This is a genomic window from Pseudobutyrivibrio ruminis AD2017 (genome assembly GCF_000424305.1).
GTDB lineage: Bacteria > Bacillota > Clostridia > Lachnospirales > Lachnospiraceae > Pseudobutyrivibrio > Pseudobutyrivibrio ruminis_B.
Window position 1 is genome coordinate 1 of record NZ_AUJQ01000003.1, and the last position, 115,343, is coordinate 115,343.

At 39.3% G+C, this 115,343-nt stretch carries 98 protein-coding genes (1 of these 98 running past the window's edge); 82 read left to right on the top strand and 16 right to left on the bottom strand.

Annotated elements, in window-relative coordinates; all coding sequences use genetic code 11:
• Window positions 1-99 precede the first annotated feature (99 nt).
• Both G611_RS13355 and G611_RS0100010 read right to left on the bottom strand, forming a co-directional pair.
• Window positions 100-1,518, bottom strand: coding sequence for an IS1182 family transposase (locus tag G611_RS13355; RefSeq protein ID WP_155942219.1), 1,419 nt, complete (start codon window positions 1,516-1,518; stop codon window positions 100-102).
• A gap of 217 nt (window positions 1,519-1,735) precedes the next feature.
• On the bottom strand, window positions 1,736-2,887 hold the full coding sequence (locus tag G611_RS0100010) for an acyltransferase family protein (RefSeq protein WP_028241850.1): 1,152 nt from the start codon (window positions 2,885-2,887) through the stop codon (window positions 1,736-1,738).
• Window positions 2,888-3,060: 173 nt separating this feature from the next.
• Here G611_RS0100010 and nadA point away from each other — a divergent pair, with 173 nt between their 5' ends.
• The 9 genes from nadA (at window position 3,061) to G611_RS0100055 (ending at window position 15,296) form a co-directional block, all read left to right on the top strand.
• A complete protein-coding gene (nadA, locus tag G611_RS0100015) occupies window positions 3,061-3,966 on the top strand; it encodes a quinolinate synthase NadA (RefSeq protein WP_028241851.1) in 906 nt (301 codons plus the stop codon).
• Window positions 3,966-5,270, top strand: coding sequence for an L-aspartate oxidase (locus G611_RS0100020; protein ID WP_196801511.1), 1,305 nt, complete (start codon window positions 3,966-3,968; stop codon window positions 5,268-5,270). Before nadA ends, G611_RS0100020 begins: the two co-directional genes overlap by 1 nt.
• On the top strand, window positions 5,270-6,121 hold the full coding sequence (gene nadC, locus G611_RS0100025) for a carboxylating nicotinate-nucleotide diphosphorylase (RefSeq protein WP_028241853.1): 852 nt from the start codon (window positions 5,270-5,272) through the stop codon (window positions 6,119-6,121). The genes G611_RS0100020 and nadC overlap by 1 nt, the downstream gene beginning before the upstream one ends.
• Window positions 6,122-6,131: 10 nt before the next feature.
• Complete coding sequence (locus tag G611_RS0100030; RefSeq protein WP_028241854.1) at window positions 6,132-6,659, top strand: transcription repressor NadR; 528 nt, start codon at window positions 6,132-6,134, stop codon at window positions 6,657-6,659.
• 12 nt (window positions 6,660-6,671) lie between these two features.
• Window positions 6,672-7,346: a uracil-DNA glycosylase gene (gene ung, locus G611_RS0100035; protein ID WP_028241855.1), complete on the top strand. Its 675-nt coding sequence runs from the start codon at window positions 6,672-6,674 to the stop codon at window positions 7,344-7,346.
• 143 nt (window positions 7,347-7,489) lie between these two features.
• Window positions 7,490-9,931, top strand: coding sequence for an ATP-binding protein (locus G611_RS15020; protein ID WP_051194969.1), 2,442 nt, complete (start codon window positions 7,490-7,492; stop codon window positions 9,929-9,931).
• 9 nt (window positions 9,932-9,940) lie between these two features.
• Entirely contained in the window at window positions 9,941-10,711 is a 771-nt protein-coding gene (locus G611_RS0100045; protein ID WP_028241856.1) for a response regulator, read from the top strand.
• An 829-nt stretch (window positions 10,712-11,540) separates the two neighbouring features.
• Window positions 11,541-12,623, top strand: coding sequence for a metallophosphoesterase family protein (locus G611_RS0100050; protein WP_028241857.1), 1,083 nt, complete (start codon window positions 11,541-11,543; stop codon window positions 12,621-12,623).
• On the top strand, window positions 12,624-15,296 hold the full coding sequence (locus G611_RS0100055) for an AAA family ATPase (RefSeq protein ID WP_028241858.1): 2,673 nt from the start codon (window positions 12,624-12,626) through the stop codon (window positions 15,294-15,296). It begins immediately after the preceding gene.
• On the opposite strand, the gene G611_RS13365 is transcribed toward G611_RS0100055, so the two are convergent.
• From G611_RS13365 to G611_RS0100070, 3 genes are all read right to left on the bottom strand, one after another.
• On the bottom strand, window positions 15,291-15,551 hold the full coding sequence (locus tag G611_RS13365; RefSeq protein ID WP_051194970.1) for a hypothetical protein: 261 nt from the start codon (window positions 15,549-15,551) through the stop codon (window positions 15,291-15,293). The two genes, G611_RS0100055 and G611_RS13365, sit on opposite strands and share 6 nt — an antisense overlap.
• A 67-nt stretch (window positions 15,552-15,618) precedes the next feature.
• Window positions 15,619-16,908: a UDP-N-acetylmuramoyl-L-alanine--D-glutamate ligase gene (murD, locus tag G611_RS0100065; protein WP_028241859.1), complete on the bottom strand. Its 1,290-nt coding sequence runs from the start codon at window positions 16,906-16,908 to the stop codon at window positions 15,619-15,621.
• Between the two features lies 1 nt (window position 16,909).
• Window positions 16,910-18,289, bottom strand: a complete 1,380-nt coding sequence (locus G611_RS0100070) for a hypothetical protein (RefSeq protein WP_028241860.1) — start codon at window positions 18,287-18,289, stop codon at window positions 16,910-16,912.
• Window positions 18,290-18,376: 87 nt separating this feature from the next.
• Here G611_RS0100070 and G611_RS0100075 point away from each other — a divergent pair, with 87 nt between their 5' ends.
• On the top strand, window positions 18,377-19,342 hold the full coding sequence (locus G611_RS0100075; RefSeq protein WP_028241861.1) for a helix-turn-helix transcriptional regulator: 966 nt from the start codon (window positions 18,377-18,379) through the stop codon (window positions 19,340-19,342).
• Window positions 19,343-19,370: 28 nt separating this feature from the next.
• A complete protein-coding gene (locus G611_RS0100080) occupies window positions 19,371-19,964 on the top strand; it encodes an Hpt domain-containing protein (protein WP_028241862.1) in 594 nt (197 codons plus the stop codon).
• A 645-nt stretch (window positions 19,965-20,609) separates the two neighbouring features.
• On the opposite strand, the gene ymfI is transcribed toward G611_RS0100080, so the two are convergent.
• On the bottom strand, window positions 20,610-21,341 hold the full coding sequence (gene ymfI, locus G611_RS0100085) for an elongation factor P 5-aminopentanone reductase (protein ID WP_028241863.1): 732 nt from the start codon (window positions 21,339-21,341) through the stop codon (window positions 20,610-20,612).
• A gap of 237 nt (window positions 21,342-21,578) precedes the next feature.
• On the opposite strand from ymfI, the gene hpf reads away from it, so the two are divergent.
• The 4 genes from hpf (at window position 21,579) to G611_RS0100105 (ending at window position 25,708) form a co-directional block, all read left to right on the top strand.
• Window positions 21,579-22,112: a ribosome hibernation-promoting factor, HPF/YfiA family gene (hpf, locus tag G611_RS0100090; RefSeq protein WP_028241864.1), complete on the top strand. Its 534-nt coding sequence runs from the start codon at window positions 21,579-21,581 to the stop codon at window positions 22,110-22,112.
• A gap of 99 nt (window positions 22,113-22,211) precedes the next feature.
• The gene (locus tag G611_RS13370; protein WP_036947620.1) at window positions 22,212-23,186 is read left to right on the top strand and encodes a helix-turn-helix domain-containing protein; all 975 of its coding nucleotides are present in this window, start codon (window positions 22,212-22,214) and stop codon (window positions 23,184-23,186) included.
• 74 nt (window positions 23,187-23,260) lie between these two features.
• A complete protein-coding gene (locus G611_RS0100100; RefSeq protein ID WP_028241865.1) occupies window positions 23,261-24,304 on the top strand; it encodes a D-alanine--D-alanine ligase family protein in 1,044 nt (347 codons plus the stop codon).
• Between the two features lie 24 nt (window positions 24,305-24,328).
• The gene (locus G611_RS0100105; protein ID WP_028241866.1) at window positions 24,329-25,708 is read left to right on the top strand and encodes a UDP-N-acetylmuramoyl-tripeptide--D-alanyl-D-alanine ligase; all 1,380 of its coding nucleotides are present in this window, start codon (window positions 24,329-24,331) and stop codon (window positions 25,706-25,708) included.
• Here G611_RS0100105 and G611_RS0100110 read toward each other — a convergent pair.
• Entirely contained in the window at window positions 25,695-26,426 is a 732-nt protein-coding gene (locus G611_RS0100110) for a lysophospholipid acyltransferase family protein (RefSeq protein WP_028241867.1), read from the bottom strand. The genes G611_RS0100105 and G611_RS0100110 overlap by 14 nt on opposite strands.
• A 210-nt stretch (window positions 26,427-26,636) precedes the next feature.
• On the opposite strand from G611_RS0100110, the gene G611_RS0100115 reads away from it, so the two are divergent.
• From G611_RS0100115 to G611_RS0100165, 11 genes are all read left to right on the top strand, one after another.
• Window positions 26,637-26,876: a Veg family protein gene (locus tag G611_RS0100115; RefSeq protein WP_028241868.1), complete on the top strand. Its 240-nt coding sequence runs from the start codon at window positions 26,637-26,639 to the stop codon at window positions 26,874-26,876.
• A gap of 181 nt (window positions 26,877-27,057) precedes the next feature.
• Window positions 27,058-28,161: a C40 family peptidase gene (locus G611_RS13375; RefSeq protein WP_051194971.1), complete on the top strand. Its 1,104-nt coding sequence runs from the start codon at window positions 27,058-27,060 to the stop codon at window positions 28,159-28,161.
• The gene (locus tag G611_RS0100125) at window positions 28,158-28,874 is read left to right on the top strand and encodes a hypothetical protein (RefSeq protein WP_028241869.1); all 717 of its coding nucleotides are present in this window, start codon (window positions 28,158-28,160) and stop codon (window positions 28,872-28,874) included. Before G611_RS13375 ends, G611_RS0100125 begins: the two co-directional genes overlap by 4 nt.
• 13 nt (window positions 28,875-28,887) lie before the next feature.
• A complete protein-coding gene (locus G611_RS0100130) occupies window positions 28,888-29,760 on the top strand; it encodes a methionyl aminopeptidase (protein ID WP_028241870.1) in 873 nt (290 codons plus the stop codon).
• Between the two features lie 13 nt (window positions 29,761-29,773).
• Window positions 29,774-30,466, top strand: coding sequence for a pseudouridine synthase (locus G611_RS0100135; RefSeq protein ID WP_028241871.1), 693 nt, complete (start codon window positions 29,774-29,776; stop codon window positions 30,464-30,466).
• 141 nt (window positions 30,467-30,607) lie between these two features.
• Window positions 30,608-31,795, top strand: a complete 1,188-nt coding sequence (locus G611_RS0100140; protein WP_028241872.1) for an ABC transporter substrate-binding protein — start codon at window positions 30,608-30,610, stop codon at window positions 31,793-31,795.
• A 72-nt stretch (window positions 31,796-31,867) separates the two neighbouring features.
• The gene (locus G611_RS0100145; RefSeq protein WP_028241873.1) at window positions 31,868-32,749 is read left to right on the top strand and encodes a branched-chain amino acid ABC transporter permease; all 882 of its coding nucleotides are present in this window, start codon (window positions 31,868-31,870) and stop codon (window positions 32,747-32,749) included.
• 9 nt (window positions 32,750-32,758) lie between these two features.
• Window positions 32,759-33,832 carry a branched-chain amino acid ABC transporter permease gene (locus G611_RS0100150; protein ID WP_028241874.1) on the top strand — a complete coding sequence of 358 codons (1,074 nt, stop codon included), beginning with the start codon at window positions 32,759-32,761 and terminating at the stop codon, window positions 33,830-33,832.
• Complete coding sequence (locus G611_RS0100155) at window positions 33,832-34,590, top strand: ABC transporter ATP-binding protein (protein WP_028241875.1); 759 nt, start codon at window positions 33,832-33,834, stop codon at window positions 34,588-34,590. The genes G611_RS0100150 and G611_RS0100155 overlap by 1 nt, the downstream gene beginning before the upstream one ends.
• Window positions 34,587-35,297 carry an ABC transporter ATP-binding protein gene (locus G611_RS0100160; protein WP_028241876.1) on the top strand — a complete coding sequence of 237 codons (711 nt, stop codon included), beginning with the start codon at window positions 34,587-34,589 and terminating at the stop codon, window positions 35,295-35,297. Before G611_RS0100155 ends, G611_RS0100160 begins: the two co-directional genes overlap by 4 nt.
• A 107-nt stretch (window positions 35,298-35,404) precedes the next feature.
• Window positions 35,405-36,031, top strand: a complete 627-nt coding sequence (locus G611_RS0100165) for an AAA family ATPase (RefSeq protein ID WP_036947623.1) — start codon at window positions 35,405-35,407, stop codon at window positions 36,029-36,031.
• Window positions 36,032-36,150: 119 nt separating this feature from the next.
• Here G611_RS0100165 and panD read toward each other — a convergent pair whose 3' ends face one another.
• From panD to G611_RS0100185, 4 genes are read right to left on the bottom strand one after another with little or no spacing between them, the layout of a single operon-like run.
• Complete coding sequence (gene panD, locus G611_RS0100170; protein ID WP_028241878.1) at window positions 36,151-36,540, bottom strand: aspartate 1-decarboxylase; 390 nt, start codon at window positions 36,538-36,540, stop codon at window positions 36,151-36,153.
• A gap of 26 nt (window positions 36,541-36,566) precedes the next feature.
• On the bottom strand, window positions 36,567-37,412 hold the full coding sequence (panC, locus tag G611_RS0100175; RefSeq protein WP_028241879.1) for a pantoate--beta-alanine ligase: 846 nt from the start codon (window positions 37,410-37,412) through the stop codon (window positions 36,567-36,569).
• A 9-nt stretch (window positions 37,413-37,421) separates the two neighbouring features.
• Window positions 37,422-38,306, bottom strand: coding sequence for a 3-methyl-2-oxobutanoate hydroxymethyltransferase (panB, locus tag G611_RS13380; protein WP_051194972.1), 885 nt, complete (start codon window positions 38,304-38,306; stop codon window positions 37,422-37,424).
• A gap of 18 nt (window positions 38,307-38,324) precedes the next feature.
• On the bottom strand, window positions 38,325-39,167 hold the full coding sequence (locus G611_RS0100185) for a Rossmann-like and DUF2520 domain-containing protein (RefSeq protein WP_028241880.1): 843 nt from the start codon (window positions 39,165-39,167) through the stop codon (window positions 38,325-38,327).
• A 781-nt stretch (window positions 39,168-39,948) separates the two neighbouring features.
• On the opposite strand from G611_RS0100185, the gene G611_RS0100190 reads away from it, so the two are divergent.
• The 7 genes from G611_RS0100190 (at window position 39,949) to G611_RS0100220 (ending at window position 50,268) form a co-directional block, all read left to right on the top strand.
• Complete coding sequence (locus tag G611_RS0100190) at window positions 39,949-41,613, top strand: hypothetical protein (RefSeq protein WP_028241881.1); 1,665 nt, start codon at window positions 39,949-39,951, stop codon at window positions 41,611-41,613.
• A 13-nt stretch (window positions 41,614-41,626) separates the two neighbouring features.
• The gene (locus G611_RS0100195; protein ID WP_028241882.1) at window positions 41,627-44,101 is read left to right on the top strand and encodes an endonuclease MutS2; all 2,475 of its coding nucleotides are present in this window, start codon (window positions 41,627-41,629) and stop codon (window positions 44,099-44,101) included.
• 15 nt (window positions 44,102-44,116) lie between these two features.
• A complete protein-coding gene (locus G611_RS0100200) occupies window positions 44,117-45,640 on the top strand; it encodes an MBOAT family O-acyltransferase (RefSeq protein WP_028241883.1) in 1,524 nt (507 codons plus the stop codon).
• 14 nt (window positions 45,641-45,654) lie between these two features.
• On the top strand, window positions 45,655-46,752 hold the full coding sequence (locus G611_RS0100205) for a hypothetical protein (protein WP_028241884.1): 1,098 nt from the start codon (window positions 45,655-45,657) through the stop codon (window positions 46,750-46,752).
• Window positions 46,753-46,807: 55 nt separating this feature from the next.
• Window positions 46,808-47,473: a heme ABC exporter ATP-binding protein CcmA gene (ccmA, locus tag G611_RS0100210; RefSeq protein ID WP_028241885.1), complete on the top strand. Its 666-nt coding sequence runs from the start codon at window positions 46,808-46,810 to the stop codon at window positions 47,471-47,473.
• Between the two features lie 4 nt (window positions 47,474-47,477).
• Window positions 47,478-48,698: an ABC transporter permease gene (locus G611_RS0100215; RefSeq protein WP_081656917.1), complete on the top strand. Its 1,221-nt coding sequence runs from the start codon at window positions 47,478-47,480 to the stop codon at window positions 48,696-48,698.
• A gap of 445 nt (window positions 48,699-49,143) precedes the next feature.
• Window positions 49,144-50,268 (top strand): ABC transporter permease, encoded by a 1,125-nt coding sequence (locus tag G611_RS0100220; RefSeq protein ID WP_028241887.1) that lies wholly within the window; start codon window positions 49,144-49,146, stop codon window positions 50,266-50,268.
• Between the two features lie 13 nt (window positions 50,269-50,281).
• Here G611_RS0100220 and G611_RS0100225 read toward each other — a convergent pair whose 3' ends face one another.
• Window positions 50,282-51,148: an AraC family transcriptional regulator gene (locus G611_RS0100225; protein WP_196801512.1), complete on the bottom strand. Its 867-nt coding sequence runs from the start codon at window positions 51,146-51,148 to the stop codon at window positions 50,282-50,284.
• 266 nt (window positions 51,149-51,414) lie between these two features.
• On the opposite strand from G611_RS0100225, the gene G611_RS0100235 reads away from it, so the two are divergent.
• The 15 genes from G611_RS0100235 (at window position 51,415) to G611_RS15530 (ending at window position 74,015) form a co-directional block, all read left to right on the top strand.
• Window positions 51,415-53,664 (top strand): glycogen/starch/alpha-glucan phosphorylase, encoded by a 2,250-nt coding sequence (locus tag G611_RS0100235; RefSeq protein ID WP_028241889.1) that lies wholly within the window; start codon window positions 51,415-51,417, stop codon window positions 53,662-53,664.
• An 87-nt stretch (window positions 53,665-53,751) separates the two neighbouring features.
• Window positions 53,752-54,234, top strand: a complete 483-nt coding sequence (locus G611_RS0100240; RefSeq protein WP_028241890.1) for a hypothetical protein — start codon at window positions 53,752-53,754, stop codon at window positions 54,232-54,234.
• Window positions 54,235-54,363: 129 nt separating this feature from the next.
• Complete coding sequence (locus tag G611_RS0100245; protein ID WP_028241891.1) at window positions 54,364-55,224, top strand: VanW family protein; 861 nt, start codon at window positions 54,364-54,366, stop codon at window positions 55,222-55,224.
• A gap of 97 nt (window positions 55,225-55,321) precedes the next feature.
• Window positions 55,322-56,920 (top strand): GGDEF domain-containing protein, encoded by a 1,599-nt coding sequence (locus G611_RS0100250; protein ID WP_028241892.1) that lies wholly within the window; start codon window positions 55,322-55,324, stop codon window positions 56,918-56,920.
• Window positions 56,921-57,018: 98 nt separating this feature from the next.
• Complete coding sequence (locus tag G611_RS0100255; protein WP_028241893.1) at window positions 57,019-57,600, top strand: thymidine kinase; 582 nt, start codon at window positions 57,019-57,021, stop codon at window positions 57,598-57,600.
• Window positions 57,600-59,588, top strand: coding sequence for a hypothetical protein (locus G611_RS0100260; protein ID WP_028241894.1), 1,989 nt, complete (start codon window positions 57,600-57,602; stop codon window positions 59,586-59,588). The genes G611_RS0100255 and G611_RS0100260 overlap by 1 nt, the downstream gene beginning before the upstream one ends.
• 17 nt (window positions 59,589-59,605) lie before the next feature.
• Complete coding sequence (locus tag G611_RS0100265; protein ID WP_028241895.1) at window positions 59,606-60,415, top strand: ABC transporter permease; 810 nt, start codon at window positions 59,606-59,608, stop codon at window positions 60,413-60,415.
• Window positions 60,416-60,634: 219 nt separating this feature from the next.
• Entirely contained in the window at window positions 60,635-61,384 is a 750-nt protein-coding gene (locus G611_RS15025) for a glycerophosphodiester phosphodiesterase (protein WP_196801513.1), read from the top strand.
• Window positions 61,385-61,980: 596 nt separating this feature from the next.
• The gene (locus tag G611_RS0100275; RefSeq protein ID WP_028241897.1) at window positions 61,981-63,282 is read left to right on the top strand and encodes an ABC transporter ATP-binding protein; all 1,302 of its coding nucleotides are present in this window, start codon (window positions 61,981-61,983) and stop codon (window positions 63,280-63,282) included.
• Window positions 63,283-63,294: 12 nt separating this feature from the next.
• The gene (locus G611_RS0100280) at window positions 63,295-63,783 is read left to right on the top strand and encodes a hypothetical protein (RefSeq protein WP_028241898.1); all 489 of its coding nucleotides are present in this window, start codon (window positions 63,295-63,297) and stop codon (window positions 63,781-63,783) included.
• Window positions 63,783-67,313, top strand: coding sequence for a rhamnan synthesis F family protein (locus G611_RS0100285; RefSeq protein WP_028241899.1), 3,531 nt, complete (start codon window positions 63,783-63,785; stop codon window positions 67,311-67,313). The genes G611_RS0100280 and G611_RS0100285 overlap by 1 nt, the downstream gene beginning before the upstream one ends.
• 1 nt (window position 67,314) lies before the next feature.
• Complete coding sequence (locus tag G611_RS0100290; RefSeq protein ID WP_028241900.1) at window positions 67,315-69,762, top strand: glycosyltransferase family 2 protein; 2,448 nt, start codon at window positions 67,315-67,317, stop codon at window positions 69,760-69,762.
• A gap of 207 nt (window positions 69,763-69,969) precedes the next feature.
• The gene (locus G611_RS0100295) at window positions 69,970-71,214 is read left to right on the top strand and encodes a nucleotide sugar dehydrogenase (RefSeq protein WP_028241901.1); all 1,245 of its coding nucleotides are present in this window, start codon (window positions 69,970-69,972) and stop codon (window positions 71,212-71,214) included.
• 23 nt (window positions 71,215-71,237) lie between these two features.
• Window positions 71,238-72,446 (top strand): class I SAM-dependent rRNA methyltransferase, encoded by a 1,209-nt coding sequence (locus G611_RS0100300; protein ID WP_028241902.1) that lies wholly within the window; start codon window positions 71,238-71,240, stop codon window positions 72,444-72,446.
• A gap of 60 nt (window positions 72,447-72,506) precedes the next feature.
• On the top strand, window positions 72,507-74,015 hold the full coding sequence (locus tag G611_RS15530; protein WP_081656921.1) for a M15 family metallopeptidase: 1,509 nt from the start codon (window positions 72,507-72,509) through the stop codon (window positions 74,013-74,015).
• 132 nt (window positions 74,016-74,147) lie between these two features.
• Here the strand turns inward: G611_RS15530 and G611_RS0100315 are convergent, their stop codons facing one another.
• The 3 genes from G611_RS0100315 to G611_RS0100325 are packed head-to-tail and all read right to left on the bottom strand — an operon-like array spanning window position 74,148 to window position 78,067.
• Window positions 74,148-75,647: a hypothetical protein gene (locus G611_RS0100315; RefSeq protein WP_028241903.1), complete on the bottom strand. Its 1,500-nt coding sequence runs from the start codon at window positions 75,645-75,647 to the stop codon at window positions 74,148-74,150.
• Window positions 75,648-75,656: 9 nt separating this feature from the next.
• Window positions 75,657-77,114, bottom strand: a complete 1,458-nt coding sequence (locus tag G611_RS0100320) for a flippase (protein ID WP_028241904.1) — start codon at window positions 77,112-77,114, stop codon at window positions 75,657-75,659.
• Window positions 77,115-77,131: 17 nt separating this feature from the next.
• The gene (locus G611_RS0100325) at window positions 77,132-78,067 is read right to left on the bottom strand and encodes a glycosyltransferase (protein ID WP_028241905.1); all 936 of its coding nucleotides are present in this window, start codon (window positions 78,065-78,067) and stop codon (window positions 77,132-77,134) included.
• A gap of 113 nt (window positions 78,068-78,180) precedes the next feature.
• On the opposite strand from G611_RS0100325, the gene G611_RS0100330 reads away from it, so the two are divergent.
• The 24 genes from G611_RS0100330 (at window position 78,181) to G611_RS13415 (ending at window position 104,295) form a co-directional block, all read left to right on the top strand.
• Window positions 78,181-79,176 (top strand): glycosyltransferase, encoded by a 996-nt coding sequence (locus tag G611_RS0100330; RefSeq protein ID WP_028241906.1) that lies wholly within the window; start codon window positions 78,181-78,183, stop codon window positions 79,174-79,176.
• The gene (locus G611_RS13395; protein ID WP_051194974.1) at window positions 79,169-81,019 is read left to right on the top strand and encodes a glycosyltransferase family 2 protein; all 1,851 of its coding nucleotides are present in this window, start codon (window positions 79,169-79,171) and stop codon (window positions 81,017-81,019) included. The genes G611_RS0100330 and G611_RS13395 overlap by 8 nt, the downstream gene beginning before the upstream one ends.
• A 2-nt stretch (window positions 81,020-81,021) precedes the next feature.
• Entirely contained in the window at window positions 81,022-82,002 is a 981-nt protein-coding gene (locus G611_RS0100340) for a glycosyltransferase family 2 protein (protein ID WP_028241907.1), read from the top strand.
• Window positions 82,003-82,043: 41 nt separating this feature from the next.
• Window positions 82,044-83,468, top strand: a complete 1,425-nt coding sequence (locus tag G611_RS0100345) for a sugar transferase (RefSeq protein ID WP_028241908.1) — start codon at window positions 82,044-82,046, stop codon at window positions 83,466-83,468.
• Window positions 83,468-84,817 carry a glycosyltransferase family 2 protein gene (locus G611_RS0100350; protein WP_028241909.1) on the top strand — a complete coding sequence of 450 codons (1,350 nt, stop codon included), beginning with the start codon at window positions 83,468-83,470 and terminating at the stop codon, window positions 84,815-84,817. Before G611_RS0100345 ends, G611_RS0100350 begins: the two co-directional genes overlap by 1 nt.
• 100 nt (window positions 84,818-84,917) lie before the next feature.
• Window positions 84,918-86,537: an LCP family protein gene (locus G611_RS13400; protein WP_051194975.1), complete on the top strand. Its 1,620-nt coding sequence runs from the start codon at window positions 84,918-84,920 to the stop codon at window positions 86,535-86,537.
• 111 nt (window positions 86,538-86,648) lie between these two features.
• Complete coding sequence (gene glmS / locus G611_RS0100360) at window positions 86,649-88,481, top strand: glutamine--fructose-6-phosphate transaminase (isomerizing) (protein WP_028241910.1); 1,833 nt, start codon at window positions 86,649-86,651, stop codon at window positions 88,479-88,481.
• 71 nt (window positions 88,482-88,552) lie between these two features.
• Complete coding sequence (locus G611_RS0100365; protein WP_051194976.1) at window positions 88,553-89,935, top strand: S1C family serine protease; 1,383 nt, start codon at window positions 88,553-88,555, stop codon at window positions 89,933-89,935.
• A gap of 92 nt (window positions 89,936-90,027) precedes the next feature.
• Window positions 90,028-90,468, top strand: coding sequence for a VanZ family protein (locus G611_RS13405; RefSeq protein WP_036947625.1), 441 nt, complete (start codon window positions 90,028-90,030; stop codon window positions 90,466-90,468).
• A 13-nt stretch (window positions 90,469-90,481) separates the two neighbouring features.
• Window positions 90,482-91,414, top strand: a complete 933-nt coding sequence (gene arcC / locus G611_RS0100375; RefSeq protein WP_028241912.1) for a carbamate kinase — start codon at window positions 90,482-90,484, stop codon at window positions 91,412-91,414.
• Between the two features lies 1 nt (window position 91,415).
• A complete protein-coding gene (gene feoB / locus G611_RS0100380; RefSeq protein WP_028241913.1) occupies window positions 91,416-93,767 on the top strand; it encodes a ferrous iron transport protein B in 2,352 nt (783 codons plus the stop codon).
• A gap of 175 nt (window positions 93,768-93,942) precedes the next feature.
• The gene (locus G611_RS0100385; protein ID WP_028241914.1) at window positions 93,943-94,155 is read left to right on the top strand and encodes a FeoA family protein; all 213 of its coding nucleotides are present in this window, start codon (window positions 93,943-93,945) and stop codon (window positions 94,153-94,155) included.
• A 16-nt stretch (window positions 94,156-94,171) separates the two neighbouring features.
• Entirely contained in the window at window positions 94,172-94,393 is a 222-nt protein-coding gene (locus tag G611_RS0100390; RefSeq protein ID WP_028241915.1) for a FeoA family protein, read from the top strand.
• A 15-nt stretch (window positions 94,394-94,408) separates the two neighbouring features.
• Window positions 94,409-96,784 (top strand): ferrous iron transporter B, encoded by a 2,376-nt coding sequence (gene feoB / locus G611_RS0100395; protein WP_028241916.1) that lies wholly within the window; start codon window positions 94,409-94,411, stop codon window positions 96,782-96,784.
• 55 nt (window positions 96,785-96,839) lie between these two features.
• The gene (locus G611_RS13410; protein ID WP_036947628.1) at window positions 96,840-96,983 is read left to right on the top strand and encodes a FeoB-associated Cys-rich membrane protein; all 144 of its coding nucleotides are present in this window, start codon (window positions 96,840-96,842) and stop codon (window positions 96,981-96,983) included.
• 81 nt (window positions 96,984-97,064) lie between these two features.
• Window positions 97,065-98,123, top strand: coding sequence for a glycosyltransferase (locus tag G611_RS0100405; RefSeq protein ID WP_196801514.1), 1,059 nt, complete (start codon window positions 97,065-97,067; stop codon window positions 98,121-98,123).
• Between the two features lie 65 nt (window positions 98,124-98,188).
• On the top strand, window positions 98,189-98,326 hold the full coding sequence (locus G611_RS15800; RefSeq protein ID WP_196801515.1) for a hypothetical protein: 138 nt from the start codon (window positions 98,189-98,191) through the stop codon (window positions 98,324-98,326).
• 6 nt (window positions 98,327-98,332) lie between these two features.
• Entirely contained in the window at window positions 98,333-99,157 is an 825-nt protein-coding gene (locus tag G611_RS0100415) for a DUF4422 domain-containing protein (protein WP_028241918.1), read from the top strand.
• Between the two features lie 117 nt (window positions 99,158-99,274).
• The gene (locus tag G611_RS0100420) at window positions 99,275-100,090 is read left to right on the top strand and encodes a metallophosphoesterase (RefSeq protein WP_028241919.1); all 816 of its coding nucleotides are present in this window, start codon (window positions 99,275-99,277) and stop codon (window positions 100,088-100,090) included.
• Window positions 100,091-100,182: 92 nt separating this feature from the next.
• Window positions 100,183-100,755: a helix-turn-helix domain-containing protein gene (locus G611_RS0100425; protein WP_028241920.1), complete on the top strand. Its 573-nt coding sequence runs from the start codon at window positions 100,183-100,185 to the stop codon at window positions 100,753-100,755.
• On the top strand, window positions 100,745-101,506 hold the full coding sequence (locus G611_RS0100430) for a HipA domain-containing protein (RefSeq protein WP_028241921.1): 762 nt from the start codon (window positions 100,745-100,747) through the stop codon (window positions 101,504-101,506). The genes G611_RS0100425 and G611_RS0100430 overlap by 11 nt, the downstream gene beginning before the upstream one ends.
• A gap of 55 nt (window positions 101,507-101,561) precedes the next feature.
• Window positions 101,562-101,753, top strand: coding sequence for a hypothetical protein (locus tag G611_RS0100435; protein ID WP_028241922.1), 192 nt, complete (start codon window positions 101,562-101,564; stop codon window positions 101,751-101,753).
• Window positions 101,754-101,897: 144 nt separating this feature from the next.
• On the top strand, window positions 101,898-102,929 hold the full coding sequence (locus tag G611_RS0100440) for a hypothetical protein (RefSeq protein ID WP_028241923.1): 1,032 nt from the start codon (window positions 101,898-101,900) through the stop codon (window positions 102,927-102,929).
• Window positions 102,910-104,295: an MBOAT family O-acyltransferase gene (locus G611_RS13415; protein WP_051194978.1), complete on the top strand. Its 1,386-nt coding sequence runs from the start codon at window positions 102,910-102,912 to the stop codon at window positions 104,293-104,295. Before G611_RS0100440 ends, G611_RS13415 begins: the two co-directional genes overlap by 20 nt.
• Window positions 104,296-104,455: 160 nt before the next feature.
• On the opposite strand, the gene G611_RS16060 is transcribed toward G611_RS13415, so the two are convergent.
• Complete coding sequence (locus tag G611_RS16060; protein ID WP_155942221.1) at window positions 104,456-104,545, bottom strand: transposase; 90 nt, start codon at window positions 104,543-104,545, stop codon at window positions 104,456-104,458.
• Between the two features lie 367 nt (window positions 104,546-104,912).
• Between G611_RS16060 and G611_RS0100450 the strand changes: the two genes are divergently transcribed.
• The 10 genes in view from G611_RS0100450 to G611_RS0100500 are tightly spaced (at most 24 nt apart) and all read left to right on the top strand, a layout consistent with a single transcriptional unit that may run on beyond the window.
• On the top strand, window positions 104,913-106,112 hold the full coding sequence (locus G611_RS0100450) for a glycosyltransferase (RefSeq protein ID WP_028241924.1): 1,200 nt from the start codon (window positions 104,913-104,915) through the stop codon (window positions 106,110-106,112).
• A gap of 24 nt (window positions 106,113-106,136) precedes the next feature.
• Window positions 106,137-107,171, top strand: a complete 1,035-nt coding sequence (locus G611_RS15030) for an acyltransferase family protein (RefSeq protein WP_051194979.1) — start codon at window positions 106,137-106,139, stop codon at window positions 107,169-107,171.
• Window positions 107,172-107,184: 13 nt separating this feature from the next.
• On the top strand, window positions 107,185-108,357 hold the full coding sequence (locus tag G611_RS0100465) for a radical SAM protein (RefSeq protein ID WP_028241925.1): 1,173 nt from the start codon (window positions 107,185-107,187) through the stop codon (window positions 108,355-108,357).
• A 1-nt stretch (window position 108,358) separates the two neighbouring features.
• Complete coding sequence (locus G611_RS0100470; protein WP_028241926.1) at window positions 108,359-109,357, top strand: stealth family protein; 999 nt, start codon at window positions 108,359-108,361, stop codon at window positions 109,355-109,357.
• A gap of 15 nt (window positions 109,358-109,372) precedes the next feature.
• The gene (locus tag G611_RS0100475; RefSeq protein WP_028241927.1) at window positions 109,373-110,536 is read left to right on the top strand and encodes a glycosyltransferase; all 1,164 of its coding nucleotides are present in this window, start codon (window positions 109,373-109,375) and stop codon (window positions 110,534-110,536) included.
• Window positions 110,537-110,539: 3 nt separating this feature from the next.
• Window positions 110,540-111,739, top strand: coding sequence for a glycosyltransferase (locus tag G611_RS0100480; RefSeq protein WP_028241928.1), 1,200 nt, complete (start codon window positions 110,540-110,542; stop codon window positions 111,737-111,739).
• A 13-nt stretch (window positions 111,740-111,752) separates the two neighbouring features.
• Entirely contained in the window at window positions 111,753-112,952 is a 1,200-nt protein-coding gene (locus G611_RS0100485; RefSeq protein ID WP_051194981.1) for a glycosyltransferase, read from the top strand.
• A complete protein-coding gene (locus G611_RS0100490) occupies window positions 112,945-114,144 on the top strand; it encodes an O-antigen ligase family protein (protein WP_028241930.1) in 1,200 nt (399 codons plus the stop codon). The genes G611_RS0100485 and G611_RS0100490 overlap by 8 nt, the downstream gene beginning before the upstream one ends.
• Window positions 114,145-114,147: 3 nt before the next feature.
• The gene (locus G611_RS0100495) at window positions 114,148-115,209 is read left to right on the top strand and encodes a polysaccharide pyruvyl transferase family protein (protein ID WP_028241931.1); all 1,062 of its coding nucleotides are present in this window, start codon (window positions 114,148-114,150) and stop codon (window positions 115,207-115,209) included.
• Between the two features lie 10 nt (window positions 115,210-115,219).
• Window positions 115,220-115,343, top strand: the 5' end (the start) of a protein-coding gene (locus G611_RS0100500) for a flippase (RefSeq protein WP_036947632.1). The gene runs 1,331 nt beyond the window's last position; the window shows 124 of its 1,455 coding nt (coding positions 1-124); its start codon is at window positions 115,220-115,222; the stop codon falls past the right edge of the window.

Genomic DNA, 115,343 nt, shown 5'->3' on the forward strand with positions numbered 1-115,343 from the left:
CAGACTGTAGACAAAGAGGATGCTGCAAAACTCGGTTTTGCAGCATCCTTTCCTTTTTCCAAGATTCTTTTTTGGATTTTTGTTAAAAATGGCCTTTCTTTAGGCCATTTTCAATTCCCATTCTTGTTGCATTTTTGCTAGTTTCTTTAAATTCATACACGCAAAGGTAAGCGCGACTTTCATTGTCATGCGCGCTTTACCATACATCTGTGTATACCTAAAACCATGATTCTCTTTAGCTGTTCCAAAGATTCTTTCTATGGTTTCTTTTCTGTGAGAGTATAACTCTTTCATACCTAAGGTCTGTCTTATATCTTCACATGCTTCCATGTATTCTTCCCAGACATGACGGTTTACAACTTTTACGTGATTCTTACTTGCTGTACATTGTCCTAAGAACTCACATTTCTCACATATGTGACTGCAACTTTTGTATTCCTTGTAACCATCTCTGTTTGTAGTACTGTATTTTAATATTTGGTTATTAGGGCAAATATAACAGTCGTTGTATTCATCATAGACATACTCATATTTCTTGAAGAAACCATCTTTTGTCATTGGTGCTTTGTATGGAAAAACAGGTTTTACACCATCATCGAGTAATAACTTCGCAATGGCTGGAGTTTTATATCCTGCATCAACAACACATTTTTCCATTCCAATATTTTGAAGCTTATCATACAGACCTTTGAAAGTTCTGCTGTCATGCTCATTGCCAGGATTAACATCAAAACCTAAAATCCACCCATTTTTATCACAGGCAGTTTCTATTCCATAAGCAAAGACATGTTTGTGCTCACCCTTTCTAAACCAACCACTTTCAGGATCAGTAGTGCTACATTTGATTGTTTTACCATCCAATGGAACATCATCAGTGTATTCTTCAAACTTATCATTACCTCCTGACGAACCAGATGAGTGGTTATCATCATCTTTATCTTTCAATGGCTTTTTACCATGAGCAGCTCTATCTGATGATATTTCTTTTCTTAGCATCTCTTCATAAAACAATGCTTCCTGCTGAGCGATTCTTCGTTGCATCTTTTTATTATTAGCTCTTGCTTTTACATGAGTTGCATCAACAAAAATTTCTGTTGGGTCAACAAGTTTGAAGCGATAGCATTCTTCCAAGATGTGCTGAAAGATTTGCTCAAATAAATCAGTACCTTCGAATCTTCTTGAATAGTTCTTACCGAAGGTTGAAAAATGAGGAACCTTATCATAAAGTTCAAGCCCAAGAAACCATCTAAAAGCAACATTCACCTCAATCTCTTTTATAGTCTGGCGCATGCTTTTAATTCCGTATAAATATTGAAGCAATGGGATTTTGATTAGAGTGACAGGATCAATACTTGGACGCCCCTGATCAGGAGAATATTTATCTCTGACTAAATCATAAATAAAAGACCAATCAATTGCTTTATCTATGATTCTTAGAAGATGATCTTGAGGAACTAAATCATCAGTACATACAAATTCAATCTGCTTTCTAGCCTTCTCATTTTGTTCTGTAATCATTATTCTAACCCCTTGTTTTGATAGTTTTATTATATCAAAAAAGTGGCTATAAAGCTTGTAAAATCAAGGCTTTCTAAGGTATAAGTTGGTTTAAAAATGAAAGAACTGGGGTCCTCTGACTCCAGTTCCTCCTTATAAAAAAAGAAAAGGTCGCGGCGGAAGCCGCGACACTTTGTCTACACTCTGAGGGCTCCGTTAAGGAGCCCCTTTTTTATATTTATTTACTTTTTATGAATAACCATTTGCACTTAACAATAAGTGTTACAAGAATTAAGTAGATATAATAAGCAACAAATCCAAATGCAAATATCGCACCAGCCCAGCAAAATAGCTTACAAGCGAATCCTGAGAAATCGTTATAAAGAAGTGTTATCCAATCCTGTGTCTCCCAAATGCTATATGAAAAACCATTATCATGAAGTAAGTAAATCATAAATGTTGGGGCCGCAATCCAGTTAATAAGCTTTACAGAAGGCATAGGAAGTCTTCTGAATAACTCGAAGATGCAAATGCCAAGGATGATAACCACAATGCTGTAGTTTTCGTATTTAGGCATATACTGGACGAATTCAACAGGTTCTATTGTTGTATCAGTAAGGCTATAGTAATAAGCCTGAATCTTTCCGTTTGTAGTGTTGTAATAAGATAATCCAATCAAAACATTTGTAAGAATGATAATTAGAAACAACACATAAGCTCGAACTTTCTCAAATGGATTAAATCTTTTAATGTATCCACCAATTGAAAATAAGAATATACCAACAACAACAGTACGAAGGCCACCAGCCAAATCATCTAAAAGTGAGCCTGACCAGCCAAGCTGTGAAATGGTGAGTATGGCAAGCATGAAGCCTAAGTATTTCTTGCTATCAAGGGAAGCTAGGAATTTGTTAAGTCCAAGATAAGCAATAAAAATAATTATGAAATAGTATCCAACAAACCATGACATCTTATTAAAGTACTGAATACGGATATAGCTAAAAAGTGTGTTTTCATGTAATAAATATCTTCCGCTACTGATAAAGTGCGTTGACGCAATTACAAGAACGATTGCAGCAAATAGTAGCTGCATCAAAAGCTTCTTAGAAGTCTTGAAAATATCTATTTCCTTCTCAGCCAAAAAGTATCCAGAAATCATAATGAATAATGAATTTCCAACAAGGCCAAATGGCATCATCAGGGCTACACCTAAAAGCTGTCTGAAAAACAAAGGCTGATTGAACCAGCCATTTTGCAATCTTTCGATGGAATCAGCATTTACCAACTGCACATTAACACAGTGAATGATGATGTGATATGAAATAATCATGAGCATTGCAAGTATTCGTAGTAATTCAAAATTAGATGCTCGTGAAGCGTTTTTGTTCATTAAAAGTACCTCTTACTATCTTTATATTTTCTACAAACCTTTATTATACAGTTTTGTTCCCCAAAGTCCAATAAAACATAAATAGGTTACTGCCTTAACTACTGTCTTGTCAGTAGACTATTCATGTGATATACTAGCTGACAATTAATGTGTTACGTAAAAGGAGAAATGTTATGACACTGGTAGAAGAAATAGAGCAGTTGAAGAAGGAAAGGAATGCGGTGGTGCTTGCACATTATTATGTTAATGATGAGGTGCAGGCTATTGCAGACTATGTGGGGGATAGCTACTATCTGGCTAAGGTAGCTGTTGATTTGAAGGAAAGCACTATAGTTTTTGCAGGTGTTAATTTTATGGGAGAGTCGGCTAAGATTTTGAATCCTGACAAGACCGTGCTGCTTCCTGATGCTAAGGCAGATTGTCCTATGGCACACATGGCAGAAGTGGAGCGCATTGAACAGGTTCGCAAGGAATATGATGATGTTGCAGTTGTTTGCTATATCAATTCTACAGCGGAGCTTAAGATGCATTCAGATGTGTGCGTAACATCGGCTAATGCCATGAAGATTGTTAAGGCACTTCCTAATAAGAATATTTTTTTCATCCCAGATGAAAATCTTGGAAGATATATTGCAAGCAAGCTTCCTGAAAAGAACTTTATATTTAATGATGGTTATTGCCATGTGCATAAGGCCGTTACAGCAGACATGATTAAAAAGGCAAAGGAATCTCATCCTGAGGCAGAGGTTCTTATTCATCCAGAGTGTACATTAGATGTACTTGAGCTTGCAGATTATATCGGAAGCACATCAGGAATCATCGATTATGCTACCAAATCTGATAAGAAGGAATTCATTATTTCTACAGAGCTTGGCGTGCTTTATCAGCTTAAGAAGAATAATCCTGATAAGCAGTTTTTTGCAGCAGGCTCAGTTCAGATTTGCCCTAATATGAAAAAGGTAACATTGGAAAAGGTGAGAGATTGTCTTAGAGATAACACAGGCGTAGTTGAAGTTAGTGATGAAAAGCGAGAGAAGTCGCTGGTACCACTTAAAAGAATGTTGGAGTTGGCAAAATAATGGAAAAATATGATGTAGTAATAGTAGGAACTGGTGCGGCAGGTTTGTTCTGCGCCTTAAGCCTACCACAGGACAAAAAAATACTTTGTATATCAAAGGATGCTCTTGATGGCAGTGATAGCTTCTTAGCCCAGGGCGGTATCTGCATGCTTAGAGACGATGATGATTACGATTCTTATTTTGAAGATACAATGCGAGCAGGGCATTACGAGAACCGTAAGGAATCAGTTGAAATCATGATAAGAAGCTCACAGGCCATCATCGCAGATTTGGAAGGCTATGGAGTAGAATTTGAAAAGAAGAATGGGGAATTCGTATTTACGAAGGAAGGTGCACATTCTAACAATAGAATTTTGTTCCATGCTGACGTGACAGGAAGAGAGATAACAAGTAAACTTTTAGCCAGAGCAATGGAGCGCGAAAACATAACGCTGAAGGCTCATACTACTATGGTAGATTGGGTATGCCATGATAATACATGCTACGGAATAGTAGTGGCAGATATGGATGGAAAAACAGAAGCAATCGAGGCTGATGTTACTGTACTTGCTTGCGGAGGACTTGGAGGAGTTTACCCACATTCCACAAACTTCCGACATATATCAGGAGATGCATTAGCACTTGCCATGTATCATAACGTAAAGCTTGAAAACTGTGATTATGTACAGATTCATCCAACCACACTTTTCACAAGACAAAACGGTAGAAGCTTCCTTATTTCTGAATCAGTGCGAGGAGAAGGCGCAGTGCTTAGGGACAAAAACGGTGAGCGTTTTACAGATGAGCTGCAGCCTAGAGATGTGGTAAGTAATGCCATTCTTGCAAAGATGAAGGAACAGGGGACAGAGCATGTATGGTTAGATTTTTCTCCTATTCCAAAGGAAGAAATCTTAAATCACTTCCCTAATATATATCAGCACTGTGTAGAGGCAGGCTATGATCCTCTTAAGACATGGGTGCCAGTTGTTCCAGCACAGCATTATTTTATGGGTGGTATATATGTTGATAAGGATAGCAGAACAACTATGGATCAGCTGTATGCAGTAGGCGAAACCAGCTGTAATGGTGTACATGGCAGAAATCGCCTTGCCAGCAATTCGTTACTTGAAAGCCTTGTGTTTGCAAAGCGAGCAGCGTTTGATATTGCAGCACAGTCTAGCTTCAAAAAAGCAGCTGATTTTGAAAACATGGTAAACGTGGATGGATATCAGGACCTTCCAACCATAATGGAAAACTATCATGCAATGGTAGTGGGGGAAATTAAAAAGGAAGCAAATCTTAGAGCCGAGAAGGAGGCAATATAATGAACGACATTACAATGAGACTTAACGCAGATGAGCTAATTAAAATGGCTCTTCGCGAAGATATATCTAGCGAGGATGTAAGCACTAACGCAGTGATGCCAGAAGCAAAAGCAGGTAAGGTAGACCTTATTGCAAAGCAGGATGGTATTATCTGTGGAATGGACGTATACGAGCGTGTATTCAAGCTGTTAGATGAAAGCACAGTTGTGGAAAAGTACGTAAAAGATGGTGATGCCGTAACAAAGGGACAGCTTATGGCAAAGGTAAAGGGAGATATCAGAGTTCTTTTATCAGGCGAGCGTGTTGCTTTAAATTATCTTCAGAGAATGAGTGGTATCGCAACCTATACAAATGAGGTGGCAAAGCTTTTAGCTGGCAGCAATACAGTTTTATTAGACACAAGAAAGACAACACCAAATATGCGTATTTTTGAAAAGTATGCAGTAAAGTGCGGCGGTGGTCAGAACCACAGATACAATCTTTCAGATGGTGTGCTTTTAAAGGATAATCACATCGGTGCAGCAGGCTCTATCACAAAGGCTATTCAGATGGCAAAGGCTTACGCTCCATTTGTTAGAAAGATTGAAATCGAAACAGAAACCTTAGATCAGGTAAAGGAAGCAGCAGATGCGGGAGCAGATATTATCATGCTTGATAATATGGATGTTGCAACTATGAAGGAAGCTGTTAAAATAATAAATGGCCGAGCAAAGACAGAGTGCTCAGGCAACGTAACAAAGGAAAATATCAAAAACATTATCGACAGTGGAGTTGATTATGTATCAAGCGGTGCGCTTACACATTCTGCACCAATCCTTGATATTTCAATGAAGAATCTGCATGCAATTTAATGGAGGCCATATGGACGGAGAAACAAGACGAAAAAAGATAATAGAAATAATTCGTAAATGCGATACTCCTGTGTCCGGAACAGCCCTTGCTAAAGAATTGGATGTAAGCCGTCAGGTTATCGTCACAGATATGGCATTAATCAGAGCCAACGGAGTGGATATTACATCTACCAACAGAGGATACGTTATTAATGGTGAAAGCAAATGCAAGCGAATCATCAAAAGCCATCACACAGATGATGAGATTTTAGATGAGTTATATGCAATTGTAGACAATGGAGGATGCGCTGAAAACATCATCATCAATCATAGATACTACAACAGATTAGAAGCTCCACTTAATGTTAACAGCAGAAGAGCAGCCAAGGAATTTATGGAGGCTATCAAGTCAGGAAAATCTAAATCGTTAAGCTCTGCAACCAGCGGATATCATTATCACGTTATCAGCGCTGATAGTGAGGAAACACTTGATGTGATTGAAGAAGAGCTTAAGGAAAAAGGGTTCTGGCTGCCGCTTGATGACTGGATATTGCAGTAAAAAGGAGAATAAATGTCAGCAATTTCTAATGATTGGTTGGAGCCACTTACTCCAGAGTTTAAGAAACCATACTATAAATCACTATATGAAAATGTAAAAAAGGAATATCATGAAAATGTCGTCTATCCACCAGCAGACGATATTTTCAATGCCTTTGATTTTACACCACTGAAGGATGTTAAGGTTGTTATTATAGGGCAAGATCCATATCATGAGCCAGGCCAGGCACATGGTCTGTGCTTTTCTGTAAAGCCAGGGGTGAAAACACCACCATCTCTTGTAAACATTTACAAGGAGCTTAACGATGATTTGGGCTGCTATATTCCAAACAACGGTTATTTGGAAAAATGGGCAAGACAGGGTGTGCTAATGCTCAACAACGTTCTTACAGTTCGTGCACATCAGGCTGCCAGCCATGCAGGTATGGGCTGGGAACAGTTTACAGATGCTGTAATCGACATCCTTAATAAGCAGGACAGACCAATTGTATTCTTATTATGGGGTTCGCCAGCAGCTAAAAAGTGCGCTAAGCTAAACAACCCAAATCACTTGATTTTGCGTGCGCCACATCCATCACCATTATCAGCCTACAGAGGCTTCTTTGGATGTAAGCATTTCAGCCAAACTAACGAATTTTTGATTTCCAAAGGGTTAACACCTATCGATTGGCAGATAGAAAATATTTAGGACACAAAAACTTCACTATTTCTCGCTCTTCAAATACTTGTCGAATTAGTATTATTCTATTATATTTATTTTAGGAAACCACGCACGTTCATTATAGTGTCGGGCTTTTCGAAGATATATGAGATAGATTTGGAGTGACGGTTTTGAAGAAGCTCAAGGCATTCAACAAAATATTTTTTAGCCCAGACCTACCCACTGATTTGGTGTTATTCAATATCATCACAATCACAGGGTTCCTAGGTGGCATAATAACAATTCCATTTAATATATTAAACGGCATGTCAGGTATTCTGACAGCCGTTATTATAGTGTCTATTATTATCGATGGTGTATGTATATACATGGCGAATTTCCGTAATTATTTAAAGAACAGTACTATTGCCGTTTGCTTTGCAGTGGCTATTGGTCTTTTCCCTGTTATGTTTTTTGTCACCGGCGGAATTAACAGTGGTATGGTCTGCTGGTTTTCCATGGGTATCATTTTTATTTTCATGCTTTTGGATGGAATGGATTTTGTGTTTATGCTTCTTACGGATGTTGCCATAGTAGCTGGTTGTTACGCTATTTCCTATTATCATCCGGAATATGTAGTGAACCTGGAATCAAGGCAAAGCGTTTTCTTTGATGTGGTTCAGTCATTGATGATTTGTTCCTTTGCAACTGGAGCAATCATCAAATTCCAACGCAACATTTACGACAAGCTGTACAAACAGGCAGCCATCAATAATGATGATTTGCTAGAGAAAACATTGCAGGCTAAAAAGGCTGAAAAGCAGGCTCAGACAGCTACTGAAGCAAAGAGTAATTTCCTTGCTAACATGTCCCACGAAATCAGAACTCCTATCAATACCATCATGGGTATGGATGAAATGATTCTTAGGGAAACATCAGAAAAGGTTGTTGAAGAGTACGCATTAGATATAAAGACAGCATCTCAAAACCTGTTGTCGCTCATTAATGATATTCTTGATATCACCAAAATTGAATCCGGTAAGATGGGTATCGTCAAAGGTGAATATGCATTTATGAGCCTTATGCACGACGTGCTAAACAACGTAAACCTTAGAGCCAAAGAAAAGAACCTAGAGCTTAGGTTGAACATAGCAAACAACATCCCATGCAACATGCTGGGTGATGATATAAGAATTAAACAGGTCCTTACAAACATTATTACAAACGCAGTTAAATACACACAGGAAGGCTACATAGAAATCACAGTAACCTGTGAAAAAAGCTTTGGACAGTATGTGGATTTGACATTTAAGGTTAAGGATACAGGTATTGGAATTAAGCCGGAAGATATAAAAAGAATGTTTGAATCCTTCGAACGTTTGGAGGTTAACAGAAACCGAAATATCGAAGGCGCAGGTCTTGGAATGACCATTACCCAGAATCTTCTTAAGATGATGGGTAGCAACCTTGAGGTTGACAGCACCTATGGTGAAGGCTCAACATTCTACTTCACTCTTACACAAGAGGTTGTTAATGGCGAACCAATAGGAGATTTTGAACAGAAGCTGAAACAGCTTACTGCAAATTATGAATACAGCACAAGCTTTGAAGCACCGAATGCCACATTTCTTATTGTTGATGATAACACAATGAACCGTAAGGTATTTGTGGCACTGTTAAAGGATTCAAAAGTTAAGATAAAGGAAGCAGCTAGTGGTGCTGAATGCTTACAGCTTATAAAGCAACAGCATTTTGATATGATTTTCTTAGACCATATGATGCCAGGCATGGACGGTGTAGAAACCTTCAAGGCGATGGCTACTCTTGATGGCAACAAATGCCTAGGAACACCGGTAATCGCATTAACTGCAAATGCTATAGCGGGAGCCAAGGACAGATATCTTACAATGGGCTTCCACGGTTTCCTTTCCAAGCCGGTAGTTCCAGCTCAGCTGGAAAAGATGATAAGAGATTTCCTTCCACAGAGTCTGCTTGAATATCATGAGCCAGACGCAAAGGATGAAGCTAGGAAGAATCGCACCAAAAAAATAGAGCTTCCTGATATAGAAGGAATCGACTGGGATTACGCTTTACTACATTTCCCAGATTCCAACATGGTATACCAATCAGCCATTGATTTTTATGATTCAATCGGATTTGAAAGAGATGAGCTTCTTAGATATTACAACAATCTAGACGAGTCAATCCTAGAGGATTACAGAATCAAGGTTCATGGAATTAAAAGCATGTCAAACACCATAGGCGCTACATCCCTAGGCGGTGTTGCAAAGCTTCTTGAATATGCAGCAAGAGATGGGGATATTGAAAGAGTTAGAATTATGACACCAATCCTCATCGAGGAGTTAGATTCAATGCAATCAAGGCTTTCAGTTCTTACATCGGACGTGACTAAACCAGCGCTGGAGGATATGGATGAATTATTTGCATTGCTAGAAATGCTAAAAATGTCAATAATGACACACGATTCGGAAGCAGCAGATAACAACATGAAGCAAATAATGGCGTATACTTATGATGAAGATATGCAAGCAAAGATAGATCATCTTAATCTACATATGATGAACCTAGAGGTTGATGAGGCGCTTGAAGATATAGACAAGCTACAGAGTTAGGAGTAATTTATGAGAAAAATACTAATAGTAGGCGATTTTAGTTCAGATTCGCCATCAGATGTAAATACTTTCTTATCACAGCATTTTCATACTCAGCTGTGCACTAGCAATGCCAAGATAGTTAAGAGCATGCTTAAGTTATTTGCACCTGAACTGATTTTGATGGATATCGATGATTTTGAAGTTATTCATTCAGATATCTATGAGGCAATCCAGGAGTACAACGCTGAGATTCCTGTAATTACATATGGCCGTGAGATGAAAAAGCAGATGTTCATTTCATATTACTATTCAGGTCAGTGTAAACACATTATACAGCCTACAAAGGAAACTATAATCAGGGCTATCTGCAAGGAATTCAATATGAATGCCGATGCCATCCTAAACGCTGTAGTGGAAATAGAAAAGCGCCATATAATTGTGGTAGATGACAATCCAGTACTTCTTCGAAACATGCGCAACATGCTTCAGGACAAATACAGAGTAACACTTGCAACATCTGCAGCTCAGTGTATGAAGGCTATGGGGCAGGACAAGCCAGATTTGATTATCCTTGACTACGAAATGCCTGTTGTAGATGGGAAGCAGACACTAGAAATGATTCGTTCAGAAGAGGATTACAAGGATGTTCCAGTAATCTTCCTTACAGGCATCGCTGATAAGGAGCATGTAGATGCGGTACTTGATTTAAAGCCTGCCGGCTACTTCGTAAAGCCACCAATGCAGACCAAAATCATCAACGCCATCGAAAACATCTTCCTTAAACAGGCTGACGTCTAAGCGCGTAAAACCTTAATTTTACACGCTTTGTTCATACTATAAATGTGGAATTTTCAACATTATTACACATTTATACACTAAAATTACATCTAATAAGTCACTAGACTTACTTACTGTACAAAGGTGGGGGCACTTATGTAGCACATAGGTGGCCTCATTTTTTTATGTCCTCCCAGGCCCCACTACTGCACAGCCCTCCATGGTAATATCATTTGAGCAGATTCGTGATTATCTTAATGTGTGTTATCTTGCTTATGTAGGTGTACTTACATGGCTTTTACAATTCGAAGGTAATGTGTGTAGGGAGCGGACATAATTGTAGACTGAGAGACATGAGGATGAAGGGTGTAGGCCCTCCCCTATTTGTCACTCCACTCGCTAAGTAAAATTAAAAAAGTGAGTTTCTCATATATAGGCACCGTGCTCTATGCAACATCGTGTTGCTTTCGCACTTGAACCGCCATCCTAGCGGTTCATGCCAATATATGTGAAACTCACTTTTTATTTTACTAAGCTCGTTCCAAGGCAAACAGGGGAGGGCCTACACCCTTCATCCTCATGCCACTATACTTTCGTTTTATGTCCGCTCCCTACACACCTTACCGACAGAATTGTAAAACCTTGTAAGAACATCTACTAATAGATAAGCAAGATAACACACATTTAGATAAACTAGAATCTGCGATTGTATTACCATGGAGGGCTGTGCAGTAGTGGGGCCTGGGAGCAGAAATAGTAATGAAAGAAGCCCCCTCTACATGGAGGTTGTTAGTTACAAGAAGTAACAAATATGGTAGAATGTACGTAGTTTTTACGGGGGATAATGCGAATGAAGATTATTCACTGTGCAGACCTGCACTTAGATTCCAAAATGGAAAGTAATTTAGATAAAGAGCAAGCCTCACTCAGACGTATTGAGTTGGTGGAGACCTACGAGCGTATGGTGGAATTCGCCAAGAAAAATGATGTGAGGGCTATATTGATAGCTGGTGATTTGTTCGACAAGACACATATCCGTAAGGATATTAAAAAGCGTGTTGTGGAGCAGATTATTGGTGCACCGGAGATTGATTTTTATTATCTCAAGGGTAATCATGATAGATGCGACTTTATGGAAGAAGGTATAGATGAAATACCTTCTAATTTTCATATGTTCAATTCAGAAGGCTGGACCAGTTATGAATGTGAGGATGTGGTAATCACTGGTATGGAGATTAACTCATCTAATATCTCTACTATGGCACAGCGTTTGGTTTTAGATTCGGCTGCCACTAATATCGTTATGCTTCATGGTCAGCAGTCTGATTATGATGGCAAGGGCGGGGCAGAGATTATCAATACACAGGCTCTTAAGGGCAAATTTATTGATTACCTGGCTTTAGGTCATGTTCATAAGTTTATCTTTGAGGCACTGGATGATAGAGGCGTTTACTGCTATCCAGGTTGCCTGGAGGGACGTGGTTTTGATGAAACAGGTGATAAGGGTTTTGTTCTCATGGAGATAGAGGATGGAAAAATAACATCTGAATTCATTCCATTTGCTCTTAGACGTCTGCATGAAATAAATGTAGAGGTTACTGCAGATATGGATTTGCAGGCTGTTGCATCAAAGGCTAGAGAGCAGCTTCTGGATGTAGATGATCAGGATCTTGTTAAGTTTGTGCTTACAGGTGAGCGTGAATTGGATGATGAACTGGATATCATTCGTTTTGTGCGCTTATTTGAAAATAAATATTTCTTCGTAAAATGCTACGACAGAACCAAGACTTTAGTAGATTACGATAGTTTCAAATACGATAAAAGTCTTAAGGGCGAATTTGTTAGACTTGTTCAGTCTCAGGATATGGATGAGGATGAAAAGGCCAAAATTATCGAAATTGGTATTAGAGCCATAATGGGGGAGGAATTATAAATGAAACTTATTTCGTGTTATATTGCCCATTTTGGCAAGATTACAGAATTTAAATATGATTTTAACGATGGTTTTAACTCAATCCTTCAGGAGAATGGTTGGGGTAAAACTACATTTTCGGTGTTTATCAAGGCTATGTTTTATGGCCTGGAATATTCCCCAAATACAAAGAAAAAGCTTCTAGAGCGTAATCATTATTTGCCATGGGACGGAAGCCTTTGTGGCGGTAATATCGTGTTCAGCACTAAGAACAGACAGTATCGTATCGAGCGTACCTTTGGTAGAACAGATAAGGATGATACTTTTGTGCTTTACGATAACGAAACAGGTCTTGTTAGCAACGATTACTCAGAGGACATTGGTGAAGAGCTGTTTTTGGTAGATAGAGATTCCTTTGAAAAGAGTGTGTATATTCCACAGCTTTCCCTTGGAACAGCTATGACAGATTCACTGAATGCTAAGATGGGAAATCTTACATCAGCCAGGGACGATATCAATAACTTTGATACAGCTCTTAAAAGTGTTAAGGATGCTAGGGTGGAATACACCCGCAACAGTAAGATAAACCCAGGTAAGTTATTTGGCACTAGGCAGGAAATTAATAAATGCAAGGAAGAGTTTGAAAAGCTTCCAGCCATTGAAGAGAGCGTTGAGGCCATGAGCTGCCTTATCGAAGAAAAGCAGCAGAACCTGGATAATCTTAACAATGAAAAGGCAAAGCTTGCAGAAAGCATCCAGCTTCAGAGTAAAAAGGAGCAGGAGCTTGGCGCCTATAAGATTCACAAGGAAAATCTTATGGCCGAGGAGCAAAAGATATCAGACCTTGATAACTTCTTTGCAGCAGGCATTCCTACAGATGATGAGATAATCATGCTAGAACAGACCGAACGTGATTTGGCTGTTCACGAAAGAGCATTTAAGGCCTTAAATGAAGACCTTGATAGAGAAGGAAATGTTTTTGATAAGCCATTTATGAACAGAATCCCAGATGACACAGAGTTTGCCATGTGGAACAAAATGGCTGCAAATCTTTCTGAGCTTAGAGCCAAGGCAGAACATTCAAAGCTATCAGAGGAATCATCTAAACAGCTTACAGAGCTTAAATTCTTCTTTGATAAGCTGGTGCCTACAGATGAGCAACTGGCTCACATAGAACGTCAGACAACCCAGATCACAGGCCTTCAGGCACGTATTAGCCAAAGCAACGAAAGACTTATCACCTTAAGGGCAGAGCAGGAGGCCAACGAAAAGGTAAGCCGAAACAATACCGTTACGGTTTGGCACATACTTGGCACTATCCTCCTTGTTATATTTATCCTTTCAGGCGTTGTGTTTAGCAATTACATGGCAGATATTGTTGGAAGGATTGTTGAAATTGTCAGCGTGGTGGCTATCATTGCTGATGTGATATTCCTGATAATTAGTGGACGACGTTCTCACAAGAATAAGCTTAAGCAGGCTGAAGAATATGCAGACAGAGTTGAAGAGGAAGAGGATGCTCTTGAACTTAGCAATCTTGAGCTTAGAGAATTAGAGGAAGAATGCGAGGACTTCTTATCACATTTCCTCCTTACAAGAGCTTCAACCATGCAGGAAAATGTTTACGAAATCAGACGTAAGCTTGACCAATATAGACATCTTTTGGACGAGGAAAACTCACGCCATCAGGAGGCAGAGGGAACACTTGATGAGCTGGCTGATTTACAGCTTGAGCTTTACACAAAGATTCAGCCATTTGCCAGCTGCTATGGAATCAATCTGTACGATATGGGCGGTGAGTATGAATTCCTGTCACAACTTAAAAAGGATGCCGATAAATACGCAAAGCACCTAGAAGCCTTAGAGGAAATGGCCAGCCATGAGAATTCAATCAGAACCATGACTGCCGATATCGAAAAAATCATCAAAAGATATCCTGTGGATGAGAGCTTGCGCCGTGCCGAGGCTATCCAAAGCATCGGTCTTAAAAAGCGTGAATACGAGGCAATAAAGGCTCGTATTGATGAACTTAAGGACGCTATAACAAAGTTTGAAGCAGAATTCGATGTAAACGAAGAGGTTCAATCTGTTGATGATTTGCAGCAGAAGCAGTCAGAACTGGATGAACAGATTATGGAGCTTAATAAGCAGTTGATTCAGGAGAAGGAGAACCTATCCCAGGCTCTAGAAGAGGTAGAACGATTAAGCGATATTTCAGACCAGATAGAGCGTCTTGAAGTAAAGGAAAAGGAATACAAAAAGGAGGCAGATATCTTAGGCAAGACAGAGGATTTCCTTAATCGTGCCAGAGAAAGCTTCCAGTCCAAATACATGCAGCCACTTCAGAATGGCTTGCACAAATACTTAAGCCTTATTGATGGTCCAGAAGGAACAAAATCTGGCTACGCCATCGACGACTTCGAGCTTGATATGGACCTTAACATCAAGCTTACCTATTCAGGCAGCACCAAGGGCGCTGAATATCTATCCCAAGGATATCAGGATTTAGTAGCACTTTGCTCACGTCTTGCCTTAGTGGACGTGCTATACCCAGAGGAAAAGCCAATCCTTATTTTGGATGACCCATTTACAAACCTGGATGACAAAAAAATAAAGGAGTCGTTAAAACTCCTTCATACTATAGCCGACGAACGCCAGACAGTGTATTTCACATGTCATGATAGTAGGTTATAATTGAGTATGTTTGTACTCAAGATGGCCTTCACGGACCCACTCATGGATGAGGGTTTTATCGATTCCAAATTCTTGGGCTACCATCATTTCATTAACATCATAGTTATTTAGAATGAACTCTTTCACTTTTGGAAAGAGTTCATTTTTCATGCATTCCTTACATTTATCGTAAGGTGAGCTGACAGGGATTCTGCAGCCACACTTTTCGCAATGTCTTGTGATTGGACCTTCTGGATTTAGGTTTAGTCTTGGCATAGTTTAATCCTCCGGGGATTACCCTCATCAGTCAGCTGCGCTGACAGCTTCTCCCAAAGGGAGAAGCCTATAGACCTACATGTTCCTTGAAGAAATCACCGCGTTGTTCGAAGTTTTTGAAGTGGCCGTAGCTGGCAGCAGCTGGTGATAAAATAACAGCAGTTCCTTTGCTAGCGTTTTCTACTGCAAATGTGCAGGCATCGGCAAGTTCTTCAATGTAAGTTACTCTGCTCATGAAATCCTGGCTTGCAGTAGCCTTAAGCTTATCTAAAATAACCTTACCACTGTCGTACATAAGAATAATGTGCTCTAATCTAGTGGTAGGTAAAAATTCTACTAATGGGTCGTAATCGATTCCTCTATCCATACCTCCAAGTAAGATAGTGCCAGCATTAGGAATGGCACGAACTGCACTGATGGCAGATTCTACTGTGGTAGAAATTGAATCATCGTAGTAATCAACATCATCCTTCTTGCCAATGAACTGAAGACGGTGAGCAAGTGTCTTGAAGCTTGCAAGAGCCTTCATGAATTCATCATCAGTGATGTCGTATCTTCTACAAACATCATATACAAAAGCAGTGTTGAAAAGGTTGTGTGTTCCGCGAAGAGTAACACCAGGGATTTCTTCAAATGATTTGAAAGGAAGGTCTGCTGACTTAACCTTGATAACAGCAGCCTTGCATTCTCCAGGTGTTGGTAGGAAATCAGGATTGCAGAATAGGAAATCGCAGTAACCCTGGTTTCTGTATATGTTCTTCTTAGCGTTCCAGTATTTTTCAACAGTGCCATAATGGTCAAGGTGATCCTCGTAAAGGTTTAGAAGGATAGCCTTAGATGGCGAATAATGAGCATATTCAAGCTGGTGGCAAGAAAGCTCAAATACGATAATGGTACGTGGATGAATCTGGTCTGTAATATCAAAAATAGGAAGACCGATGTTGCCACCGAATAGCACGTCCTTACCGCATGTTTTAAGTATATGATATAAAAGTGAAGAAGTTGTGGACTTGCCCTTTGTACCAGTGATACCGATTGTCTGAGCACCGTAAACCATAAGGAATAAATCAGCCTGACATGTGATGTGGCATTTGTATTCCTTGATATCCTTAGGAAGAACGATGCCAGGGCTCTTTAACACTACATCATAATCATCCAGACAATCTAAGTAGTTTGCCCCAGTGATAACATTGTGCATGGCTGTAAGGTCTGAGCTTACTGCATTAGCATCAGCGATGTCTAAGCATTCATATCCTCCTACTGAAGAAATAAGGCGAAAGCTTGACTGACCTTCGCGACCAAAACCAAGAATTAAAACCTTTTTATCTTTAACTAAATTTCTAATTGTCTCTTTCATTTTATTTTAAAGCGTCCTTTATTATATTTTCGAAATATTCATTTAGACCATGCTCATTAGAGTACGCATTTACTATAGCTTTGAAATCGTCTGAAGCTACAGGCTTAGCAGCTTTGTAGTGGCTAAGAAGTAGTGGAAGTTCGATTCCCTTGTTATCGTATATACGAATTGCTTCAATGATAGATGCGTTAACTTCATCACGGCTTCCTACGCATTCAAATGGCTTTTCTGGAAGGATTCCACAAAGCTTATCGAAGTCTTCCATAAGGCCTTCGTCTTCAAATAATCTTTTGCCGAAGATGGCATCCAATTCCTCTAATGTAAGGAATGGAGAAAGGATAATGTAAACGAATAGGCACTTAGGACAGTGGCCGCACCAGATGTCCTGCTTGCTACCTACGTTGCAGCTTTTGAACACGCTGTGGTATTTCTTGAATTTAGAAAACAGCATGGCAATCTGAAGCTCTGCAAGTGGGCGAAGGAAGCTGAAGTAGTACACACCGCTTCCGATAAATGTGCGCTCGTAGTATCTGAAGTCCTCTTCGAATTCATAAGACTTAGAGTACTGGTGGTTTACATAGCTGCCAGCAACTGTGGATTCGTTTGCGCTGGATTCATTTGAAAGTGCAACGAAACCAAGTCCGTTAAGATATCCTGCAATAATGCTGGAAAATGCAACCAAGGCTGAAAATGGAGTATGTCCATTTAGGTATCCCTTTGCATTTAAATCAAGCATGTTTTTATCAAGTGTACGCTTAGCGTAGATAGTTTTGTCGGTAAGCTCACCTACTTCAACAGTGGCATCAGTGGCACCACGTGAATTGATAACGTAGCAGTTAACATCAGCCTTATTCTTCAGAAGCTCGATAGAAACTACCGAATCCTTACCGCCACCAACAGGTATCATTACCTTTGGCGTAGCACCTGCTTCAATGTTGTTATTGGTAGCAAACTTAGGCATGTTGCAGGCTTTTTCAGAATCGCATTTGATAGTCATGAAGCAATCCTGGTTTTCTTCAATGCCATTGGTGTAATAGAATTCTCCAAGACCGCCCCAGTAAAGCTTCTTCCACCATTTAATCTGCTCAGCACTAAGCATTCTGTCTTTGATGTAAACAGTTGGTGGACAGGCAATCTTCCAATAGCTGATAAGCTCAACCATACCAAGTGAGAATACCATTTCATCAATGAGGTTCTCATCTAAATTTGTGATAGCATGGATTCTTGGAATGAACCATGTTGGATGAAATTCTGAAAGACCATCGATTGAAAAGTCGAAAGTCATGCTAATTCCATCGTCATTTAAATCATAGGAATATCCCTGATAAGTGAATGTTGGATAATCCTTTCTACATTTTTTATAAAATTCTTCTCTGCTCATATATTTCCTTTAAATCGTATAAAAACTAACTTATAATCAAATTAGAATTATATCACAAATGCTATATAAATTGTAGAGAGGTATGCCATGCCACACGTTGGAGGACAGAAACTTAAAATTTTAAATGAGTACCAGATTCTTATGACAGAAAGCGACGAGAATCATCAGATAAACGCCATCGAAATGACAAGACGTTTGCAGGAAAGGGGAATTCCCGCAGAACGTAAAACTGTCTACAAGGATATGTCTACTTTGATAGATGCAGGCATCGATGTGGTTAAGGGCGAAAAGGGATATTATATCGGCAGTCGAGTGTTTGAGCTAGCAGAACTAAAGCTTCTTGTGGATGCAGTTGGTGCATCAAAGTTTATATCTCAGAAAAAAACAAAAGAGCTTGTGGATAAAATCACTGGCCTTGCTAGTATTGATGAGGCGGCCCAGCTTAGCCGCCAGGTGGTTGTGCCAGAAAAGGCCTCATCTGGAAACGAAAAGATTTTTTACACAATCGACGTAATATATCAGTGCCTTGATAATGATAGGAAAATGTCCTTCAAATATCAGGAGTGGACTGTGACAAAGGAAATGCAGCCAAGACATGGCGGCAAGACCTATGTTGTTAGCCCTGCTTTTTTGTTGCGTAATGACGAAAACTATTATCTGGTAGCTTTCGATGACGACAGCAGACAGATTCGCCACTACCGCGTAGATAAAATGATTTCGGCGGCCATGACATCAGAGGAGCGTTCGGGAGCTGAGGAGCGTGCATCCCTTAATCCACAGGAATACGTTAAGCAGCATATCAGTATGTTTGCAGGAGAAGAAAGAGTAGTTACCATCAGATTTGAAAAGCGACTGATTGGTGTTGTACTGGATAAATTTGGCAAGGAAATAGATGTTAGACCTGATGGTGTCGATTATATAAAGGCTAGAATATCTGTTGCCATCTCACCACAGTTTTATGGATGGTTAACAGGCGTTGGAGCAACCATTTGCTTCCCTGAAGCGGAGGAAGAAAAGTTCAAAGAATACCTTAGAAAAATACTTGATTTGTGATATATTGTTTTTTTAGGTAGGGGTAGATATGAATGTTAATGAAATAGAGCTTTCCAAGGTTGATGGAATATCACTTATGGATGGCTTGCAATATTGTGGAAGTCTTAGGGATTTCGAAAAATTCCTTGAATCCTTTTATGATGATATCGAGGACAATGCAACTACAATAGAAGATGCATACCAAAATAAAAATATAGAGCTTTTTACTATAAAGGTTCACGCACTGAAAACCTCAGCAAGGATGATAGGTGCTAAGGAGCTTTCTGAAGAAGCTTATTTACTTGAGTCGGCTGGCAAATCAGCTAATATGCCATACATAGATGCTAATGTTGATAGCTTCCTTTCATTATACAGAAGCTACATTAGCAGGCTTGATAGCTACATGTCAGAGAAACGTCGAATTAAAGCAATAAAAAAGCCCATCACAAAGGATGAGCTAGAAGACGCATATAATGCTCTTAGAGAAGTGTGTCCTTCCAGGGATTATAGTGCTGTTGAAATGATTCTAGAAGAACTTAGCACATATCAGCTGCCAGATGAGGATCAAAAACAAATGGCACTTTTCAAGACACATTTTCATAAATTAGAGTGGGAGGAAATGGAACAGACTCTTATGGGATAGGTTGGCTACTATTCAATCCGTCTATATTCATGATAGGAACATGACCCGCCCATAGGCCCCACACCCTCACACAGGGGAATACAATCACAGATTTTAGATTATCTAAATGTAAAATCTTGCATCTTTATTCGTAGGTGTTCTTACAAAGTTTTACAATTCTGTCGGTAAAGTATGCTGAGGGCGGACATATACTAAAATTAAAGAGCATGTGTATTAGCAGGATTAGCCCCTATTACTTTTTGCTTTGGAGTGAGCTTAGAAAAATAAAAAGCAGGTTTTGAATATATAGGTATGCGCCGCTAGGACGGCGGCGCAAGTGGTCACTTGAGACACGATGTCGAATGTGCCACGGTGGCTATATATTCAAAACCTGCTTTTTTAATTTTTATTAGCGAATGTAATAGCAAAAAAGTAATAGGGGCTAATCCTGCTAATGCACATGCTTGTAAAACTACAAATATGTCCGCTCTCAGCACACATTACCTTCGAATTGTAAAAGCTTAGTAAGTACACCTACAGATGCAAGATTACTCACATTAAGATAATCTACAAATCTGCTCAAATGATATTCCCCTGTGTGAGGGTGTGGGGCCTATGGCCGGGCCATGCAAACACAGTTTAGGGCGGATTGAATAGTAGCCTCGCTTAGATGTAGCCTCCGTCCACGCCAATTATCTGCCCTGTCATATATGATGGGGCTTTTATTATGGAAAGAGCAGTCCCAGCAATTTCTTCTGGGGTGCAGAAGCGGCCAGCTGGGATTTCGTCGGAGAGCTCTTGCTTTTCTTCTGCTGATAGCATTCCGTTCATGTCAGTGTCAACCACACCGCAGGCAATGGCGTTTACTGCTATGCCGCTTAGTGCAAGCTCCTTACCTAATGCTTTAGTGAAGGAATTGACTCCACCCTTTGCAGCAGAATAAGCCACCTCGCAGCTGGCTCCAACAGTGCCCCACATGGAGCTAATGTTGATTATATTGCCAGATTTAGCATGAACCATGGCAGGAACGACAGCTTTAGCAGTGTAGAATAAAGGAGACAGGTTAGTGCCAATCATTTCATCCCACTCATCTAAGGACATATCTGTAAGCAGACCAATATGTGCGATGCCTGCATTATTAATAAGAACATCCACCTGCCCCAGCTTTTCGATTGCATCCTCGCATGCAGGAATAGTGAAGCCGCTGTCAGCAATGTCGCCGGCATAGGTGTAAACTTCTATTTTGTAATCCTTGCGTAGTGTTGCTGCAAAGTCGTTAAGCATATCTATATTGTTGTGACAAAACAAAGCAAGATGGTAGCCTTCTTTGGCAAGGGCAGCCGCGCAGGCCTTACCTATTCCTCTGCTTGCTCCGGTAATAATTGCAGTTTTTTTCATTTTCTGTACCTTCCTTTTGATAGTTATTATATCACATCTTTTTTCATTCCTCAGGAATAGACCCATTGTATACACAATTAATAATCTAGTAATAAAGAATTCAGATAAAAGCCTTGTTAAAAAGTGATAGTCTTGGTATAATTTTTACATGAAAAACTTCCTAGCAAATATAAATTTAGCCAAATTGGCTAATCTGTTTTATAGTTTTTCAAATACGTCGTAAAGGTGGTAGACATCATGAAAACAACAATCACAGGAAAGAACATTGAATTAACAGCAGGATTAAAGGACGCTGTGGAGGAGCGTTTCAAAAAATTAGACAAATACTTCACTAAGGACACAGAGGCTATTATCACACTTGACGTAGAGAAAGGACGTCAGAAAATCGAAGTTACTATTCCTATGAAGGGCTCTTATCTTAGAGCTGAGGAAACCACATCAGACATGTATGCTTCAATCGAGGCAGTGACTAATACACTTGAAGCACAGCTTAAAAAGTACAGAAATAAAATCATCGATAGAAAGCAGTCAGATTCAAGAACAATCTTTGCTCAGGATTTCATAGAGGAAAAGGAAGCAGATGAGGAGAAAATCCAGATTATCCGCAAGAAAACATTTGATATGAAGCCTATGTATGCTGAGGATGCTTGCCTTGAAATGGAAATGTTAGGACATGATTTCTTCATGTTCCGCAATGCTGACACCGATGAAATCAACGTAGTTTACAAAAGAAAGAACGGAGCTTACGGCTTGATAGAGCCAGAGTTCTAAAGTTTAAAATTTGACAACAGAATAGACAAAAAGAATTAACCTCCTATTGCTATAATCCAATTAATACGCCAATGGTTTTATAGCAAAGGAGGTATTTTTATGGACATTAAAGCATTCGGACAGTTCCTGCGTTGGATGAGAAAGAAAATGAATATGAGCCAGTTAGATTTAGCTTTAACGGTGGGATGCACAATGCCTACTATTTCAAAGATAGAAAATGGACAAGAATATATAGGAAAGAGGTTATTCGATAAGCTAAATGAACTTTTTGAGGGCTTTGGATTTTCTTATGACGAGTTGAGCATGGAACGACTCTTTAAGTTCAAACAGGCAAGGGCGGAGTTGCTTAAAGCCATTAAAAGGGGGCGTATTGAAGATATTGAAAATAAGATAGATAAGCTACAGGAATATATGGATATAAAAGAGGGTATTTCAGAAAATACAATAAGAAATTTCGAGAAGAAAAGAAACAGTAACGATATTTATGAATGGGAACATATTAATTATGATTCAGATTATGAGGTAGATAAACAGTATTTCGTTTTTGCTCATTTGATTCGTTCAAGGCAAAACGGCATGACGCTAGAAGTTTTTCTAGACGAGGCTATAGGCATATTTGAGCTTAGGCGGAAAATTCCAGATTATAAGGATATACCAGATGTAAGACTTTCTAATATAGAATATGAACTGTTTTTTATTATTGCCAAAACTCATTTGGCTATGGGGGATGATAATACAGCGGAATTAATATTTAAAGGTCTGCTTTATAACAAATGCTATCTGGATAGTCCAAAGGTACGGGAACGGTATTTAGAAATATCAGTAGTTATGGCTAGCTTATTATTGGATAGAAGAGATTTTAAAGGTGCCTATGAGTGCCTTTCATTTATATTTGGAGAATATATATCCAACTTCGACACCCAAGTAATATATAGTGCTTTGAAGGTACAGCATGATTACTGTAAGAAAAATAATGACGATGATGGAGTAAGGATAATTGATAGGTTTTTTATTTCAACAGATAATCTTATGACTCACATGTTAAAGATATATAGATTAAACCAAATGGGTTAAGATGTACTATTGTAATTTTCATGGAAAAATACTATATTAACCAATGAAGATTTTTGAAAAAGAAGAGGTTAATTATGGATATAGTAGTTTTAGCAGGAGGACTTAGCTCTGAACGTGACGTATCTTTTAAGTCAGGAACTATGGTAGCTAAGGCACTTCGTGCAAGAGGACATAGAGCATTAGTACTCGATGTTTTTATGGGATATTCTGATAAAGAATGTGATATTACAAATATTTTCGAGGATAGCGAGGGTAATTCAGTTAAGGTTGATTCTATCCCAACTGAGGCTCCAGATATCAAGGCTATCATTGCCAGCCGTAAGGATCAAAGCCCAAGCTTCTTTGGACCTAACGTTATCAAGATTTGCCAGAAGGCTGATATAGTATTTATGGCTCTTCACGGTGGTGACGGAGAAAGCGGTAAGGTTCAGGCTGCTTTTGATTTATACGGAATTAAATACACAGGAAACGATTACATCTCAAGCGCCATTGCAATGGACAAGCAGATGACAAAGGATGTACTTGATAGAGCAGGGGTTCCAACACCAGTAGGAACATCTCTTAAGAAGGAAAACAGAGCAGGCTTTTCATTCGAGAAGTACCCATGTATCGTTAAGCCAAACTGTGGTGGATCTTCAATTGGTGTTACTATTGTTGAATCTGAATCAGAGCTTGATGCAGCACTTGATGCAGCATTTGAATGGGAAAACGAAGTAGTTATAGAGCAATTCATCTCAGGTCGTGAGTTCTCAGATGGTGTTATCGAAGGTAAGGCTTTACCTATTATCGAAATCGCACCAAAGCAGGGCTTTTATGATTACAAAAACAAATATGCAGCAGGTTCTGCAGTTGAGACTTGTCCAGCTGAAATCAGCGCTAAGGCAACAGCTGAAATGCAAAAGTATGCTGAGATGGCATTCAAGGCTCTAGGCCTTACAACATATGCAAGAATGGATTTCATGATGGATTCAGATGAAAACATTTATTGTTTAGAGGCCAACACACTTCCTGGTATGACACCTACAAGCTTACTCCCACAGGAGGCAGCTGTAGTAGGCATGAATTTCGAGGATTTGTGTGAACATTTAATTGAGGTATCGTTTAAGAAATACAATTAGAAAATAGAAGTAAGAGAGATTTATATGAAAAACATGACACTAGAAAAAATCGCACAGGTAACAAACGGAAAGTTATTTTTGCCTGAGGGTTTTGAGGGGAGTGGAGAAAAGGAAATCGCAGGGGCTGTAAATGACAACCGTAAGATAGAAAAGGACTTTCTATTTATACCTATGGTTGGCGCCAGAGTGGATGGACATGATTTTATTCCAGGTGCATTCGCAGACGGAGCTTTAGCAACTCTTTCTGAGCGCGAGCTTGATAATCCAGCAGGTCCATATATTCTTGTTGAAGATACAAAGCTTGCTTTAAAGCAGATTGCAACAGAATACAGACTTCAGCTTAACATCCCTGTTATTGGTGTTATAGGCTCAGTTGGTAAAACCAGTACAAAGGAAATGATTACATCAGTCCTTTCTACAAAGTTTAATGTCCTTAAAACTGAGGGAAATTTCAATAATGAAATAGGTCTCCCTCTTACTATCTGCAGAATAAAGGATGAACACGAAATCGCCGTTGTTGAAATGGGAATTTCTGATTTTGGTGAGATGCACAGACTAGGTGACATTGCTAAGCCTAACATTGTTGTAATGACTAATATTGGCCAGTGCCACCTGGAGTTCTTAAAGAACAGAGATGGAATTCTTAAGGCTAAGACCGAGGTATTTGAGCACATGCCAGCAGACGGACTTGTTGTTCTTAATGGTGATGATGACAAGCTTGTAAACGCTGACACACTTGGCCTTAGAAAGATTTTCTATGGGCTTAATGGTGAAGAGGTTAACGCTACTGAAGTGGTTCCAGTTGGATTAGAGGAAACATCGGCAGTGATTACAGCCTTTGGCGAAAGCTTCGAGGCTACTATTCCACTTCCAGGAAAGCACAATGTAATGAATGCTCTTGCTGCTACAGCAGTGGCAACTCAGCTTGGCCTTACAAAGGAAGAAATTGCAGCAGGCTTAGGTCGTGCTGAAACAATATCAGGCAGAAACAATCTTATTAAGATTCGCGACATTACTATCATCGACGATTGTTATAATGCAAATCCTGTATCAATGAAGGCTTCAATCGAAGTTTTAGGAAAGGCAGCTGGACGTTCTATAGCTGTACTTGGAGATATGGGTGAGCTTGGTGATGATGAGCGTGCTCTTCATTATGAAATTGGTGATGCTCTTGAGGAAAATCACATTGGATATGTATTTACTGTAGGAGAGCTTTCTGAAGAAATTAACAAATCATTATCGAATACAAACAGTTCATGCATGGCACATCATTATAAGACTGTAGATGCTATGCTTGAAGATTTGCTTCCAATAGTCAGAGGTGGAGATACTATATTAGTAAAAGCCTCACACTTCATGAACTTTAGTCAAGTAGTGGAGGCTCTTAAAACTAGATTAGCTTAGCATCAGCTTCAAGCTGTTTTGCAATTATATTTCTAACATAAACACCAACGTGTTTCTTATCTTCACCCTCAAGTGAAGTAGGATCAACTGGTGGACAGAAGGTTACGATTACATGTGTCTTTTTTAACTTAGGCAGATGTGTTTCGAAAACCTCTCTGGTGTTAGTAAATGCAACAGGAACGATTGGGCAGCCTGTCTTTGTAGCGATCCTAAAGGATGCTTCATGGAAGTCTGCCATCTCACCTGTTTTAGAGCGAGTGCCCTCAGGGAAGATAAACATTGAAATTCCAGATTTTATAAATTCTTGAGCTTTTATAATAAGCTTCAAATCCTGTCTAGGATCAGTTCTTGTAAGGAATAAACAATAATTCATTTTCATCCATACATTTAATAATGGAACCTTTTCGAAGGTCTTTTTTGACATAAAGCCTGTTGCAGCTGGGCAAAGATGATAACCCAAAACTACGTCAAAGAAGCTTTGATGATTTCCAATGAAAAGTACGGCTTTGTCCTGTGGAACATTTTCGTATCCGTGAACTTCGTATTTAACGCCTGCAAGAAATGCAACAACGCCAAATGCCCAGGCTACAGTTTTGTATCCAATAACATCCTTAGCACGCTTGTTAAACAAGCCGATGATAAGTAGGATAAGCCAAATTGGAATACTAATAATCAGAAAAATAGTAACAAAAGTTACAGTAATGATACTTCTTAACATATTATCCTCCAAATATAACGTTAAATCAGATAAATCTGAATAATTTTATTATAAGGTAGGAAAGGGCTATTAGCAATCATTACTGAATTTATGATAAATATTCAAAAAATAGAACTTAAATTTTGACAAATTATACAAATCATGGTAAAATCTCTCCAACGACATAAGAGTACTTTTAAGTATTCAAATGCTAGAAAAGGGGGAGACATCATGGAGCGCGAGGATTTTGACAAAGTACGCGATTCAGTCAGATCGCAGTGCGGAAGTAGAGTTGTGATTCAGTTAGACAGGGGACGTAATAAGGTTGACATCCAGGAGGGTGTTATCCAAGAGGCTTACCCTAGTGTATTTACCATTTTGATGGATGACACTGAAACAAGCCCAGCGCAGTTACTATCCTTTAGTTACACGGATATCATTACCAAGGAAATCCGCATGAAGCTTTGCTAACTTGCTGACTAGTTATGATTAAAAATTGAATATTGAATACTTGAGCCACCGATTCGTCGGTGGCTCTTTTTCGTTATGGTATTGAAAAGATTTGGGATAACTTGTATCATAATATTGATGAATTTTGAAATTTTGCACTAGATATGGGGTGTTTCCCATAGGTGTTTGGAGATAGTGTTGTATGAAATATAAAAAGTTTATAAAGCCAGCAGTTTGCATGGCTGTTGTTTGTTGTTTGGTTGCATCTGATTCTACGGTTTCAAATGCGGTTCGTTCCATTTCAGAGATTGAGGCAGAGCAGGATTCACTTCAGGATGAAATCGATTCATTGGATGCAGATTTATACGAATTAGTTAGTCAGATTACAGAAATTGAGACAGCTATTTCAGAGACCGAAGCAGAAATTGAAGAAACTGAGGCAGCTCTTGAGGATGCTAAGGCAGCCCGCGACAGCCAGTATGAGGCTATGAAGCTTCGTATTAAGTATATGTATGAAAAGGAAGAACCAAGCATATTCGAAATGCTGGTTTCATCTGGATCAATCAGTCAATTCCTTAACAGATTAGAATATGCCAATAGCGTATATGAATACGATAGAGAGAAGTTAAATCAATTCGAAGCAACTCAGGCCGAGATAGAAGAGCTTGCAGCTTCACTGGAAGAAGAAAAGGAAAGCTTGCAGTCAGCTAAGAAAGAATTGGCAGGCCAGGAGGCATCTCTTGAAGCTATGTTGGATGAAAAACGTGGTGAGATGGATGATTTGGATGCCGAATTAAAAGAGGCTAAGGAAATCGCTGCAAGAGAAGCTGCACTTAGAGCAGCTCGTGCCGCTGCAGCAGCTGCCGCAAATGGTAATACATCAGGTGGCGCTAACACATCAGCAAGCTCAAGCTATAATGTTAATGGCGATTTGAACCCAGGATATTCAACTGGCGTTAGTGGTTCAAGCGTTGTTTCATTTGCTAATCAGTACGTAGGCAACAGATATGTATGGGGAGGAAATTCCCTTACTGAAGGCTGCGACTGTTCAGGATTTGTACAGCAGGTTTTGGCTAATTTTGGAATAAGTTATGGTGCTAGAATGACTTCCGGCGGATTTAGGAGTGTCGGCCAGGAGGTTAGTTATAATTACATGCAACCCGGCGATATAGTTTGCTACCCAGGTCACGTAGCAATCTATGCAGGTGGAGGTACTATCGTGGAAGCACAGAGTACTGCTACCGGTATTACTAATTATCGCTCAGTCAATTGCCATTCAATTATTACAATACGAAGGGTACTATGATGATACAAAAGCTTCTAAAACCGATGGTGTTATTGATTTGCGTAGGGGTAATGCTCTACGCATTTCTTACCATGGGAACAGGTAGAGGCCCACTTGATTATAATAAGCATTTAGAAGACATAGCCTTCACCGTAGATGAAGAAGATGTTACATTTGAGGATTTGGCGTTCTATATTCTTTTTGAGGAAAGAAAGATAGAAGAGCAAGCCAAAATCTACAACAAGGACTACACCAAGGATTATTGGAATATCCACACTAATGATAAATTCATTCAGTCGGAAGCCAAATCCGTAGTGCTTGGAATGGCTATTCATGACCATCTGTTTTATCAGCTTGCTGTGGCAGAGGGAATGGATGACCTTACAGAGGCTGAGGAAAAAGAGCTGGCAGGCTCTATCTCAGATTTTTGGGAAGACATGCTAGATATGCAATGGGAAAAATTGCCATGCGATGAACAAACAATCAACAATCAGCTTCGCATAGCAGCCATCGCAGAAAAATATGGCAATCATCTTGCCCAAAAGGAAAACACAAGTACAGCAGCTTACAAATATGATGGTTATTATTACAGCCTAATCAAAGACGAGCATGATGTTAAGATTAACAAAAAGCTATGGAATAAGCTGGTGCTTGGAGACATCACCCTCGCACACTCTAAGATTAATTATATCAATGGATTGACTGATGAGGACAAGAAAAAGAGCAAAAAATAGAAAGGCAATACAAATGGTTAAGTTAAACAGAAACGACCCTTGCTGGTGCGGCAGTGGTCGTAAATACAAGCAGTGTCATGAGGCATTCGATAGAAAAATCGAAAGCTTTGCAGTAAAGGGACATAAGGTTCCTACACACAACATGATTAAGACACCTGAGCAGGTGGAAAAGATTAAGAAGTCAGCAGTTATCAATATGGCATGTCTTGATGCAGTTGCAGAAGCTATCTGCGAGGGAATGCCAACATCAGAAATCGACAGAATAGTTCATGATACTACAATCAAAATGGGAGGAATTCCAGCGCCACTTAATTATGAGGGCTTCCCATATAGCGTTTGTACATCAGTAAATGATCAGGTGTGCCACGGTTACCCATCTGATGATGTAATTCTTAAGAGCGGCGATATCGTAAACGTAGATTGCTCTACTATATTAGATGGCTACTATTCAGATTCATCACGTATGTTTATGATTGGTGATGTTGATCCTGAAACAAAGAAGCTAGTTCAGGTTACAAAGGAATGCTGTGACCTTGGTCTTGAGCAGGTTAAGCCTTGGGGCTTCCTTGGAGATGTAGGTGCTGCTATCTGCAAGCATGCTCATGAAAACGGATATCAGGTTGTACGTGAAATCGGTGGACATGGCGTAGGCCTAGAGTTCCACGAGGAGCCATGGGTTGGCTACAACACACTTCCTGGAACAGAGCTTTTACTTGTACCTGGATTTATGTTTACAATCGAGCCTATGGTTAACATGGGTACTCAGAAGATTAAGACAGATCCTAACAACGGCTGGGAGGTTTCAACACTTGATGGTAAGCCTTCTGCTCAGTGGGAATATCAGGTACTTGTTACAGAGACAGGCTACGAAGTAATTTCTTATTAAGGTGAATTGAATAATGATTAGATTAGACAAGCTTTTGGTAGAATTAAATATCGGAACAAGGTCTGAAGTTAAGGCTCTTCTTAAGAAGGGCCTTATTTTTGTAGACGGAGAAAAGGCAACAAAGCCTGAGGCAAAGGTAGATGAAAATTCAGTGGTGATTTCATATCAGGGTAAGGAATACACATATAAGAAATTTTCTTATTATGTTATGAACAAGCCAAAGGGAATTATCACCGCAACTGAGGATGCCCACGATAAAACAGTAATGGATGTGTTTTACAGCAAATGCCCAGATGCCCCAAGAGGATTATCCCCGGTAGGGCGATTAGATAAGGATACTACAGGACTATTGCTTATTACAAACGATGGGCAGCTGGCCCACGACATGCTTTCTCCAAAGAAGCATGTGGATAAAACATATTTCGTAACACTTGATGGTGAATTATCGGAAGAGGATGTGGCAGCACTAGAGGCAGGAGTGCATATTGGAGAGGGAGATTTGACTGCACCAGCTAAAGTTGAGTATGAAGGTGGAAATACCTGCTACATCACTATCCACGAAGGAAAATTTCATCAGGTTAAAAGAATGTTTTTTGCTGTAGGCCGAGAGGTTGTTGAGTTAAAAAGAACAGCATTTGGCCCTCTTAAGCTAGATGAAGAACAATTAAAAATGGGAGAAATTTGTGAAATCGAGCACTTTAACTAATTAAAGTATTGACTCTTGAATTAATAAGTTTTATTATAATTTTCAAATAAGGGGTTTAAGTCTTTAAAGTGTTAAAGAGTGAAAGCAGAACTTGCTTCGTGGGGATAGAGCAGTTCAATAAAAAGTTAGGAGGGATAGAAGATGAAGAAAAAGTTTCTAAGCGTTAGTCTTTGCGCTGCTCTTGCTGCATCATTATTTGTAGGATGTGGATCCGGTGGCGGTGCAGCAACATCAACAGAGACAGTTGAGACATCAGGAGAGCTTACATGGAGAATCGGAGGTATTGGGCCTATAACAGGGGGTGCGGCTCAGTATGGTCAAGGAGTTATGAATGCAATCCAAATTGCAGTAGACGAGATTAACGAGGCTGGCGGTATCAATGGATACAAGATTTCTTACAATTTCCAGGATGACGAAGCAGATTCACAGAAGTCTGTTAACGCATACAACACATTAAAGGATTGGGGTATGCAGATTCTTGAAGGTACAGTTACATCTGGCGCATGTGCAGCAGTTTCAGCTGAGACCTACAACGACAGAATTTTCCAGCTTACACCATCTGCATCATCAACAAGTGTTACTGAAGGACATGACAATACATTCCAGATTTGTTTCTCAGATCCTAACCAGGGTACAGTTTCAGCGGACTACATTGCAGATAATGGTCTGGGAACAAAGATTGGTATCATCTACGACAGCTCAGATCCTTATTCATCAGGTGTTTATCAGAACTTTGCTAAGGAAGCAGCAAACGTAGGACTTGAAATCGTAGCAACTGAAGCATTTACTAGCGACAACAAGACAGATTTCTCTACACAGCTTCAGAAATGTAAGGCTGCAGGAGCGGATTTATTATTCCTCCCATTCTACTATCAGGAAGGCTCAGTCGTTCTTAAGCAGGCACACGATATGGCTTATGAGCCAATCATGTTTGGTGTAGACGGTTTCGACGGACTTCTTGGTGTTAAGGACTTCGACGTAAGCCTTGCAGAGGGTGTATATCTTCTTACACCATTCGCAGCAGATGCTACTGATGATGCTACAAAGAATTTCGTTAGTAAATATGAGGAGCAGTTCGGCGGCACACCTAACCAGTTTGCAGCAGATGCATACGATGGAGTTTACATCTTAAAGGAAGCACTTGAGGCAACAGGACTTACACCAGAAGCTTCAAACGAAGAAATCTGCGAAGCACTTATCGAAGCTATCCAGAATGTAAACTACGATGGACTTACAGGTGAAGCTATGACATGGAACGAAAAGGGTGAAGTTTCTAAGAGCCCTAAGGCTGTAATCATCGAAAATGGCGGATATGTATCTGTAGAATAATCACAATGAAGTGAGGTGCAAGGCGGTCATGGACCGCCTTGCACTTTAAATTATTTGAAAGCGAGAAGATATATGGGATTTTTAACCTATTTGATAAATGGACTTAGCCTGGGAAGCGTTTATGCGCTGATTGCTCTTGGCTACACAATGGTATACGGCATTGCAAAGATGCTAAATTTCGCCCATGGTGATGTAATCATGCTGGGAGCTTATTTAGTGTTTATGTGTATGTCATCTGCAGGCATGCCTGCTGTCGTTTCTATTGTTATTGCAATCGCCTGCTGTACTGCAATTGGAATAATTATAGAAAAAATAGCATACAAACCACTGAGACGAGCCACTAATCTGGCGGTTTTGATTACGGCTATCGGTGTCAGTTACTTCCTGCAAAACATGGCCCTTATGATTTTTGGTTCTAACCCAGTGTCTTTTACATCAGTAGTTTCATGGCCAGGCTTATCACTTGCAGGGGGCCAGCTGAAAATCACAGGTAATGCCATTGTGACTATCATCACTTGTCTAATTGTTATGTTTGGACTTATGTGGTTCGTTAAAAACACAAAGCCAGGTCAGGCTATGCGTGCAGTATCCGAGGATAAGGATGCGGCCACATTAATGGGAATCAATGTAAATGCAACAATATCACTTACCTTTGCAATAGGTTCAGGCTTGGCTGCAATAGCAGGTGCACTTCTTTGTAGCTCTTATCCTAGTCTTAACCCATACACAGGCTCAATGCCTGGTATCAAGGCATTTACCGCAGCGGTATTTGGTGGAATTGGTTCAATCCCAGGAGCTCTTATTGGTGGATTGTTGCTTGGTATAATCGAGATTTTGGCCAAGGCTTATATATCAAGTCAGCTGGCAGATGCTATCGTATTTGCGGTACTGATTATCGTGCTTTTAGTTAAGCCAACAGGTATTCTTGGCAAGCAGATTAAAGAGAAAGTGTAGGTGATATTCATGAAAAAACTAAATGGTTCAACCAAAAAATTAATATCATCTATAGCTGTTATTGTGGTTTTGTACATAGTTATGAGTACCATGCAGGCTACAGGAAATCTTAGCTCACTTATGAGTGGATTGTTGGTTCCTGTTTGCGCGTATGCACTTGTTGCTATCGGACTTAATTTGTGCGTAGGCTATCTTGGTGAATTGTCATTAGGGCATGCAGGCTTCATGTGCGTTGGAGCTTTTACATCAGCCTTCTTTTCAAAGACATTCCAAAATGAGATTCCTGATGTACCAAGATTTATCCTAGCTCTTATTATTGGAACATTTTTTGCAGCATTGTTTGGCTTTCTTATTGCCATCCCAGTTCTTAGACTTAGCGGAGATTACCTGGCAATCGTTACACTTGCCTTTGGTGAAATCATCAAAAACGTAATCAATGTTTTATATGTTGGCAGGGATGCAAATGGATTCCATTTTTCACTTAAGGACATGATGTCCCTTAACATGGATTTTGATGGAGTTGTTCTTGTTAACGGCGCTCAGGGAATCACGGGAACACCACGACAGTCTACATTTACAATATCTGTTCTGTTGCTGATCCTTGCCCTTATTGTTACACATAACTTTGTAAATTCCAGAACAGGTAGAGCAGTAAAGGCAATCCGCGACAATCAGATTGCAGCAGAAACTGTAGGTCTTCCAATCACAAAATATAAGCTTACCGCATTTACGATATCAGCCGCTATAGCAGGAGTTGGTGGAGTGCTTTATGCTCACAACATCAATTCCCTTACAGCAACAACAAACAATTTTGGTTACAACATGTCTATCATGATTCTTGTATATGTTGTGCTTGGTGGAATCGGTAATTTCTCAGGCTCAGTAGTGGCAACAGTTGTGCTTACTATGCTCCCAGAAATGTTAAGAGGACTTTCAACCTACAGAATGCTTATTTATTCAATCGTGTTGATTGGCCTGATGTTGTTCAACTGGGCACCTGGAATTCTCAAATTCAGAGAAGAGCACGGGCTTACAACAAAGCAGCTTTTGGATAAATTCAAAAAGAAAAAGGAGGTGCAGTAATGGCTTTACTAGAAGTTAAAAACTTAGGCATTTCCTTTGGTGGACTTAGAGCAGTAGATGAATTCAATCTATCTATTGAAAAGGGAGAGCTGTATGGACTTATCGGACCAAACGGTGCAGGTAAAACTACAGTTTTCAACATGCTTACAGGCATCTACAAGCCAACAGATGGAATGATTTATCTGGATGGAAAAAACATCACTGGCAAAAAGACTGCTGATATCAACAAGGCTGGAGTGGCTAGAACCTTTCAGAATATCCGTTTGTTTGGAGACCAGTCAGTACTTGATAATGTAAAAATAGGATTACACAATTCTTATGAATATGGAACCTTCACAGGAGTGTTCCGATTACCAAAGTATTTTGCAACAGAAAAGAAGATGGATGAAAAAGCACTTGAGATTCTGTCAGTTTTTGGACTTGATAAGGAAGCAAAGGTGTTAGCATCCAACCTTCCTTACGGCAAGCAAAGACAGCTGGAGATTGCAAGAGCATTGGCTACAAATCCAAAGCTATTGCTTTTAGATGAGCCTGCCGCAGGAATGAATCCTAACGAGACTCAGGATTTGATGGATACTATCGCCCTAATCCGCAAGGAATTCGGCGTTACCATCCTTCTTATTGAACACGATATGAAGCTTGTATCAGGAATCTGCGAAAAGCTTACAGTTCTAAACTTTGGCCGAGTTCTCGCTTCCGGCGAGACCTCCGCCGTCCTAAACGACCCAGAAGTAATCAAAGCGTATTTAGGAGAATAAAAATGTTAAAAGTAGAAAACTTAGTAGTAAATTACGGAGTAATCCAAGCACTCAAAGGAATCTCCTTCGAAGTAAACAAGGGTGAAGTTATTGCACTCATCGGCGCCAACGGCGCAGGCAAAACCACAACCCTTCAGACAATATCTGGAATGCTTCAGCCAACCAGCGGAAAAGTCCTTCTGGAGGGCACCGATATTACAAAGGTTCCAGGCCATAAAATCGTTTCAATGGGTCTTGCTCATGTACCAGAGGGCAGGCGAGTTTTTGGCGGCTTGACAGTGCTTGAAAACTTAAAAATGGGAGCTTATACTAGAAGTAGTAAAGCGGAAATCGCAGATAGTTTAGATAGAATCTACGAAAGCTTCCCAAGACTGAAGGAACGTCAGAATCAGCTTGCGGGAACATTATCAGGTGGAGAGCAGCAGATGCTTGCCATGGGCCGCGCTCTTATGAGTAAGCCTAGCATCGTCCTGATGGATGAACCATCTATGGGCTTGTCACCAATCTACGTAGATGAAATTTTCAAAATAATCGAAGAGATTTCCGACGCAGGAACGACAGTCCTTTTGGTAGAGCAGAACGCCAAGAAAGCCTTGGCCATCGCTAACCGCGCCTACGTCCTAGAAACAGGCAACATCGTATTATCTGGCGACGCCGACACGTTAATGAACGATGATTCTATCAAAAAGGCGTACTTAGGTGAATAGATGAGCATTTCTAGGTGACAATTATTAAAACTCTGTAGGAGACATTAGTCGACGTAAGAGTTATTAATGATTGTCAGCGTAAGAAATGCGGACTTCAGGGGGTAATTATGGAAGAAAAGAAGTTAGTTATTAGTATTGCTAGAAGTTATGGTTCAGGTGGTCTTACACTTGCTAAGAAGCTTGGAAAAGAGCTGGATTTGCCAGTGTATGATAGAGAGATTCTTAGAATGGCATCGGACCAAAGCGGAATTAACGAGGAGATGTTTGGTCAGGTTGACGAGCATGTCCGAAAGATATTTATGTCAGCGAAGGCTCATTATAAGGGACTTCCACTAAGCCCAGAGTATGCTGCATTCACATCAGATGATAACCTTTTCGAGCTTCAGGCCGATGTGATTAAACGAATCGCAGACACTCAAAGCTGCATCATCGTAGGTCGCTGCGCAGATTACATATTAAAGGATAAGCCTAATGTGCTTTCCCTTTTCTTCTATGCTTCTGAAGAGGATTGCCTGGAGCGTCTTCGCAAGCAGGTAAGCGGCACAGATGAAGAGCTTATCAAACGCATGCACGCCATCGACAAGCATCGCGCCGAATACTACAAATACTACACCGGCCGCGATTGGAACGATGCCCGCAACTACGATTTCTGCCTAGACACAGGTGTTATGGAATATGATAAACTAATCGAAGTTGTGAAATCCTACATCGAAATTAAAAATAGGGAAATATAAAGTATGAAAAAGCCACCTGGTTACGGTTACAAGCATTATGAATTCTCCGCTCAGCTAAACATGCTTCGCTTGAGAATTATAATAGCTTGTTACCTACCAGGTGGCTTTTTTTAGTTCTTTTACATATCCTCTAATCTACCATGTTTTTCATAGCATGTTACGCGGCTGATTCCATTTTTGTCATCCACGAACACTACATTAGGCTTGTGGTCTGCAGCTTCCTTGGAATCGATGCTGCAATAGCACATGATGATAACGTGGTCGTTGACCTGGACGCAGCGGGCTGCGGCACCGTTAAGGCAAATCATTCCGCTACCACGCTCACCCGCGATAGTGTAAGTCTCGAAGCGGTTTCCATTTTCAACATCAACAATCTGTACCTGCTCGTACTCTAAAATACCAGCAGCATCTAATAAATCCTCATCAATTGTGATGCTTCCAACATAGTCTAAAGCAGCCTGAGTAACGGTTGCTCTGTGAATCTTTCCTTTAAGCATTGTTAAATTCATAATATCCTCATTTCTAATACACTGGCTTATTCAACAATAAAATTATCAATCAATCTAACCTTCTCATCCATGTAAACAGCTACGGCTGTAAGGATAGGTCCATCGATTGTATCCACCTTCTGAAGCTCGTTCCAGTCAACGATTTCCACATAATCAACACGGCAGATTGGCTCTGATTCGATGATAGATCTAACAGTATCCTTTACCTTGTTAGCATCCTTCTCACCAGAGCGAACCATTTCCTCACCCTTGGTAAGAGCCTGATGAATAATAAGAGCTTTCTTGCGCTCATCATCGTTTAAGTATGTGTTACGTGAGCTCTTTGCAAGGCCGTCTTCCTCGCGGATGATAGGGCAACCAACGATTTCAATGTTGAAATTAAGGTCGCGAACCATACGCTTTACGATGGCAAGCTGTTGAGCATCCTTCTCACCAAAGTAAGCCTTATCAGCCTCTGTGATGTTGAAAAGCTTGCTAACAACAGTGCAAACACCGTTGAAGTGGATAGGACGGCTCTTGCCGCAAAGCTCTGTGGATAAAGTATCCACACCAACGTAAGAATGGAAACCATCAAGATACATTTCATCTGGTTCAGGATGAAAAATCAAATCTGCGCCAAGACCTTCGCAAAGCTTGCAATCTGCCTCAAAATCTCTAGGGTAAGTGGCAAGGTCTTCCTTAGGTCCAAACTGAATTGGATTTACAAAATCTGAAACGATAACTTTGTCGCACTCCCTGCGAGCACGCTCAATAAGGCTTGCGTGCCCTTCATGTAAATATCCCATGGTTGGAACAAGACCGATTGTAAGACCAGCCTTTTTCCATTCCCTAACGTTGGCTTTTACTTCATCAATTTTTGTTGCTCTTATCATAATATCTCCTTATGCTAAAACCTTGTTTGAATCAATGTTTACTGTAAATTCTTTTGTATTAATCTGCTTTTCAACTTCGGCAATTACCTCTGAATCGATTGCAAAATTGTGCTCTGCAGCAGGGAAAGCCTGTGACTTAACCTCAGCATCATAAGCCTTAAATGCGTTTTTCATTTCCTCGCCGATATTTGCGAAATGCTTTACGAACTTTGGCTTGAAGCCAGAGAACATGCCAAGCATATCCTGATATACAAGAACCTGGCCATCGCAGCCACTTCCAGCACCGATGCCGATTGTAGGAATTGAAAGCTCCTTAGTAATAAGAGTTGCAAGCTCCTCTGGAACACACTCAAGTGTAACCATGAATGCGCCGGCAGCCTCAACAGCCTTTGCATCTTCTACAATTTGAAGAGCGCGCTGGGTGTTTTTGCCCTGAACCTTGAACCCACCAAATGCATTGATAGACTGAGGTGTAAGACCGATGTGTGCAACAACAGGAATATCAGCCTTTGTGATAGCCTTAATCTGCTCAACAACTGTTGCACCACCCTCAAGCTTAACAGCCTGTGCGTGACCTTCTTTAATAAGTCTGCCTGCATTTCTTACAGCATCCTCTGCGCTAGTCTGGTAAGACATGAAAGGCATATCTGCCACAAGGAATGTATCCTTAAGTCCGCGAGATACAGATGCGCAGTGGTGAATGATGTCATCAACTGTTACAGGAAGTGTGTCGCTGTAGCCCATCATTGTCATGCCAAGTGAATCGCCGATGAGGATAGCGTTGATGCCAGCCTCCTCCATAAGACATGCTGTTGTGTAATCGTAGCATGTAAGCATGCTGATTTTTTCGCCCTTAGCCTTCATAGCCTGAAGGGTAGTTACTGTGTTTTTCATAAATTATTCGTCCTCCAATTACGAGTTTAATAATTGCTCCAAAGCTTCATAGTTTGTGGAAGGATGTTTATCCTTTGCAATTTCACAGGTCTTTTTTGAAAGAACCCTGTAGATTTCCCTATCAATTCCTTCAAAGGTGTCTAGATGCTTTTTAACAGTTCCAACATCATTTCGTTCAATTGGACCTGTCAAAGCCGCCTTAGTTCCTACAGAAAGAACCTTGTTCACGTTGCCTAATAAAAGTGGTGCGATGGCATCAGCCAACTGCTCCTCTGAAAATCCGCATATACGAAGTTCATCCTCCGCAGCCTGAATAAGGGCTACAACTAGGTTTGAACAAAGTACAGCTGAACCGTGATATCTGGTTTTTACATCTGCGCTTATACGTGCAGATTGCAAATCGCTTGCATGTAACAATTCTTCGATATCACTTATGTGATTTGCATCTCCTTCGATTGTAAATAAAGCCTTTGGAAGCTCCTGGTATGAAGTGTATCTATCTGATACCGCCAGTAATGGATGGACCGAGAAACCGTAAGCGCCAGTTTCTTTTATATCCCTAAAGATTTCTGAAGATAAAGAACCGCTGCAATGACATATCATTTTTCCAGCAATTGACATGTGTTTAAGCTGCTCCCAGACAGCAGTAATAGCGTCGTCAGGAACGGTGATAAACACTGTATCACTATCTTGAATTAAGTCTTCTAAATTTTGAAAATATGTTGAGTTGGTAAATTCAGCTGCAGATTCCGCAGATGATGAAGTTAGGCTATAAAAGCCAGTGAGATTATGCTGGGTCTCGGCAAAAAGCTTCCCTAAGGAACAGCCCACCTTTCCAGCGCCTATAAATCCAACCTTCATTGGCAACACCTCCTTTATGGGGGTGATACAGTCTCGTTCAAAATGATACGAGCATGCCGTGCGGGTTCTACTATTTTAAAACTTAGAAATTAAAGGGTATAGTTTCTTTCGAATACCATCCGCTGCTCAATATACCATTTGTGTGGAGTAATGTAAATATATATGGTGTTCAAAAATTTTTGTATACAGAATTATACAATTATGAAACTGCTATAGAGAGTTTCCTTAGTAGAAATGGGGACTTTACCACTAGCAGAGGCTGTTACTGGCTTTTTCAGTGGTAAAGAGTAATTTATTTCTATTAGCACTACTACCTACATAGGAAAAATAGGCATAGATAGTAGTGTTTTTTGACATGGCTACTACCTGTGTAAGATAATTAATTACAGATAGTAGTCAATTTTAATGAGATTACTATCTGTGAAGAAAAAGAGAATATAGATAGTAAAGAATCTGCAATCTATTACTATCTGCGAAGAAAAATAGCTCACGGATAGTAAAGCTATGGATGTTGACTACTATCTGAAGGCAAAAACACATCGTAGGTAGTAAACAAAATGAGAATGACTACTGCCTAGATAGAAAAAAGTATCGCAGATAGTAGTAACGAGTAACTAGCGGCTGACATGAATGAAATATGGTGGGTATCTCAAGTTAAGCACTCTGGATTACTAATATTTCTCTTGTGTTAGCCCCCATATACCTTATAATTATAAAAGATTGTTAAAAAGAAAGATTCGAAAGGCTTACGTGGCCTATAGATAAAGGGAATAAAAATAAAATGAAAAAATTAATAGTAGTGCTTCTGGTTGGCCTGCTGGCGATTGGTGGAGCTTATTATGGAAAAGAAGCATATGAGAAATACAGTAAGGAAGCTCAATATCAAGAGGCCTTAAAAAGAACTGTCGATGCAGATGAAATAGAAGCTTCCAAGGATGCGGTTGACCTGTCATGGGATGAGTGCAAGGAATTCACAGAGCTTTTGGATTCAGATGAATATAATGGTTTTTACCGCGTAACATTTGATAATCCAAAGGATATTGATTGGAATGAAGTGTTAGCCGATGGGGCTGGAATTCCAAGGGAGAAGATAACAAAAGAGGATAAAAAATTCTATTTAGATGATGATAGATCTTATAATTCATTGGATCATGAGCTGATAGCCATTTCAGGAGCTAGTATAAAAGATTATGTATATAAGCACACAGGCACCAACATCGATTTAAAAGATGACCTCCTGTGGGTTTATAATAAAGATAAGGATGTTTATTATAACGAATTAGGATATTTACAGTATACCCCTTGTACCTGCGTGTCAGGCGTAAAACTAAATGACACTTATGTGCTAGAGGTAGCCGCTGATGATTCTGATTTTTTTGATAATCCTAATAAGAAGATGGTACTGATAAAGACAGAAAATGGCTACCTGGTTAAGTCTAATGTAAACGTGTGGGAAGTTGGAAATGATAAAAAACTTACATTTGATGTAGATATTCCACAGCTTGCAGCAGATGCAAGGCTTGTTACATACCAAAGTGGTGCAGCTCATTTGGACATGGATGACCCTTCAAGGATTGCTATTATTGGTGATAATCAATTGATAGATTCGTTTACCATTTCTACATGCTATGGTGATGATGATATTGCGATAAGAAGGGTAACAGATATCGGAACTTGTGACTTAAACTGTGATGGTGTGAATGACCTGATTATTCTTGGATACGATTACAACTCTTTTTTAAAGACAATTATATGTACAACTGAGAAGAAATATGATGATACCTATGGTCTATTTATATCTTCAGAATTGTCAGTTTCACTTAGTAAGGAATTAGTAGATAATCTTACAATAGATAGCGTAAAGGAAGCTATTATCGGCGCCCAGAAAAAAAGCGACTATAATTGGCAGGAGGCCTATAAGCAGTTCATAAAAGTTGAGGGCTCTGATTATTATGCAGATGAAAAGTATTCCCTGGCCTATATTAATGGAGATGATGTTCCAGAGTTGATTAAAGATAAAATAGAAAGTATAAGTATATATACTTTTAAAGATGGATTAGTTACACCTATTGCTATAGGCTTAGACTATTATGTAACAGGTGAAGAGCCATATCAGTATTCGCCACACAATAATTGGATTAAGCTGCATGATGAAGAGATCGGCTCAGATTACTACACAAACCAAATGCAGTATTATTTTATAAAAGATAATGAGCTTGAAATGAGGTATTGCTTATCCTATGATTATGATAATACAGCTGATGAGGACAATGAGGCAGAAGAGAACGCTCTTATTGCCACAGTTAAGCCAACCGATTACACTAAAAATATCCCTGAAGACGAAGTAATGTCTTTAATAGAAGATATAGAAGAAAATGAATTTGTTGATTTAGTTGGGAAGTATACGGCTGATGAACTGATTAAGATAATTTCAGACAAGTATTAATTGAGGAAATAAGATGAATTTAAAAGTATTAAAAACACTAGAGTATGACAAGATTATAAATAGGCTTGCAGAGTTTGCTACCTGCGAGTCTGGTAAGAAGCGATGCTTAGAGCTTCTTCCAATTAACAATATAGATGAAATTAAGGCGATGCAGCAGGAGACTGCCTGCGCCTTTAATCGCCTTATTAAGTTTTCAGATGTAAGCGCCAGCGGCACTACAGATTTACGTCCTAGTCTTGCCCGTCTTGAGCTTGGTTCAACACTTACTATCGAGGAGATTCTTGCGGTAGCAAATGTGCTAGAGGTTACAAAGCGAGTAAGCGCTTATGGCAAGCAGATGGAAGAGGAGGACGCTCTTACATTTTACTTTAACGGCTTATCTCCAGAGGTAGCTATCCTTAACGAAATCAGACGTTGCATCATTGACGAGGAGACTATCGCAGATGATGCCAGCACAGCCCTTTACGATATCCGTATGGGTATGAAGCGCACTAATGACAAGATTAAAAGCGTCATGAATTCCATGCTTAATAACAGCACTACAAGAGGCTATCTTCAGGAGCCAGTAGTTACTGTTCGTGGCGGAAGATTCTGCCTGCCAGTTCGTGCTGATTACAAATCAAGAGTGCCTGGTATGGTTCATGACCAGTCATCAACAGGTAGCACATTCTTTATTGAGCCTATGCAGGCTGTGGATTTAAACAACGAACTGAGAGAGCTTCAGGTTAGAGAGCAGGATGAGATAGCCAGAATCCTTGCAAACATTTCTAACAGAATAGCAGAAAGCTCAGAGGGCATAATTCGTAATTTCGAATTGCTTACAGAAATAGATTTTATCCTTGCAAAGGGAAGATTTGCCATCGAATTAAACGCAAGTAATCCTGAGTTTAACGAGGATGGTATCATCAACCTTCGCGGCGCCCGCCATCCACTTCTTGATCCAAAGAAGGTAGTGGCAACAGATATTAAGCTTGGCGAGGATTACAATCTTCTGCTTGTAACAGGTCCAAACACAGGTGGTAAGACAGTATCACTTAAGACCTGCGGCCTGCTTACACTTATGGCTCAGGCAGGTCTTCACATCCCTGCAAAGGATCGCAGCCAGATAGCAGTGTTTGATGATGTGTATGCAGATATAGGTGACGAGCAGTCTATCGAGCAGTCACTATCCACATTCTCATCTCACATGGTTAACATTGTCCACATTTTAGAGGCGATAAACAGTGGAAACTACAGCCATGAAACAGAGGAGCTTGTGGAAAAGAACGCAAAAGATTTTGTTCATTCCAAGGTATTGCATGGAACCAACGAGCCTAACAAGGTTCCACAGTTCTTAATCCTTATAGATGAGCTTTGCGCTGGAACAGACCCAAAGGAAGGTGCAGCACTTGCCCAGTCTATCCTTGACAGACTTCACACATTAGATGTGCGTACAATGGCAACCACTCACTACAGCGAGCTGAAGGTGTATGCTCTTTCAACAGATGGAGTTGAGAACGCATCCTGCGAATTCTCACTTGAGACATTAAGCCCTACATATCATTTGATTATCGGTGTGCCAGGAAAGTCTAACGCTTTTGCTATTTCATCAAAGCTTGGCATTCCAACAGATTTAATAGAGGATGCAAAGGGACGTCTCTCAGAAAACGATAAGTCCTTCGAGGATTTGATGGTAGACCTTGAGCAAAAACGCCATCAGGTTGAAAAGGATGCAGCCGAGGCCGCAGCAGCACTTAAGGAAGCTGAGGCTAAGCTTGCAAATGCCACAGCAAAGGAAGAAAAGATTAAATCACAGCGTGAGGAGCTTATCCGTCAGGCTCATGAGGATGCAGCAGCCATCCTTCAGGAGGCAAAGGATATCGCTGACGAAACAATCCGTGACTTTAATAAATTTGGCAAGGGCGGCGGAAACATCTCTGCTATGGAGGCAAAGCGTGCAGCCCTTGGTAAGGGCGTAAACAAGGCCAAGAGCAAGGCCAAGGAAAAGGTAGAAGTTCAGGAAAACACAAACGTACCTACAGATTTACATGTAGGCGACAAGGTTAAGGTGCTCTCGATGAATCTTACTGGTAACGTATGCTCTAAGCCAAACGCCAAGGGCGATGTAACAGTGCAGATGGGTATCATGAAATCTACTGTTAACATAAAGGATTTGGTGCTCATCGAAGAGGAAGACAAGTTCGTTCCAAAGAAGGGCACACGTGTCAAGAACATGACTTACGGCGGCTTCAACAAATCAGCATCTATCTCACCAGAAATCAATCTTTTGGGATGCACTGTTGACGAGGGAATCGCCAAGCTTGAAAAATATTTGGATGATGCCTACATCAGTCACCTTACATCAGTTAGGGTAGTTCACGGTAAAGGAACAGGCGCGCTTAGAAAGGGCGTGCAGCAGTATCTTCGCAAGTGCAAGAACGTTGCCGATTTCCATTTAGGCGAATTTGGCGAAGGCGATGCCGGCGTTACAATAGTCACATTCAAATAATAGTAGAGGATAACTATGTTATTTAATTCGTATATATTTATATTTTGCTTTTTGCCAATCTGTATAGTTGGATATTTCCTGTTGAACAAAACAGGAAACTATCGATTGGGACACGGCTTTTTGCTGGGAATGTCGCTGTGGTTTTACGGATACTTTAACCCTAGCTATTTGCTGATAATCGTATCATCGATAATCATCAACTACCTGATTTATAAGTGGATGAAAACCTTGCAGCACAAGACATTGCTTGAAGCAGCAACAGAAAATCCTGAGCTTGATATTCTTCCAGTTTCATCAGTGGGACGACTGAAGAGCAGCAAGCCTGTAATGATCTTTGGTGTAATTGTAAACCTTGGAATAATCTTCTATTTCAAGTATATGGATTTCTTCATCGAAAACGTAAATGCGATAGCGAAAACTGATTGGCCACTTATGCACATTATGCTTCCACTTGGAATCAGCTTTTTCACATTCCAGCAGATTTCATTTATCGTGGATACATATCGTGGCGAGGTGCCAGATTACGGCTTCCTTACATATGCATGCTACGTTACATTTTTCCCACAGCTGATCGCGGGTCCTATTGTTACACATGATGAGCTCATCCCTCAGCTTAGAGATTCAAACAAAAAGAAGATTAATTGGGACAACATGGCAAAGGGCTTTTACATGTTTGCCATGGGTCTTGGCAAAAAGGTGCTGTTAGCAGATGTGTTTGGTGTGGCAGTAAGCTGGGGCTTCGAGGATGTCCCATCACTTAAGGCTACCAACGCAATCCTGGTACTACTTGCATATTGCTTCCAGCTTTATTTTGATTTCAGCGGATATTGCGATATGGCCATCGGCCTTGGTCAGATGTTAAACATTGACTTGCCAGTGAATTTTGACAGCCCATACAAATCACTTACTATTACAGAATTCTGGAACAGATGGCACATGACTTTAAGCCGATTCTTCACCAGATACGTATACATTCCACTTGGAGGAAATCGCAAGGGTAATGTTCGCACTTACTTTAACTTATTTATTGTTTTCCTTCTCAGCGGATTTTGGCATGGAGCAGCATGGACCTTCGTTTTGTGGTCAGTGCTTAATGGCATTTTTGTTATCATCACGAGAATGTTTAGAAAGCAATTCGAAGGCATGCATCCTGCACTTGGCTGGATGATTACTCAGGGATTTTTCAATCTCACCTTGGTATTCTTCAGAGCCAACACCATCAGCGATGCAATAGAATTTATCAAGCAGATATTATACGTGGATTTCACCAACATCGACGTACATATCCTGTATGCATTCCAGACTCCTGCCCTTAAATATTTCTTGGATGGCACACCCGTTACACATTCTCTGCCATTCATTTATGTAGGCTTGTATTATTTCCTTGCACTGTTTATCGTCCTGGGCTCACGCAATTCCCATGAGCTTATGGCAGCATTCAAGCCAAACCTTAAAAACATGCTTTGGACAGCAGTACTTATTGTGGCAAGCGTAATGTCATTGTCAGGAATCAGTACATTTTTATATTTCAATTTTTAATCTAATAAACAACTATGAAATCAAACAAAAAGAATACAAAAAAATGGCTTGGAGGGATGCTGGGAATAACCCTGGCATTGCTTGTGGCACAAGGGGCTGTTATAGCAGCTGTGGATCCTTATTTTCACTATCACAAGCCTCTTAAAAATTTATACTATGAACTAAATAACGAGCGCAGCCAGAACGATGGAATCATTCGTCATTTTGATTACGATGCAATGATTATCGGAACATCTATGGCGGAGAATTTTAAGACCAGTGAGATGGACGAGCTCTTTGGCGTGAATTCTATCAAGGTCCCATTTGCAGGTGGAACCTACAAGGAGCAAAACGACAATATCGCAAAGGCGATAAAGTACAATCCTAATTTGAAGCTGGTGGTACGCCCGCTGGACTACGCATATCTTATGGATGACAAGGACAGAATCCGAAATGACCTTGGTACTTATCCTGATTATTTGTACGATAATAATCCATTTAATGATGTGAAATATGTCTTCAACAAGGATATTTTATTTGGAATTTGCTTCCCAATGATTAGGGATTCAGTTAAAGGCGTCCAGCCAGGCATTACATCCTTCGATGATTATGCCAACTGGATGAACGACCCAAAAACAGAATTTGGAGCAAAATCAGTGTTAGGGGACAGAACTGAATACAAGGAGCCAAAAGAGATTCAGCCATTTGTAGATGAAGTAAAGGAAATGGTAAAACAAAACATCACCCAAAATGTGGTAGAGGTTGCCAAAGCCAACCCAGATGTGGAATTCTACTATTATCTTACTCCATACTCCGTTGCATGGTGGGGCTCACAAAAGGAACTGGGCACTCTGGACCGATTCATATCAGCAGAAGAATATGCCATCTCCCGTATGCTAGAGTGCGACAACATTCACCTGTATTCATTTAACACTGAATTCGATATGACCTGTGACCTGGACAATTACAGCGACGAATGTCACCATGGAGACTGGATTAATTCCAAAATCCTTGCCTGTCTTTACGCAGGCACTGACGAATTAACCGTGGATAATTATAAGGAGTATATCAAGGTAGAGAGAGAATTCTATAGCTCTTATGATTACGAATCACTTCTGTCTGAGAAGAAATAGTTCGACACATAACCTAAGCATGCTTAAGTAGGAAACTAAGAGGGAGTCCGTAGTTATGATAGAAATCAAAAACATACACAAGCACTATGGCAAACACAAGGTCTTAAACGGCGTAGACTTTACCGTGGAGCCCGGAGAAATAGTAGGAATCCTTGGTGCAAACGGCAGTGGCAAAAGTACTTTGCTTACTATACTTGCCGGCTTACAAAATTGTGATGCAGGCTTTTTCAACATCGACGGCAAGGACCTGCTAAAGGATTCGAAATTGCGAAATCAGCTGGTGGCCTACGTGCCCCAGGAAATGCCACTTATCACAGAGCTTACGGCCTGGGATAATCTAAGAATGTGGTACAGCGCTGATAGCTTAAAGAAGGAACTGAATAGTGGGGTTTTAAAGCTGCTTGGCATCGACCAGTTTAGCAAGGTTCCAGTTAGCCAGATGTCCGGCGGAATGAAGAAGCGTTTATGCATTGGCTGCGCCATGAATTCAAATCCTAAGCTGATGCTTTTGGACGAACCAACAGCAGCCTTGGACTTGGTATGTAAAGAAAAAATCTACAGCTATTTTGAACAGTACAAATCAAAGGGCGGTTCCATGATAATAGCCACCCATGAGGTTCAGGAGATAGAGCTTTGCGACAGGTGCTACATCATCAAGGATGGGGTGCTTGGAAACTATAAATATGACGGGGATATTCCACATTTGATTGGAAGATTGTGATGTTATGATTGGGGTTAAGGATTATTTGCTAATTCAATATAAGAGGATTTTTAAATTGCTGCCAGGCATGATTTGCATGATTGCCCTGGTGGCTATTTTGCTATCTGCGGCATTGTTTGGAGTGCTTAATAGCGAAAAATACAAATCTGAGCAGATACGCTATAAGCTAGGCTTAGTAGGTGGAACTGAAAACGAGATGGTGGACCTGGGCGTGCACATGCTAGAGACGGAAGATGATATGCAGTATGTGCTGGATTTGGTTCAGTTTGAGGATGAGGACGAGGCACGGGCCGCCCTTCGCAATGCAGACATATCTGCCTATATCGTAATTACGAAGGAATTTACCGATGCGGTAGATTCCATGACAAATGACGCTAAGCTAAAATACTATGCCACCTCAGGCCAAAAGGGCATATCAAATGTGATGATGGATGAAATAGCTCTTGTTGCGACTAACATTATCGTCCCTTCAGAAAAAGGTATCTGCACCCTGAGGGATGTGATGGCAGAAGAAGGCTATAAGAAAACAGAAACCTACATGGCTGTCTATGAAATCTTTATGGCATACGTAAACACCATGCTGCTTCGCGGTGAAATCTCCACGGTGACAGAGCTTGGCATATCGGATGGCCTGAATACTATCGAGTATTATTTTATAAGTATGCTTCTATTTTTTGCATTGCTTCTTACAATGTGTTCAGTGTCCTTTTTCACAGGTAAGAACAACGGCCAGTATAAGTTTTTGGCCGCAAAGGGAATAATCCCAGTGCAGCAGGTGATGGGTGAATTCATTCCACTTTTGACGGTGAATTTGATTAGCATCGTCGTGGTACTAGTTATTGCAAATGCTGCAGTTAAGCTTGTTGCTATAGATATAGAAATATCAGCCATGCTTGTTGCTGGTATCATGCTATCAACAGTTATGTTTACGTCCATGGGCTATTTCCTGTATGAAACCTTGGTAGGCGTTATCAACAAAGTGCTGGTCACATTTCTTTTTTACATCGCAGGCGCCTATGCATCAGGCTACTTCTATCCAAAGAGCATTCTGCCAAACCTTTTGCAACGGGCAGGTGAGCTTATCCCTACAGGCGCTGCATTTTCATACGTAGGAGGTGTGGTGGCAGACAGGAATTTTGGCTGGCCCGTTATTGCTATGGCGGTTTACACCGTTGGGTTTATAGCAATCTCCGTACTTATTAGAAAAAGACGCATATCCTGGTGAGCCGCAAGGAGAATATGAATTCACGGGGCTTATTGTTAAGTTTATTCTGGCTTTTCCCATTTCCACTTAAAAAATGGAAATGGGGTTAAGTGTGAGAAAGAAAAAAATTTTTTCACTTAACTATACATAAATATTTTTAGGTAAAGTTAAGTTTATTAGAGAATTCCAATTTCACACTTAAAAACCTGTTAAGTGAGAAATAGATTTCAATTATCCACACTTAACTATTCCCAAATTAGGCTATAAAAAGCACTAAAAAGTTAAGTGAAAAATTTTTTCTGCTGAGAAAACTTAACAGGGTTTTGTGATTTTAAGTGAAAAAATAAAAATCTCATTTTCACTTAACTTTGAGCGAGTTTTTTGTTAAGTGAAAAATCCAATTCATAGCTGGTCACTTAAGTAGCCAGATATTGCATTAAAATGATGCTATTAGGAGAATAAAAAGATGATTCTTACAAGATATTTGCTACTACTAAAGCGATTATTTAAAAAGAAAAGCTATATAGTGATGCTTCTGATGGTGCCACTGATGGTGCTGGCGCTTAAAGGGGTGAGCAGTGGTGACGCTGGGCTTATGACAATCGGCGTGTATATCCCAGGGGAGGATTATGCCAGCAGTGCCCTGAAGGAGAACATAGAAACAGAGCCCGACAGCTTTAGATATATATTCTATGATGACAGTGAAAAGCTGATAGCAGATGTAAAATCACAAAAGCTTTCAGAAGGGTGGATATGCCCTGATAATCTGGATGAAGCCGTGGAAAAAATTGTGGCGTCAGGTCAAACAGATGAAAAAGTAGAAATCATAATAAGAGAGCAGGGGTTATCCCATTTGTTAGGCATGGAAGTGCTTAATAGCAGAGTGTATGAAAGCTTGGCTAGGCAGATGGCATCTACCTACATCGCAGACAAGCTGTACAAAGGTAACCCAACCGAAGAACAGCAGGAAAAGATCCTAAAGACCTTCGATGGCTATGAAATAAATGGCAACCTGTTTGAACTAGGTTACCTGGATGATTTCCAAAACCAAAACAGCGATGATACAAACTATATAATGATGCCTCTAAGAGGCATGCTGGCATTGTGGCTACTTATCTTATCCATTGCAGCATCCATGTATTACATTGAGGATCAGCAAAATGGCATATTTATCTGGTGGAAGTCACACCTTTCTATTGCCAGAGACTTTTTATACTATGGAGTGATAATGCTCATACCTACTATCATGGTTCTGGTGGGGCTAAAAATCGGCGGTGTTAGCACATCCTTATCCAGAGAAATTCTGGCAATTATTATCTATGATTTCACCCTGATTTGCCTGACAAACATCTTTAGGGAAATAATCGGTACCGTAAAAGGCCTAGGGCTTATTACACCGATACTGATTATAGCCTCAGCCTTGCTATCACCAGTTTTTATAGATATAAAGGCAGGCAGGACATTCCAAAAGTTATGCCCTACATTTCACTATTTATACAGCATTCACGATGATTATTATTTGAAAACTTTAATGCTGTTTGGAATGGTTTTGCTGATAATATGGAATCTGATTCACAAGATTAGAAGCTGAGGCGACTCTTCATTTAGCTGCGGTATTCCCTTGGGGTTTTACTATATTTCTTTTTGAACTGTCTGTTGAAATGAGACAGATTTTCAAAACCTACCTGTTGAGAGATATTAAGCACAGAATCCTCGGTAGATAGTAGTAGGCGGGCAGCCATGGAAAGCCTGTAGTCATTTAGATAGGTCACAAAGCTGACACCAAAGGCTTCCTTGAAAAATCGCATAAAATGAGATTCAGAAAATCCGGCAAGCTTTGCCATTTCCTCAACAGTGGTAGGCTCACCATAGTGTAGCTCCACGTGCTTGATGACTGGCTTTAGCTTGTCTATTTTTTTCTTGGTAGATGTGTCAATATGCTGCTCGTAAATGGTAACCAGATTGAAAAGCAGTAGATACATGTTTCCCTTAATAGCCAGCCCCCAGGCACCCTCGCGGTGGCTGGAAATATTGTCATTGCTGTCCAGATATCTTTTGATACTTTCGTACCCAGTCACTCCAGGCCTAAAGATAACAGGAATCTCTACAGCACTTTCAAAAAATGGTAATAGAAAACTATCATAAAAATCATCCAGAGTAGAAGAAAACATCTTCGAGTCAAAAATGATATTCTCGTACTCCATAGACTCATTCTCAAACTGATAAATCCCATGCACCGTACTAGGCAAAATAAACGCAATATCCCCAGCACTCGCCTGATGCTCCATACCATCAATTACAATGATTCCCGCACCCTTTTTAATATAAATAAACTCTGCATCCTCATGCCAATGCAATGGCACACTCTCAAAATCCAAAGGAATGGTGCAAGGGTATGTGTTGTATGGAATATTGTAGTCAAAGTGACTTTTGTTTTCGTGTATTGCTTGATATTCGTTAATGTTTATCATAATAAATATCTCCTGATAGCAGAATAGTATCACTTTTTGGCGGTATAAGGCAAGTAAAACGTGCGTCAGGAGCATTATAATGCAATTAAAGTTGATAAAGAATGAGCTGAGATTACACAGTGTTGGCAAGCGCGAGCAAGGAGGCGCCATGCCTGCCTATGGGTGGGTGCCCACGCCGGCGGGCTCCCATAGGTAGGTATGGAAGATGCCTTGCGGGAGCATGAAAGAGTAAATAATCTCAGCGTAGGTATTATAAGGAGGATAACATGACAGCAAACGAATACATCAAGGTGCGCTTCGGCCGCCACATGGATCAGTGCACAAACGAGGAAATCTACATTGGTCTTCTAGAGTACGTAAAGGATCAGGCAAAGAACAAGGAAATCGCAGGAGGCAAAAAGAAGCTCTATTACATCAGTGCAGAGTTCCTTATTGGAAAGCTTCTTTCAAATAACCTTATTAACTTGGGACTTTATGACGAGGTAAAGGCAGAGCTTGAGGCTTGCGGAAAATCTCTTGCAGAAATTGAGGAAATCGAGGTTGAGCCTTCACTTGGAAATGGTGGCTTAGGACGTCTTGCAGCATGCTTCCTCGACTCAATTGCAACACTTGGTCTTAACGGCGATGGCGTAGGACTTGCATATCACATGGGTCTTTTCAAGCAGGTGTTCAAGGATAATCTTCAGACAGAAGAGCCAAACCCATGGATGAACGACCATAGCTGGATGACAAAGACAGAGCGCACATATCGCGTAGATTTCGGTGGCTTTAATGTAACCAGCCACATGTACGATATCGATGTAACAGGCTATGATTCAGTTACTACAAAGCTTCATCTTTTCGATGTTGATACAGTAGATGAGAGCATCATCACAGAGGGAATCAACTTTGATAAGAGCGAGTTTGCAAAGAATCTTACACTTTTCCTTTATCCAGATGATTCAGATGATAACGGAAGATTACTTAGAGTATATCAGCAGTACTTCATGGTAAGTAACGCTGCACAGCTTATTTTGGACGAGGCTGTTGAAAAGGGTTCAAACCTTCACGACCTTGCAGATTACGCTGTAATTCAGATTAACGATACACACCCATCTATGGTAATCCCTGAGCTTATCAGATTGCTTCAGATTAGAGGACTTACAATGGATGAGGCTATTGACGTAGTTTCAAAGTGCTGCGCATACACAAATCATACAATCCTTGCAGAGGCTCTTGAGAAGTGGCCAATCCACTTTATGATGAAGGCTGTTCCACAGCTTATGCCTATCATCCGTGAGCTTCACAACAGAATCCATATCAAGTACAACAATCCAGAAGTAGATATCATCAAGGATGGTCTTGTACACATGGCACACATGGATATCCACTACGGTATCTCTATCAATGGTGTTGCTGCCCTTCATACAGAGATTCTTAAGGATACAGAGCTTAACGCATTCTACAAGCTCTACCCAGAGAAGTTCAACAACAAGACAAACGGTATCACATTCCGTAGATGGTTACTTTACAGCAATCCTGAGCTTTCAAAGCTTATCGAAGAGTTGATTGGACCTGGATTCAAGAAGGATGCTACAGAGCTTAAGAAGTTAGAGCAGTACATGAACGATGATGCTGTTGTTCAGAGATTTTTAGACGTTAAGAAGACAAGAAAGACAGTTCTCAAGAACTACCTTGCAAAGACACAGGGAATCAACATCGACGACAACAGTGTTTACGATATTCAGATTAAGAGATTACACGAGTACAAGCGTCAGCAGATGAACGCCCTCTACGTAATCAATAAGTACTTCGAGATTAAGGAAGGCAAGAAGCCATCACGTCCAATCACAGTTATCTTTGGTGCAAAGGCAGCTCCTGCTTACGTAATCGCAAAGGATATCATTCACCTTATCCTCTGCCTGTCAGAGATTATCGACAATGATCCAGAGGTAAGCCCTTATCTCAAGGTTGTTATGGTAGAAAACTACAACGTAACACTTGCTGAAAAGCTTATCCCAGCATGCGATATCCACGAGCAGATTTCACTTGCATCTAAGGAAGCATCTGGTACTTCAAACATGAAGTTCATGCTTAACGGTGCTGTTGCAATCGGTACAATGGATGGTGCTAACGTTGAGATGCACGAATTCGTAGGTGACGACAACATCTTCATCTTTGGTGAGGATTCAGATACAGTTATCAAGCGCTATGCTGATGCTAGCTATTGCTCACGCGACTACTACGAGAAGGATGCAAACCTCAAGAAGTGTGTAGATTTCATCGTATCAGACAAGCTTATGGAAGTGGGCAAGAAGGAGAACCTCGAGAGACTTTACAACGAGCTTCTTAATAAGGATTGGTTCATGACATTCCCTGACTTCAAGGATTACTGCGAGACTAAAGAGAAAGCTTACGCTGCATTTGAAAACCGCACCGAGTGGGGCCGCAAGATGATTAAGAACATTGCAAACGCAGGCTTCTTCTCATCAGACAGAACAATCGAGCAGTACAACCAGGACATCTGGCACTTATAAAAGGAATCCGTTGATTTATTGCCTATTCCATGGTAAAATATCACCTAGTTGTGGCTCCAGGGGAGCAATAGATATGGAGGATATTTTATGAGTACAGTCGGAATCGTACTACTAGTAATTGCACTTGTTCTTGTAGTTGCTATGGTAGTTTTATATTTCCTTGGAAAGCGTATGCAGACACGCCAGGATGAACAGAAGGCACAGATGGATGCTGTTGCACAGCAGGTTTCAATGCTTATCATTGATAAGAAGCGTATGAAGCTTAAGAATGCAGGTCTTCCTGAGGCAGTTGTGGCTAACACACCTTGGTATGCTAGAGGTTCTAAAATCCCAGTTGTTAAGGCTAAGGTTGGTCCACAGGTTATGACACTTATCTGCGATGCTCAGATTTTTGACGACATCCCTGTTAAAAAGGAAGTTAAGGCTACAGTATCAGGTCTTTACATCACAAAGGTTAAGGGCTTACACGGTAAGACAGAGCAGAAAGATACTAAGAAGAAAAAGGGCGGCTTAAGAGCTTGGGCACTTAAGAAGCAGGCTGAACTTAACGAGCAGTCAAAAAATAAATAATTGATTTTAGATGCGCCAGCGATAGAAATATCGTTGGCGTATTTTTTACACACAAAACTCAAAATCGTCACACAATTCTGAATAACAAGTGTTAAAATGAAAAATATCATAAGACACATAGGAGGGATTATGGGTAGGAAAAAGAGTTTTCGTAAATTGTTTTTTTCAATTATAGTATTTGTTCTTGCTTTCGTATTTGTGCCTGAATTAGACGCTGAGGCTGCTACAAATGAAGAGCTTCAGCTTGTTTCAAAGATATTTGATGTGAATTATTATGCCATGATGTATCCAGATGTTGCAGATAGAGCAAATGGAAATCCGGTATATCTTTTAAACCATTATGTGGTTTGCGGAGTTTATGAGGGTAGAAACCCATGCGCAAATTTCAATGCCACAGATTACAAAACCAAAAATCCTGATTTAGCAGCGGTCTACGGTGACGATATGTTGGCATATGTCTGCCACTACGTTCGTGCTGGTGCAGCAGAAGGACGTGATGGTACACCAGTTGCTGGCGTTGTAGAAGTTGTTCCTCCTACAAATCTTACATTGCTTGGCGTGTATGTTACAGATTACGATGCTAAAGCTGCAAGAGGTAGCAACATTGCAAACGCATCCAAGAAGATTGGATGTAGAGTATTAGAACCAGGTCAGACATTTTCTGCATCTAACAGCATTGGCCCTCGTACAACAGCAAATGGATTTGTTACAGCACCAGTATTCATAGCAAAGCAGCACGCAATGGGATTAGGCGGTGGTGTTTGCCAGGTTTCTTCAACCATATATGCAGCAACAAAAATGGCAGGATTAAAAGTGTCTGAAAGACATCCACATTCACTTCCAGTTTATTATTTGCCAGAGGGTTGGGACGCTACTATTTCATGGGGCGCATTAGATTTAAAATTCTCCAATCCATATGATACTAAGATGCTAGTATGCATCCTTGCGGATAATGGAAAACTGACAGCAGCGTTATATAAGGAAAATTAATTAAAAATTTATCTAGTAATATAACGGCGGTCATGGTATAATGTGGCCGCGGTCCATAAGGAGCGCAAGGTCTTTAGCAATTAGGAAGAGGATATTAGTGGAAGAATTGCGCAATAAACAGTCTCCAGAAGTTGTGGAGCTGATATCTGAAATTAATCGAGTAAGAGACATAGACTGTGAAAAACACCTAGACTTAGCATGCGACTTGTTTGACTTAGCTCATGAATGCGGAAATGAGGATCTAAAGAATTATTCAAGCTGCATACTAGGCGATGCATGTTGCAAAAATGGTGATTTTTCACAGGCTTTGTTTTATTTATCAGCAGGTGTAAAAGGCTTGTCCAAAACAGACGAGTATTTACTTACCTGCCGTTGTTATAATGAGCTTGGAATCATATTCGGAAGCGAAAGTCATTATATAACCAGCGAGGAATATTTTATTAATTCTATCGAGCTTGCAAGAGCTAACAGGTTTTATTTAGAGGAAGTAGCGGCGTGTTCTAACTTTGCGGCTTTATGTTATGGAATGAATGCATACAAGCAGGCATTGGAATATAGCTTTATAGCATTAGAATGCTGCGATTACGTAGAAGACGGGGAAATGAAAAATATATTCCTCGCAACCAATTATGCTTTTATTGTTCGCTTATATCTTAAGTTAGATCAGTTAAAAGAGGCATACGATAACTATGTATTGATGGAAAAAATCGTGGAGCAGTATACTGATTTATGCTCATGCTTCAGCATAGTTTTAGCTCGATATTTTTATTTTGAATATAGAAAAGATGAATTAAACGCTCAGATTATGAAGCAAAAGTGCCTTGAGGCTTTTTATTCATGCGATGAGTGTATGGTATATTTCGATGAGACAAAAGATTTCATTAATTATTTGATGAAAAAAAGCGAATATGCCGAGATTGAGAATATGTTCAATCATCTTGAGAAGATAACACCTGAGGATGATTATGTTGATTTGCATATATTTATTGAAAATCTTAGAGTACAAATCTATACAACAGTTGGTGATGATAAAAAGCTAATGCAGAGCTTGAAGAATTATCACGCATTTACTGAGCGTAAAAACGAAGGAAATAAGCGTTCATTCTTAGCAACCCTAAAGCTTAGAACTGAGCTTGCTCAGGAGAAGACTCAGAATCTGTTTTTACTTGCAGCGGCTGAGACAGATTCATTAACAGGAATAGCAAACAGATTAAAGATGAATGCTGTTGCAGATGAATTGTTTGAACTTGCCAACAAGGAACAGAAGAACTTTGCTGTTGAAATGATGGACGTGGATATGTTCAAGGAGGTAAATGATACTCATGGACATTCTAAGGGCGATGACCTATTAGTAGAAATCGCCGGAGTTTTAAAAAGTATTTCTGCTAAGAACATATTTGTTGCTCGTTATGGTGGCGATGAATTTATCGTATTCTATTACAACATGTCAGATCAGGATATTATAAATAAAGCAGAAGAGATTAAACAAAGAGTAAAAGAAATAGGAGACGAGCTTGGCTTACCTAACCTTTCTGTATCACAGGGTATAGTAAATCATGTGCCTAGACCGCTTAATCGTGCATGGGATTATCTTAATGCAGCCGATTTAACATTGTACTTTGTAAAGAACCATGGAAAGGACAATTATAGGCTGGTACATAGAGCAACAGAATTGGAAACTATTGATTGGAACTAAAGTTTTGACTTTTACTAGTATTAACATTAAAATATGTATTAATTAGACAGAAGGCGTTTTTTAGTCTTCTGTCAATTTATGTAAAAGGGGAATATGCTATGGCAAAGTTATACTATTACTATGGTGCTATGGGGTCGTCAAAGACGGCAAATGCGTTGATGACACATTTTAATTATGAGGAGGTAGGACAAAGCGCTCTTTTGGTTAAGCCAAAGCTTGATACAAGAGATGGTGAGCGTATTGTTCGTTCCAGAATAGGTCTTCAGAACGAGTGTGTTTTTCTAGAAGATTTAATAGAAATGTCAGAAGAAGAAATCAAAAAGTTTGATTGCATTATTGTAGACGAAGTACAATTTGCAACAAAAGAGCAGATAGATTATTTGTCTGATATCGTTGATTTTATGGACGTTCCAGTGGTTGCTTATGGACTTAGAGCTGATTTTAGAAACAAGCTCTTTCCAGGATCAGAACGCCTGATTGCTATAGCAGATGTTATACACGAAGTAAAGACAGTGTGCTGGTGTGGGCATAAGGCTACATGTAATTGTAGGTACAACGAAAAGGGCGTTGTACGTTCTGGACCTCAGGTAATGCTTGGCGCAAACGATTCCTATGTTGCTCTTTGTCGTAAGCATTTCAAATTAGGTCAGCTGGCTCCAGTAGAGGAAGAGGAGAGTTAATGACTTTTAGTTTATCAATCACATTGATATTTGTGGCTTATGCATTAATATGGATTCAGATTCCAGGAATGCTATTCGAGGAAATGCTATTGCCTAGAAGACTTAGGATATCAACCAGATTACTGGCAGCATTTTTTATCGGCTTTATTTATATGGCTACTCTTTATTTTATCGAATCGTTGTTGAAGATAAATGGAATTATAATGGTAGCCGGACCAATTACATCTATATTAGCTGTGTTTGTTTACATTAAGAAAGGACGACCATCCTTATTTAATGCAGGCGAACATTTTAGATGGACTGGAATAATTATATTTGGATTTATTTATTTAGCATCAGTCTTAAACTTTCAAATCAAATATATCGGTGCTCTAGACGGACAAACAATTCAGGTTTACCACGATTGTCTGTTCCATACTGGAAATATTGTTTCTTTAAGCAGATCATTTCCAAATACTGATATACGTGTTGAAGGACTAACATTTTATTATCACTACTACTACGAATTAATCTTTGCTATGTGCAAGCATATCTTTGGTATGGATGCATTCAGATTGTATATGAATGGTAATGCACTTATGTGTGCCTTCCCTACCACATTGGCATTGCTTACAACAGGCGAAAGAATTCGTTATGGCAAAATTACATACAGATTTAATTATTTTGTATATTGTGCAGGAACATTAATATCCTGTGTATGCTTAATGCCATTGAATATTGCCGGAATGAGATTTCCTTTTTCTTGGCTGAATAATCATTTATATAGCAATATCAATTCACTTGGCATGGCTATGTCACTTTCCATTGTTGTTATAGATATCCTAGTAGAGATATGGTATGACAAATACAGCGTTAAGAATATAATTGCGCTATATCTATTGTCAGCGGCAGCAACAGGATTTAAAGGCACAACGGGAATCATGCTTGTAGCTATTACCTGGGCAGTATTTATTGTCGAGGCGATAATACTTAAGAAGTTCCACATGCCTAGATTTATGTATGCAGTGATTGTTACTTTAGGATTTGTATTTACATACCTAACAGTTACAGTTGGAATCAACTCATCAGGCTCTAATAACAGAGCAATGCACATCACTCCAGAGGGAACTCTTGATGCATCAAGAGTAGGCCAGCTTATCAATAAGTTCGGCATGGATTACATGGCATTTCCATGGGTTATTGTTGGAGTAATAGGCTGTATGATTTGTATCATTGGTCCACTTATTATTCCATTTACAGCATTTACTTGCGAAAAATTCTCTGCCCTCATTAAAGAAGGCGTAATCGGAGATATTTTTGATTGGTTCGTAATAGGCTCAGTAATGATGGGCGTTATAGGATTTTGCTTCATCAGCGTCCCAGGCCTTTCACAGGGATATTTTATTATTACAAATGCGGCATTTATTTATTATGGTGCCATCAGATATCTTGTGGAACATAGAAGAACATTTATCTTCTACTTTACAACAACGTTTCTTGTTATCGGAACATTATTCTTAGCAGGCGATATTGTATATTTCTGCTACGACGATGTTAAGCAAAATGCAATTTATGAAGCTAAGGCAGGTGATGACCCAAGCCTTGTATCAGCAGACACCTTAGATGCTTACTTATGGCTAAGGGATAATACAGCTACAGATTCACTTGTAGCAGTAGATAGATTCTCAGAGAAAACTGATTACAGAAGCATTTATTTCTATTGTGGTGCATTTTCTGAAAGACAGTGTTACCTAGAAGGATACGATTACTCTGATGTAACTGAAAAACAGATAGATGCCATGAAATCTATCAATAATAAATTTTTCAGCGAAAATGCTAATGAGGCTGAAACAGCAATGGATATGAGTGGTGTTGATTATCTTGTTGTTACAAAGATGGTACATCCTAACTATAAGGTTAACAGCTTGAAGTTAGAACTTGTTTTCTCAAATGATGAGGTTAGCATTTATAAATTCAATTCAGATGGCGGGCTTTCAGCCATCAACTAAAGGTTTGGTAGGATAGTATGATAAAAGACTTAATTGCAAACAAAAAACTTATAACAAAGCTTGCAAAAAACGATTTTAAGCAGAAGTTTGCCGGCTCCACTCTCGGAGTTATTTGGGCTTTCGTACAGCCAGTTATCACAGTGCTTGTATATTGGATCGTTTTTGACAAAGCTTTAAATCAGGGAACACAGGGAACAAAGGCAGGAATAGATGCACCATTTGTTTTCTGGCTTTCAGCAGGTATTGTTCCATGGTTCTACTTTAGTGAGGTATTATCAGCTGGTACGGTAGTTCTTCACGAATACAACTACCTTGTTAAAAAGGTTGTATTCCCAATTAATGTATTACCTTTTGTTAAGGCTGTCTCATCCATCTTTGTACACGGCTTTTTCACCTTGTTTACATTGATTGTAGGATTGCTTTACGGCTTTGGAATTACTCCATACTTCCTTCAGCTTGTATATTATTTTATTGCCATGATGGCACTCACTATTGGATTGATATACTTAAGCAGCGCTCTTTGCGTATTCTTCAAGGATATGGCGCAGCTCATTAATATTTTGTTACAGGTAGGAATCTGGGCAACACCAATTATGTGGAACTTTGATACAATGCTTGATAAGATTCCAAACTGGCTTGTTATTTTGCTCCAGCTTAATCCTATGTATTACATTACAAGCGGTTATCGTGACAGCTTTATTTCGCAGACAGGTTTCTGGACAAAGCCTTGGTTAACACTGTATTTCTGGTGCTTTACAATCCTTGTATTTGCCCTTGGAACACATGTGTTCAAGAAGCTTCAGCCACAGTTTGCGGATGCGTTATAATTACTAGATTGAATATTTAAATGAATTCAATGGATAATATTTAATAAAAATTGCCCGAGGATTTCGGGCAATTTTTTTGTTTGGGCTTTATGTCAGAAAATTCAAATCATGGTAAAATATAAGTAGCTAGAGAGAGGGGGCTTGCGTATGGGGAATAAACACTTTTTCAAAGTAGGGAGATCCATCACAGTAAGTGTGGTTGCCTTACTTTGTTCTTTTATGGTCGCAAGTGAATTATTCTACCTTCCAGCCGATGCAGATGAGGATATAGTGGTTCAGATAGTTGCCCACAGAGGATATTCTGGAGCGTACCCTGAAAACACACTTAGCGCATTTGCAGGGGCTTATGCCTGCGGGGCCAAAACGGTAGAATTCGATGTTAGAAAAACCAAGGATGGGGAACTTGTGATTTATCATGATGATACCTTGGAAAAACTAACAGGCGACCGAACCACAATCGCAGATCACACCTATGAAGAGCTTTTGCAATTAGATGCGGGGGACTGGTTCGATAAGGAATATAAATGCGAGCGCATACCTACATTAGACCAGACATTAAATTTGCTCAGCTCTACAAATATGCGTGTATTCTGCGAGCTCAAGGATATCGGTGAGGACCCGGCGTTTGCAAAGCAGGTTTACGAAAAATGTGCACAGTACAACATGCTTAACCGAATCATCTTCCTGTCATTTAACTACGATTATTTGACAGCAATCAAGGATATTAATCCTTACCAGCCAATAATGGTACTTGCATCCTTCGGAAAATCTACATTGCCAACCAAATACCCAGCTGAATACTATGGTGTCAACATGAAAACTCTTACGCCAAAAACTATAAAAGCCATCCATGACAATGGTGGCAAAGTATATTCATACGCACCACAGAGTAAAGGGCAAATGTTATCCCTTCAGCGATTAGGTGTAGACGGTGTCATCACAGACTTCGCCGATATGAGCGCACTCTAAAAACTTAATACCCAAAAAAGGCATCGGATTCCTCCGGTGCCTTTTTCTATTCACATAATTTTTGTTTGTTGGTTGCCCCTCCCCCTGCCGGGCCCAGCGCCTCTGGTGTGGATATCATTTGAGCAGATTCGTGATTATCTTAATGTGTGTTATCTTGCTTATGTAGGTGTACTTACATGGCTTTTACAATTCGAAGGTAAGGTGTGTAGGGAGCGGACATAATTGTAGGTTGAGAGGCATGAGGATGAAGGGGGTAGGCCCTCCCCTATTTGCCACTCCACTCGCTAAGTAAAATTAAAAAAGTGAGTTTCTCATATATAGGCACCGTGCTCTATGCAACATCGTGTTGCTTTCGCACTTGAACCGCCATCCTAGCGGTTCATGCCAATATATGTGAAACTCACTTTTTATTTTACTAAGCTCGTTCCAAGGCAACTGGGGAAGGGCCTACACCCTGAATCCACATGCCAATACACTTTTGTATTATGTCCGTCCTCTACACACCTTACCGACAGAATATCACTGGAGGTTCTTTGCACTTTGCGATATGTGTAAAATGTGTTAAAATTTACTAGATATTATACTTAGGAGATACTATGAGCGAATATGTTATAAATGTAGAGCATGTAGACAAGGTTTATAAGCTCTACGCTAGTAATAAAGCCAGAGTGGCAGATACTTTAGGACTTAGTAGGAAGAAGAATTATAAGGAACATTATGCCCTGAAGGATATGTCGTTTTCTGTTAAGAAGGGTGAATGTGTAGGACTTATTGGTACTAACGGTTCCGGTAAATCTACAATTCTGAAGATTATTACAGGTGTGTTGTCGCCTACGGCAGGTGAGGTGACTGTTAACGGCCGTATTTCGGCTCTATTGGAGCTTGGAGCGGGCTTTAACATGGAATACACAGGTATGGAAAATATCTACCTTAACGGAACCATGCTTGGCTATTCTAAGGAAGAAATAGATGAAAAGCTTGATGATATTCTTAGCTTTGCAGATATAGGCGATTTCGTTTTCCAGCCAGTAAAGACATACTCTAGCGGTATGTTTGTACGTCTTGCCTTTGCGGTAGCTATCAACATTGACCCTGAGATTCTTATTGTAGATGAGGCTCTTTCAGTTGGCGATGTGTTCTTCCAGGCAAAGTGCTATAAGAAGTTCGAGGAATTTAAAGAGGCAGGAAAGACTATTCTTTTCGTTTCCCACGATTTGGGCGCAATCAGCAAATATTGTGATAAGGCAGTGCTTATCAATAAGGGTGATAAGGTTGCTGAGGGCACACCAAAGGAAATGATAGATATATATAAAAAGATTTTGGTTGGTCAGGAGCCAGTGCTTAACAGCAAGGTCGATATCGCAGATAGCTTTGCAGCTATTGATGGTCAGGCTTTAGCTCAGGTAGATAATGGCAAGACCTGGAAGTCAAATTATCAGCTTAACCCTAACGTTAATGAATACGGTGATGGCAGAGCTTCTATCGTGGACTTCGCTATAATCGATGACAACGGTAATTACACCAATGCAATTATGAAGGGCAGCACCTTCACAGTTAAGTCAAAGGTGCATTTCAATACAGATATAGAAAACCCAATATTCACACTTACCTTTAAGACTCTTAAGGGAATAGATGTTACAGGTACCAACACTATGTACGAAAAGTGCGATGTTGGTCTTTGTAAGGAAGGTAGCGAATACGTTGCGACCTTCACACAGAGAATGGATATGCAAGGCGGCGAATATCTTATGTCTATCAGCTGTACAGGCTTTGATGGTGTAGATTTTGTTGCATATCACAGATTATACGATGTTATGAATCTTACAGTTGTAAGCACCAAGAATACTGTTGGATTTTATGATATGAATTCTAACGTAACGGTAGAACAGGTGAAATAAAAGGGAGTGCCTATGATTCAGGAAAAGTATAACAGGCGAATTTTTGATGAGGGAACTATCGAGGCCATTGAAAATCTGTCACACCTTAGAAGCAATGTGCTGTCGCCAGTAGGAATTGGCAAGGGCGATAAGGTTCTGATTATTGATCCAGACAGCGATGCTTTGGTGGAATGGCTTAAAGAGGTTGCTACAGATGTTACTGTAGCAACTGAGGATGCAGTGAGAGATATTAAAGGTACATTTAATATCATCATTAATCTCGGACATTTAACAGAAACCCCATCAGTTCTTAAGCAGATGCTTTCAGCTGAAGGAAAGCTGGTATATGCTTTGCCAGAAAAGCTTAGAATGGCAGATTTTACCAAAAGGCTTTTAAAGGAAGCAGGCTTCAAGGACATTACGACCTACAGGGTCAGCCCTGATTACATGTTTACTACAGAAATATACTCAGAGGATTATATAGGGGGTGGAGCAGGCGACTATCTGCTCATTGCTAAATAATGGAGAGATTACTTTACGAAAAGCTTTCTAACGAGCGTAATCCAAAATATAACATCATCACTGATATAGTTGAAAGAGACGGCAAAAGGGTTGTTATTAAACGCCCATACGATGATGAGGCCAAGGGCCATATACATAGAGTTTTTGATAGCTACAGAGGCTTGCAGCAGATATTGCAAGGCTCTGATTTTTGCGTAAATGAAAGTAATTTGGTGGGAGATGCCATCGAAAGCGAATTCTTAGAAGGACAGCATATTACAGAGGCTGATGCAGCTACATTCATCGAAGCAGTTAAAAAGGCTTACATGAAAAACGCCAAGGAATTCGAAATAAGCCCAGAGTTTGAAGAGGTATTCGGACAGGTCAGCATGCCAAGAGGAGTGCTGGCAAGTGAATACTTAGATGTAGATTTAATTTTTGACAACGTCATCAAAACAGACAAGGGTTGGCAGATAATTGATTACGAGTGGACATTTGATTTCCTTGTTCCTATCAATTACGTATTCTACCGCGCTAGCAAGTTCAGTGACCTTCCAGAACATCTAGTATCAATATCAGATGAGGAAAGAGCTGTATATCAGCAGATGGAGGACCACTTCCAGTCAAAATACATCTTCAAGGATGTTAAGAATCTTCACGAATTAAGAGAGCATGCAAAGGGACGCAGCAAGACAAGTGCTGATTTTGCAATTGCCAGCCGCGACTATCAGATAAAGCAGCTGCAGGATTTGATTGCAGCTAAGGATGTTCACATCCGCAACATCGAGGCTAACCTCAGTCAGATTCAGACCATATACGATAACACAGTTAACACCAGAGGTTATCAGACACTTGAAAGCATCAGAGCTTTCAAATCCTTCCTTACAGGCAAGGATACTCCAGCACGCCAGGCAAAGCGTGCTGCCAAGGAGGAAGCAAAACGAGCAAAGCTTGCAGCAAAGGAAGCCAAGAAAAAGGCAGCTATGGGTGAGGCAGAGCCAAGCATCGCCATCCACCTGCATCTTTTCTACGTGGATTTGCTACCAGAATTTGTTAGCTATTTTGCAAACATGCCATACAGATTTGACCTTTACATATCTTGCCAGGAGGATGCTGATGTTGCAGCTATAAGAGCTGGTCTTAAGGAGCTTAAGCTTGCTAAGAGCATCGACATCAGACCTCTTCCAAACAGAGGTAGGGATTTAGCACCTTTGTATGTAAAGTTTGCGAATGAAATATTAAATCACGATTATTTTTTACATATTCATAGTAAAAAGTCTTTGTACTCAGGACAGGAGAAGGGTGGCTGGAGACAGTTCTCATTAGAGCTACTTCTTGGTTCAGAGGACAAGATAAAGGATATATTTGATCTATTCAAAAACAAAAACGCCGGTCTCATTTATCCTGATATCCATGAAGAAGTACCTACAATCGCTTATTCATGGTTGGCAAATGAGGGATTGGGCAGACAGCTTTTTGCAGAATACGATTTAGGCGATATGCCTTCAGTATTCAATTATCCAGCAGGCTCATTCTTCTGGGCTAGGACAGATGCACTCAAACCATTGTTTGAACGTGGATACACCTACGAGGATTTCCCTCGTGAGCAGGGCCAGACAGATGGCACACTTGCTCATGCATTAGAGCGCATCCTTCCATTCATTTCCAGAAAACAGGGCTATGATGATTACATCATGTATTTAGATAAGGCTGATACAGTCAGAAATAAGAGCCTTCGCCCATTTTACAATACCTTCAAAATGGACAAGGAGCTTCTCACAATGAAGCTTGGGGCTTATGATGTGGTATCCTTTGATATTTTCGATACTTTGGTTACCAGAACAATCTTCGAGCCAGATGATGTTTTCCATCTTATGGAGAATATTATCGCTAATAAATACGGCAAGCACGTGCCTTTCCTTAAGATTAGAAAGGCCGCAGAGGCCGAGGCAGTTAAAAAGTACGGCGCCATGACCACTCTAGATAAGATTTACGTGGAAGTGGCTAACGACAAGACCATTGGCAACATCGCCCAGGACATCAAAAAGCTGGAGGTAGACCTTGAAACAAGGCTTTGCATTCCAAGAAAAGATATGGTTGATGTGTTCAACACATTAAAGGCCATGGGCAGACACGTAATCTTAGTCAGCGACATGTATCTTAACCGTGCACAGATGGTTGGAATCCTTCACAAATGCGGCATCGGTGGATATGATGAACTGATTATTTCCTGCGAAGTAGGAGCTAGAAAAGATGATGGAAGCATGTGGGATATGTTACTTTCTGGTATCAATCCAAACAGCTTTATCCACGTGGGTGATAACTTCCGTTCTGACTCGCAGTTTCTTATGGACAGAGGCGTTGCCAGCCATGTAGTGCTTAGCCCTAAGGCTATGCTGGAGCTTTCAGATTTCGATTATCTAAAAGCATTTGCAAAGGACAACATTCCTAATTCGCTTATGCTAGGACAGGCCTTAAATGGTGGGCTTTTCAATTCTCCATTTGCTTATGGTGAAGGTGGAACACTTAAGTTTAAGGATAATTACGATTTCGGCTACACCACAATGGGACCTTTGATGGCCCGATTCATTCAATGGGTAGTTGAAAACAATGCTAATACAAAGGAATCCTTGTTGCTATTAGCTCGCGAAGGATATCTTCTAGAGCAGATGTTCAAGGATTACTGCAAAAACCGTGGTAAGGAAATGCCAGTAGCTAATTATTTTCTTACATCACGTCGTGCGGTGGCAGTGCCAGCACTTGAAACTGAGGAGGATATCAGAGAGCTTCTCCTTCAAAAATATATGGGAAGCTTTAGCAATCTTTTAGAGGAGCGCTTTGGAATAAGCCTTCATGAGGATGATCAGGATGTCCAAATCGACTACGCTACAAGCCAGGATGAAATGATGAGAATAATCAGTCCATACAAGGATGAGATTCTTGCCAAGGCAAAGGTTGAAAAGAATTCTTATATGAACTACGCAAATAAGATATTCAGCTCAGCTACAGACCTTGCAGTAATAGATGTAGGATTTTCTGGAACAATCCAGTATTTCCTAATGAAGCTTACAGGCAGGGATATCGCCGGACATTACCTGGCCCTTCATTCTAACAAGCCAGAGCGTATCGGCGGCAGAGCAGATGCCATCTACGAAATAAAGGATGCCAGCAAAATCGGCGAAAGCAAGCTTCTTAGATATCAGCTGTTTTTGGAGAGTGCCCTTAAGGCTCCAACAGGTCAGCTCATCAACTTCACTATGGAGAATGGCCAGCCACAGCCTCATTACAAGGATGACGATTACGTCAGCGATGATGTAAGAAGGCTTCAGCAGGGTATCAAGGATTTTGTTAAGCAGTTTGCAGAATCCACAAAGGATACGAAAGATGGGCTTTTCGCTGATACAAAGCTTGTAGAAGATTTATTCTATGATATAATTGCAAACGGTACATTAACTGAGGAAATTGCAGACAGTCTTACAGTTGAGGATGGCTACAGCCGCGGTGGTGTACAAAAGTTTGATATTAAGACAGGTACATGGAAGGTAGATTAGTTTGAGAGATACTTTTAATGTGGTATTTATCAGATATCACTTAACCAAGAAAAATACATTATTGTTCCAGGGATTTTATCCATTCGATAATCCTAAAGGCTACGAGCTTGTAGCAGAAATGAACGGACAGCCATACAAGATGGACATCACTATCAACGAAGGCAACGAGGTTCGTCGTCGCTACATTGCAGCTCACAAAAGCGTTTCCAAGGAATACGTTGGCGAGATAGAGCTTCCAGCAAACCTTAAGGAGGTTAAATCCCTTAAGCTTGTTTGCGTGCTAGGCGACACAAAGAGCGTTGTCTACAAGGCTACAGGCCGAGACCTTGAAAAGCTTAAAAAAGAATATGAATACAATTTGGAGCGTTCTGCGGTTACAGACGACAAGATTCAAATCTTGGGCTGGGCCATCGGCAACGTGCCAGAGGAATTCCATTTATATGATGGCAACACAGAAATTCCAATTTCTGTTAAGCGTATGTTCAGAAAGGACGTTTACGGCGTTTATCCTGAGCTTACAGAAAAGTGCGATTCTGGTCTTGAGATTGTTTTTGACAAGGGCAACTACAAAAAGCTTCGCCTTACAATCACTGCAAATGGTCAGGTTTACGATTGCAAGGTTGATACGGAGCACGTCCTTACTGGCGGCAATCTTCTTCCAAAGAAGAGCCTCTGGGAGCGCATCGAGCTTTACCGTCAGGACAACGGAATCGGCGCTACTATCAAGCATGCCATCGACAAGTTCAAGGATGCTGATGCACCAAAGTACACATACATGGATTTCCTTACAAGCTTTGGTCCTACAGATGTAGAGCTTCAGCGCCAGAGAGATGAAAAGTTCGAATACAATCCAGTGATGAGTATTGTAATTCCACTTTATAAGACACCAGAAAAATATCTGGTAGAGCTTATCGATTCAATCATCGCCCAGACATATCCTAATTGGGAGCTTTGCCTTGCAGATGGCAGCGGTGATGATTCAATTGGCAAGTTTATTGAGAAGAAATACCCTAAGGAAAGCAGAATCAAATACACATTGCTTTCAGATAACTTAGGTATTTCCGAAAACACTAATGCAGCCATTGCACTTGCAACTGGTGATTACATCGTGCTTTCCGACCATGACGATACATTGGCTCCAAACGCTATGTACGAATGCGTTGCAGCTATCAATAAGGACCGCGAAATCGATGTGCTTTACACAGACGAGGATAAGATTTCCATGGATTCCAAGGAATACTTTGAGCCAGTGTTCAAGCCAGATTTCAACTTGGATTTACTTTGTTCGGTTAATTACATCTGCCACTTATTTATTTTCAAGAAGGAATTATTTGAAAAGGTTGGCGGATTCAATAAGGAATATGATGGAGCACAGGATCACGATTTAATTCTTCGTTACTGTGAGGCAGCTAAGAAGGTTCATCACGTTCCAAAGGCGCTCTATCACTGGCGTAGCCATGCAGCATCTACAGCCATGAGTGCAGAAAGCAAGCTTTACGCTTTCGATGCAGGAGCCAAGGCTGTTCAGGCTCACTACGACAGATTAGGCATTCCAGCTACAGTTGAGCAGGATACATTCTACGGATGCTACCGCACAACATACAACTGGGGCAAGGAGCCACTTGTTTCTATCATCATCCCTAACAAGGACCATACAGATGATTTGGACAAATGTATTAAATCAATCGATACAAAGAGCACATACAAGAATATTGAATATATCATTGTTGAGAACAATTCTACAGAGCCAGAAACCTTCGAATACTATAAGAGCATCGAAGGCAGAGATGATGTAAAGATTGTTCGTTACGAGACTCCAGGCTTTAACTTCTCTGCAATCAACAACTGCGGAGCAAAGGTTGCCAAGGGAGAAATGTTCCTACTTTTAAATAACGATACAGAAATCATCAACGAAACCTGTATCAAGGAGATGGTTGATGTTTGCCTTCGTCCAGATGTTGGTATCTGCGGAGCGCTTTTATATTATCCTGACAACACAGTGCAGCATGCAGGTGTTGTAATGGGAATCGGCGGCATCGCTGGCCACACCTTTGTTGGCCTCGAGCGAAGCGAGCCAGGCTATATGTTCAGAGCCGTAACTACTCAGGATTTGTCAGCAGTTACAGCCGCATGTCTTATGGTTAGACGCGATGTATTTGAAGAGGTTGGCGGCCTTACAGAAGACCTTGCAGTTGCATTCAACGATGTGGACTTCTGCATGAAGGTTCGCGACAAGGGATACCTTGTAGTCTACAATCCACACGCAGAGCTTTACCACTACGAATCAAAATCCCGTGGCTACGAAGACACAGGCGAAAAGGTTGCCCGCTTCAATTCAGAAGTAGAAAAGCTAGAAAAATACTGGCCAGACATCTTAGAAAAAGGCGACCCATACTACAATCCAAATCTATCAATATTAGATGGCTGGTATCGCCTGAAGGAAGAGTAAACGTAAAGTAACCAAAGGCTAATTTTATCGAACTGTAATAGTATTTTATTTATAGATGAGGACCTGAGCATAACCTAGGCAAGCGCGAGGAGGAGGGCCCCATGTAGTTAAGGAGGGACCCTTTAGGGAGGTTCCCTTGACTGCAATGGGAGGTGGCCTCCGGGAGCACGGAGTACTAGAGGACAGGTCCGGACTAGGAGTAAGAAAATGAACAGAAAAATTGCAGTAGCCGGCACAGGCTACGTAGGACTTTCAATTGCTACACTTTTAGCACAGCACAACCACGTAGTAGCAGTAGATGTTATTCCAGAGAAAGTAGAACTAATCAATAATAAAAAGTCTCCAATCGTAGACGCAGAGATTGAAGATTATCTTGCAAACAAGGAGCTTGATCTTGTAGCTACACTTGATGGTGAGAATGCTTACAAGGATGCAGAATTCGTTGTTATTGCAACACCTACAAACTATGATAGCTCAAAGGATTACTTTGATACATCAGCTGTAGAAGCAGTTATCGAGCTTGTACAGAAGGTTAATCCTGATGCATACATGGTAATTAAATCTACAATCCCTGTAGGTTACACAAAGAGAATCCGTGAGAAGATGGGTTCAAATAAGATCTTATTCAGCCCAGAATTCCTTCGTGAATCAAGAGCTCTTTATGATAATCTTTATCCAAGTCGTATCATCGTTGGTACAGATGAAAAGGATGAGGCTCTTACAAAGGCAGCTCATGAATTTGCAGCACTTCTTCAGGAAGGCGCAATCAAAGAGGATATTGATACTCTTGTAATGGGATTCACAGAGGCAGAGGCAGTAAAGCTTTTTGCTAATACATATCTTGCACTTCGTGTCAGCTACTTCAACGAGCTTGATACTTATGCAGAGACAAAGGGCTTAGATACACAGGCAATTATCAAGGGTGTTTGCCTCGACCCACGTATCTCAGACCAGTACAATAACCCATCATTTGGTTACGGCGGATACTGCCTACCAAAGGATACAAAGCAGTTGCTTGCAAACTACAATGATGTTCCACAGGAGCTTATCCGTGCCATCGTTGAATCAAATAGAACACGTAAGGATTTTATCGCTGATCAGGTACTTAAGAAGGCTGGCTATTATGGCTACGGCGATTCTAATGAGTACAACAAGGATGCTGAAAAAGAAGTAACAATCGGTGTTTACAGACTTACAATGAAGTCTAATTCAGATAACTTCCGTCAGTCATCAATCCAGGGCGTAATGAAGCGTGTAAAGGCAAAGGGCGCTACAGTAATCATTTATGAGCCAACACTTGAGGATGGTACAACATTCTTCGGTTCACGCGTAGTAAATGACCTTGGCAAGTTCAAGGCACTCAGCAACGCCATCATCGCCAACCGCTACAACTCATGCCTCGACGACGTCCGCGACAAGGTATACACCCGTGACGTCTTCGCCCGTGACTAATGTAATCAAAGCGGAGTAAAGATATGGAAGCAATAGTAACATTAAAGAAAGGCGAAGGCCGCACTATTAAGGCGGGCGGAGCCTGGATATTCGATAACGAAATAGATACAGTAATGGGCTCCTTCGAAAACGGAGACATTGTCATCGTCCACGACTTTGATGGCTACATGATGGGCCGCGGCTTCATCAACACCAATTCAAAGATAAGAGTGCGCATGATGACTCGCAATAAGGAACAGCTTATCGACGACGATTTCATTGCCATGCGAGTAAAGAATGCATGGGAATATCGTAAGTCAGTGCTTTTAGAGAAGGATTTGAATTGCTGTAGAGTAATTTTTGGCGAGGCAGATTTCTTGCCTGGTCTTGTAATTGATAAGTATGCTGATGTGCTTGTGGTTGAATCACTTGCACTTGGCATTGATAGATTTAAGGTGCAGATTGTAGAGCATCTTAAAAAGATTATGGCTGAGGATGGCTATAGCATCCGCGGCGTTTACGAGCGTAGCGATGCGGCTGTTCGTAAGAAAGAAGGCTTGGCACCATACAAGGGCTTCATCGGTGAAGAATTTGATACCGATGTTGAGGTAGTAGAAAACGGAGTTCATTACATGGTAGATGTAGTGAATGGTCAAAAGACAGGCTTCTTCCTTGACCAGAAGTACAATCGTCTTGCTATTCAGCGTTTGTGCAAGGGTAAAAAGGTACTTGATTGCTTTACCCACATGGGAACCTTCGCACTTAACGCAGGTATCGCAGGGGCCGCTGATGTAACAGGTCTTGATATATCAGAATTCGCTGTATCTCAGGCCACAGCAAATGCAAAGCTTAACGGATTAGATTCCACTGTAAAGTTCAGACAGGCAAACGTCCTTGATGAGCTTCCAAAGCTTGCAGAGGCTGGTGAGAAATATGATGTGGTAATCCTTGACCCACCAGCATTCACAAAATCCCGCGAGGCTACAAAGAACGCCATGAAGGGTTACCGTGAGATTAACATGAAGGGCTTAAAGCTGGTAAAGGATGGCGGTTATCTTGCCACTTGCTCATGCTCCCATTTCATGACACAGGATTTATTTATAAAAGTAATCGGTCAGGCTGCCAAGGCTGCTCACAAGCGCCTTCGTCAGGTTGAGTTCCGCACTCAGGCACCAGACCACCCAATACTATGGGCTGCAGATGAAAGCTATTATCTTAAGTTCTTAGTGTTCCAGGTTGTGGATGAGAAATAAAAAAAGGCCCCGATAATTCGGGGCCTTTTAAAGTGGCTAACAGCAAAAGGAAGGTGAATTATGAAGAATGGGATTAGATGCTTAGCAGTGATAATGACACTAATGCTGACTGGCTGCGGTGAGATTTCGGCTAGCTCGGATTACGGTGTTTACATCGGGGCAGAATATAGTGAGCTGCCGGAGGGTATAAGCTATGACACCCTTGTTATAGATGCCCAATATTATTCTAAAGAGGAAGTCGCAGCTTTAAAGGAAAACTGTGGCGAGATTTACTCATATCTGAATATTGGTTCAGTGGAAAGCTTTAGAGATTATTATGATGAATACAAAGATATTACCACAGCCCCTTACGAAAACTGGGATGAGGAGCGCTGGGTAGATGTCAGCAATCCGAAGTGGCAGGAGTTTATTATAAATGACCTGGCTCCACAGCTGATAGAAAAAGGCATAGATGGATTCTTTATTGATAATTGCGATGTCTATTACATCGACCCAAGAGAGGAGATATATCAGGCTTTGACTGACATGCTTTCTAGCCTAAAAGCAACTGGCAAGACTGTCATCGTAAATGGCGGAGACTCCTACGTTTCCCGCTACCTAGATGAGAATGACACTCTATCTGCAGTAATAGATGGCGTCAATCAGGAGAGTGTCTACACTTCCATCAACTGGGATGAAGGCACCTTCGGTGAAACCACAAAGGACGACAGCGAATACTTTCTGGACTACCTAGAGCGCGTCAGCGACGCTGGCGGTGAAGTATATCTCTTAGAATACACCACCGATGACAAGCTAGCCCGCTACATCCAAGACGAAGCAGACGCTTTAGGCTACCATGTGTTTATATCATCAACACTGGAGCTAGTGCCTGTGGAGGGTGGTGAAAAAGATGTTAATCAGCAATCAGAAGCGATGGCACCACCAGATGAACCGGTTAAAGAAAACACTACAGGGGAAGAGAAAATGACCACAACAAATGTTAAAGACACAGAAAATTTCTACGGAATAGAATTTACAGCCGACAGCGACATCTTCGCAAGGATAAAGGGAAAGTCCTACAAGGATGACTGCACAGTGCCGCTAGAGGATTTGAGATATTTGCATGTATTACATGTGGGATTTGATGGGCAGACCCATGAGGGAGAAATCATATGCAACAAGGCAATAGCGGAGGATTTGCTGGAGATATTTGAGCAGCTGTATGAAGCAGGCTATCAGATAGAAAAGATTAAGCTGGTGGATGAATATAATGCAGAGGATGAAGCGTCAATGGCAGATAATAATTCTTCAAGCTTCAACTTCCGATTCATCAGCCACACAACAAAGATTTCAAAGCACGGAAGTGGAATGGCTATAGATATTAATCCACTTTACAATCCATATATCAAAACAGTTAATGGAAACCTGAACATAGAACCAGCCAACAGCACACCATACGTAGACCGCGCCGCCGATTTCCCGCACAAGATTGATGAAACAGACCTGGCATATCAGCTGTTCATCGCACACGGATTCAGTTGGGGTGGAGCATGGAATTCATCAAAAGACTATCAGCATTTCGAGAAGTGACGTAGTGAAGCCGCGAACCAGATGTTTAGAATGAGCCTGTAGCTGTCAATGAATATATTACACAATGAGCCAATCTCGCGACGGTGTAATATATTTATTGACAGCGTAACAGGCGGACTAACGTGTCTTGGACTACGCTGCAAAGTGAAGCAAGAAAAATGGGAAATTACCATAGAAAAGTAGGAAGGCATATCCTAATCCAATGGCGTAAATCATTTGGTTGTAGAACATGCGCTTTCCAAAGGTGGCAAGTGACCCATTCACTGTGAGTTCTTCTGTCTCAGCATTGAAGCCGTTTTCTACAAGCAGGCTGGCAAGAATGACAGCAAGGGCTAATGCTAAAACAGGAATAAATGGTAAATAATATCTAGAGGCGAATCCGCCTAAGTATCCACGGGTAATATAAGTTCCATAAGCACTCTTAAGCTGGTAGATAAATGTAAGGGCACATGATATCCATCCGGCCTGAAGAGGAAGAGCTAGTGAGCCAGCTTTCTTGTTTACCACTGGGATAAACAGTAGTACAGGAAGCACCCAAAGCAATTCAAATGGAATAGCAGTAAGGCTGTAGGTGAAGGTCTTCATAAAACGATAAATAGATTCGATTCCAGACCAAGAAAGGAAGAATCGCTCAAAGTAATATGAAAGATATTCGCTAAAGGTGAAGCTAACACGCTCGGCCTTGCTAACATAATATATCGTATTTTCGAAGTAATCCTTGCTGCAGATAAGCTCCAAAGAAGGATGTATAGTTCCGTAACGCTGATAAACTAAAATGTAGTAAACAGCAGCGATGACATAAACAGGGATGGAGATAAAAAACTCCTTGGCGATAAGCCCCTTTAGGCTGCGCTCTTTAATCATAGTAATAACAAGAACGATAAGTGCCATAAATATGCAAAGCATTGCAGTAGTAAGCTTTGTCAAAAGCGAAGCAGAAATGCCTGTGGCGATTAGCATGTAGGTGCCAAGGTTTCGTTTCTTTTCGCAAAATCTGATAAGACCAAGTATGCAGATGGTACCAGTAACAAGGGCAAGTGCATCGTTGGTAACAGCGCAAAGCTCATAAGAAAGCATTGGAATGCTTGTAATAGTAACGGCATATAAAAGATGTAACCAAGGACACTGCTTTGTTAGTCTGGAATAACCGATGTAAAGCATCAGACCAACGCCAATCATCGAAATGGCAAGGCTGAAGTAGCGAAGCTGCATCTTTTGAATAGTAACAACAACATCTGATTCGGTAGGAGTAAAGCCACCGGCTAATCTCATAATGTGATAATAAAGAGGTGGGTGGCAAAGATAGTTAACCAATGATTCCTGATATTCATAGTTAGGCTCTGTAGACCACTTCATCATGACGTTGTTGAAAATATGCATGTCCTCAAAATGAGGAATAATTTCGCCCGTTTCATGGAGATAGTAGACATATGCAATGTGAGCAGATTCATCAGGAGATGAGTCTGGAACATAGTGTGCATAGAACACGCCAATTGCAGCAGTGTAAATGAATATTATGACATACAGGCCGATAATAAATACCGGACGACCCTTTTTCTTTACACCAAAATAGAAGGAAGCTAAGGCTAAAATAAAAAATAAAACAATTAAAAGATATGCTAATGTTCTCATTATTAATTATTAACTCCGTTTGATGATTTTCTTAACTTTATTAAGTACGATTGTAGCATTTTCTATAAAGAATGTATCTACAAGCACTACCAAAAGTGCAAAATACAGACCGGCACCTGAAACCACTCTAATCAATGTTCCAACGATTGTGGCAGGTAAAAAATTGCCTTCTACAATTAGAAGAGCAAGCATCAAAACAGATGCGAGAAGATACTTGCAGGCAGGCTTAAATACCCGTTTGATATCAAGCTCATGTCGTACATAGTAAAGCTGAATGCCTGCGATTGAAAGCTCGGCTACAGCAGATGCAATAGCTGCACCGTAGGATAATAATCGAGGAATCAACACAAGGTTCAGGCAGCAGTTGATAACAGCGCCGATTAAAACTGTTCTTGTGTATAACCTCTCACGTTTAGTTGGAACCAGATATTCAATTCCAGTTACGTTGTTTATTGATATTGCAACAGTGATTACTGATACAATCTTAAGCAACATCTTAACCTTTTCATAGCTGTCACCGTAGAACCATGGCACAAAGCTGTCTGCTATTCCAAACAATCCAAACATAAGAGGAAGACCTAAAAACCATGCAAACTGGTAAGCCTTGTACATGGCTGAGCGGATAGCGTCCTTATTGCCTTCACTGAAATATTGCCCGATGCGGGGAACCATAACTGTGCTCATGGATGTTACCAAAACAAGCACCATTTTGGTGATACGCATGGCTGCATCATAGTAACCATTTTCTGTATTTCCTTCGGTGAACAGTCCAATCATAATCTTGTCTAAATACTGGTAGATTTGAACCGCAATAGTAGGAAGGAAAAGCCCTAATATAACTTTAGTATCCTTAAATGGTGTTAAATCCTGGCGATGAACCCTTGTCAGATACTTAGGCAGATATACCCACAGGGAAACGTGCCCCATCATAGTGATAATGGCTGTGCCTGCAGTGTAAAGAGCCAAATCATTTTCATCCTTAATAAGGGCGAAAATCATGATAAGATTTATGATTCTAAAGATGGCATTTCGTCCAACTATTTTGCCGAACTCTTCAAGGCCCTGGAAGAACCAGCTGGTGTCGCAGGCCACGTTTATTATTTCGATAAATTGGATAATGTAGATAACCATCCACTGTGGATGTGCTACAAATACAAACACGCCATAGATAAAAAGAAAAATGGCAGTGCTTACACATCTGAAGATGGCAGTATTCCAAAAAGCAATTGATCTTTTGTATGTATCTGTTTGGACATAGGAAACTTCACGCTGACCGTAGGTAGATGTGCCAAGATTTGCAAATATAATAAAGAAGGCTGCAATAGCAGTGACATAGCTAAATACACCCATTCCGTTGGCACCCAAAACTCTGGCAATGTAAGGTGCTGTGAGAAGAGGTGTAATAATAACTAGCATCTGATATGCAACATTGTATATGTAATTTTTCTTAACGTTCTTTTCTTTCATTTCACGTCCTGTTTTTATTAAAGCTTTCCAAGTAATATGATTATTCTAAGAAGAATTTCGCCAGTAGCGCTGCGTCTTAGGTGTTTAGAATAGAAAAGCTTTTTATACTTTTTGTCTGAGGTAAAAATCTGAAGGAAATGCTTTATCTGTGAATCCACTGAATCTGAAAAAAGCTGTGTAAAGCTTTTAAGCATCAGCTTAGTGCGTGGGCAAAAATCACCATTTAAGACAGTGTCAATTCTCCATTTGATTTTGGCAATAACACCAAGATTTGTTGATGATGCCGCAGAAGAATGGCGTCTGTATTTTGCAAGTGGAGTGGTATCGAAAATGATATTGCCGCCAAGACCCAGTGCAATAAGTGACACCCATTTATCGTGATAGTAAATATCCTTTGAACAATCATTTAAGAATGAAAGCTCGGCAAGATGTCTGTTGATTACAAGAGTAAATCCAGGGAAGACACCTTCAAAAAACATGTTTTGGAAGGTGACACCAACCATAGGATCAGTATCGGAAAATATTCCATTTATATTAAGATTTTCGTCGCAAATATAATAATTAGATGCGTATAAAGCAGGGGTATCTGAGGCTACGCCTGAAAGCTTATCCATAGCAGCCTTAAGCTTATCTGCTTCCCAAACATCATCCTGATCACAAAATGCCAGATAACTAAAATCGGCATCATTCTTAAGAGCAAATGATGCAGCAGATGAAAAGCTTGCTCCAAAGCCTACGTTTTTGTTTGAAGCACTGCCATTATCCTTAACCATAATGATTCTAGAATCAGAAGATGCCATTTCTTCTATTATGGAAACAGTATCATCTGATGATCCGTCATCCCTGATGTACAGGGTAAAATCAGAAAAGCTCTGCCCCAGGATACTGTTTATTTGTTCCTTTAAAAAAGTCTGCCCATTATAGGTAGACATTACGATTGCTATAGTTGCCATAATATCCTTCCAACTAAAGTTATTTAAAACTATTCTAAATCAATACCATAGGCAATGCAAGGATTGACGGTTTGTGCTATACTAAGTACAAACTGTGTTTTAAAGGAAAAACGATGGATAAATTTGAAACCCTGTCATCTGATTTTGATGGCAAGCAAGTTTTATATATAACAACTAAAAACCTTGATTATATAAGGGTTACACAGGAAATCGATTTCTTAAAAGCTAATGCTTTAGGCGTAACTGTAATCGGAAGCAAAAGCAAGAGCTACCCTAAGAGATTGATGCATGTATGGAAGCAGATTTTAGGTCAGTCTATGGAGGATATCGATGTAACCTTTGTTGGCTTTGCACCACAGCTTGTTGTTCCGTTTTTTAAGAACAAGCTTAAGCAAAAGCAGCTGGTTATAGATTTCTTTATATCCGTGTACGACACCATGGTTTTGGATAGAAAGAAGTTTAAGGACGGTGGCATCGTATCAAAGCTTTGCCATAAGCTGGACGAAGCTACCCTTAAGCAGGCAGATGCAATCGTGTGTGATACCAAGGCCCATGGCCAGTTCTTTTCAGAGGAATTTGGCGTGGCAATAGACAGGCTATTTGTTTACTATTTGCATGCTAACGAGGCCATCTATCATCCAATGGATGTGGCAAAGCAAGAAGGGCAAACCGATTCTAGGAAAAAGGTTTTGTACTTTGGCTCAATCCTGAACCTTCAGGGGGTAGATGTAATTTTAGATGCTCTTAAGGAATTTGCAGATGATGACCGAATCAACTTTGAAATTATCGGCCCTATATCTGATAAAATGCACAAGCCCCTCCAGCCAAATGTTACCTACATCGATTGGCTCACACAGGAGGATTTAGCAAAGCATATCGCTTCAGCTGATTTGTGCTTAGCAGGACATTTCTCAGGTGATATTATGAAGGCAAAGCGCACCATTCCAGGCAAGGCCTACATTTACGAAGCAATGTCAAAGCCAATGATTCTTGGTGATGGCATGGCCAACCACGAGCTATTTGAAAAAGACGATAAACATATTTTTGTAGAAATGGGAAATCCTAAAGCGCTGGCAGCAGCCATAAAGGATTATTTTGATTATGAGTGAGATAAGAGATTACAAACAACCAACTAATAAAATCGAAAAGGGTGTGCTATATCTACAGCACTACGGAGTGAAAAGAACTGTAGCCAAAACCATCAGAAAGCTTATGGGACACGACCAGGAGCACTACAGCTACAGACGCTTCCTCAAGGAAAACCCTATTTCAGAGGAAGAATTAGAAAGACAGCGAAATACAGTATTCGATTATAACCCAGTAATCAGTATCGTAATTCCGTTATACAACACAAAGGAAAAGTTCTTGAGAGAACTGATCGAATCCTTCGAAAATCAGACATATCCACATTGGCAGTTATGTCTTGGCGATGGCAGCCCGAAGGAAGGACTTTACGATATCATCAAGGCTACAACAGGTGGCAAATGGGATGACAGAATAGTTTACAAAAAGCTTACTGACAACACAGGAATAGCAGGCAACACTAATGCAGCCATGGAACTTGCTACAGGCGATTATATCGGATTTACTGATCACGATGATTTAATCACAGCAGATGCCATGTACTACATTGCCGAGGCTTTGAATAATGACAGAACAATAGAAGCAATCTATTCAGACGAAGACAAAATCGACATGGAGGGCAAGCAGTATTTCCTTCCACATTTCAAGTCAGATTTTAATATTGATTTGCTTTGCTCACATAATTACATCACTCATCTGTTTATAGTTAGAGCTGACATTGCAAAGCAAAGCGGTGGAATCTTATCAGAATTCGACGGCGCTCAGGATCACGATTTTGATTTAAGAGTTCTTGAAAAGTGCTCAAATATCTATCACATTCCAAGAGTGCTTTATCACTGGAGATGCCATCCTGATTCCACAGCGGATCACCCAGAGGCTAAAATGTACGCCTACGAAAACGGTAGACGTGCTGTAGAAAATCACTACAAGCGTCTTGGAATTCCAGCCAGAGTTGAGCTTGATACTCATCTAGGATATTACAGAACTATTTATGAATGGCCTGATACACCACTTCTTTCTATCATCATTCCAAACATGAATCACCTGGATGATTTAAGACAGTGTATCGATAGCATCATTGAAAAGACCACTTATCCAAATTACGAATTTGTTATTGTGGAAAACAACTCTTCTGATCCAAGCTTACGTGAATATTACAACGAGCTTGAGAAGAGAAACGATATTAGTGCAAGAGTTTGTGATTATACAAAATCACACCCAACAGAAAAGGGAAGCTTCAATTTCTCAGCTCTTGTTAATTACGGAGTGCAGCATGCATTTGGAGAATATATTCTCCTTCTTAACAATGACACACGCATGATTAATAATGACGCTATCACAGAAATGATGGGCTTCATCAGAAGAGAAGATGTTGGTGCAGTTGGTTCAAGACTTTATTACGGTAACAACACTGTACAGCATGCAGGCCTTATCATAGGACTTGGCGGAGTTGCTAATTCGCAGTTCTTGGGCAGTGGCAGAGAGCAGGTAGGATACTTCTACAGAAGCACCTGTGTTCAGGATTTATCAGCAGTCACAGGGGCATGCCTTCTTACAAAGCGCGCTTGCTATAACGATGTAGGCGGTTTTGATGAAGGATTAGCTGTAGCATTTAACGATGTAGACTACTGCCTAAAGCTTAGAAGTAAAAACAAGCTGGTTGTTTACACACCGTTTTCAGAGTGGTACCATTTGGAATCTGTCAGTCGTGGACTTGACCATGAGGACCCAGATAAAAAAGCCAGAATGGATGCTGAAACAAAATATTTCATGACTAAGTGGAAGGATTATTATAGCAAAGGAGATCCTTACTACAATCCAAACCTTTCACTTACAAAATTTGATTATTCATTTAAAACTAAGGAGTAGATATGAAACTTATCATACAAATTCCATGCTATAACGAAGCTGAAACACTTGAAATCGCACTTAACGATTTGCCAAAGCATATAGATGGAATCGATGAAATCGAATATTTAATTATCAATGATGGAAGTAAAGATAACACTGTAGAGGTTGCCAAGAAATGGGGCGTAAACTACGTAGTTAACTTCCGTCGTAACAAGGGACTTGCATACGGATTTATGGCAGGACTTGATGCATGCCTTAGAAACGGTGCAGATATTATCGTAAATACGGATGCAGATAATCAGTATGTGGCAGATGATATTGAGCTTTTAGTTCGCCCAATCCTAGAAGGCAAATCCGACATAGTAATCGGTGCGCGTCCTATCGATGCAACAGAGCACTTCTCGCCACTTAAGAAAAAGCTTCAGCATCTTGGTAGCTGGGTAGTTCAAAAGGCCAGCAACTCTGATATCCCTGATGCGCCAAGCGGATTCAGAGCATATTCAAGAGATGCAGCTATGCGAATCAACGTTACAAACGATTACACATACACACTTGAAACTATCGTTCAGGCAGGTAGAAACCGAATCGCTCAGACAAGCGTTCCTATCAGAACAAACGGAGAGCTTCGTCCATCAAGACTTTTCAATAGCATGATGGGATATGTTAAAAAGTCTATGGTTACAATCATTAGAGCGTACCTTATGTACCAGCCTTTAAAGACATTTAGCGCACTCGCTATTTTGCCTTTCGTTGTAGGACTTGGTGTTATCATTAGATTCCTTGTTTTCGTTGCAATGGGCAACTCAGCAGGACACATCCAGTCACTGATTTTAGGCTGTACACTTCTTATCATGGGATTCATCAGTCTTATGATTGCACTTATCGGAGATTTGCTTGCAAAGAACCGTAAGATATTAGAAGACATCGAATATCACACTAGAAAAATGGATTATGATGGTGTGAAGAATAATGATGGATATAAAAACGACAATAATCTATAATAGAGAAGAAAGTATTGGGGAATACATAGGGGGAATAAGCGTTGTATAAAAAGAAAAAACGCTCTTGGGTTAAGCACCTGGATTTTGTCATTTGGGATTTGCTAGCTGCGGAACTAGCACTCTTTATCGCTGTAATGATAAGATTCAATGGAAGCATTATCTTTTTGGACAAATTCGAATGGTTTAGCGGGTACCAGAATTTGGTTAAGATATTGCCTTTCATTGATTTAACTGGGGTATTTTTTACTGAAACCTATAAGGGCATTTTACGTAGAACTAAATATGAAGAATTAATGTCTACCATATGGCATGTTGCCTTGAATTTCCTAGGAGTTCTTATTTACATGTACATCACTAAAACATCGTTCATGTATTCAAGAACAGCCCTTGGAATTTTTGTGGCAGGCATGATTATAATCACATACATTTTCAGAGTAGGCTGGAAACGTGTTATCCGTCGCAGGAAGCTAAAAGATATCAACAAGACAGCTATGATAGTTGTGGCTGAATCCACAAACGTAGAGCAGTGCCTGAGAGAAATCGCACTTAGCCCATATCCTGAATATAAGGTAGTAGGGGTAACTGTTGTGGACAAGGACATGACAGGTCAGCAGATTCAGGGCATCCCTGTGGTGGCCAATGCGGACACATTATTTGAATATCTTAGAACCAGCGTCGTAGACGAAGTGTTCTTGGATGGCAATACAAGAGCCAGTGAAGAAACTCTTGCTGGAAGGTTAGTGGAGCAGGGGCTTACAGTTCACATGCCACTTGTAAAGACCAGTAATCTTATGCCAAATCGTATAATGGAAACATACGGAGAATACATCGTTCTTACCACAAGTATGCACATAGCCAGCAACAGGCAGGCATTTGTTAAAAGAGTGATGGATATACTTGGAGCATTGGTTGGCTTATTTTTTACAATTATTGCCTTTATCATTTTTGCTCCAATTATAAAGATACAATCAAAAGGACCAGTGTTCTTCACACAAACCAGAATAGGAAGAAACGGTCGCAAGTTCAAATTTTACAAATTCAGAACCATGTATGTGGACGCTGAGGAACGTAAAAAAGAACTCATGGAAAAAAATGAAATACATGGAAATATGTTCAAAATGGATAATGACCCTAGAATCATTCCAATTGGACATTTCATGAGAAAGTATTCAATAGACGAATTGCCTCAGTTTTTAAATGTTTTGGTTGGTGATATGTCCTTAGTTGGTACTAGACCACCTCTTGAGGATGAATACGAAAATTATGCGCTCCATCATAAGGCAAGACTTTCTATTAAGCCTGGCCTTACAGGAATGTGGCAAGTCAGCGGACGAAGCGACATCAAGGATTTTGAGCAGGTGGTAGCGCTTGATACGCAGTATATATCTAATTGGTCTTTAGGATTAGATATCAAAATCCTTTTTAAGACCGTAGCTGTTGTATTTGGGGGAAAGGGTTCGAAATAGTGGCAGAAACATATTTTTCGCTAGTGATATGGACAGACGAGACAGACATGAATCAGTTCAAGGATTGTCTTGAGTCCATTGATGAACAGGAATATCGTGAATTCGAATTATATATTTTAGACAATAATCCTTCTAACGCCATTGAAGTGACTATCAAGGAGTTCTTCCCTGATATCGTAGATAAGGTTCACTATCGAAGGCTGAAAAAGAAAAATGGGATGTCCTATGCTTATAACATAGGCGCCCATTTTGCGGAGGGGGATTATCTGGTCTATCTTGGACAGCACGACCGACTCAGTGGAAACACTCTCAGTTCTTTAAATGAGAAATTAGATTCCCTGGAAAATAAGGAGTGCATTATCTATTCAGACCATGATGAACTTATTGGTCTCGACAGGAAAAATCCTCACTTCAAACCAGATTTTAATAAAGAGCTTTTTCTTCAGATGAATTATATAGGAGATTTTGTCTGCATTTCTAAATCTCTTTATAGAAGACTAGGCGAGTTTAATGAAAAGGCAGTAACATCCACTCTTTATGAATTTATATTAAGAGCTGTATTTAAAAACGAGCCTATAGAGCACGTGCCATCTCTTCTTTATCACAAGAGAACCAGCGAGAAGGCGCTTAACAAAGAAGAAAGAAAAGCTGCTAACTTCTATTGCAAGGAGCATATGGCACTTGCAATATCATACCTAAGACAAAATGGAGTTATCTGCGAAGGCAGTATAGATAACTCACTGAAAAAATGGCATTTAGATTATGATAATTCAACCTTCAGAAGATTTTCGGGAGATTACATGTTCTTAAGAGATGAAAATGTAAGGTTGTACACTAGAAATAACGTAAAGAAAATGTATTCATATCTATGTCAGCCAGATGTTGCTGTGGTTGGAGCAAGGTTTATAGATAGAGGTTTGACACTAGATAACATCGGATATATATACGATACAGACGGTGCATGGTACCCAGCGTTCCACGGGCAAAGCGTTTTTAGAGGGGGCTATGATGGAATAGGCAATATGCCCCGTGATGTTTCGGTGGTAGATTGCGGCTGTTGCCTGATAGATGCCAAGGTATATCGAATGCTTAGGGGCTTCGATACCAGGCTGACAGGCCAGGATGCAATGTTTGATTTTTGCCTGAGGGCAAGAAAAAGAGGATACAGAATAATAGTGCTTCCACAGGTTATAGCCAGATGGAAAAATAGGGTGGTTGAAACACCAACAGATAATCATCAGCTAATCATGGAAAAGCATGGCGAATACCTTGAAAAAGGGGATTTGTTTTACAATAAAAACCTCCCTATAGGTATGGAAAATTATGTACTTCCAGGAACACAATCTTGACAACGGTAGGATGATTAGAGTATCCTAGCATAGACTATTGCTTCCATTAATTTGAAGGCATATTAAGGAAATAAAACTTAAGATTGGAGACATTCAGTTAATGAGTAATTTCGAAGATTACGACTTAAGAGGTAGAGATAGCTCTGGCCGTCGTAGACCAACAAATAGACCATCAGGTCGTCCAGTGGGGAGCCGCCCAGCCGGTAGTCGTCCAGCAGGTGCTAGACCATCTGGCAGACCAACAGGCAGCCATAACCCACAGAGAAGACCAGTAAACAGAGATGAATACAGCAGCCGTCCAAGATATTCTATGGATTTAGATGATGAAATAGAATTATACGATGGTTACGGCTCACAATATGGAATTGAGGAGGACGATATGCCAGCTAGACGTTCAGCATCAAGTAGCGCCCACAGAGCATCCGCTAGCCGTTCAAGCAGTCGTTCTGGTTCAGCTAATCACAAGAAGCCAGCCTCTAGAAACGCTAAGAGCTCTAGAGATTCTAAAGACGCAAGAAACACACGAGCAGCACAGACTCGTTCAGGCAACAGAAGACCAACAGGAAAGAACGCAAAGAAGAAAAAAATGAAGCGCACAATTTTCGTTGTAGAAATTGCAGTACTTCTTGTAATTCTTATCATATTCTTCTTCTGGAGCAAGTTCGGTAAGGTTAATTGGGACAACATCAACATGTCAGAGCTTGAAAACGAAAACCTTGATGAAGAGACAAAGGAAGTTCTTAGTAAATATACAACCTTAGCATTGTTCGGTGTAGATAACCGTTCAAACGGTAACCTTGACAGTGGTAACTCAGATACAATCATCCTTGTTTCTATTAATAATGATACTAAGGAAGTTAAGATGGTATCAGTACAGCGTGATACTTACTTAGAGGTTGCAGATAACACTTACAGAAAATGTAACTACGCATACAACCACGGTGGTGTTGAAACAGCTATCGAAATGCTTAACAAGAACCTTGACTTAAATATTTCAGGTTACGTATCAGTTGACTTTTACGCAGTTGCAAAGGTTGTTGACGATTTAGGTGGACTTGACCTTGAGGTTACTCAGAAGATGATTGATACAAACAATAAAGAAACTGGTCAGAACGCACTTGCAGGTTACATTGCTGAGGTTGAAAACGTCCTTAAGTATTATCCTGACAAGAAGGAATACTGGGATAGAAACGACTGCTACTTCGATAAGCCAGGTGTATATCACATGAATGGTGCACAGGTAGTTGGTTACTGCCGTAACAGATATGCAGTAGATAACGATTACGGCCGTGCTGAGAATCAGCGTAAGGTAATTAAGCTTATTGTTGAAAAGGCAAAGAAAGCTAACCTTAAACAGCTTAATGATATTTGTAATGATGTATTCCCAGAGATTTCAACAAGCTTAAGCTTAGGTCAGTGTATCGGTATGGCTACAGCAGTTAAGGATTACGAGGTTACTAATTCAACTGGCTTCCCATTTGCACTTACAACAAAGACTCCTAGCAAAAAGACCGGTAGTGTTGTTGTTCCATGTACTCTATCAACAAATGTTTCAACACTCCATCAGTTCTTATATGAGCAGGAGAATTACGATACGACGGATGATGTTGTTGATGTAATCAGTGAACACATCGTAAATGAAACAGGATGTACAGAATCTAGCGCTGAAATTAATCAGACCCCAGATATGTCATCGGGTTCAGAAGATAAAAAAGAGTAATAATAACTAGGTAATCAATGAGGATTGACCGTTGGGCCAGTCCTCATTTTACTTTTATGCAAAATAGTAGTAAAATGATAACGCTTATTATGCGAAGAAAGGAATTTTAATATGTGTGGAATAGTAGGTTACGTAGGTAAATCACAGGCAGCGCCTATACTTTTGGATGGACTTAGTAAGCTAGAATATAGAGGCTACGATTCAGCAGGAATGGCTGTATATGATGGTAGCAAGATTGAATATGAAAAGGCTAAGGGGCGTCTTCGTCTTCTTAGTGAAAAGACTCACGATGGTGCTACAATGCAGGGTACTATCGGTATTGGTCATACACGTTGGGCTACACACGGTGAGCCTAGCGAGACAAACGCTCATCCACATCTTAACGAGGATGAGACTATTGCTGTTGTTCACAACGGTATTATCGAAAACTACGCCAAGCTTAAGGATAAGCTTATTAAGCGTGGATATAATTTCAAATCTGAAACAGACACAGAGGTAGTTGCACACCTTCTTGATTACTATTACAAGGCAGGCAATGATCCTCTTACATGTGTAACAAAGGTTATGCACCGTGTTGAGGGTGCTTATGCCCTTGGTATCATTTTCGCTGATTACCCAGATCAGATTTATTCAGTTCGTAAGGACAGCCCACTTATCGTAGGTCTTGGAAAGGATGGCAATCTTATTGCTTCTGATGTTCCAGCTGTTCTTAAGTACACTCGTGAGGTTTACTTCATCGAGAACGAAGAAATTGCTCGTCTTTCAGAGAACGAAATCGAATTCTTCGATGTAGATGGTCAGCCAATCGAAAAGGAATCTAAGACAATTGATTGGGATGTTGATGCAGCAGAAAAGGGTGGTTACGACCACTTCATGATTAAGGAAATCCACGAGGAGCCTAAGACTGTTCGTGATACTCTTAATCCACGTATCAAGAACGACACTGTTGATATTGAAGAGCTTGGCATGTCTGATGAAGAGATCAAAGCAATCTCACGTATCAGAATCGTTGCCTGCGGTTCGGCTTATCACACAGGTGTTACAGCTAAGTATGTATTTGAAGAGATGGCACGTATCCCTGTAGAGGTAGACATCGCTTCAGAATTTAGATATCGTAATCCAATTCTTCAGGAGAACGAGCTTGTTATCGCAGTTTCACAGTCAGGTGAGACAGCTGATACAAAGGAAGCAGTTAGAATGGCACGCGCTATGGGTAACATGACACTTGCTATCGTTAACGTAGTAGGTTCATCTATTGCACGTGAGGCTGAAAAGGTTATGTACACATGGGCAGGCCCAGAGATTTCAGTTGCTACAACAAAGGCTTACAGTGCACAGCTTATCGCATTCTATCTTCTTGCTATGAAGTTTGCAGATGTTAGAGGCCTTCTTTCAGCAGATGAGATGAAGTCTCTTATCTCTGATTTAAAGAAGCTTCCAGAGCAGATTGAAATGCTTCTTGGAAATAAGGAACGTATCCAGAGATTTGCCAACCGTTTCGTTGCTGCAAAGGATGTATTCTTCATCGGTCGTGGTATTGATTATGCTATCTCTATGGAAGGCTCACTTAAGCTTAAGGAGATTTCATACATCCACTCAGAGGCATACGCAGCAGGCGAATTAAAGCACGGAACTATCTCTCTTATCGAAGATGGTACACTTGTTGCAGCAGTAGCTACACAGGACAACATCTACCCTAAGACAGTTTCAAACATAGTAGAATGCAAGACTCGTGGAGCATTCATCCTTGCTGTTACAACAGTAGGACACGAGGATATCGAAGAAGTGGCAGATTACGTAATGTACATCCCACAGACTAACAGATACTTCACTAACTCACTTGCAATCATTCCACTACAGTTATTTGGTTACTATGTATCTGTAGGTAAGGGATTTGATGTTGATCATCCAAGAAACTTAGCAAAATCAGTTACTGTTGAATAAACCGTCACCTGTTTGTCACATTTCGGGATTATTCTACGTTCATGAAATGAAAAATCAATGGAGGCGAGTTTATGAGCGATTTTTATTCAAACAACGGTACAAACAATTCGGGGGACAACGAGACAAACAGCTCTACTACAAATGGAGCTTACTCTTATAAGAAAGACCAAATTAACCAGGGCGAATCATATTATCAGTGGTCCCCTTACGATGATGGAAAAAAGAACAAAAAGCCTAAGAAGTCATCTGGCTTTGGCGCAAAGCTTGGTAAGACAGCTGCCATAGCATTAGTATTCGGGCTTGTTGCTGGTATTTCATTTCAGTCTGTAGTGACAGTTTCTAACAGGTTCATCAATAAGGATGCTACTCAAATCACTGAAACAAAGACTGAAACAAAATCAAGCAAGGAAAAGATTCCTTCATCAACAACAGCAACTACTACTTCAACTACAGTTACAACTGATGTTTCCACAATAGTTGACAATGTGTTGCCAGCAATTGTACAGGTTACAAATGCAGGACTTAAGGAATACAGAACATTCTTTGGAACAATGCAGCAGCCTACTACTTCAGCAGGTTCTGGTATCATCGTTTCACAGGATGAGGATAACATCTACATCGCTACTAACAATCACGTAGTTAGCGGAGCAGAGACACTTACTATCACATTCAATGATGGTGAAGCTGTTGAAGGCACTATCAAGGGAACAGATTCTTCTTGTGATCTTGCAGTTGTATCAGTAGCTATCAAGGACATCAAGGAAGATACATTATCAGAAATAAAGGTTGCTACACTTGGCGATTCAGATTCCACAGTTGTAGGTGAAGCTACAATCGTAATTGGTAATGCCATGGGCTATGGTACATCAGTTACTAACGGTATCATTTCCGCTAAGGACCGTGAGGTTTCTATTACAGATGATGATGGAAACGTTGTTACAAACAGCCTTATTCAGACAAACGCAGCAGTTAACCCTGGTAACTCAGGTGGTGCATTACTTAACGCTAAGGGCGAAGTAATCGGTATCGTATCTGCTAAGCTTGCAGAGGAAAGCGTTGAAGGTATGGGATATGCTATTCCTATCTCTTACGCTTGGAATATCATCCAGCAGATGGTTGATAACGATGTAGTATCAGAGCTTGAGGCATCTTATCTTGGTATTGCAGGTAGAGATATTACAAAAGAAATGTCAGAACAGTACAATGTACCTATTGGTGTATATGTAGCTCAGGTTGTTGAAGGTTCTGGTGCAGAACAAGCAGGTATTGAAACAGAGGATGTAATCACAGCATTCAACGGACGTAAGGTAACATCTGTTAATACACTTAACAACATCATGAAGTATTTACCTGCTGGATCAACAGTAGAAGTTAAGGTCGCTAAGGCTAGCAAAGACTACAAGGAAGAGACAATTAAGGTTACACTTACACACAAGATTGATTCAGTACAATAATAATCGTATATACGAAGAGCCAACATTCAATGTTGGCTCTTTTTAACTGTAATCGTTTTACGAATAGGGCTGATTATGGTAGAATACGGGGTATGAATAAGAAAAAGATTATAATAGGAATATTAATTGTTGCATGGATTTGTGTGATATGGGGACACAGCATGCAGCCGGCAGTAGTTTCAGAGGGAGAAAGTGGTAAGTTTCTAGCGATACTTAGCAAAGTACTACCATTTCTTGCAGAAAATGAAAATGGCATGTTTATAGTTAGAAAGGCAGCTCATTTTACAGAATATCTGATTTTGGGTGTATTGCTGTGCATGGAATTTTCTACTTATTTACGTGGAATATGGGAGAGATTCTTAAATCCTCTTTTTTCAGGTTTATTTGTTTGCTTTATAGACGAAACTATTCAGTTATTTGTAGAAGGTCGTTCTGGTGAAATAAGAGATATGTGGATTGATTTTGCAGGAGTTGCCTTAGGCACACTTATCGTTCTTGCAATTATTAATAATAAAAAAGGCAGACGCTATTAAAGGGAGGCATCACATGGGAAAGAAAAGAATAGTTATTGCACTTGGACATGACGCACTTGGTACAACAGTGTTAGAGCAGTGGAACGCAACAAAGCGTACAGCTGTAGCTGTTGCTGAGTTTATCGGACAGGATTATCAGGTTGTTATTACTCACAGTAATGGACCACAGGTTGGAATGATTCACACAGCATTTTCTGAGTTCTATCAGAATCATCCAGAATACACATCTACACCAATGTCAGTTTGTTCTGCAATGAGTCAGGGCTACATCGGTTACGATTTACAGCAGGCCATTCGCTCAGAGCTTGTAGGCAGAGGTATTTATAAACCAGTTTCAACTATTCTTACACAGGTTACTGTAGACCCATATGATGAAGCTTTCTATAAACCAACAAAAATAATAGGAAGAACTATGACTGCTGAAGAGGCTGAGCGTGAGGAAGCCAAGGGCAATCATACAGTTCAGGTTGAGGGTGGCTATCGCAGAATCGTGGCTGCACCAAAGCCAATGGAGATTGTAGAAATAGATGCAATCAAAGCACTCTGCGATGCAGACCAGGTTGTTATTGCAGCAGGCGGTGGTGGAATCCCAGTGCTTACTCAGGACAACAAGCTTAAGGGCGCATCAGCAGTAGTAGAAAAGGATACAGCAGCAGGCTTACTTGCAGCAGAGCTTAATGCAGATATGTTAGTTATCCTTACATCAGTTACAAAGGTATGTAAGAACTTTGGCAAGGCTGACGAAGAGCCACTTGATTACATATCAGTTGCAGATGCAAAAAAGATGTTAGAGGCTGGAGAATTTGGTGCAACAGATATGGCTCCAAAGATTCAGGCTGCTATCGATTATATTGGCGATTCAGCCATTAGAAAGGTATTAATAACCAAGCTGTCAGATGCTGGCAACGCAGTAGGCGGACAGACTGGTACAATGATAGGAAAGTAATATGACAATCAGAGATTTACAGATTGGACAAACAGCTAGAATAGATGCTGTCGGGGGCGAGGGAGCCCTCAGACAGCATTTCTTAGATATGGGAGTAATTCCAGGTGTGGAGGTAACTCTTGTCAGACTGGCCCCAATGGGAGACCCAATGGAACTTAGAATCCACGGTTACGAGCTTACTCTTAGACTAGCCGATGCAGAAAAAATAGATGCAACATTAGTGGAGAACATCAAGGACGAAGAGATATCAGTGGAGGCAAACAAGCATGACATCGCCCACCCTGGTCTTGGCGAGGAAGGCAAATATCATCTTAAGGGTGATGGCGAACCGCTTCCAAAGGGAACACAGCTTACATTCGCACTTGTGGGTAACCAGAACTGTGGTAAGACTACTCTTTTCAATCAGCTTACTGGTTCTAATCAGCATGTAGGAAACTTCCCTGGCGTTACAGTAGATAGAAAAGATGGCGCTATTCGAGGCAAGGATAATACCTGCATCACAGACCTTCCAGGAATCTATTCCATGTCACCATATTCTAACGAGGAGCTTGTCAGCCGAGACTTTGTTTTACACGAAAAGCCAAGGGCTATCATCAACATTGTTGATGCTACAAATATAGAGCGAAATCTGTATCTGACTATGCAGCTATTGGAGCTTAACATCCCTATGGTTGTTGCTCTTAATATGATGGATGAGCTTAGAGGTAACGGCGGATCTGTAGATATCAACAGAATGGAAAAAATGTTAGGTGTTCCAGTAGTTCCTATTTCTGCAGCTAAGAACGAAGGTATCGACGAGCTTGTAGCTCACGCAATGCATGTGGCTCAGTATCAGGAAAGACCTCAGGTAGATGATTTCTGCGACGAGAACGATAACGGCGGTGCAGTTCACAGATGCATCCACGGCGTTATTCATCTGATGGAGGACCACGCAAAGCGTTCTGATATTCCAGTCAGATTCGCAGCCAGCAAGGCCATTGAAAATGACGCGCAGATTATTAAGAAGCTGGATTTAGATGAAAACGAAATCGAGACCTTAGAGCACATCACAAAGCAGATGGAAAAGGAAAGAGGTCTTGATAGAAGCGCTGCCATGGCAGATATGCGTTTCGCATTTATAGATAAGGTTTGCAAGGAATGTATTATCAAGCCGAAGGAAAGCAAGGAGCACATCCGCAGCCAGCGTATTGATAAATGGCTTACAGGAAAGTACACAGCTATTCCTATTTTCATCTGTGTAATGGCCATGGTGTTCTTCCTTACATTTAATGTTATTGGCGCATGGCTGCAGGGATTGCTTGAAGAAGGGATAGCATTCCTTACAGATATTACAGATAAGGCTCTTACTATGGCAAACGTAAACGTCACAGTTCACGAGCTGATTATAGGCGGTATATTTGAAGGTGTTGGAGGAGTGCTTAGCTTCCTTCCAATCATCATCACCATGTTCTTCTTCCTATCTATTTTGGAGGACAGTGGTTATATTGCCAGAGTAGCATTTTTCATGGATAAGATGCTTAGAAGAATCGGTCTTTCAGGTCGAAGCATCGTGCCACTTTTGATTGGATTTGGATGTACAGTTCCAGCGGTAATGTCTACACGTACATTGCCTAGTGACAGGGACCGTAAGATGACAATTCTTCTTACACCATTTATGAGCTGTACAGCAAAGCTTCCAATATACACATTCTTCGTAGCAGCATTCTTCCCAGAGAATGGATGGCTAGTAATCACTGTGTTGTATTTCCTTGGGATATTCCTTGGAGTGCTTGCAGCATTGTTCTTTAAAAAGGTTAGATTCAAGGGTGAGGCTGTTCCATTTGTTATGGAGCTTCCAAACTACAGATTGCCAAGCGCAAGAAACGTAATTCAGCTTCTTTGGGAAAAGGCAAAGGATTTCTTGCAGAGAGCATTTACAGTAATCTTCCTTGCAACAGTTATCGTATGGGTATTGCAGAGCTTTGATACTCATCTTAATCTTGTGGCAGACCAGAAGGACAGCATCCTTGCACTTATTGCAGGAGGACTTGCACCATTATTCAAGCCAATAGGATTGGGAGATTGGAGAATCTGTACCTCACTTATTTCAGGATTTATGGCAAAGGAAAGTGTGGTATCAGTGCTTGAAGTATTGTTTGGTACTACAGGAGTTGCAGCAGCTATGTCAAGCCTTACAGCATTTTGCTTGCTAGTATTCTCATTGCTTTATACACCATGCGTGGCAGCTATTGCATCTATCAAAAGAGAGATGGGCCGTAAGTGGGCTGTGTGTGTAGTGATTTGGCAGTGTGCGATTGCATGGATATGCGCATTTATAGTTCATACAATAGGACTATTGATAGGATTAGCTTAATATTGATTTTTAAATTTTAGAGAGTTCCGCAAAAGCGGGACTCTTTTTTTAATGATTATTTACAAAAAACTTTGGTTAGGCTCTTGAAACAAAAGTAAGTTTATGATAAATTATACATGCGTTAGCGAATACTAACGTATATTAAGTATGTGAAACTCGGGTAAGGAAGTGATATATGATGCCTTTAGTAGTCGCGCCAACAGGCGAAGAGCAAATGATTAAACGAATTGGTGGTAATGAGGATGTTAAAAGACATCTTCAGGAGCTTGGTTTCGTGCCAGGCGGACATGTAACAGTTGTTAACGAAATAGGTGGAAACCTAATCGTGAACGTAAAGGAGTCAAGAGTGGCTGTTGATAAGCAGCTGGCTCAGAAAATTTTTGTTTAGTTAGAAGGAGAGAACAATGAAGACATTAAAGGACGTTAATGTTGGCGAGAAAGTCAATGTAACAAAGCTAAACGGCGAAGGCGCAGTAAAGCGCAGAATCATGGATATGGGAATTACAAAAGGTGTAGAGATTTACGTTAGAAAAATCGCTCCTCTTGGAGATCCAGTAGAGATTACAGTTAGAGGCTATGAGCTTTCAGTACGTAAGGCTGATGCTGAAATGATAGTAGTAGAATAAAAGGAGGAGAATAAAGTGGGAATTCGTATTGCACTAGCAGGTAACCCAAACTGCGGTAAAACAACATTATTCAATGCTCTTACAGGCTCTAACCAGTTCGTAGGTAACTGGCCAGGTGTTACTGTAGAGTACAAAGAAGGAAAATATAAAGGTGATAAGGAAGTAACAATCGTTGACCTTCCAGGTATCTATTCACTTTCACCATATACATTAGAGGAGGTTGTATCACGTAACTATCTTATCGATGAGAAGCCAGATGCAATCATCAATGTAATCGATGGTACTAACCTTGAAAGAAATCTTTATCTTACAACACAGGTTGTAGAACTTGGTATTCCAGTAGTTATCGCTATCAACATGATGGATGTTGTAGAAAAGAACGGTGACAAGATTAATGCTAACAAGCTTTCAGAGGAAATTGGCGTTCCTGTAATCCAAATTTCAGCTCTTAAGAACAGAGGTCTTAAGGAAATCGTTGAGGCTGCAGTGAAGGCTGGTAAGGAAGCAAAGCCACAGTCACCTAAGCACAGATTTGATGGTTCTGTAGAACATGCACTTGCTCATATTGAAGAGCTTTGCTTACATAACATCGATGATGAAAATCTTCAGAGATGGTATTCAATCAAGTTATTCGAGCGCGACACAAAGATTCAGGAGAAGCTTGGTCTTTCATCAGACGTTATCGCACATATCGAAAAAGATATCGCTTCATGCGAGAAAGAGTTAGATGATGATTCTGAATCAATCATCACTGGGGAGAGATACAATTACATCGGCACAATCATTGGTGCTTGTGTAAAGAAGGCTTCAAAGGGAATGACAACATCTGATAAGATTGATCAGATTGTTACAAACAGATTCCTTGCACTTCCTATCTTCGCTGTAGTTATGTTTTTAGTTTACTTTGTATCAGTTACAACAGTTGGTACATATGCTACAGACTGGGCAAATGATGGTGTGTTTGGTGATGGATGGCACTTATTTGCAATCGGCTCAAAGGCTTATACTGAAGCAGCTGATGAATATACAGCAAATCAGCTTATCGTAGATGGATATGATTTATATGTAGAAGAAAACGGCACAGAGCCTACAGGTGATTTCGAATATCCTGTAGAGGATGAGGAAACAGCAGCCGTTGAATATGAGACAGCTACACTTGATGATTATGCAGCAGCTGCAGCTTATGTAGAGGCTAATGAAGAGCCAGATCCAGCAAACTATGGCGTATGGATTCCTGGTATTCCAGTATTCATCGAGACTGGGCTTGATGCAATCGGATGTAACGATGTGGTTAAGGGACTTATCCTTGACGGTATCGTAGCAGGTGTTGGTGCAGTTCTTGGTTTCGTTCCACAGATGCTTGTACTTTTCATCTTCCTTGCATTCCTTGAGGCTTGCGGTTACATGGCACGTGTTGCATTCATCATGGACCGTATCTTCAGAAAGTTTGGTCTTTCAGGTAAGTCATTCATTCCAATGCTTATTGGTACAGGTTGTGGTGTTCCTGGTATCATGGCATCACGTACTATCGAAAATGATAGAGACCGTAAGATGACAATCATGACAACAACATTCATTCCATGTGGAGCTAAGCTTCCATTCATCGCAATGGTAGCAGGCGCTATCTTCGGTGGAGCAGCTTGGGTTGCACCAACAGCTTACTTCCTTGGAATTTTCTCAATCATCGTATCAGGTATTATGCTTAAGAAGACAAAGCTCTTCGCTGGCGACCCAGCACCATTCGTTATGGAGCTTCCAGCATACCACTGGCCAACAGTAGGTAACGTACTTAGAAGCATGTGGGAGCGTGGCTGGTCATTTATCAAAAAAGCTGGTACAATCATTTTACTTTCAACAATCGTAGTTTGGTTCTGTACATTCTTCGGTGTTGTTGATGGAGCATTTACAATGCTTGAGGAAGACCAGATTGATCATTCAATCCTTGCTGGTCTTGGTAAGTGCCTTGCATGGATTTTCCTTCCACTTGGCTTTGGCGATTGGGAAGCAACAGTTGCTTCTATCACAGGTCTTGTTGCTAAGGAAAACATCGTTGGTACACTTGCTATCATCTACGGTGCATCAGGTGATGTTTACGAGACAATGCGTGCAGCATTTACAGATGCATCTGGTATGGCATTCCTCGCATTCAACCTTCTTTGCGCTCCTTGCTTCGCAGCTATGGGTGCAATCAAGCGTGAGATGAACAACACTAAGTGGTTCTGGACAGCTATCGGATATCAGTGTGGCTTCGCATGGGTAATCGGCCTTATCATCTACCAGGTAGGTAAGGTATTCACAGGCGAAGGATTCACATTCGGAACAATCTTCGGACTCGCAGCTATCTGCTGCCTAATCTACGGATTAGTTCGTAAAGATAAGTACAATAAATAAGCCTTCCCCCTTTGGGGGAAGGTGTCAGCGTAGCTGACGGATGAGGGTAATAATCATGGGAACAGCAATAGTAATTCTAATCCTAGCCGTTATCGTTGGCGCAATTATTCGCTCGATGGTAAAGGCACATAAACGTGGCGAACATCCAGCCTGCGGCGGCGACTGCGGTCACTGCGGCGGAAGCTGCGGTTGTCACTAAGTATAATGCCCTGGGTTGTATAACCTGGGGCTTTTTGGTATCATTTTAAATATGAGCGAGGATATTAAATTTTCCGTGATAATGCCTACTTATGGGGTGGGCGACTATATTACCGACGCGCTAGGATGCATCTCTATGCAGACCTACGACAACTTCGAAGTCATCATCGTAGATGACTGTTCACCAGATAATTCTGGCGAATTAGCGAAGGCTTTCACACAAAGAGACGACAGATTTTACTATGTAAAACACGACGTCAATAAGGGCGTTTCAGAGGCTCGCAACACAGGTATAGAACATGCCACAGGTGACTACATTCTGTTTTTGGATCCTGATGATTTGTACGAGAGAAATCTTCTTAGAGTGTGTGCAGCAGCGTTGGAACGTAATCCGGTGGATATGCTGGTGTATAGCTTCACAGAGGATTATCGTAATTACGAATCAGGAAAGATTGAATATAGAAAATGCATCAGCCTAGAGCAGATGGACTATGATGATGATATGGTAAGCACTAAGGATCCTGCTACTATCCATAAGATGGCTATGCAGATGGAAGCTATCACCATGCTTGGCTATCCATGGAATAAATGCTATAAGACTAGCATTATTAAGGAGCACAGTCTTAAGTTTCAACAGATAAAGCATGTGGAGGATATCCTGTTTAACTGTGATTTCCTGGATTACACCACATCTCTTACAGTGCTAAATGACGTTCTGTATCATTATAGAAATCAGGGACAGGCTCGCCTTACAGGTGGAGCTATTGATGATTATTTTAAGCTTCAGAAAATCCGTGTTCAGCGAATCTATGACCAGCAGCAACAGTGGAAGACATGTGACTTTGAAGCTCTTGGAACTCTTTCTAAGATATATTTCAGGAGCTTTCAATCAGCTATGGTTCGCCAAATCGAGAGCGGCATTAAGTGCGATGATATTTTAAAATGGTGCAACGCTGAGTCTGAAACAGAGCTTTATCAAGAGATGAAGAAATATCTCCCTGACGATTCTAAAACACTTAAATTCCTATATAAGCCTCTGGCTCAGGGAATGTTTGGCACTGCCCTTAAGCGTGCTCGCATAATGGAGTATACCAAGCATCACTTCCCAGGAATATTTAATAGGGCGAAGCAACTACGCTAGTGCAGATTTGATTTTATAGATACAGTAGGTTATAATTTAATTAGTTGTGAGAAGGAGGGTTTACTATGACTGAAGGCGGTTTTTTAATTTTCTTTTTTGCATTAATTTTATTAGTTGTCATCGTAGCAGTTATCGCAGTTGTATCGGCTGTTTCAGGAGCAGCGGCAGCAATTGCCGATGAAGAAGATGGCGAAGAGGATTAACTAGTTTTGGATATAAAAATCTTTATAGCGGCTCACAAACCTTGCTTGCTACCAGAGCAGGATTGCTATGTGCCAATTCATGTGGGAGCAAAGGGTAAAGACAGTATTTCATATAAAGAATGTGGTATTGACAGAGAAGGAAATCTTGTAAGAGATGATGAAGGTATTAACATCTCTGAAAAGAACCCATATTATTGTGAGCTTACAGCTACTTATTACATCTGGAAAAATATAAAGGCGGATGTAGTTGGCTTGTGCCACTACAGACGCTATTTTTCTTCTAAGAAGAATATAGGCGACGATAATCAGCCATTCAAAAACATCCTTTCAGCTGAAGAAATCAGCGACTTAATGAAGGATAACGATATAGTGGTTCCAAAGACTAATAAATACTTTATTGAGACTTTGTATAGCCATTATTCTCATACATTGGATGGAAGCCATCTGGATATTACCAGAGAGGTTATGGCGAAGCTGTACCCACAGGATTTGAAATATTTGGATACCATTTATTCTAAGACAAACGGAAGCATGTATAACATGTGTATTATGAAAAAGGACATGTTTGATGCTTACTGTGAGTGGTTGTTCAACTTACTTGCTGGAGTTGAAGAACGAATAGACGTATCTAATCTTTCAGCTTTCCAAGCCAGATTATTTGGTCGTGTGTCCGAAATTCTTATGAATGTCTGGATACTAAAGGCTGCCGATGAGGGACATGGTGTTGTGGAAGTATCAGCTTCATACACTGAAAAAATCAATTGGGTTAAGAAGGGCGTTTGGTTCCTTCAGGCTAAATTCTTCGGAAAGAAGTATACGAAGAGCGCGTAAAAATACACAAAGCTATGGTTCAAAAAATTCGAACTATAGCTTTTTTTTTTAAGATAATAATGATAGAATACAGTGTCGTAAAATAGAGTAATAAAGGAACAGATATTATATATAAATATGAAAAAGAGAAGTAAGTTAAAAATATTAGGATTTGTATTGTTGATATTGCTTGTTGTGGCACTTTTGGGATTTCTTAGTCCACTTAGAACGAAGAAGTACAACTTGCAGTTTAGTGACCTTCCTGAAGAGATGGATGGATACAGGATTGTCCAAATCACAGATTTTCACTGTAAAGAATTCGGAGATCATGAAGAAGACTTAGTAAAGCTTGTAGCTAAAGCCAAGCCAGATGTCATCTATTTAACAGGTGATATCGTAGATGAAAAGCACACAACAGAGAATGCTGAGGATCTTTTAGCAGGTATTACTAAGCTTGCACCAGTTTATTACGTAACAGGTAATCATGAGTACTATCAGGGCGCACCATATTATGAATTTAGGGATCTTTGCGATGAGTATGGCGTAGTGATGCTTGAAAATGAATCTACAGAGGTTGATTTTAACGGAACAAGCTATATGCTTACAGGACTTGATTTTATGGATTCTACAGTACATATGAAAGATGTTGTTGGCTATGCCAATGCAGATTATTTCAACATTCTTTTATATCATGATTCGTCAAAATTTGATTTTCTTTCAGAATATGGATATGATTTGGAATTCGCAGGACATGGTCATGGTGGTTTGATTCGTTTGCCATTAGTTGGCGGGCTATTGGGACCAGACTATCGTTTATTCCCTAAGTATGACTACGGAGTTTTCCATGAGAAGAATGCAACAATGATAGCCAGCTCAGGCTTGGGCGACGCCAGAGTACCTAGATGGAATAATCCTAGAGAGATAGTGCTGGTTACATTGCATTGTGAAAAATAGAAACAGCCAGAGCGCATATCACATTAGAATGATATGTGCCCTGGCTGTTTTTTTACATTGCAATTTTATCGCAGTTGCGATAAAATCTAGACATGAATACTGATATATTTTTAAGTGAAAAACTAAATAGTTGCCATTTGAATCTGCACACATTAAGCGAACGGTCGGGAGTAGCTTATTCCACTGTATATAATTTATTTACTGGTAAGAAAAGCGTAGCAGCTGCAAAGACAGATAGTTTATATAGGATAGCGCGAGTACTTGGAATAAGTATGGATGAAGTGTATAGAGAATTGTTATTTACTGATACAGAGCAGGTTATTCCCAACTTCTTACTTATGTGGGAGGACGAGGTCGTTGCATCGGTTCAGGTAGGTGAAACGGTTGTGTCAATCCAGCGGTTTGATTTAAACCCTATAAAGCAGATATTTTACAAGGATGAGATTTCCAGATTCGAATTTGGAGAAATTTTAAAGCTGCGTTGTTGGGATGAACATAGAGCTGATATAAAAGATCTTTTAAAGCGTATAGGGCTTGATGAGTTTAATCCATATAAAATATGCCGAATAACACATGGCAAAATGGTGCAAGACAAGACCTGGTTTAAATTTGATGGTGAGACCATTTGCTATGCAGATTTAATAAGGAGAAAAAATGCTTCCTAAAATAGAAATTGGTCCAGAATATTTAGTGCAGGAATCCGGAACTAGTGATGGAACTCAAATAAAATATTGTAAAGATGATAAATGGTATAAAGTTGATAGGTATGGTGGGGAAGGACAGGTGGAAGAGCTAGTTTCTGAGATATTGGCACTTTCAAATCTTTCTAGTGATAATTATGTAAAGTATAGCCAAGTTATTATAAACGAAGAGAATGGTTGCGTGAGTGATAATTTCCTTCAGGCAGGTGAAAGTTTTATTACCTTCTATAGATTATACTCTAATATCCAAGGTGGAGATTTGGCTGTGGTGACATCCAAAATGGATTATGATGAAGCCATTGAATACGTCCTCGAATTTATGGATAGGAATGTGAAAGTGGATTTGAGAGAGTATTTAGCTAATATATTTGCGTTGGATGCACTAATTCTTAATGAAGATAGACATTTTAACAACTTTGGTTTGATCTATGATGGAAACATATTTAGGCCTGCGCCTATATTTGATAATGGCAAGAGCCTTTTTGTAGGGAATAAGAGATATAATCCTAAGCTGTCTATGTCGGAAAATAAGAAAAAGGCCTTTGCAAAGGCATTTAGTGGAAGCTTTGTATTGAACAATAGCTACTTGAAAAAATATCGTTCATTTGATTTCGATTATGATAAAATTATACTTTTTTTACAGGATAAGATTACTGGTGAGGATACGGTTTATGATAGGCTGTATTCTTTGGTAAGTTGCTTGAGGCAGAGTTGAACGAGAAAAATTATTAAGATACATTTCTGAACACAGGAGGAAGGTTGAAGATTATATGTTTGCATTATTAAGTGATGAAGAATTGAAAGAGGCGTATGGGGATTATAGGGAGAGTATTGGAAGAGAAGAGGAAAAAATTGAAGATATACAAAAAATCATGAACAATCTTAATCTTACAGCTGAGCAGGCAATGACAGCATTGAGGATAGCCAAAGAAGATTTTGAAAAGGACCTTTCTAGATTGTAAATATTGAACGAAGTACCAGGGCACACCGCAAGGTGTGCCCTGGTTGTTTTATGAAAAAGAATACTGAAATTGTGCTTGCCTGAAAATTTGCATAATAGTATAATACTTGTTACTTTGTATGAATTAATGCTAGGGAGAAAGTTTATGTCTAAAAAGTATTTATTGAAACAAGTTATGCAATGGTTGGTGTGTATTATAGCGGGTTTTTTTATAGCGAACATAGTTTGCTTTGTTTACGAGCGACCTGTTGGATGGCATGATACACCTTGTGGAGCGACGGGGGCAGTTCGCGAACCAGGAGCTATATTAATTCATGGTACGGAAGGATATTCTGTAACTAAAATTGATAGAAATGGTTATACTAATCCCGATAAAGAATTGGCTGATAACTATGTCCTGATGATGGGGGCATCTCATACACAGGGAAAAGAAATTTCAACGGATAAGAAATATTCTGTTTTAGTAGATAATTACTTGTCTACAGATGATAAATTGCATACTTACAATATATCTTGTGATGGTAATTTTTTGCCAGCGCAAATAAAGCATTTTAAGGCAGCAATGCAAGCATTCCCGAATGCATCAATTGTAACAATAGAAATTCCAAGTACAGATTATTCGGTTGATGAGTTAGAAAATGCAGCTGAGCAACCTGAATATAATTGTGCAGATTCATCGGATTATTTTTCAAATCTTTCCTATATGGAAAAAATTAAAAATAATATAAAAGACTATGTTCCTCTGATTTCACTTATAAAAAATAAAATGGAAACTAGTAAGAAGAGCCAATTGGAGAATAAAACAAATACGGCTGTTGACTACGATGAATATGCAAGAGTAATCAATAAAGACTTAAGATTAATTCGTTCAGAATTTGATAAAAAGATTGTTTTTATTTATCATCCGGATGTGAAGCTTGAAGAAAACGGAAATCTTACGTTAGTTTACAGTGATACTTGGGTAATGTTTAAAGATGCTTGTGTAGCTAACAATATAGATATTATAGATTCAGGAAATGATTTTTGTGACTATTTTGAAAAGAATCATAAAGTTCCATATGGATTTTTTAATACGTCTTTGGGCAATGGTCATTTAAATGAAGTTGGCCATAAGATAATAGCTGATGAAGTGATAGAATATTTGGAGGATAATAATAGTGAGCTTTTATTCAATTAGTTTTATTGTATTCTTTGTATTTTTTTCTTTGCTGATGAATTATGCTCCAACAGCTAAAAGTCAAAGAAGGATTTTATTATTGGCCAATGCTGTCTTCTATGGTTTTTGGGATTATAGATTTTTATTATTATTAATTTTAGTGATTGTAATTGGTTATATTGGGGCCATTCAATATAAAAAAAATCATAATAAGATTTGGATAGATGGTGCGGTAATTATATATATTTTGATTCTTGGTGTTTTTAAGTATTTTGATTTTTTTAGCGAATCGTTTTCAAGAATCTTTAGTATAAAAGATAATGTGACACTAAATTTGATTTTACCACTAGGTATTTCTTTTTATTTATTTCAAGCAATGAGTTATTTGTTTGATGTCAAATATGAAAAGATTGAAATTGAAAAAGATTTTGTGAAGTTAGCTACATATATATCGTTTTTTCCACAGATTACAGCAGGACCTATTGTTAAATCGAAGGATTTTCTTCCTCAATTAGAAAGATTACATAGGATTAAGAAAGAAAATATATATTCAGGCATACAACTTATTGTATTAGGAATAACAAAAAAACTTGTATTTGCTGATAGAATAGGTGTTGCTGTAGATGAGGTTTATAAAGCACCCATTTCATATAATGGAATAAGTGTTTTAATGGCAATAGTAGGTTATTCGTTACAAATATATTGTGATTTTTCCGGATATTCTAATATTGCAATAGGAATCGCAAAAATATGGGATTTTGATTTAGGAGAAAATTTTAATGCGCCATATATTGCAAAAAATCCTTCCGATTTTTGGAAAAGATGGCATATATCTTTATCTACCTGGTTTAGAGATTATGTATATATTCCTCTTGGCGGAAGTAGGAATGGAATGTTTAGAACATACTTTAATTTGTTTATAACTATGGTTTTAAGCGGAATTTGGCATGGTGCTAATAGTACTTTTATAATATGGGGAATAGTTCACGGAATGGCATCAGCATTAAACAGAGGATTTAATGATTGTTTAAGACGTACTAGCGCTAAATATACCATACCTAGTGGGCTATGTATAATGATGAATTATGTTTTTGTATCATTGGCATGGGTGGTTTTTAGGGCAGACAACTTTAAGCATGCTTGTACTATATATAAATGTTTGTTTAATACAAGTGGTTTATTATATATTAATGTATATGTTGTTGCGTTCGTAATAATATATATATTTATCAGTGTGTTTGCAGTAATAATGAATAATGGGAATATTATTGCTATTAATTTGAATCTCGATTCGATGAAAAATAAGATATTGATTTCTATATGGATATGGCTTGTTGTTGAATTTATGTATTGCGGTAATTCGGCTTTTATATATGCCCAGTTTTAATAGGATAATCAAGGCTTTTGAGGGTTTGCCAAACTTGTTCAGGTTCAAACTTGATGGTCTGGCGAAAGCCAGACCCTTTAATTGTACATTTCTAAAAATCATCATCTTCAAAATAGGTCACAGGATTGTAATCAGAAATTCCATTTAATACAGGGGTTTTTCATGTAACGTATAGAAAGCGGTTTCTGAAGTGTTCAAAGTTTCTAAATCCTCTGCCAGAGCGACGAAGATCTTTCACTTTTCTATTCATTGATTAAATTGGACCGTTTGAAAGTCTGCTATTGTATAGGCCTCCAGTACCTTCTTTTTCAATCATAATAAATGAATTAATAATCTTAATCTTACTGCTGAACAAGCAATGACAGCATTGGGGATTAAAGAGGAAGATTTTGAAAAGTATCTTTCAAGATTGTAAAGAGTGTATTTAGCCAGGGCACGCCGCAAGGTGTGGTCTGGCTATTTCGTTTTGTGTACGTTTTGTGAAATGTTACATATAAATAAGTAAAAAATGTAAGTATTTTTAACCATAAGCAATTGTCAACAACTCCTGAATGATGTATACTTCTGCAAGATGGCCATTTATGGGCGTATCGGCAAAAAATATGAGGGAGTGTATTATGAGAGTTCTAATTGTAAATAAATTCTTGTACCCTAACGGCGGTTCAGAAACATATATCTTTAAGCTTGGAGAAGCGCTTATGGCTAAGGGTCATGAGGTTCAGTACTTCGGCATGGAGCACGAAGGCAGATGCGTAGGAAATGCAGTGAATGCATACACATCTGATATGGATTTCCATGATGCCAGCAAGCTCGAAAAGCTTACATATCCTTTAAAGACTATTTATTCCAAAGAAGCTAGACAGAAGATTCGACTTGTATTAGATGATTTCAAGCCAGATGTAGTACATCTTAATAATTTCAATTATCAGCTTACACCATCCATGATTTTAGAGATTGTAAAGTGGAGAAAGCAGACAGGACATGAATGCAAGATTGTATTCACAGCTCATGATTATCAGCTGGTTTGCCCTAACCACATGTGTAACAATCCAAACACACATGAGAATTGTGAGAAGTGCCTGAGCGGCAAATTCATTAATTGTACTAAGGGTAAATGCATCCACGGAAGCACAGCCAAGAGCTTCATTGGTACCTTAGAGGCAACCTTCTGGAAGCTGAAGGGCACATACAAATATATCGATACATTTATTTGCTGTAGCCAGTTTATGAAGAGCAAGCTGGATGCGAATCCACTGTTTGCACCAAAGACTGTGGCAATTCATAATTTTATAGAAGCAATCCCTTGGGTAGAGGCTGAGAAGGAAGATTACGTGCTTTACTTCGGAAGATATTCTGAGGAAAAGGGCATACGTACATTGATTGAGGCAGCCAAGAGAATGCCTGAGGTGAATTTCATCTTCGCAGGTAAGGGTCCTTTGGAAGATTTGCTTAAGGGCGTTGATAACATTAAGAATGTAGGTTTCCAGAGCGGAGACGATTTAGCGAACCTGATTCGCAAGGCTAAGATGTCTGTTTATTCATCAGAATGGTATGAAAACTGTCCATTCTCAGTAATGGAATCACAGATGTACGGCACACCTGTTATTGGCGCAAATATCGGTGGTATTCCAGAGCTTATCCAGGTGGGCAAGACTGGTCTTCTGTACGAGAGCGGTGATGTGGATCAGCTGTGCGATGCAATCCATAGCATTTGGCAGGATGACGCTAAGGCTAAGGCGATGCATGATGCATGTAAGGAATTGAGCTTTGATACTATTGATGAGTATTTAGAGAAGATAATGAAGATATATGCCTAGGGCTATAAATAATGGAGGGAGAACATGATTACTAATATATGTATGCTGTTATTGCTTTTATTCTTGGGATTTCTTTTATTATATAAAGCAGAGCTTTGTGAAGAGAATAAAAGCTTTTTTGATTTATCGTCAACTTCTGCAATGCGTGGATTTTGGTCTATTATTGTAATAATTGTTCATACACCGATTTTATACCAAAATCGTATTCAGGATATGATAGGTAGTTTTGCTTATATAGGTGTAACTTTTTTTTTCATGACATCAGGGTATGGGTTGAAATTATCAGTAAATAAAAGCTCTGAAACTATAAAGAGATTTTGGAGAAATAGGTTACCTAAGATTATAATTCCTAAATACATAGTTAATGTCTTTGCTTTAGTAATGGCTTTCTTCATTTATAATAAGGTGAAGATATGGAATGTATTCCTGATAAGAGGATGGGTTTTATGGCTGCTTGTTTGTTATTTGTTTTTTTGGGTAGTATATAGGTTTAATTGCTTTAAAGCATACAAAGATTTGATAATATCAGTTTTGGTAATTTTATTTAGTTTGGTGACTTTTTTTATGCAAGATAAAATTCAATCTACTATTTGGCCGACTGAAATATATGGATTTATATGGGGAATAATACTTGCTAACATAAAAGAGAAGTTTAGGATAAAAAGTTTAAGCGGTTGGTTAAGGAAAACAATTATTATGTGTATATTATCTGGAGTATGTGGAATATTATATTTAAAGTTTAAGCCTATATATTTCGGAGGAAACTATATATTAAAAATAATATTAGGCATACTGATTTTGCTTTTTATTTTACAAATAATAACAAGGGTAAAGATAGGAAACAAAATTTCACTGTTTATAGGTTCAATCTCTTATGAGGTTTTTCTATTGCATGGAGTGGTTTTTCAATTTTATGAATATTATTTTGCTAAATTAGACTCAGGTGTCTTTATTATACTTAGTATAATTACTACTATAGTTATCGCTTGGTTGGTAAGGTTAATATCAAAATACTGTATAGAAAAATGCAATTTGATAATAAATGCTATATTAAAATAGAAGGAGTAATAAAATGGCAGAGAAGAAATTAAACGGAACCGTAATTGTAACATACAGATGTAACGCACGTTGTTCAATGTGTAACAGATATAAGGCCCCATCTAAGCCTGAGGAAGAAATCTCAATCGAGACTATTAAGAAGCTTCCTAAGATGTATTTCACAAACATTACAGGTGGTGAACCTTTTATCAGAACAGATATTAAGGATATTGTTCGTGAGCTTTATAAGAAGTCAGACCGTATTGTTATATCTACAAATGGTTTCTTCACAGATAGAATCGTAGACCTTTGTAAGGAATTTCCACAGATTGGTATTCGAATTTCTATTGAAGGTCTTGAGGAGACAAATAACAAGATTCGTGGTCTTGATAATGGTTTCCAGAGAGGATATCAGACACTTAAGAAGCTTCGCGAGATGGGTATGAAGGATGTTGGATTTGGTATGACAGTTCAGGATATGAATGCACCTGACCTTGTACCTCTTTATCAGCTTTCTGATGAGATGGGAATGGAGTTTGCTACAGCATCTCTTCACAACAGTTTCTATTTCGTAGAAGCTAAGAATATTATCAAGGATCGTCCAATGGTTGCTCAGAACTTTGAGAATCTTGTTAACGAGCTCCTTGCAAGCAAGAGCCCTAAGAAGTGGTTCAGAGCTTACTTCAACCATGGACTTATCAATTACATCTATGGTCAGAAGAGACTCCTTCCATGTGATATGTCATTCGATACTTTCTTCATCGATCCTTACGGTGACGTAATGCCATGTAATGGTACAAAGGATAAAGAGGTTATGGGTAACCTTAACGAGCAGTCTTGGGATGAGCTTTGGAATTCTCCAGAGGCAGAGTCAGTTCGTGCAAAGGTTCGTTGCTGTGATAGAGATTGCTGGATGATTGGTTCTGTATCACCTGCAATGCATAAGTATATTTGGGTACCACTTTGGTGGGTAATCCGTCACAAGGCTAAGTTCTGGACAAAGAAGAAGTACAGCATGTACGAGAACAAGATTGTTCGCGACCTTCGTGATGGCAAGGTAACAAAGGAAGATCTTGATAAGTGCAGCACATGCGATATGTGTGCAACAGTAAACAACGGTCTTTCAGCTGCATCTATGGAACAGCTTAAGGATAAGACTGGTGAAGAGATTGTAGATGCTGATATTGCAGCACAGATGGGTAAATAAAATGGATAATAAGATAGATATTGTTGTAATGTGGGTAGATGGAAATGACCCAAAATGGCTTGAAGAAAAAAATAAATATACCCCTAAAACAAAAAAAGATAATTCAGCTAGTGATAATCGTTTCAGAGATTGGAATTTAATGAAGTATTGGTTCAGGGGAGTGGAAAAATTTGCACCATGGGTTAATAATGTCTATTTTATTACCTGGGGGCATTATCCTAAGTGGTTAAACATTGATAATCCAAAACTTAAAATAGTTAAGCATGCTGATTATATACCAGAGGAGTTATTACCTACATTTAACTCTAATGTAATCGAAATGCATTTGAATAATATAGAGGATTTGGAAGAGCAGTTTATTCTGTTTAATGATGATATTTTTTTAATTAAAGATACTACGCCAGAAGATTTTTTCATTAATGGAAAGCCCTGCGAAAGTGCATTATTAGGGGTTTTATCATCACAAGATTATAATGATGTATTCCCGCATATATTAATTAACAACTGCGCCATCATAAATAAACATTTTGATAAAAAAGAGGTATTGTCTAAGCATAGAAATAAATTCATAGCTAAAGAGTATGGAAAAGATGTTATAAGAAATATATTATTAAAACCCTTTGTATATTTCTCAGATTTTAGGGATTTACATTTGGCATCAGCACATCTGAAGTCGAATTTTGATGAAATATGGAAGGCAGAACCAGAGATTATGTATAATGCTACAAAGTCAAAGTTCAGATCAAAAGAAGATGTGAATCAATGGCTTATAAAAAACTGGTATATGTGTAAGGGGGATTTTGTTCCACGAAGTCCCAAGTGGGGAAGAAAATTTGAACTTGGGGCAGAGCAGGGAGAATGCGATTACATAAAGAAGCAAAAAGGTAAGGTTATATGCCTAAATGAGAGTAGCGATGATATTGACTTTGAACACATACAAAAAAAACTTATTGAAGCTTTTGAGGCTATCTTACCGGACAAGTGTGGATATGAAAAATAAAATAGGAAAAATAGTATGAAAAAGATTTTGATAGTGATGATGTCGTTATATAATGGCGGGGCAGAAAAAAGTCTTGTAAACATGTTGAACGAATTACCATCAGATAAATATGAGGTTGATTTACTGTTATTTAAAAGGGAGGGCATGTTTCTTAAACAAGTTCCAAGTTGGGTTAACATTATTGAGACTCCTAAAAGATTAAAACAGTTGTATTCACCTGTTAAAAAGAGTGGAGCTCTTATGCTAACTAAAGTTATAGGAACAGCAATAACACGAATGAAGGAATCAACTCCTAATATGCGTGAGGGATATAGATGGGAGAATTTCTATTCAAAGAAAATAGATGTACTTGAAAAGAAATATGATGTCGCAATTGCCTATACATCAGGAGAGGCAATGTTTTATGTAGGTGATAAGGTGACTGCTGACAAGAAGATTGCTTGGATACATAACGATTTTAGAAGCGCAAAACACCCAAAGAAGTACGATTATAAATATTTTAAAGATTTTGAGTTGGTTACAATTTCTGAGGAATGCGCTAAAATCGTTGAAGAAGAGTTTTTAGATTTGCATAAGAGTGTTCATAATATTGCTAATATAACATCATCTACTGTAACAAGAAGCAGAGCAGAAGAATTTGTTCCAGAAGAGTTTGAATATAAAGGATTTAATATTTTGTCTATTGGTAGATTAACTGAACAGAAGGGCTTTGATCTTGCTATAGAAGCAGCTTCAATTGTACGAGATGCTGGAAAGAAATTTAAATGGTTTATTATTGGAGATGGCGGATTACAAGATAAGCTTCAGGCTATGATTGATGACAAAAAACTAAATGATTATTTCTATTTGCTAGGACCTAGAGATAATCCCTATCCATATATTAAAAATTGTGATTTGTTTGCTCAAACTTCTAGATATGAAGGAAAGTCAGTTGTTTTAGATGAGGCAAAGATTATTGGTGCTCCGATTATTGTTACAAAATATCCTACAGTTTTTGATCAAATTGAGGATGGAAAAGAAGGATATGTAGTTGATCTTAATTCAAAGGCCATAGCAGAAGGTGTGATTGATTTGATAGAACATCAAGAAAAACGTGATGCCATTGGTAAATATCTTTTGTCGCATGAGTATGGTAACCAGTCAGAAATAGAAAAATATATTGCAGTTATTGGAGATTAATTAATGAAGGAAGTTTTTATAATCATTACTGATATGGGGAGCGGAGGTGCTCAAAAAAGTCTATTATCTTTTTTTCAAGCACTAGAACGCACTGGTAAGACTAACGATTACAATATAGATTTAGTAGTTGTGAATCCTAAAGGTATTTTCATGAATCAAATACCTGATTATGTTAATGTTATACAGGCACAAAAGACTTTAGCATGGATGGGTGTTGAAAGTGGCGATGAGTATCTAAAAAATAACTTCTCATTATTGGGATTATATGGAAAGATTAAGTTTGGAATTAATAAGAAGTTTAATCCGTGGTATACAAAGCTAAACTCTGAGCAGAAGTTATGGGCTTCTTGGAATACATTAATTCCAAATGTTAAAAAGAAGTATGATATTGCTATTTCATATCTGAATGGCTATCCAAACTATTATGTAATTGATAAAGTTCAGGCCAATAAGAAGGTGTTGTGGATTCATAATGAGTATCAAAAATTGAAATATAATATCAATTATGATGAGATTTATTACAATAAATGTGATGAAATAATAACAATTTCTAAAGAGTGCTTAGATAGCTTTACCGAAATATTTCCGCAGCATAAAAATAAGATATCAGTATTAGAAAACATATCACTTTCATCAGATATTATTGATAAGAGTAAATCATTTGTGCCAGAGGAATTTGAAAATTATGCAGGGCTTAAGCTTTTATCGATTGGTCGTCTCAATGAGCAAAAAGGCTTTGATTTTGCTATAGAAGCTGCAAAAATATTGCTTGATAAAGGGATGGATTTTAAATGGCTTATTCTTGGAGAGGGACCTGATCGTAAAAAATTGGAATCCCTAATAAATGAAAAAGGTATTGAAAAATGCTTTTTACTTCTTGGTATAAAGGATAATCCATATCCTTATATTAGATACACGGATATTTTTCTTCAAACATCAAGATTTGAAGGTAAGTCTATTGTCCTAGATGAAGCCAAAATTCTTTTAAAGCCAATAGTTGTTACTAATTATCCTACAGTATATGATTCGATAGAGAATGGCATCACAGGAACAATTGTTAATATGGATGGAAATGAAATTGCCGAGGCTGTTATTGACATAGAAAATAATAGCGAAAAAGCAGAGCAGTATATTGAGAATTTAAAAAAAATGAATTCTGGAAATGAGAGTGAAATACAAAAATATATGTCAATAATGCTTTAATTGGGAGATATTTATGAATGTTTTTATTTCGATAAATGGGTTAAGATGTGGCGGGGCAGAGAAAAGTCTAATTTCTTTTTTGAATGAAATACCTGAAGAATATATAAAAAGGAATGATCTTAAAATAGATTTATTGGTATTGGATAAGAAAGATCATTTTTTTACTGACATCCCTGCATGGGTAAATACATTGCAGACAGATGATATGATAGATGGAATGTTCGAAAGTTCATTGGAACATATTAAGAATCCAGTAAGTATTCCAATATTATTTGCAAAAATTCTTACCAAAATTAGAATGAAACTAATTAAAGAAGAAAATGTGTCTAATGTGCAACACATTTGGAATATGTGGAAAAATAATATAGAAGTCCGTGATGAAGAGTATGATATTGCGATTTCGTATGTTGATGGGTTCTCAAATTATTATGTTATTGATAAGATTAAGGCTAAAAAGAAAGTACTTTGGGTTCATAATGAGTATTCTAAATTAAATTATAAGAAAGAATACGATAAAAAGTATTTTGATGAAGCTGATGCGATTATCACCATATCAGATATATGTGTAAATAGTTTACAAGAGAATTTTCCAGAAAATGTTGATAAAATAAGAATGATTCCAAATATTTCTTCACCTAAAAATATATGGAATTTGGCAGAAAAAGAGAGACCTAAAGAATATGTTGGAAAAAATATAATTGTATCAATAGGTAGATTGAATATTCAAAAGGGATTTGATATGGCTATCGATGCAGCGAAGATATTATCAGAAAAAATAGATTTTTCATGGTATATATTAGGCGAAGGTGAGCTTAGAGAAGAACTTGAACAAAGAATAAGAGATTGTGAGTTGCAGAATAAAATTCATTTAATAGGTAATAGGAGTAATCCATACCCATATATACGATATGCAGATGTGTTTGTACAGCCGTCAAGGTATGAGGGAAAATCTATTGTATTGGATGAAGCAAAGATTCTTGAGAAACCAATAGTTGTAACAGATTATGAAACGGTATTTGATTCTATAGAAAATGATATAAATGGAGTGATAGTTGGATTTAATAAAGAAGAATTGGCTAACGCTATAGTGAATCTTTTCGATGATGTTAAAAAGCGAGATAGGCTTGTTAATGCATTAAAAAACGAAAATGAGATAAAAAGAACAGATATAGATAAATATTTATCGTTGATAGAAGATTTAAGATATGAATAATAATTATTTGAGTATAAAAAAAATAATGCAGTTAGTTTATGGTGTGTTAGTGTTTGCATGCTTTATGCCATATGTGTTTGATAATTTTTATAGCATGGTATTTATGCGAGGACAGTTGCTTAGAATCTTTTTTTATGCATCAGTTTTTTTGTATATTTATAAGAAATTATACAAAGAGCCACTAGTTAATATATGGATATTTATAGTAGCATACATTGATATTCAAGCTCATTTAATAAGTGGTTATGGCATAAATATTATGAATATATATATCTATATAGATATAGTTGTATTTTCTGTCTATTGTTGTAAAACAATTCCAAATTTCTTTTTGAAAGTAAATACTTATTATTTCACAGTATTATTAGCATTAAATACGCTTTTTATGGGATCTAATGGTGCATTTATTAATTCAAATGGACAAGTATCCTACCTAATAGGAACAAAGACAAGTATTACATTGTTTCAAATTGTAGCATTTTTGTTCGTGCATGTATACTACCGTGCGAAAAGCAATAAGAAAAAAAATGATGCTACGCTACTTTATATGGTATTGATAGCTAGCGTTGTTATATATAATATAAGACAGCCGATTTCGACATCCAAAATATGTATGGCACTATGGTTTGGAATGATGTTTCTGTATTATATTTTTCCTAAAAAAATTGGTATAGTTTTAAATTGGTTATTTTGGGTAATCAATGTAGTAAATGTTTTGATAATATTTTTTAAGATACAATATAGATTTGAATACTTACTAGTAGATGTATTGCATGAGGATTTAACTTTAGACAATCGCGAATATATATGGGAAATTGTCATTGCCAATATTATTAATAGGCCTTTATTTGGACATAGTATTAACTCCAATGTATCATTTGGACTGAGCGAGGCTTTGGCATATAATAGAAGCGCACATAATCAAATTTTAAGTTGGATTTTTTATTTCGGATTAATAGGCACGATTATTATTTTTATTTTGTTAGCCCTTTTATTTTATAGGTATAAAGTTTTAGACATTAGAGGTGTAATTACCAGAATGACATTAACCGTACTAGCTACATTATGGATTAGTGAGCAGTGGTTTTTATTTACAAACTTTATGTTAATAACAATCTTGTTGAATTATTTACAGGAGTATGAATTTAAAGACATAGAATCAAAGCTAAGTAAATATATTTATTGGAGATAAATAATGAAAAAAATAGGAATTATAACATATCATCATACGACTAATTTTGGATCGATACTTCAAACTTATGGTTTATATAGAAAAGTAACTGAATTTGGATATAACTGCGAAATCGTAAATTATATAAACGCTGTTGTAGAAAAAAGAGAAAGACCAAAAAAGTTATTCGACTGTAAAAATATTAGAGCTATAAGAGATTATTTTAAGTATGAGCATGTAAAGAAGAATAAAGATAAAGAATTTGACAAATTTTTAGATGAAAACATGCGTGTCTCGAAAAAAATTTATGACAAGGATAATATAGAGGAGGCAAATCCAGTATATGATATATTTCTTGTTGGAAGTGATTTGGTATGGGATGATACTATTAATAACTGTGATAGAAATTATATGCTAAAGTTTGTTGCTGATAATAAACAAAAAATAGCATATGCATCTTCTACTGGGCAGTTTTGGGATAATGATTTAAATGAGGTATATTCACTATTAAATAGATTCAAAAATATAGGTGTTAGGGAAAAAGAAATCTATGATGAATTGAATAAACATCTTAATTTTGAAGTTGATTTCGTTGGTGACCCTACAATTCTTTTAGAACCTCAGACATGGGGGAATTTGGCTTGCAACAGAATCATTAACGAAGAGTATGTATTAATATATTTTAATGATGATGAATTAAAGATATATGAAGATGCTATTAATTATGGAAAGAAGTATGGTTTAAAGGTATATGCAATTTCATATAGTTGGTTGCCAAAGGACATTACTCCTATAAGACCAACAAAGATTGAAGAGTTTTTATCTCTTGTAAAAAATGCTAATACTGTGTTCACTGCATCATACCATGGTATGTTATACTCTATATATTTTAATAAGAACTTTTTCTATTACAACCGTGGATGGAAGTCAAGAATGCGCTCGATTGCAGATTACTTGGATTTAGGAAATAGAGAGCATTACGATGAGAAAGTGAACAAAGATATTGATTATGACGAAGTAAACAGAAGAATGGAACTCTTGAGACAAAAATCTATAGCTTGCTTAGAGTCTTATTTGAAGGATTAGAGGAATCGTCGTGGAAAAGAAAAGTAGTATTAAGAAAAATTTTATTTACAACCTGATTTATAATATTTTAAACATTATAGTACCTCTTATCAGCGCTCCTTATACATCTAGAGTATTGGGAGTAGATAAGATTG

Excerpts from the sequence above, each read along its gene's own strand:
- G611_RS13355 (WP_155942219.1), bottom strand. The coding sequence starts at position 1,518 with ATGATTACAGAACAAAATGAGAAGGCTAGAAAGCAGATTGAATTTGTA.
- G611_RS0100010 (WP_028241850.1), bottom strand. The coding sequence starts at position 2,887 with ATGAACAAAAACGCTTCACGAGCATCTAATTTTGAATTACTACGAATA.
- nadA (WP_028241851.1), top strand. The coding sequence starts at position 3,061 with ATGACACTGGTAGAAGAAATAGAGCAGTTGAAGAAGGAAAGGAATGCG.
- G611_RS0100020 (WP_196801511.1), top strand. The coding sequence starts at position 3,966 with ATGGAAAAATATGATGTAGTAATAGTAGGAACTGGTGCGGCAGGTTTG.
- nadC (WP_028241853.1), top strand. The coding sequence starts at position 5,270 with ATGAACGACATTACAATGAGACTTAACGCAGATGAGCTAATTAAAATG.
- G611_RS0100030 (WP_028241854.1), top strand. The coding sequence starts at position 6,132 with ATGGACGGAGAAACAAGACGAAAAAAGATAATAGAAATAATTCGTAAA.
- ung (WP_028241855.1), top strand. The coding sequence starts at position 6,672 with ATGTCAGCAATTTCTAATGATTGGTTGGAGCCACTTACTCCAGAGTTT.
- G611_RS0100045 (WP_028241856.1), top strand. The coding sequence starts at position 9,941 with ATGAGAAAAATACTAATAGTAGGCGATTTTAGTTCAGATTCGCCATCA.
- G611_RS0100050 (WP_028241857.1), top strand. The coding sequence starts at position 11,541 with ATGAAGATTATTCACTGTGCAGACCTGCACTTAGATTCCAAAATGGAA.
- G611_RS0100055 (WP_028241858.1), top strand. The coding sequence starts at position 12,624 with ATGAAACTTATTTCGTGTTATATTGCCCATTTTGGCAAGATTACAGAA.
- G611_RS13365 (WP_051194970.1), bottom strand. The coding sequence starts at position 15,551 with ATGCCAAGACTAAACCTAAATCCAGAAGGTCCAATCACAAGACATTGC.
- murD (WP_028241859.1), bottom strand. The coding sequence starts at position 16,908 with ATGAAAGAGACAATTAGAAATTTAGTTAAAGATAAAAAGGTTTTAATT.
- G611_RS0100070 (WP_028241860.1), bottom strand. The coding sequence starts at position 18,289 with ATGAGCAGAGAAGAATTTTATAAAAAATGTAGAAAGGATTATCCAACA.
- G611_RS0100075 (WP_028241861.1), top strand. The coding sequence starts at position 18,377 with ATGCCACACGTTGGAGGACAGAAACTTAAAATTTTAAATGAGTACCAG.
- G611_RS0100080 (WP_028241862.1), top strand. The coding sequence starts at position 19,371 with ATGAATGTTAATGAAATAGAGCTTTCCAAGGTTGATGGAATATCACTT.
- ymfI (WP_028241863.1), bottom strand. The coding sequence starts at position 21,341 with ATGAAAAAAACTGCAATTATTACCGGAGCAAGCAGAGGAATAGGTAAG.
- hpf (WP_028241864.1), top strand. The coding sequence starts at position 21,579 with ATGAAAACAACAATCACAGGAAAGAACATTGAATTAACAGCAGGATTA.
- G611_RS13370 (WP_036947620.1), top strand. The coding sequence starts at position 22,212 with ATGGACATTAAAGCATTCGGACAGTTCCTGCGTTGGATGAGAAAGAAA.
- G611_RS0100100 (WP_028241865.1), top strand. The coding sequence starts at position 23,261 with ATGGATATAGTAGTTTTAGCAGGAGGACTTAGCTCTGAACGTGACGTA.
- G611_RS0100105 (WP_028241866.1), top strand. The coding sequence starts at position 24,329 with ATGAAAAACATGACACTAGAAAAAATCGCACAGGTAACAAACGGAAAG.
- G611_RS0100110 (WP_028241867.1), bottom strand. The coding sequence starts at position 26,426 with ATGTTAAGAAGTATCATTACTGTAACTTTTGTTACTATTTTTCTGATT.
- G611_RS0100115 (WP_028241868.1), top strand. The coding sequence starts at position 26,637 with ATGGAGCGCGAGGATTTTGACAAAGTACGCGATTCAGTCAGATCGCAG.
- G611_RS13375 (WP_051194971.1), top strand. The coding sequence starts at position 27,058 with ATGAAATATAAAAAGTTTATAAAGCCAGCAGTTTGCATGGCTGTTGTT.
- G611_RS0100125 (WP_028241869.1), top strand. The coding sequence starts at position 28,158 with ATGATGATACAAAAGCTTCTAAAACCGATGGTGTTATTGATTTGCGTA.
- G611_RS0100130 (WP_028241870.1), top strand. The coding sequence starts at position 28,888 with ATGGTTAAGTTAAACAGAAACGACCCTTGCTGGTGCGGCAGTGGTCGT.
- G611_RS0100135 (WP_028241871.1), top strand. The coding sequence starts at position 29,774 with ATGATTAGATTAGACAAGCTTTTGGTAGAATTAAATATCGGAACAAGG.
- G611_RS0100140 (WP_028241872.1), top strand. The coding sequence starts at position 30,608 with ATGAAGAAAAAGTTTCTAAGCGTTAGTCTTTGCGCTGCTCTTGCTGCA.
- G611_RS0100145 (WP_028241873.1), top strand. The coding sequence starts at position 31,868 with ATGGGATTTTTAACCTATTTGATAAATGGACTTAGCCTGGGAAGCGTT.
- G611_RS0100150 (WP_028241874.1), top strand. The coding sequence starts at position 32,759 with ATGAAAAAACTAAATGGTTCAACCAAAAAATTAATATCATCTATAGCT.
- G611_RS0100155 (WP_028241875.1), top strand. The coding sequence starts at position 33,832 with ATGGCTTTACTAGAAGTTAAAAACTTAGGCATTTCCTTTGGTGGACTT.
- G611_RS0100165 (WP_036947623.1), top strand. The coding sequence starts at position 35,405 with ATGGAAGAAAAGAAGTTAGTTATTAGTATTGCTAGAAGTTATGGTTCA.
- panD (WP_028241878.1), bottom strand. The coding sequence starts at position 36,540 with ATGAATTTAACAATGCTTAAAGGAAAGATTCACAGAGCAACCGTTACT.
- panC (WP_028241879.1), bottom strand. The coding sequence starts at position 37,412 with ATGATAAGAGCAACAAAAATTGATGAAGTAAAAGCCAACGTTAGGGAA.
- panB (WP_051194972.1), bottom strand. The coding sequence starts at position 38,306 with ATGAAAAACACAGTAACTACCCTTCAGGCTATGAAGGCTAAGGGCGAA.
- G611_RS0100185 (WP_028241880.1), bottom strand. The coding sequence starts at position 39,167 with ATGAAGGTTGGATTTATAGGCGCTGGAAAGGTGGGCTGTTCCTTAGGG.
- G611_RS0100190 (WP_028241881.1), top strand. The coding sequence starts at position 39,949 with ATGAAAAAATTAATAGTAGTGCTTCTGGTTGGCCTGCTGGCGATTGGT.
- G611_RS0100195 (WP_028241882.1), top strand. The coding sequence starts at position 41,627 with ATGAATTTAAAAGTATTAAAAACACTAGAGTATGACAAGATTATAAAT.
- G611_RS0100200 (WP_028241883.1), top strand. The coding sequence starts at position 44,117 with ATGTTATTTAATTCGTATATATTTATATTTTGCTTTTTGCCAATCTGT.
- G611_RS0100205 (WP_028241884.1), top strand. The coding sequence starts at position 45,655 with ATGAAATCAAACAAAAAGAATACAAAAAAATGGCTTGGAGGGATGCTG.
- ccmA (WP_028241885.1), top strand. The coding sequence starts at position 46,808 with ATGATAGAAATCAAAAACATACACAAGCACTATGGCAAACACAAGGTC.
- G611_RS0100215 (WP_081656917.1), top strand. The coding sequence starts at position 47,478 with ATGATTGGGGTTAAGGATTATTTGCTAATTCAATATAAGAGGATTTTT.
- G611_RS0100220 (WP_028241887.1), top strand. The coding sequence starts at position 49,144 with ATGATTCTTACAAGATATTTGCTACTACTAAAGCGATTATTTAAAAAG.
- G611_RS0100225 (WP_196801512.1), bottom strand. The coding sequence starts at position 51,148 with ATGATAAACATTAACGAATATCAAGCAATACACGAAAACAAAAGTCAC.
- G611_RS0100235 (WP_028241889.1), top strand. The coding sequence starts at position 51,415 with ATGACAGCAAACGAATACATCAAGGTGCGCTTCGGCCGCCACATGGAT.
- G611_RS0100240 (WP_028241890.1), top strand. The coding sequence starts at position 53,752 with ATGAGTACAGTCGGAATCGTACTACTAGTAATTGCACTTGTTCTTGTA.
- G611_RS0100245 (WP_028241891.1), top strand. The coding sequence starts at position 54,364 with ATGGGTAGGAAAAAGAGTTTTCGTAAATTGTTTTTTTCAATTATAGTA.
- G611_RS0100255 (WP_028241893.1), top strand. The coding sequence starts at position 57,019 with ATGGCAAAGTTATACTATTACTATGGTGCTATGGGGTCGTCAAAGACG.
- G611_RS0100260 (WP_028241894.1), top strand. The coding sequence starts at position 57,600 with ATGACTTTTAGTTTATCAATCACATTGATATTTGTGGCTTATGCATTA.
- G611_RS0100265 (WP_028241895.1), top strand. The coding sequence starts at position 59,606 with ATGATAAAAGACTTAATTGCAAACAAAAAACTTATAACAAAGCTTGCA.
- G611_RS15025 (WP_196801513.1), top strand. The coding sequence starts at position 60,635 with ATGGTCGCAAGTGAATTATTCTACCTTCCAGCCGATGCAGATGAGGAT.
- G611_RS0100275 (WP_028241897.1), top strand. The coding sequence starts at position 61,981 with ATGAGCGAATATGTTATAAATGTAGAGCATGTAGACAAGGTTTATAAG.
- G611_RS0100280 (WP_028241898.1), top strand. The coding sequence starts at position 63,295 with ATGATTCAGGAAAAGTATAACAGGCGAATTTTTGATGAGGGAACTATC.
- G611_RS0100285 (WP_028241899.1), top strand. The coding sequence starts at position 63,783 with ATGGAGAGATTACTTTACGAAAAGCTTTCTAACGAGCGTAATCCAAAA.
- G611_RS0100295 (WP_028241901.1), top strand. The coding sequence starts at position 69,970 with ATGAACAGAAAAATTGCAGTAGCCGGCACAGGCTACGTAGGACTTTCA.
- G611_RS0100300 (WP_028241902.1), top strand. The coding sequence starts at position 71,238 with ATGGAAGCAATAGTAACATTAAAGAAAGGCGAAGGCCGCACTATTAAG.
- G611_RS15530 (WP_081656921.1), top strand. The coding sequence starts at position 72,507 with ATGAAGAATGGGATTAGATGCTTAGCAGTGATAATGACACTAATGCTG.
- G611_RS0100315 (WP_028241903.1), bottom strand. The coding sequence starts at position 75,647 with ATGAGAACATTAGCATATCTTTTAATTGTTTTATTTTTTATTTTAGCC.
- G611_RS0100320 (WP_028241904.1), bottom strand. The coding sequence starts at position 77,114 with ATGAAAGAAAAGAACGTTAAGAAAAATTACATATACAATGTTGCATAT.
- G611_RS0100325 (WP_028241905.1), bottom strand. The coding sequence starts at position 78,067 with ATGGCAACTATAGCAATCGTAATGTCTACCTATAATGGGCAGACTTTT.
- G611_RS0100330 (WP_028241906.1), top strand. The coding sequence starts at position 78,181 with ATGGATAAATTTGAAACCCTGTCATCTGATTTTGATGGCAAGCAAGTT.
- G611_RS13395 (WP_051194974.1), top strand. The coding sequence starts at position 79,169 with ATGAGTGAGATAAGAGATTACAAACAACCAACTAATAAAATCGAAAAG.
- G611_RS0100340 (WP_028241907.1), top strand. The coding sequence starts at position 81,022 with ATGAAACTTATCATACAAATTCCATGCTATAACGAAGCTGAAACACTT.
- G611_RS13400 (WP_051194975.1), top strand. The coding sequence starts at position 84,918 with ATGAGTAATTTCGAAGATTACGACTTAAGAGGTAGAGATAGCTCTGGC.
- glmS (WP_028241910.1), top strand. The coding sequence starts at position 86,649 with ATGTGTGGAATAGTAGGTTACGTAGGTAAATCACAGGCAGCGCCTATA.
- G611_RS0100365 (WP_051194976.1), top strand. The coding sequence starts at position 88,553 with ATGAGCGATTTTTATTCAAACAACGGTACAAACAATTCGGGGGACAAC.
- G611_RS13405 (WP_036947625.1), top strand. The coding sequence starts at position 90,028 with ATGAATAAGAAAAAGATTATAATAGGAATATTAATTGTTGCATGGATT.
- arcC (WP_028241912.1), top strand. The coding sequence starts at position 90,482 with ATGGGAAAGAAAAGAATAGTTATTGCACTTGGACATGACGCACTTGGT.
- feoB (WP_028241913.1), top strand. The coding sequence starts at position 91,416 with ATGACAATCAGAGATTTACAGATTGGACAAACAGCTAGAATAGATGCT.
- G611_RS0100385 (WP_028241914.1), top strand. The coding sequence starts at position 93,943 with ATGATGCCTTTAGTAGTCGCGCCAACAGGCGAAGAGCAAATGATTAAA.
- G611_RS0100390 (WP_028241915.1), top strand. The coding sequence starts at position 94,172 with ATGAAGACATTAAAGGACGTTAATGTTGGCGAGAAAGTCAATGTAACA.
- G611_RS13410 (WP_036947628.1), top strand. The coding sequence starts at position 96,840 with ATGGGAACAGCAATAGTAATTCTAATCCTAGCCGTTATCGTTGGCGCA.
- G611_RS0100405 (WP_196801514.1), top strand. The coding sequence starts at position 97,065 with ATGCCTACTTATGGGGTGGGCGACTATATTACCGACGCGCTAGGATGC.
- G611_RS15800 (WP_196801515.1), top strand. The coding sequence starts at position 98,189 with ATGACTGAAGGCGGTTTTTTAATTTTCTTTTTTGCATTAATTTTATTA.
- G611_RS0100420 (WP_028241919.1), top strand. The coding sequence starts at position 99,275 with ATGAAAAAGAGAAGTAAGTTAAAAATATTAGGATTTGTATTGTTGATA.
- G611_RS0100425 (WP_028241920.1), top strand. The coding sequence starts at position 100,183 with ATGAATACTGATATATTTTTAAGTGAAAAACTAAATAGTTGCCATTTG.
- G611_RS0100430 (WP_028241921.1), top strand. The coding sequence starts at position 100,745 with ATGCTTCCTAAAATAGAAATTGGTCCAGAATATTTAGTGCAGGAATCC.
- G611_RS0100435 (WP_028241922.1), top strand. The coding sequence starts at position 101,562 with ATGTTTGCATTATTAAGTGATGAAGAATTGAAAGAGGCGTATGGGGAT.
- G611_RS0100440 (WP_028241923.1), top strand. The coding sequence starts at position 101,898 with ATGTCTAAAAAGTATTTATTGAAACAAGTTATGCAATGGTTGGTGTGT.
- G611_RS16060 (WP_155942221.1), bottom strand. The coding sequence starts at position 104,545 with ATGAATAGAAAAGTGAAAGATCTTCGTCGCTCTGGCAGAGGATTTAGA.
- G611_RS0100450 (WP_028241924.1), top strand. The coding sequence starts at position 104,913 with ATGAGAGTTCTAATTGTAAATAAATTCTTGTACCCTAACGGCGGTTCA.
- G611_RS15030 (WP_051194979.1), top strand. The coding sequence starts at position 106,137 with ATGATTACTAATATATGTATGCTGTTATTGCTTTTATTCTTGGGATTT.
- G611_RS0100465 (WP_028241925.1), top strand. The coding sequence starts at position 107,185 with ATGGCAGAGAAGAAATTAAACGGAACCGTAATTGTAACATACAGATGT.
- G611_RS0100470 (WP_028241926.1), top strand. The coding sequence starts at position 108,359 with ATGGATAATAAGATAGATATTGTTGTAATGTGGGTAGATGGAAATGAC.
- G611_RS0100475 (WP_028241927.1), top strand. The coding sequence starts at position 109,373 with ATGAAAAAGATTTTGATAGTGATGATGTCGTTATATAATGGCGGGGCA.
- G611_RS0100480 (WP_028241928.1), top strand. The coding sequence starts at position 110,540 with ATGAAGGAAGTTTTTATAATCATTACTGATATGGGGAGCGGAGGTGCT.
- G611_RS0100485 (WP_051194981.1), top strand. The coding sequence starts at position 111,753 with ATGAATGTTTTTATTTCGATAAATGGGTTAAGATGTGGCGGGGCAGAG.
- G611_RS0100490 (WP_028241930.1), top strand. The coding sequence starts at position 112,945 with ATGAATAATAATTATTTGAGTATAAAAAAAATAATGCAGTTAGTTTAT.
- G611_RS0100495 (WP_028241931.1), top strand. The coding sequence starts at position 114,148 with ATGAAAAAAATAGGAATTATAACATATCATCATACGACTAATTTTGGA.